We start from the raw sequence: 115,343 nt of genomic DNA, 5'->3' as shown, positions 1-115,343 counted from the left end.
TCTTGGTTGCCCATGGGAACGCGCGTTTTAAAGAAAGTCGATGCCATTGTGCGCGAAGAAATGAACCGTTCAGGTGCATTAGAAGTCTTTATGCCGGTGACACAACCTGCTGCATTGTGGGAAGAATCAGGCCGTTTTGAACAGTACGGCCCAGAATTATTACGCTTTAAAGATCGTCATGATAATCCGTTCGTACTGGGCCCAACCCATGAAGAAGTGATTACCGATTTAGCCCGTAATGAACTAAAAAGTTATAAGCAATTACCGCTGAATTTCTATCAGATCCAAACCAAGTTCCGTGACGAAATTCGTCCACGTTTCGGGGTGATGCGCTCGCGTGAATTCATCATGAAAGATGCCTATTCATTCCATACCGATCAGGCGTCATTGCAAGAAACCTATGATGTGATGTATGACACCTACAGCCGTATCTTTACCCGCTTAGGTCTGGATTTCCGTCCAGTACAGGCAGATACCGGTTCAATTGGTGGTTCAGCTTCACATGAGTTCCATGTACTGGCAGCCAGCGGCGAAGACGATATCGCGTTCTCGACTGACTCTGATTATGCAGCCAATGTTGAAATGGCTGAAGCGGTTCTGGTGGGCGAACGTGCTGCCGCGACTCAAGCTTATACGCTTGTCGACACACCAAATCAGAAAACCATTGCAGATGTTTGCCAGTTCCTGAATGCAGATGCCAAGCAGTCAGTCAAAGCGCTACTGGTACAAGGCCCAGCCGATGAAAAAGGCAATACTCCTGTGGTTGCCCTGTTCTTACGCGGTGACCATGAGCTGAATGATATTAAAGCTGAAAAACATCCGTTAATTGCTGCACCTTTAACTTTTGCAACTGAAGCACAGTTACAAGAACATGGTTTGACGGCTGGCTTCTGTGGCCCACAAGGTCTGGTTGAAAAAGGCTTAACCGTGATTGTCGATCGTGCCGCATCGGTATTGGCTGACTTTGTAGCCGGTGCCAATGAAGTGGATAAACATGCGACCGGTGTCAACTGGGATCGTGATGCCAAATACACAGAAGTATTTGACTTGCGTAATGTGGTTGAAGGCGATCCATCTCCAGATGGTAAAGGTACACTTCAGATCAAACGTGGTATTGAAGTCGGTCATATCTTCCAGCTCGGCACCAAATATTCAGAAGCCTTAAACTGTAAAGTATTGGGTGAAGATGGCAAGCCATTAACCGTGACCATGGGTTGTTATGGCATTGGTGTAACACGTGTAGTGGCTGCGGCGATTGAACAAAACTTCGATGACAAAGGCATTATCTGGCCCCAAGCGATTGCACCGTTTGAAGTGGCAATCGTACCGATGAATGCACACAAGTCACCGCGTACCCTCGAAGCAGCTGAAGCGCTTTATGCAGAACTGCAAGCACAAGGCTACGACGTGTTACTGGATGACCGTAATGAACGTCCAGGCGTGAAATTCTCTGATCTTGAATTAATGGGGATTCCACATCGTATCGTGATTGGTGAAAAAGGTCTGGATGCAGGCACTTTCGAATACAAAGGCCGTCGCGATGCCGAAGCAAGCAATCTGAACAAAGAAGAATTAATGGCAAAACTTGTCCGTTAATCTGACTAACAGACGTAAAAAAGCCGTTTAATTTAAACGGCTTTTTTTTATGGCTTAATTATACGGTTAAATCTTTTACCGTCTCAGAGGGGCCATTATTTTTGACAGATTCAATGCCCTTGTCACGTGACTGCTCACTTGCATACAGCTGGCTACTCCCAATCACCTGATGATTCGCCGCTTTTAAATTAAAATAAGGTTTGTCATTTTTCGACGTTAAACGCTCATAACGGCCATCATCCGGACTGTTTTTCTGAACAGATGCAATGCCATTCATTGCCGCTGCTTTGGTTTTGTATAATTCACTATTTAAAACTGGCTCACCATTTCCTGCCTTGAGTGTAAAACGGTATTGCCCATCACTTGCCTGACTTACTTCGAACCATCCTGCCATAAGGACCTCTGTTTTTGGAGTTAGTATTGATTGTTATCTCATCCAATATAGATCAGCAATTGCCGTTTAAGAAGATTAAATTTTGTTCAATTTTGGTAATTTACTTTATAACTTAGTTTTCATATTAAGCTAAGTTATAAAGTACTGAGTCCTCGTGCTACTCTCTTTCTTTTAAATGTCTGCGTAATATTTTTCCAATATTTGATTTCGGGATTTCACTCACAAATTCGATATATTTTGGACACTTATATGCAGTCAAATTGGCTTTCGCATAAGTTAAAATTTCATCAGCCGTTAAGGACTCGTCTTTTCTGACAATAAAGACTTTGGGAACTTCACCCGATTTTTCATCTTTTATACCAATGGCAGCCACCTCAAGGACTTTAGAATATTGGGCCATCACCTCTTCAATTTCTCTTGGATACACATTAAAGCCAGAAACCACGATCATGTCTTTTTTTCTATCAATCAGCTCAATATATCCCTGCTCATCCATGATTCCGATATCACCAGAACGAAAAAGCTGATTCTGAGTCATCGCCTGTGCGGTTTCTTCCATTTTTTGCCAATATCCCTGCATCACTTGAGGACCGCGTATGGCAACCTCGCCCGCCTGCCCATAAGGCAGCTCATTGCCCTGCTCATCAATAATCACCACATCCGTTAAAGGAACAGGAATGCCCACCTTCCCACTGAAAGTAGTTTGACCTTTGGGATTAAATGTTGCCAACGGACCCGTCTCTGAAAGACCATAAACCTCATAAATAATATTGCCAGTCAACTGCTGCCATAGCTCGGCTGTGGCCTGTAAGGTTGGCATTCCTCCGCTCACCGCAAGTTTAAACTCAGAAAAGTCGATGGTTTTAAATGCAGGCTGATTTGCGAGTGTATTAAATATGGTATTTACGCCAGGAAAAACATGTGGCGAATAACGATTCCAGGTTTCGAGAATGTAATTGATCTCTCGTGGATTCAATATTAACACCACGGTTTGCCCAGAATATAAGCTGTATAAAATACTAAATGAAAATGCAAATATATGATAAAAAGGCAGAATACATAAAATTCGGCTACTGCCACCTTGGGCTAATAGCACTAGATTCGGAGAAAAAGCAGCATCCATCTGCAAGGTATTAATAAATAAATTTCCATGCGTTAGGATTGTGCCTTTAGAAAGCCCTGTCGTTCCGCCTGTATACTGAAGCAAAGCAATATCATTCAGCTCTAATTCAGGTCGCTGATAATCAAGTGAACTGGTCTCATTTATAATATTTTTGAAATAATAGGTATGTCCTTTAAATTCAGGTTGATCCGCTTTGTTTTCTTTTAAATGTGGATATTTAGCTAATGTTTCCTCAGTCAACAAATCTGAAATTGATGTTTGAATAATCGTTTTAACTTTTGTTTGTGTTTCAATTTCCTGAAAAGTTGCAATCGCGGCATCAATCATAATCAGTATTTCTGCGCCTGAATCATTTAATTGATATTGCAATTCACGAGCAGTGTACTGAGGATTGACATTAACTGCGATATAACCTGAACGAAGAATTGCACATGCAATGACTGGATATTGCAATACATTAGGCAGCATGATTGCGATGCGTGTTTGCTTCGGCAAATTTAATTGTTGTAAATAACTGGCAAATCGAAGGCTAAGTTCATCCAGTTCTGCATAAGAAAGTATTTGATCGTGAAAAATAAAAGCAGCAGCATGACGGTATTGCTGAAAAGATTGCTCAAGCATCTTAAGGAGAGATTCATGTTGAGCGGGTAAATGTAATTGATGAGAAATATTATATTTCTGGTATTCCTTATGCCAAGGACGATTAATTTTCATTTATAAAGTCTATTTATTGAGTAAAAATTAAAGTATAAATTTTTCTACTCAAATAAAGTGACTGCTTATGTAAAAGAATGTGAACTACACCACAAAGCATAGCCACATGAAACTTATGATAATTTTTAATACTTTAAATTGAACACCGATCTCTATATTTATTGTTTTGCCCAGTATAGATACTTTTTTCTGAGTGGTAAGGGCTCAATATTCTTTCACTAAACATATTCATAAAATAAAAATAGCTTTAAGCTAAATGCAGAAAGGAGCATTTACATGCTCCTTTCCAAGTTATTTGATTAAACTTTTTTCACAAACTCTGACTTCAGTTTCATTGCGCCAACGCCATCAATTTTACAATCAATATTATGACCATCGCTTGCATCTGGTACTAAACGGATGCTTTTTACTTTTGTCCCGACTTTAACCACAGAAGATGAGCCCTTGATTTTCAAATCCTTAACAACCGTGACGCTATCCCCATCAGCCAACACGTTGCCATTTGCATCTTTAATAATGTCTTGTACTTCAGCAGCCTGTGTCTCGCCTTCTTTCCACTCATGTGAGCACTCCGGGCAAATCAATAAATCGCCATCTTGATAGGTATATTCTGATTGGCATTGTGGGCAATTTGGAAAAGACATAAAAAAATCTCAAAAAGGCTATTATGCGGGATAGACGCCTTTTTTCAAAACTTTAAGGTTGAATGTCCTTGCCAAGCAAATAATTTTTTAAGACCAGCGCATGATTTAACTCAGGATCTTGAGCCGCATAAATCAGGGTTAACTGTTGATTTTCAGCCATCTGCCTGAGTTGTTCCACATGTGGATTGCCTTCCAGCTCTTGATAATAACCTTTCTGAAAACTTAACCAATGCTCGGCCTGATGACAAAACGCTTTTCTTAACTCAGTAGACGGTGCAATTTCTTTTAACCACAAGTCCAGATGTGCCCGCTCTTTTGAAATCCCGCGTGGCCACAACCGATCAACCAGCACACGCTGGCCGTCAGTTGCTGCAACAGGATCATAAATACGTTTTATTGCAATCAGCACTTTTTTCTCCTGTTTGAAGTCTGCTTAGCTTTCCATTGAAATATCAATTACCTGACCTTGCACATCAAAGCTGACGCAAATCACATACTGGGTAATCTTATCGGGTAAAGTGAAATCCAGCATTTCACGGCTTTCAATCTCATCACTTTGCCATGAATCGGCCAACACCAATAAATCCAGCACCTGTAACGGTGTAGGTACAGCGCTTCCAGAATATTTTTTCCAATACTCTGGCTCAATTTCTTCAAGATGGTGCTGGATAAACAACTCCACACTCTCTTCTGCCTGCTGATTTTCTAAAGCAGCCCGCATTGCAACACGCGCAAGCTGCTCTCGTCCTTTAACAATTGCTTGTTCAGACATTTGATTCCCCAATTTAATTTATTCATCCAATATTTTTTGTTTTTCTCACTCAACCGATTTTACTTAACGAAAGTCTTTATTCGTCAGGTATCTCCGCTTGAACCAACAGGCCCAATAAATACAAGGATTCTTGCCAGCCCAAATAACAGGCTTCTACAGGAATCACATCAGGAATCCCCTCTTGGGTAATATGCACCTCTGTGCCAACCATAACGGCTTTGAGCTCAATCGTGACCTGAATATCACCGGGTAAGTTTGGATCGTCGAATTTGTCGGTATAACGCAGCAGTTCATTCGGGACAATTTTAATATATTTACCCCCAAAGCCATGCGTTTGTCCTGTGGAAAAATTGGTAAAGGACATTTTATACGTCCCGCCTTCCTGTGGATCGAGATGATGAACTTTTGCGGTAAATCCATGCGGTGGTAACCATTTGACTAACGCATCCGGATCAAGAAAGGCTTTAAAAACACGCGCTGGGGGCGCACTCAATACTCGATGTAGTTTTACTGTTCCAGTCATTATTATTCTCCCATATCACGCTCATTGTGTTTGGTCGATTTATCATAGCGACTTGGCAGGTAAATGCGAGGCCGCTGATCTTTCATTTGAGCACGATTATCGACAATATAAAGCTGCTTTTTTGTGAAAAATGGCGCAAAATAACAGGCCATATTTTAGTGAACAGAATGCAGCTTAGGATTGATCTATGAGTCAGCTTGCTTTTACTGCTTTTAGCTTAAATGGTGTAGATGCACAAAAATTTCTACAAGGCCAAGTCACCATTCACGTTGAACGCATACCAGAACATGAAAGTCGCTATACTGCTATTTGTGATTTAAAAGGACGTATTCATTTTGGTCTATGGATTAAACGATTAAATCCAGAAAGTTTTGAGTTAGTGACCACGCAAGACCAAGCCGAAGAATTTGCCAAGCATATTAAAAAGTTTGGTGCTTTTTCCAAAATGAAACTAGAACAAACAGGTCCGGCTTTTCCAACAGTCAATGGTATTCAAACCGAGTTTTCTTCAACAGAAACTGATATCGATACTTGGCAAATTCAAGCGATTCAATCTGGACAGGCCTGGATTCAGCAAAATACCGAACACCTGTTCCAGCCACAAGAATTACGCCTGCATCAACGCGATGGCGTACATTTCGACAAAGGCTGTTACTTAGGTCAGGAAATCGTAGCGCGTCTTTGGTTTAAAGCAAAACCAAAACACTGGTTGCACCTGATCCAAGCTCAAGCAGATGTGCCAGCGCCAGCCACCCAACTGAGCAAAGATGTTGAAGTGGTCAATAGCATCACATTTGAAGATGGCTATCTCGCGCTTGTGATTGCCAAACCTGCTGCACTGACAGAACTTGGCGTGACTGTTCTGGACTTGCCTGAAGCATTGAATGGTGATGTGGCAAGACCTCAATAATAAAGTGACATAAAAGTCCTCCTAGGGGGACTTTTAAATTATGAATCAAATCATATAAAGAAAATTAAATTATCTTTAAAAATCAACATATATTTATCTAAAACGAATATACATACTTTAATTATTTCTATGGAAACATCTGTGTATAAATTTAAATCATTCTATATTATGACATTAGCAATGTTATTAGGGTCCCAGTCTATTTTTGCCAATACTGAACAAATTAATCAAAGGGTCAAAACTCTTCCAACTCATCTAAACCCAGAGTTTATAGATAAGACACCTATTCCTAATCTATATACGCTTTCAAATATTAGAGGCTCTGTATTAATCGATGCTTCTGGTCGATATTTAATTTATGGAGATGTAATTGATCTTGAGAATATGCAGAACATAGCCGACTATAATTATCAAAAACATTATGCAATCAATCCGAAGCAACTTCCTACAGCTAATGCCTTAAAAGAAGTTAAAGGAAATGGTAAAAGAATCTTATATGTCTTTGCAGATCCCGACTGCCCTGCTTGTCAGGCATTACAAGGTGTTCTTGAAGATGTTAACGATATAACGATTTATACGTTCCCTATGGGACTGACTCATTTACATCCCACCGCAATTGAAACATCGAAAAATATTTGGTGTTCGAAAGATTCTATTAAAGCATGGAAAGCATATTTATTAGATGGGGACAAACCAAACAAAAGGGAAAATACGTGTCATCAACCCATAGACCAGAATATGGAAATTACAAAAAAATATCGAATTAATCTAACCCCGACAATATTTAATTCACAAGGACATAGAATTGTCGGGGTTCCCGAACGAGAAGGTATAGAAAACTTTATTAATAATACTGATTATTAATAATACTGAACATTAATTAGGTACTTATTTGAACACCCTCTTTATTTGCAGTCGTAATCAATGGCGCAGTCCAACAGCTGAATGTATTTTCGCTCAAGGGTATGGTCTACATACCCGTTCAGCAGGAACCAGCCGCCACGCTAAACATAATATTTCATCTAGAGACATTGCTTGGGCGGATCAAATTTTTGTGATGGAATCCCGACATAAGCAACAAATTAAAGAAAAGTTCTCAAAACAACTACAACATAAAAAAGTCTTTATGCTTGATATCCCTGATGATTATCAGTATATGGACCCTGAACTAATTGAATTACTACAATTCGCATTATTGCCCTATTTAAAATAAAGTTAAAATCCCGTTCTTGTCGAAAATAGAAATGAGCGTTATTGTTTATCTATCCTTAACTCGACTGATTTCTAATGAAAATAATGATCAAGACACTGCTGTCAGCACTCACCTTGAGTCTGATCGGTTTGCAAACCGTGCATGCGGACAGTAAAACCCTCGAGCAAAACTTCAAAAAAAATTATCCAGAGATTGCTGTTAAATCAGTTAGCCCCTCCCCGTTACCGGGTATATATGAGGTTTATGCGGCGGGTAAGATTATCTATACCGATGAAACAGCCAAATATCTTTTTTTCGGTAACTTACTGGATGTTCAAAGCAAAAAGAATCTGACCGAGGACCGCTTAGCCGAGTTAAGCAAGATTGATATCAAGCAACTGCCGCTTGATCAGGCGATTAAATATGTTAAAGGTAAAGGCGAACGTACACTCTATGTGTTTAGTGATCCGGATTGTCCTTACTGCCAAAAGCTCGAGCAACACATGACTTCGGTGGATAATGTCACCGTCTATCTGTTCCTGTTCCCGCTAAAAAAATTACATCCTCAAGCCGAAGCAGTGGCCAATAAAATCTGGTGCTCAAAAAATCAATATGAAGCTTGGGAAGATTACATGTTGCACCGTAAAGCCCCAAAAAGCACGACCCAATGTGAAACACCGATACAGAAGAATCTGGCATTAGGACAAAAGCTGCAGATTGATGGCACACCGACTTTATTCCTGCAAAATGGAATGAGACTCTCAGGTAGCCCACAAAATGCTGAGCAGATTGAACAGCTTTTACAAGAAGCGAGTACGAAGAAATAAAGATAAAATATGGAGGCTTGTTGACTCTTTTGCCAGCAAGGAGTTGCAAGCCACTCTCTAAAATATTAATTATACATATTTGATTTTAAATAAATTATAAAAACAAAAAGATCAAAACCCGCTTTTTCCCCCGCCAAGATTTATACAAATTCCTTATTTACATTTTGCCGCAAGCTTTTATGATGACAACAGCATATTGAGTTCTGCTATGCAAAGGATGAAAGCAGATCAACATGAGAAAGGAAAAATAAAGATGAAAAAATTGCTCATTGCGAGTTTAATCACCCTTGCAAGCCATACTACCTTCGCCGCTGACAATAAAGCGACCAGCACTAAAGTAGACCCATTGTTTACCAAAGCAACTCAACTGTATGAAGCTAAAGACTATGCTGCTGCTTATCAGGAAATGCAACGACTAGCCAATACCGGCAACACGCAAGCGGTCCATAATCTCGGCTATATGACAGAACATGGTCAAGGCACAGTAAAAGATGAGAAAAAGGCACTACAGTATTATCAGGATGCATCCAGTAAAGGCTACGGACCAGCCAGTTTCCGCTTGGCTCAAGCCTACCATAAAGGTAACTTGGGTCTAGGCAAAGATGCTCAGAAATACAAAGAATATTTAAATAAGGCATCTAGCCAAGGTTCAGATGAAGCAACTGTTGAGTTTGCCGATATCCTGTTTAGACAAGGTAAACCTGAATATGATCAACTGGCTATTCAGAAATTATTACCTTTACTGAAAAAGGATTATTATCCGGCAAAAAACTTAAAAGCAGTGTATGACCTTGGAATTGGTGTGAAGAATAAAAATCCTTTCATGCAGCAACAAGCTGTTGAAAGCTTAAAAGATCTCGCCAAGAAGGATTATGCTCCCTCGCTTATGATTTTGGGTAACATGCTTGCTAACGGCAATATTATTAGTCAGGATCTGGAGCAGGCAAAAAATATTTTTTCTCGTTTAGCTGCTGCAAACTATCCGAATGCCAAAGAATCCCTAGCTCAGGTTGAAGCAGCCATTGCTGCTAAAAAAGCCGCACCCGCCCAAGCCCCTAAAAAATAAGTCAATCAGCAGCACTGAATCCAGTAAGTGCTGCTGAACGCTCCTTAAAATTGCTTGCTTACTTTAATTCCCGCACTCCAGTTACGACCATCGGCAGGTTCAAAGAAGCGCTTGTTAGCATCATTCACAATCACTGAACCCGCATAGTTTTTATCAAACAGGTTATCTACACGCGCAAAGCCATTAATGCCCCAATCAGCATATTTCCATGCATAACCCGTATAGATCGATGCCACAGTATAACTTGCAGCAGCATCAGTATTGGTGTCATTGACATAGACCTTATCCATAAACTGGGTATCAAGTCCTGCGTAGAAACCTTGCTCTGGCTGCCACGCTACGCCAATAAAGGCTTGATTCTTGGCAATTCCAGGAATTGCATTACCTGATGGAATGGCTGCAGCGAGTACATTACCTTCTTTATCAAGATTTACTGGAACATCAGCATCGAATGTTGCATCGAGATAAGCATAACTGGCTGTTGCAGCTAAATCACGCCACAGCTTTTTATTCCAAGTAAACTCAACACCTTCACGAAGCGTTTTATCTGCATTTCTAAACGTCGAACGACCATTAGAGGTGCCTGCAGAAACAATATCATCTTTAGTTTTAGACTGAAAAAGAGCGAAAGTAAAATCACCTAAATAGTTTTGCGATTTTAAACCCACTTCATAGTTATCACTGGTAGATGGCTTTAAAGCAAAATTAAATCCAGATTTATCCTTATCAGCTTGATAGGCCATCTCAGTAAATGTTGGTGTTTCAAAACCTTTTGCATAACTCGCATAGGCCAATAGCTCAGGTAAAATCTGCCAACTTAAAGCAGCTGATGGTAAAACCTTGTTGTAATCCGTTTTATCACTATCATTGCCATTGCTTAAATAATGATCCTTAGATTTATAATGCACATTGCTATAACGCGCACCAGTATCTAAACGCCAAGTCGGTAAAAACTGCCAAGAGGCTTGTAAATAGGGATCGACATTCCACAAAGTATTGTCTTCATCACGTCGTAAAGTGCCTTTTACCCCATAAGATGGCGAGCCATTGACGAGATTAAAGTTCTCATACCCTTTACGATCTTCATCCATGCTATCAACAGCAAGCCCTGCGCTGAAGCTTGTATTCGGCAATAGTTCTTTCCCTGTCCAGCGGAAATCAGCACCGTAATAATTACGTTCAAAATCAATCACACCACCAGCGTGATTAGGATTTTTTTGTGTGGATTGGGGAATTGACTGATATTGAGTCAGCTGACGATTGCCGAAATACGCCATCGCATACAGTTCATGCTGATCATTAATCGGTTTAGACCAAGTCACACCCGTTTGCGTTTGTTCAATGTCTTTACGAACATTATAGGTATTCTTAGCATCATTAACTTGGCGAGGATTTTGCTGCCATTGCTCTCGGCTTAAACCTTGTGGATCATCAGCATGAATCTTGACATAGTTAGTGACCCAGTTAATTTTCGTGCCATCATCCAAGTTCCACGTCAGTTTCGCATTATTTAAGACTTTTTCTGCACTGCTATGCTCACGATAGCCATCGGTATCAAAATAAGAGGAGCTGACGATATAACTCGGTTCGTTCTGGTTTTTAGCGCCACCCTGTAACACGAGACCTGCACGATTTTTATTGTGGCTACCACCCGCATAACTCATCTCAATCGAATCTTTACCCTGCCCCTCTCGAGTTGTCGCCAAAATCGCCCCACCCGATGAGTTACCATACAGAGATGAAAATGGCCCCGTTAAAACCTCAAGATGACTCAGGCTACTTAAATCGATATTTGACGTTTGACCTTGACCATCTGGCATGGTTGCTGGAATGCCATCGGTATATAAGCGGATGCCGCGCACACCAAAAGTTGAACGCGCACCAAAACCACGCATCGAGAGCTGCAAATCTTGTGCATAATTTTCCCGGTTACGTAATTGAACACTCGGAATACCCTTAACCACTTCGGTTAAATTGACCTGAGTGGATTGATCATTTTTAGGCATATCTACCCTAAAAATGGAGGCAGGTGTTTGCATATAAGTGGTATCGGTACGGGTTGCTTCGACACGTAGGGTCGGTAATACAGTCACCTCTTGAGCCAGTGCTTCGGCCCAAACAAGCGGGCTAGAAATGCAGCCCATACTCATCAGAATACCGTAATGAAGTCGGTTTAAACGTAATAAGGACATGCTTATTTCCTTTATTTATATGGGAGTTATGATAACAAAAAGCAGTGCCTGGTTTGGACTTTGAATTCAATCCGGAGAACGGTAAATCTAGAAAATACGGCATCATTTACTAAAAAGTGATCTACCCGTAAGGTTATCGGCTCAACGAAGGATGATCTTTCCAGCAATATCGTTCAGGCCAGTCTTTAGCTTCTTCGGCGTAGTCAATTCCTATACGGGGCGTTAATATCACTTCCGGTTGTGTGGTTGCTGCTTCCACCCACAAGCCCGACTCTTCCCCCAAACATTGCCCTTTTAAGGTTCGGTCAATGCCTAAATAACGTGTCAATTTACCTGGTCCAGCCAAAAGCTGATATTGCTTTTTAGTGGAAGCGTGTTTTAAAAATGCAGAACGAATCATCACTCCTTCCGGGATGCCTTCGGTCTGAGTAATCAGATTGAGCATTTCATACATGCCATAAATTAAATAGACGTAAATCGTGCCACCAGGTCGATACATCACTTCTGTGCGGGCTGTCCGTTTAGCATTGTAGCTATGACAGGCCTTATCACGAACGCCCAAATAAGCTTCTGTTTCGGTAATGATACAGCGGATGACTTGGCCATCAGGTTGTCGCTTACACAAGACGCAACCGATTAAGTCATAGGCCACTTCCGAGGTTTCACGTTGAAACCAGCTTAATGGTAAAATATCTGACATAGTGATCTCTGAAATAATCCATAGCACACGTTATACTTGATTCATCCAGTATATCTGTTCATTCTGCGAGTTGGCGATGCCTGAGTTACCCGAAGTCGAAACAACCAAAACCAGTTTACTCCCCCTTCTAGAGCAACGCGTTCAAGCGGTTAAAGTCTTGAACCCGAGCTTACGCTGGCCTATTCCAGATGATCTGGACAAACTGGTTGGGCAACGTTTGGTCGGTCTTAAGCGTCGTTCTAAATATATTCTGGCCGAATTTGAACAGGATCAGATGCTTTGGCATCTGGGCATGTCCGGCAGTTTCCGTCTAACCCAGCCGAATGAGGAATTGAGAAAACATGATCATCTGATCATTGATTTTGAAGACCAGCAGCTTCGCTACCATGATCCACGTCGCTTCGGCTGTATTCTCTGGCTTGATCAGCATCATCAGGGCAAGCTGATTGATCCACTTGGACCGGAGCCGATCAGTGATGATTTTAACGCCGCCTATTTGCATAAAAAGCTGAGTAAAAAAAATGTCGGCATTAAAATTGCTTTAATGGATAACCATGTGGTGGTCGGTGTTGGCAATATTTATGCAACAGAAAGTCTTTTCAACATTGGTGTGCACCCGGCACAACCCGCTTCGACTTTAAGCAAACTACAAGTGGAAAAGCTGGTGGTTGAAGTGAAACGCATCTTAAAACAAGCCATTGAATTAGGTGGTTCAACTTTGCGTGATTACACCAATGCGATGGGTGAAAACGGCTATTTCCAGCAAACCTTACTGGCCTATGGCCGTGCTGGGGAAATGTGCGTCAAGTGCGAGACTACCTTGGAAAATCTAAAGCTCGGTCAACGTGCCAGTGTATTCTGCCCACAATGCCAGCCTTTAAAACGCAACAAAGCCTAAATGATTTAAGTGCTATTAAAGGAGAACAACCTCATGCAAACTGCAATTGTTCGACATATTCTCGTAAAAGACAAAGATGTGGCTGAACAGCTGAAAAAGCGTATTCAGTCGGGTGCTGATTTTGCCAAAATTGCCAAGCAATATTCGACCTGCAACTCTGCCAAACGTGGGGGCGAGCTCGGTGAAATCAGAAAAGGACAGCTGGTTCCTGTCATCGACAAACTGGTATTTACCGCAGCAGAACGTGTGTTACATGGTCCGGTAAAAAGCCAGTTTGGTTTTCATCTGGTCGAAGTTAAATTCCGGATGGGCAATTTAAGGTAAGCAGATCGAGCTTAAGCCCCATAGTAAGCTCATCCTTTATTCAGGTTTTACCCGCTCTTTCATGACATAGGTCCATGCGGTGGTTGTCTCACCTGTCGCCAGCTGGACTTCAGTCTGTACTCTCTCATACTGCATGCCTTCAAACTCATCCAGCATCTGCCAGTTTTGCTCAAGTTTTTCCGTACTAAACAGATATCCTTCAACCTGGGAATCCTGCGGATTTAAGACAATTGCCGGTAGCCCCTGATCAGGCCCCCAGTCCAGTATATGGATGGTGCCATGTACCGTAGCAGGTTGCCAGTCTCCACCAATCCCCCCCAGAATATGTGCATTTTCGCGATTTGGGCATAAGGTGCCGTATACAAATAATCGATTCATCAATTTTCCCCCTCAATCTGCACAGCATCTTAAAATGAAATCGTGCAAGTTACTCATCTCTTTTTACAGACAATAAAAAACGGCATCAAGGATACCGTTTTTCTACATCAGCTGAATGATCAGCCTTGTTTTTTCAATTCATCACGGATTTCACGTAACAATTGCACATCTTCAGGGATCGCCTCTGGCTCAGGCGCAGCTTCTTCCTGCTTACGGATACGGTTCATGACTTTCACCAACAAGAATACGACCCAGGCTAAAAGCAGGAAGTTAATCAAGATGGTGAGGAAGTTACCATAGGCAAATACGTTCAAGCCGGCATCTTGTGCTGCTTTGAGCGTGGTAATGTTGGTTGGGTTATCCCCGAGGATCAGGAACCAGTTGGTGTAATCCACTTCACCGCCCAAGATCCATGAAATCACTGGCATGACGATATCTTTCACCAATGAATCAATGATTTTACCGAAAGCGCCACCAATGATGACACCAATCGCTAAATCCATCATATTGCCTTTGATGGCAAACTCTTTAAATTCTTTAATAATACTCATATCACTCTCCAGAGTTGAACTTGATCGCAGCCTGTTTTTGCATTGTTTATTACACAGACGCAGTTATTCCAATAATGTTGGTAATTTAATATTTTTATCAAAAAAAGAAAGCTATTTCACACTTTAACAACACTTTTTATTTTCATAAAAATATGTCCTTAAGCATGTCCTTCCCCTTGAATTTATGCAATAAAAAACCGCTAAATAAATTTAGCGGTTTTGTCATTTTTCAGTGAAGAAAAATTATTTATCACGATTACGCTTACGTTCGTTTTCAGTTAAGTAACGCTTACGGATACGAATCGATTTTGGTGTTACTTCAACTAACTCATCATCCTGAATGAACTCAAGCGCTTGTTCAAGCGTATATTCCATTGCAGGTGTTAAAGTTAAAGCTTCATCAGTACCTGATGCACGAACGTTAGTTAACTGCTTCGCTTTGGTTGGGTTTACAACCATATCGTCAGAACGCGAGTTAATACCAATGATCATACCTTCATACACTTCTAACTGTGGCTTAGCGAATAAACGACCACGGTCTTGAAGTGTGAATAATGCATAGCCCAAGCAAGTACCTTGAACCATAGAAATCAACACACCATTTTGACGTTTCGCAACAGTACCTGCTTTTGCTGGACCGTAGTGCGAGAAGCTTGAGGTCATGATCCCTGTACCTGAAGTCATAGTCAGGAATTCAGAACGGAAACCAATCAAGCCACGTGAAGGTACAGTTGCTTCAATACGGATACGGCCTTTACCGTCAACTTCCATATTGGTCATTTCGCCTTTACGGAAGCCCATTTGTTCCATTACAGAACCTTGATGCTGTTCTTCAACGTCAAACGTTACGTTTTCGTATGGCTCTTGTTTTTCGCCATCGATTTCTTTCATGATCACTTGTGGACGTGATACGCCCATTTCGAAGCCTTCACGACGCATGTTTTCAATTAAAACTGAAAGGTGAAGTTCACCACGGCCTGAAACCTTGAAACGGTCTGGGCTGTCAGTATCTTCAACACGAAGTGCTACGTTATGAATCAATTCACGGTCAAGACGTTCACGGATGTTACGTGAAGTGACGAACTTACCTTCTTTACCAGCAAACGGTGAGTTGTTTACTTGGAAAGTCATCGATACAGTCGGTTCATCTACAGACAATGCTGGTAATGCTTCAACATTTTTAGGATCACAAATCGTGTCAGAAATGTTGAGTGCATCAATACCCGTAATACAGATAATGTCACCAGCTGAAGCCGATTCAACATCAACACGCTCTAAACCATGGTAACCCATGATTTTTAAGATACGGCCATTACGTGTATTGCCATCTTTATCGATAACAGTAACAGGTGTATTTAATTTCACTGAACCACGCTGGATACGGCCAACACCGATAACACCTACGAAACTGTTATAGTCAAGTGATGAAATCTGCATTTGGAAAGGACCATCAACGTCAACTGCTGGTGGTTCAACGACATCTACAATCGTTTGGAACAACGGTGTCATATCTTCCGCTAATTCTTCTGGTGAAGGACCTGCAACACCACGAAGACCAGAAGCATATACAACCGGGAAGTCTAACTGCTCGTCAGTACCGCCTAAGTTATCAAACAAATCAAAAACTTGATCGATAACCCAGTCTGGACGCGCGCTTGGCTTGTCGACTTTGTTGATAATCACGATTGGTTTCAAACCACGCGCGAACGCTTTTTGCGTTACGAAACGCGTTTGTGGCATTGGACCTTCTTGTGAGTCAACAAGAAGCAATACACAGTCAACCATCGACATTACACGTTCCACTTCACCACCGAAGTCGGCGTGTCCCGGGGTGTCGACGATGTTAATGCGGTATTCGGTGTTTGTACGTGCATCTAACCATTTGATTGCAGTGTTTTTTGCAAGAATGGTAATACCACGTTCAGACTCAAGCGCGTTAGAATCCATAACACGTTCAATCTCGCCTGCGCGATCACCAAGAGCACCTGATTGTTGTAAAAGTTTGTCGACTAGAGTCGTCTTACCATGATCGACGTGCGCAATAATGGCAATGTTACGGAGAGTTTTAATATCTGACATGTAATTCGATACGCTTTAAATTTGAGGGCAAATTATACAGAAAAATACTACAGTTTAGTAGTGACAGTTTATTGACAGTGCACTTTTTTTCTGACGAAGTGACATTGAATCGTTGGTAAAGCGAGCTAACTCTATTAGAATATCGCGCTAATGCCTCTCGCTTTTTATACTCCCATGTCGAATTCACAACCTCAGCAGCAGCTTGATCTGGTCTACGGACTCAATGATCGACCGAAACCTTTTGTTGCATTTTTAGCCGCTTTACAGCATCTTTTGGCGATTTTAGTCCCGATTGTGACCCCTGGACTGCTGATTTGTCTGGCACTTGGCGTCTCTCGCGAAGACACCAACATGATCCTGTCCATGTCTTTAATCATCTCGGGTATCGCAACCTTTTTACAATGCAAAAAAGTTGGCCCATTTGGTGCAGGACTTTTGATTGTTCAGGGTACCAGTTTTAACTTTATCGGTCCGATCATCGGTATTGGAAGTGCAATGGTTGCGGCAGGCACCCCAGTTGAACAAGTAATGGCTGCCATTTTTGGTGTGGTGATTGCAGGTTCGTTTATTGAAATGGGCGTCTCCCGAATTCTGCCGTGGGTGAAAAAGCTGATCACGCCCCTAGTGACAGGCATTGTCGTGCTTCTGATCGGTTTAACCTTGATTAAAGAAGGACTGATCAGCATGGGTGGCGGTTATACGGCCATGCAGGACAATACCTTTGCCAATGCCGATAACCTGATCATGTCATGTAGCGTGCTGGCCATTATCATCCTGCTGAATCGTATTCGGATTATCTGGGTTAAAAGTTCAGCCATTCTGATTGCTTTAGTGATTGGTTACATCCTTGCCGGCTTCATGGGACATTTAAACTTTGCTGTGCTACAGGATGCACCTCTAGTTCAGATTCCAACACCAATGCATTTTGGATTAAGCTTCTCCTGGAGCTTATTCATTCCAATGGCCTTCATTTATCTTGTCACTTCACTTGAAGCCATTGGTGATGTCACGGCGACCAGTAAAATTTCTAATCAGCCTGTTGATGGTCCGGTCTGGATGCAACGCATTAAAGGTGGCGTACTGGTTAATGGCGCAAACTCCTTTCTGGCGGGGATCTTCAACACCTTCCCAAGTTCCGTGTTTGCACAAAACAATGGTGTGATTCAACTGACAGGTGTGGCAAGTCGTTATGTCGGGATCTGGATTGCGGTATTACTGATTATTCTGGGCTTATTCCCTGCTGTTGCTGCCGTGATTCAAGCCGTACCTCAAGCGGTACTAGGTGGCGCTGTGATGGTCATGTTTGGTGCTGTTGCCGCTTCCGGGATCAACATTCTTTCAAGTATTCATCTTGATCGTCGTGCCCTGCTGATTATTGCCATTTCACTTGCGCTCGGCCTCGGTGTTGCTCAAGTCCCTCAAATCCTTGAACACTTGCCCGAGTTATTTAAAAATATTTTTAGCTCAGGTGTGGCAACAGGCGGTATTGCAGCCTTGATTTTAAATATTGTTTTACCCGAAACACATAAGTAATTCACAAATAACGTCAAGTGCCCAGTTTCACGACTGGGCTTTGTTTTTGATGAGAGATCAAAATGGATCCACGTAGTGAAGTTGTCATCAGACAGCAAGATTATTTAAAGGGGCAAGTCTTACTGATTAATGCACCGAATGATCAACTCGCAAAAAACTTACCAGAGCAAGTCCAGGCATCGGTTTGGAGCTGGAATTATGCTGATCATCAGGCTTTTCAAAATGCCGGCATTCACTCACATTTTTCGGTTGAGTTTCCGCAAGCCAGCTTTGATCAGGTGGTTATTTTTGTACCTAAATCAAAAGAGTTACTGAATTATATTCTGCATGTTGTGGTCAGCCACCTAAAACTTGGGCAGAATGTCTTTCTGGTCGGTGAAAAAAAAGGCGGTGTAGAACGTGCAGCCAAACAATTACAGCCCTATGGTAAAACACTGAAGCTGGATAGCGCACGTCATTGCCAGTTCTGGCAAATGAAGATCGAAAAAACTGAGCAGTTGAAACCACTTGAACATTGGTTAAAAAGCTATACAGTTCAAATAGATCAGGATCAATTAAAGGTCTGTGCCCTACCGGGTGTGTTTAGTCAGGATCATTTAGATGTCGGAACAGCGGTCTTAGTCCCTTACCTTAGTCAAGTAAAATCAGGTAAGATTGCCGACTTTGGTTGTGGTGCTGGAATTATTAGCGCTTATTTAGCCAAGCTAAATCCGAACCAGCAAATTTTTGCACTTGATGTTGATGCATTTGCTTTACGTTCAACTGAACTGACTTTCCAGAAAAATAATCTGGATATCAATCAGTTAACTCTACAACCAGTTACAGGTTTTAGAGATGCGCCCAAAGATCTGGACGCCATCGTAAGCAATCCACCTTTTCATCAGGGGATTCATACCAATTACGATGCAAGTGAAGAACTTTGCCAGCTTGCGAGCGTACACCTGAAAAATTCAGGTGAATTATGGATCGTGGCAAACCGTTTTCTGAACTATCCCCCTCTCATTGAACAAAGTTTTGGTCAATGTATGGTGAAAGCTGATCAACAAGGATTCAAGGTGTTATATGCCTGTGCAAACAGGGTCAGCTGATACTTTATCTATGGTTGCGGCAGAGAGTATTTTTTAGGCGGTATAAGGCATGGCTGATAAAATTTAGTGATTCTAAATGAATCAGTCATAACGCTATAGCGGCAAAAAATACTCCTGCCCCGAAGGGTTATGGTTGAAATTCCCTCACTCTTCGTTATGAAACTTAGCAATAGAGTCGCTATTACTTTCGTTTCATGCCTTGATTGATGAAATTTCAGCCTATAACGCAACCCAGATATAAAGTGTCAACAGACCCTTATACAGTTTAAGGAATTTTTATGAGCGATACATCTGCTCCTCAACACCTACAGCGTAAGCTCGGGGCACGTCACCTGAACATGATTGCCATTGGTGGATCGATCGGCACAGGCTTATTCCTCGCTTCAGGTTCAACCATTGCCAATGCAGGTCCTGGTGGTGCGTTATTGGCTTATGCCCTGATCGGTATCATGATTTACTTCTTGATGACCAGTCTAGGCGAATTAGCGACGCATAATCCAACCTCCGGTGCCTTCTTTACCTACGGTAGCCGTTATGTCGAAGATGGCTTTGGTTTTGCCTTGGGTTGGAACTACTGGTACAACTGGGCCATTACCGTGGCATTTGAACTGGTGGCAGTGCAGTTCATTATGAAGTTCTGGTTCCCCGATATTCCCGGGTTCTACTGGAGTGCGATCTTCCTTGCGATTATTTTTGGAATCAACGCCCTAACGGTCAAAGGCTTTGGTGAAAGTGAATTCCTATTCTCTTTGATCAAGGTGGTTGCCATTATCGTGTTTATTGTCATCGGGATCTGGATGATTGCCAAAATCATGATGACACCCAATGTATCGGTATTTCAGCACTGGACGTATAAGGAAGCCCCTTTTGTAGGTGGATTCCAGGCTCTGATTGGTGTCGCCATGATCGCTGGATTCTCTTTTCAGGGCACTGAAATGGTTGGGGTTGCCGCAGGTGAATCCAAAGATCCGAAAAAAACCATTCCATTGGCAATCAAACAAATCTTCTGGCGTATCCTACTGTTCTATATCCTGTGTATTTTCATCATCGGCACATTAGTTAGCTATGATGATCCGCTACTGTTAAAAGCAGCACAAAGTGAAGATATTGCGCTTTCACCATTCACGTTATTGTATGAAAAAGCAGGTTTTGCCTTTGCAGCCAGCTTGATGAATGCGGTGATTCTCAGCGCAATTCTGTCTGCGGGTAACTCAGGCATGTACTCTTCTACCCGTATGTTATTTGATATGGCCAAAGAAGGTCGTGCACCGAAGTGGTTCTCCAGACTGGATGGTCGTGGCGTACCTATGAATGCACTCTATGCGACGACTGCGGTTGCAGCGTTGTGCTTCCTGACTACCTTTATCGGCGAGAAACAGGTCTTTAACTGGCTACTCAACATGTCCGGAATGTGTGGTTTCATTGTCTGGTTAGGGATTGCAATTTCACACTACCGTTTCCGTAAAGGTTATATTGCTCAGGGTTATAAGGTTGAAGATCTGGCTTATCGTGCCAAATTCTTCCCATTCGCACCCTGGTTTGCATTTATTCTTTGTTCAATCATTATCTTGGGTCAAAACTATCAAGCCCTGCTGGGTGGTAAAATTGACTGGTTAGGCCTAGTTTCAACCTATATCAGTATTCCATTATTCTTGGTGATCTGGCTAGGTTATAAGTGGAAACACAAGACCAAACTGATTGCCTATAAAGACATGAATGTGAAAGAAGGTGAATAAAAAAACACTTTTCACTTGACCCGAATGAAAATATGAGTAAAATTCCGCTCATATTTTCAACGGCACCACACCATAGGAGGACGACAGCATGCCATTACAATCAGGAACTACACGATAAGATTTGGCACTGTCGACTCACGGACAAGTGTACAAATCGATTGATCACTTGTCCGAATGCTCTATTTAACCTGGCATTCGCTGGGTTTTTTTATGCCTGTTCGGACGGAAAAAATAATAAGAGAGAATCTTATGGGCATACAAAAAATACTTAATGCTGATGCTGCTTATGGCGTTCCAGTGAAAATCTTCACCAACGATATTGATAGCGAAAGTATTGAACAATTGAAAAAAATGGCACAACTACAATTTGTTTATTCACATATTGCAGTGATGCCTGACGTACATGTTGGTAAAGGTGCAACGGTTGGTAGCGTGATTCCCACGAAAAATGCCATCATTCCGGCTGCTGTCGGCGTGGATATTGGTTGTGGCATGAATGCCATCAGACTCAATCTTAAAGCTTCACAGCTTCCGGATAATCTTGCACCGTTACGCCATGCCATTGAACGCAAAGTGCCAGTGGGCTTTGAATTGCATAAACAGGTCAAAGCGAAAGCATCAAGCATTATCCCGCTTGAAAAACGCTTACAACCCATCATTAAAAAGCATCCAGGCCTAGTGCGCATGCTCAGGAAATTTGATGCCACCTGGCAAAAACAGCTTGGTACTTTGGGTGGAGGCAATCACTTTATTGAACTCTGTCTGGATGAAAATCAGGAAGTCTGGGTAATGCTCCATTCCGGTAGCCGTGGCTTAGGCAATGTGATTGGCACCTACTTCATTGAACTGGCAAAGAAAGAAGCACAACATCGTTTTGGGCATGTACCCGATAAAGATTTGAGCTATTTTGCGGAAGGTTCAAATAGCTTTAATGATTATGTTGAGGCAGTTGAATGGGCGCAGGAATATGCTTTTGAGAATAGACGTGAAATGATGCGTCTGATTTTAGAAGCAATCCGCCCCCTGCTCCCTCCATTTCAAATGACCAAAGAGGCGATTAACTGTCATCATAACTATGTCAGCCGAGAAAATCATTATGGCGAAGATTTGCTAATTACCCGTAAAGGCGCCATTCGAGCTGGACTAGATGAGTTAGGTATTATTCCAGGCTCGATGGGGGCTCGCTCTTACATTGTTAAAGGCAAGGCCAATCCCGAATCCTTCTGCTCATGTTCACATGGTGCAGGACGAAAAATGAGTCGTAATAAAGCCAAACTTCTATTTAGCCAAGATGACCTGATTCAGCAAACACAAGGCATCGAATGTCGAAAAGATAGTGGCGTTATTGATGAAATACCCGGTGCATATAAAGACATTGATCAGGTCATGGCAAACCAGTCAGATTTGATCGAGGTCGTGCACACTCTCAAGCAAATTTTATGTATTAAAGGTTAATACTATGAAACTGAAAACCATGCCGAAAATTAAAGCGCGTAATCCTGTCGCACTCTCACCTTTATTGCATAAAGGTGGTGTGCATGAAACTGAAAAACCGCGAGCACAGCATCGTCGTGATAGACAAGAGGCCAAACAGCAACTCAAAAAGCAAATCTGGTAACGCCCCATTAAATAAACTCAGTATTTTCAATAGCAACACAGGAGTATTCAACATGTTTAATTTTTATCATTATCCGAACACAACCCAACAAAAAAGCGACTCTGACGAGTCGCTTTTTTTTATTCAGTAAACACACTCAAATTATTGAGCTTGCTGACCTGGTTGTACTTGAACAGTACGGCTGCCAGAAATGGTCGCAAATACACGACGGTTCATCGCACGGCCTTCTTTAGTTTTGTTATCCGCAATCGGTTGATCCCAAGCGAAACCTTGAGTCGACAAACGAGATGCATCAACGTTGTATTCATTTACCAGTGAAGCTTTCACCGAGTTAGCACGTGCCAAAGATAAACGTTCGTTTAACTTACGTGGACCAGTGTTATCGGTATGACCTTCAATACGCGCTGTTGCATTTGGATACTCAGCCATTTTTGCAGCAACCTGAGCAATCTCAGTTTTATATTGCGGCTTGATTGTTGACTTGTTGGTATCAAAAAATACGCGAAGTTCCATGTTCAGATCTTCAGTCAACTCTTGCGGCGGCGGAGTGACTGGCGTTGGTTCAACCGGAGCAACTTCTACCACTGGCGCAGCAGGTTTCAAATGACCACCAAGAACCACGTTCAAACCAGCAAGCGCTGTGTAGTTCCAGAATTTTTCATCAAAATGGTAAGTACCACGTGCTTCTGTACGAAGGGATAATGCATCGTTCAAGCGCCAGAACACACCACCACCGGCATTTGCCAAGGTGCCTTCTTGCTTGCCGCCATAGATATCATCACTTTCGTATTTGTAGTGACCAGCACCCGCTAATACGTATGGCTTGATTTTGCTGTCATAATTTTTAGTGATCAGATCAGAAGTCACATAAGCATTACCTGCAATGTTACGACCTTTATAATCGTTATTTCTACTGGTGTCGCCTTTAATCTGGCTATATTCAACTTCTGCGCCTAACCAAGGTGTAATTTCCACACCAAGTGCAGCACCAACGAATAAATCGTCATCTAACTCTGCGCCTGGGGTTAATTGACCTTTATCACCACGGTTATTATGTTCAGTATCGAACATGGTATAACCCAGCATTAAAGGAGTGACTGTTACGCCTGCATTTGCAGCAGCCATAGGAGCAGCAACAAGCAGAGCAAGTGCGATACGACTCAATTTCATAAATATTCTCCAAAAACAAAAATTGTTTGTTCTGTAAACCCTAATAGCTTTTGAATACCAAGAAATAGTCTTGTTGTACCTTTTCAGCAATGTGCTTTATATGCAATTAAGTGAATACTGAATATCTTTCCAGTACTTCTTATCATTTTATTTAGCAGTCACTGAAAACGACTTATTTCTCTCCCAAAAATTCTAACTTAGCAGCCTCCAACAAAGCAGTGAGAGCTTATCACTTTTTAATCAAAATATTAACCAGTTGTCAAAATCTTTTCAATAAAACTAAACAATCCTCACGATACCCTCATTATTTAATCAAGATTATTCTGTTTTTTAAGAAGGAAGTCTTTTCTTTTACATCAACCCTACAGAAAAACTTATGTTCATAAAAAAAGCGACCCCTGACGAGTCGCTTTTTTTCAGTTCAAAAACTCAAATTATTGAGCTTGCTGACCTGGTTGTACAAGAACAGTACGGCTACCAGTAATCGCAGCGAATACGCGACGGTTCATAGCACGACCTTCTTTAGTTTTGTTGTCCGCAACCGGTTGATCCCAAGCGAAACCTTGAGTTGACAAACGAGATGCATCAACGTTGTATTCATTTACCAGTGAAGATTTAACAGAGTTAGCACGCGCTAAAGATAAACGTTCGTTTAACTTACGTGGACCAGTGTTATCTGTGTGACCTTCGATACGAGCAGTTGCATTCGGGTATTCAGCTAACTTCTCTGCAACTTTCGCAATCTCAGTTTTGTATTGCGGCTTGATGTCAGATTTGTTGGTATCAAAGAATACACGAAGTTCCATGTTCAGGTCTTCAGTCAACTCTTGCGGTTGTGGAGCAACTGGAGTTGGTTCAACCGGAGCAACTTCTACCACTGGTGCAGCAGGTTTCAAGTGACCACCAAGAACCACATTCAAGCCAGCAAGCGCTGTGTAGTTCCAGAATTTTTCATCAAAATGGTAAGTACCACGTGCTTCTGTACGAAGAGACAAAGCATCGTTCAAGCGCCAGAACACACCACCACCGGCATTTGCCAAGGTACCTTCTTGCTTGCCACCATAGATATCATCACTTTCGTATTTGTAGTGACCAGCACCCGCTAATACGTATGGCTTGATTTTGCTGTCATAGTTTTTAGTGATCAGATCAGAAGTCACATAAGCATTACCTGCAATGTTACGACCTTTATAATCGTTATTTCTGCTGGTGTCGCCTTTAATCTGGCTATATTCAACTTCTGCGCCTAACCAAGGTGTAATTTCCACACCAAGTGCAGCACCAACGAATAAATCGTCATCTAACTCTGCGCCTGGGGTTAATTGACCTTTATCACCACGGTTGTTATGTTCAGTATCGAACATGGTATAACCCAGCATTAAAGGAGTGACTGTTACGCCTGCATTTGCAGCAGCCAAAGGAGCAGCAACAAGCAGAGCAAGTGCGATACGACTTAATTTCATGGATATCCTCCAAAAACAAAAAATTGTTTGTTCTGTAAACGCGAATAACTTTTTTGAATGCTGAGAAATAGTTTTGTTATATCTTTTTCAGTCATTCACCTTAGCTTAAATCATACAAATACCTGACCAATTTTCCAAGTATTTAGTAACATTTGCTCAGGTACCACCAAAAAGACGTATCTCTCTTCAAAAAAACTTAGAAAATTCTAAATTTAACAATATCTAACAAAGCTGTGAGAGCTTATCACTTTTTAATCAAAATTTTAACAAGCTATCAAAATCTTTTCAAGAAAGCTAAATAATTCCAACACGATATTCGCAGTAGAGCCCAGCTATCCAGATTTACTTTTAGAATATGAGGCCCTACTTTACTCATCAACGTGAAATAGCTTTTTTCAGTATAAAAAAAGCGACTCTGACGAGTCGCTTTTTTTCAGTTCAAAAACTCAAATTATTGAGCTTGTTGACCTGGTTGTACAAGAACAGTACGGCTACCAGAAATCGCAGCGAATACGCGACGGTTCATAGCACGACCTTCTTTAGTTTTGTTGTCAGCAATCGGTTGATCCCAAGCGAAACCTTGAGTTGACAAACGAGATGCATCAACGTTGTATTCATTTACAAGTGAAGATTTAACAGAGTTAGCACGCGCTAAAGATAAACGTTCGTTTAACTTACGTGGGCCAGTGTTATCTGTGTGACCTTCAATACGAGCAGTCGCATTCGGGTATTCAGCTAACTTCTCTGCAACTTTAGCAATTTCAGACTTGTATTGTGGTTTGATATCAGACTTGTTGGTATCAAAGAACACACGAAGTTCCATGTTAAGGTCTTCAGTCAACTCTTGTGGTTGTGGAGCAACTGGAGTTGGTTCAACTGGAGCAACTTCTACCACTGGCGCAGCAGGTTTCAAGTGACCACCAAGAACGACGTTCAAACCAGCAAGTGCTGTATAGTTCCAGAAATCTTCATCGATGTTATAAGTACCACGAGCTTCTGTACGAAGAGATAAAGCATCGTTCAAGCGCCAGAAAGCACCAAAACCAGCATTACCTAAAGTACCTTCTTCTTTCAGGCCACGACCAGCACGACCGAATTCAGCAGCAGTAGCATCATCAAATTTGTATTTGTAGTGACCAGCACCTAACAATACATATGGCTTGATTTTGCTGTCGTAGTTTTTAGTGATCAAATCAGAAGTAACATAGAAGTTACCGTTGATTTGTTGTTGCTTGTATTCAGCATTAGCAACAGTACCGTCAACATCACCTTTAACTTGGTTATATTCAGCTTCAAAACCTAACCACGGAGTTAACTCAATACCTAATGCTGCACCAACGAATAAATCATCCTGAATTTCAGGACCATTTGTTAAATGCTTATCACCATTATTGTGTTTAGTGTCTTGGAATGTGTAACCAAGCATTAATGGAGTTACTGTTACGCCAGCATTAGCAGCAGCTAAAGGAGCAGCAACAAGCATAGCAAGTGCAATACGACTCAATTTCATGGATATCCTCCAGAGATAACAATTGTTTGTTGTGTAAGCTCAGCCTATGATTTTTCGTACTGAGAACATTAATGTTCTACAACATTATTTTTCAGCCATTCACTTCACTTTGAATCATACAAACACTTGATGAATTTTCCAAGTGCTTGATAACTTTAACCTCGTAAATTATTGACAAAATTGCTTACAATTTCCGTTGTAGTTCCGTAAATTTTCAATTTTCATACAGCTTCTAATAGATTACTGTCTATGAATCTATGCTTAAGTATTATTTAACTTATTTGTTAGTTATTTTCACTATCACAAATAAGAAGCCTCCTTAACATATTGTTAATAAAAAAGTTAATAAAAATAGACAGGAAAAACATGTTTAGACCACATGGACTTACATTAAGTGAATTGCTTACCGTGATCAGTATTCTGGCAATTCTTACCTTTATGGCCCTACCACATTTTCGCGACTTAATGGTTTCAAGTGAAGCCAACTCCTTAAAAAGAAACCTCACAATTCATATACAAAAAGCAAAAACCGATGCACAGCTTTATCATAAAAACGTGATGCTCTGCCCAAGCAATGATTTAAGTGAGTGTGGCAGAGACTGGAATCAGGGCTTTATCGGATTTATAGATAGCAACCGCAATAGGGAACGAGATCAGAACGAAGCCTTGCTCTTTGGGGTTGTCCTAAAGCTTAAATATGGTCATCTGCATTACAGTGCTTTTGGCTCTACTCCCAATGCAATCATTTTTCAGGGTGAAAATGGACTGCCCTTTGCTGCAAATGGCAGTTTTACTTACTGTTCAACTTCGCCTGACTACCATACTAAAATACGCTTAAGCCGCATGGGCAATATCCGCTTTGAGAAAATATCCAGCTGTTAAAAACTCCTCAGTCTAGCTTAAAAAAAGTAAAACACTTTATTCCGGTTGTTTTTTTAATATACTGCTTAAGTTTGGAACATTTTTTATAAATTATAAGTGTGGAGACACATAATGACTGACATCGTAATTGTTAATGGCGCTCGTACTGCAATGGGCGGCTTCCAAGGTGCATTATCAGGTGTAACAGCGCCTGAGTTAGGTGCTGTAACGATTAAAGAAGCTATTGCTCGTTCTGGCCTACAACCAACTGATGTAGAAGAAGTCATCATGGGTTGTGTATTACCTGCTGGCCTCAAACAAGGTCCAGCTCGTCAGGCTATGCGTAAAGCCGGTTTACCAGACTCTACTGGTGCAGTCACCATCAACAAGCTTTGTGGCTCTGGTATGAAAGCAGTGATGCAGGCAGCAGACATGATCAAGGCCGGTAGTGCCGAGATCGTGGTTGCGGGTGGCATGGAATCAATGACCAATGCACCTTATGTATTACCTAAAGCACGCGGTGGCTACCGTATGGGTCATGGTGAAATCAAGGATCATATGTTCCTTGATGGTCTTGAAGATGCAGAAACAGGTCGTTTAATGGGTTCATTTGCTCAGGACATGGCAAATCAACGTCACTATACTCGTGAACAAATGGACGATTTCGCGATCCGTTCTTTACATCGTGCACAGAAAGCGATTACTGAAGGCTACTTTAAAGACGAGATCGTCCCTGTAACGGTTTCTACCCGTAAAGGTGATGTGGTTGTTGATCAGGATGAACAACCCTTAAGTGCAAAAATTGATAAAATCCCTTCACTTAAACCTGCTTTTGCAAAAGACGGTACCATTACCGCAGCCAATGCAAGCTCGATTTCTGATGGTGCCTCTGCACTGGTCCTCACTTCAAGCGAAGTTGCGGCACAACGCGGTTTACAACCTTTAGCAAAAATTATTGCCACAGCGTCTAACTCACAGCACCCTTCTGAATTTACCATTGCTCCTGTCGGTGCAATCGAAAAAGTATTGAAGAAAGCGGGCTGGGATGCACAAGAGGTTGACCTTTGGGAAATCAATGAAGCATTTGCGATGGTGACCATGTGCCCAATTGATGATTTCAAACTGGATGCAGAGAAAGTGAATATCAATGGTGGTGCCTGTGCATTAGGTCACCCTGTTGGTTCTACAGGTTCTCGTATTATCCTGACCTTGATTCATGCCCTTAAACGCACAGGCGGCAAAAAAGGCGTTGCAGCACTGTGTATCGGGGGTGGTGAAGCAACTGCAGTTGCGATTGAATTGATCTAAGGATCGATCGTTTAGCTGAAAAATCCTGCCCAGTGCAGGATTTTTTGTTTTGAGAATTACAAAAAATAATGCACCCATTGTTAAATTCCCGCTAAGTTATGCTGTGTATAAAAAAACAACAGGACGTCCCCCATGCAACTGAATCATTATTTAAATTTCAAAGGACAAACCGAACAGGCGTTTAATTTTTATAAATCGGTATTTGGCGGTGAGTTTGCCATGCTCAGCCGCTATGGTGATATGCCCCCCACAGAAGGAGTCTCTCTTTCCGAAGCCGATAAGAACCTGATCCTGCATGTTTCCTTACCGATCAATGAATTTACGGTATTGATGGCCTCAGATGTTAACGACCAATTCTGTGCCCCGCATAGTGTGTTTACCCAAGGCAACAATCACTATATTTCAATTAATCTGGACCCTGATGAACTTGAGGATGCGCAAAGACTTTTCGATGCTTTATCGGTCAATGGCCAGATTGAAATGCCCTTGGAAAAAACCTTCTGGGGTGCACTCTACGGTGCTTTTACCGATCAGTTTGGAATTAAATGGATGATCAATTGTCAGCTGGATGAATAAGCTTGAGAAAATAAAAAAAAGCTGAACCAGAGTTCAGCTTTTTCATTGCAGAAGGCTTAAGCCCCGGTCTGATAACTAGCTTGTGGTACAGCAGTTGAAGCCTGATAAGGGTTGGTAAAATCCTGAAGACCCGCAGCGGCTTCATGAATGTCCTTACCTTCTTTCACCACAAAGGTGTCAAAGCCAGAACGTTTTAAATAATTTAAAACATCCTTGAAGATATCACCGACCGCACGTAACTCACCTTGGTAACCCTGACGGCGCAATAAGGCCGCAAATGAATAACCACGGCCATCATTAAAACCGGCAAACTCAATAAAGATCGCATCAAATTCATTTAACGGAAATTGATGAGTTTCAGGAGAATCATTCACGGTAATGTACAACGCTTTTTTGCCCTGTACCTGTGCCAATTGATCAAGTTGTGCCGTAGTTAATACCACATCACCTTGAGGAAGCGTACCATCTTCTGCAATGACCTGATAGGTATTGTCTGCAATCGTGCCATCTTTAGACAGCACTTGTAGCGATGTATTAAGCATAAGCACGCTCCTTGAATGGTTGAATGCCAACACGGCGATAGGTATCAATAAAACGCTCACCTTCATTACGCAAATCGAGGTAAGTATTCAGGATTTCCTCAATCACATCAGGTACCGCATCTGCAGCAAAAGACGGTCCCAAGATATCGCCTAAAGAGGCATCATGATCTGCATGACCACCTAAAGTGATTTGATAGAACTCAGCACCTTTTTTATCAACACCGAGAATACCGATATTGCCGACATGGTGATGACCACAAGCATTCATACAGCCCGAGATATTCAGGTCAAGCTCGCCAAGATTGTAAATCGTATCTAAATCTTCAAAACGACGGCTAATTGCTTCTGAAATTGGAATTGATTTGGCATTGGCCAATGAACAGAAATCCCCACCCGGGCAGCAGATGATATCGGTAATAAAGCCGATATGCGCACGCGCCATGTTGTGATGTTCAAGGGTTTGCCACAATTCAAATAAATCTTTCTGTGGTACATCCACTAATGAAATATTTTGTTCGTGTGTGGTACGGAACTCACCAAAGGTGTACTTATCCGCCAAGTCTGCGATTAAGTTCATTTCTTCAGAAGTGACATCACCAGGCGCAACCCCTGCACGTTTCAAGGAAATCGTAACAATACGATAGCCTTTCACTTTATGTGCATTGGTATTGACGTTGAACCATTGTTTGAATTTCGGATGCTCGGCAAACAATGCTGTGAAGTCTTGATCTTCCAGATCCTGATAATCAAATGGCGTAAATTCTTCATCCATTTTTTTCAAGATTTCAGGTTGAATCTTTAACGCTTCACGGGTGTGTTCAAATTCAGCTTCAACTTTTTGCGCAAATACTTCTGGTGTTAATGCTTTTACCAGAATCTTGATACGTGCTTTATATTTGTTGTCACGACGGCCATGCAAGTTATAAACACGTAAGGTCGCTTCAAGATAGGCAATCAGATCTTCGCGCGGCAAGAATTCACGAATCACGCTACCAATGATCGGGGTACGGCCCAAACCACCACCAGCCATGATCTTATAGCCCATTTCACCCGCCTCATTACGCACCAGATAAACACCAATATCATGGAATGCTGTTGCAGCACGGTCTTTCTCTTGCAAGGCAGACACTGCAATCTTGAACTTACGTGGCAAGAAGGCAAATTCAGGATGGAAAGTACTCCACTGGCGAATCAACTCACAGGTCGGACGTGGATCGGCAATCTCGCCCGCTACGACACCCGCAAACTGATCTGTGGTGGTATTACGGATACAGTTACCTGAAGTTTGTACCGCATGCATTTGCACTGTTGCCAGTTCAGCAAGAATATCAGGCACATTTTCTAATGCAGGCCAGTTCAACTGAATATTTTGACGGGTTGAAACGTGGGCATAACCACGGTCATATTCCGTCGCAATTTCAGCAATTTTTCTGAGTTGTTTGGTATTCATCAAGCCATACGGCACAGCGATACGGAGCATTGGCGCATAACGTTGCACGTATAAACCATTTTGCAAACGTAGTGGACGATATTCGTCTTCTGTTAATTTTCCTGCTAAATAGCGTTCTGTCTGATCACGAAACTGAGCAACACGTTGGTTAATCAGTTGTTGATCGAAATCCGTATATAAATACATGGCGTATGGCTAGTCATTCATTATAAAGGCGACTAGCATAGCGAGCTTTCATTCATCAACAAAATGCTTTTTTTGCATATTTAATAACGGTTTTATTGATAAGCCTATCTAATTGCCATAAAAAGAAAAAGCCCAGACGAATCCGGGCTTTTTAAGATGATTTCTAAATGAAATTAGTTCTTATCTGGCAAAGCATAAGCAACTAAATAATCACCCATTTTGGTACCAAATGAACCATGTCCACCGGCCATAATCACCACATACTGTTTACCATTGGCTTCATAAGTCATTGGTGTTGCCTGTCCACCTGCTGGTAAACGAGCTTCCCATAACTTGTCACCATTTGAAACATTGAAGGCACGGATGTAGTTATCTTGGGTTGCACCCACAAACATCACGTTACCGGCAGTCGAGATTGAACCACCTAGACCCGGCACACCAATTTTCACTGCTGGCAACTGGAATAGATTTGGCAAGCTGTCACGGATAGTACCGATACGTTTTTTCCAGACAACATCATGGGTTTTCAAATCCACACCCGCCACATAGCCCCAGCCCGGTTGTTTACACGGTAAACCGAATGGTGACAAGAACGGACTGATTTCAACCCCATATGGCGTACCATACATCGGTTGCATGCCTTGTTCCGTACCCGCTCCTTTCGCGGTTTGAGGACGGTTTGGATCCGCAGGAACCAAACGGCTGACAAATGGCAAGCCAATCGGATTCATGACGGCGACCTGACGGTCTGCATTCACAGACATACCGCCCCACTCGAATACACCGAGATTACCCGGGAATACTAAAGTGCCATTTTCTGAAGGTGGCGTATAGATACCGTCATAATTGAGACGTTTAAATTTCACACGACACATTAACTGATCAAACATGGTGGCACCCCACATGTCTTTATCGGTTAACTTGTCTTTCGGTGCTAAGTTAAGGTCAGAGAAAGGTTGGGTTTTTGAATAGAACTCACCTTTGGTCTGTGGTCCCCACTTCACGGTTTGTGGTACCGGTTTTTCAGTGATCGGTACGATTGGATGACCATTACGGCGATCTAAAACAAAGGCATTGCCTGTTTTGGTCAAGACATAAATCGCTGGCACAGTTTGCCCCGATTTATCCTGAATATCGGCCAATGAAGGTTGTGATGGAACATCCATATCCCACAAGTCATGATGTGTGGTCTGGAAATGCCATACCAGTTTACCTGTGGTGGCATTGATCGCCAGCATTGAGTTGGCATAACGCTCTTTCAGTTCGGTACGGTCACCGCCCCAGATATCTGGCGTACCTACACCTGTCGGTACATAAACAATATCCAGTTTAGGATCGTAAGCCAACGGTGCCCACGCATTTGGTGAGTTATGCACAAAAGTCGTGTCTTGACCAGGCATTGCATTTGGATCAGCAGCACCCGTATCAAATACCCATAATAGCTTACCGGTATTGACGTCATAACCACGAATCACACCAGAAGGTTCTTTGCTCGAATAGTTATCCGTTACTGAACCTGCAATCACTACAGTGGTACCAGACACTACACCTGGCGATGTCGGATTATAACCACCTGGATATGCATATGGCATGAACTCTTGCAAGTTCACTTCGCCATTTTGACCGAAGTCAGAACATGCCTTACCAGTATCTGCATTTACTGCGACTAAACGACCATCGTTAACCGGAACAAAGACTTTACGTGGACACTCGGTAGAGGCCGACTTCTTCGCTTGTAAACTGGTCGCAAATTCAGTGGTATTGGCAGCATCGTAGTACATCACACCACGACAGGTTAAATGCTGGAAGGTTTTATCGGTTTTGAGTTTAGGATCAAAACGCCATTTTTCCTTACCTGTTGCTGGGTCAATCGAGATTAAATGTTGATGTGGCGTACAGATAAACATGTTATTGCCAATCTTGATTGGCGTGACCTGATTGGTGGTTTCACCTGAGTCATTTTCAGTTCTGAAATCACCGGTACGTAAGGTCCACGCTACCTTCAGGTCTTTGACGTTTTTATCATTGATCTGGGTCAATGGAGAATAGCGCTCGCCCCCCTGACTACGACCATATGCAGGCCAGTCTTCTGGTGCAATCCCGTCAACCGCTTTCGCTTGCGCAGGTTGTGGTGTCTGGATGACGCCATTGATTTCCTGAGGATCATTGAAGATCGAGTACACCATCACCACAATCGCAATTGCTAAGGTTGATGATAATGCCACCTTGCTTGATGCCAGATTATCAATACCACGTGTCACTGCAGGAATGAGTAACCAGAGACCGAGAATACCCAGAATATCAAGACGTGGTGCCAGTGCCCAGAAGTCTGTACCCACTTCCCAGATACCCCAGATCACACTTCCTAGCATGAGGGCAGCATAAACCCATAACGGGCCTGAAGCGCGTTTATAAAGTTGTACTGCCACAATCAGCAACAGCACACCTGCAACTACATAATAAAAAGACCCGCCGATTGCAGCAAGCCAGATACCGCCGATGAGCAAGAACAACGCAATGAGGGCGATAATGATCACCGTCAAGGTTCTAAGCCCAGATTTTGAAGCAGATTGATTCATAAGATCACCTTGCATCTTTTGTATTTGTAGATCCATCCAGCGCAGACATGATCGACTGGATGGTCGAGTTCAAATCACAACAAGTATTTTGCAGATACAGTCCGTTTTATGAACGCCATCTGCAAAATTGCTCGAGTACCGAAATTAGAAAATGGTTTGGAACTTGATGCCGCCCACCCAGGTTTTATCGCCATCTTTCAACGCGCCCACATGGTGTACATATTGAATATTTGGACGGATGGTGAGCCAGTTGGTGGCATGAATGCCGTAATACAACTCGGTGTTGTACTCTTCATCCAGCAAACTGTTATTTTCATCATTGGCATGGATACGTGCGACGCCCAAAGCCAGTTCGTCTTGCGGACGCTGGTCCATTAAACCTTTATAGATCAGACCGACATTTTGCATGTCTTTAACTGCATTGGTTTTGGAATCATGTACCGTGACATTGACGAAACCAGTTAAACCACGATCCGACTGACCATCATGACGGGTTAACTGTTGTTTTACGGTGAACCAGCCACCTTGTTTGTGTCCAGTTTTGGCAGGATTTTCAATTTCTGCGGCATCAGCCGTACTGTAGTAGTAGCCAAAACGGTATTCCCCAGGTAAAGACAATGCACCGAATTTAGGGGTCCACACCACTTCAGCCGGGATAATCGCACCACGTGAACCATCCGTACTTAAATTGAAACCTTTACCACGCTGCAAGTTTTCAGGGTTGTATTCGTACGCCCCGATTTGTGCATACAGGTCAGGCTGCAAGTTGTATTTGACACGTAATGCCCACTGGCTAACTGGCCAGTTGTACCACTGATCGCCGACCCAGTTACCGACCTGCGAACCACATAAAGCCAGGTTCTGGAAGTCACAGGCAAAGCTGTTGAAATCTTCACCTTCACCAAAACGACCGACTTTAATATCCAAGGCCTGATCTAAAAATTTCTTTTTGATCCAGAGATCCGTCAGACGCCAAGTTTGACCACGCCCCCAGACCTCCTGTACAGAACTCTGGTGGCCTTGTAAACCCTCTGCAGTTTGTGACAAAGACTGACCATCACGGTAAGTGACTGTGATCTGTGCCTCAGTATCTTGCCAACCTAAAATTTTATTCAGGTCGAAGTTGGTACCCAAAGCCAGTTGTCCAGTGAATTCACTGCCATGGCTTGAGTGCTGTTTAGAATCTAAAACCCCTGCAAATTCACCCGTGTAATCAGCAGAAAATTTGTAACCCTGTTCTTGCAACGCCGTGCGTTGACCGTTCCAATCACCAAACAGCCATTGACCATTTGGGTCAAAGGCAGCAGAAGCGGCTTGAGTTTGATGTGCAAAAAGACTCAATGATAGAACGGATAAACAAGAAACAATCAAAGACTTCGAGATTGTCATGTTTACGTAACCTTTTATGTTATTGTGTATAAAAGGTTACTCTTATTTTTAAATTACAACTTATTCAAAATGTTAACAATCTGTACAATATTTTAACAATCAGTGATTAGTCGCACATATTTTCTACCACTTGCCCTCACCCAGCCCCTGCCCGATAAAGGCATACTTCATTTGAGAACGGGAAAACTTGATAGGACAGGCCAACTGTGGCTCAGTTTGTGAACTATTTCCAGATAAAGGCACATCCACCACCCAGCCTCGTTGTTGGGCCATTGGCGAGGCCAATGCTTCATCCAGACTGAGTACCGGTTCCACACAAATATCCAGACTCTGGAACAGATGTTGCCATTCTGAGAAATTCTGGGTTTTAAACTTGTCCCGTAGCGCTTGTTTTACAGCTTGACGGTCTTCAGGATCAAAAGATGCACCTTTGGCTAACAGTACGGGTAAGTCTAAAGCAGCTGCCAAGCCCGCCATAAACTGAGGCTCTAAACTTCCAACCGAGAAATAACGCCCCTCTTTGGTTTCATAATAGTCGTAAAAACTCGCACCATTGAGCATGCCAGCTTCAGGCGCCTGTGCAGTCTGCCCGGCCAGACTGGCGGATGCAGCCATACTATTCAGACTCGCGACACAATCGGTCATGGAAATATCGATATACTGCCCCAACCCACTGCGTTGACGCTCAACTACGGCGGCAAGAATACCAATCACGGCATGCAAAGAACCGCCTGCGACATCGGCAATCTGAATTCCTAAAGGCGGTGGCCCACTATCCTGACGACCACTATGTCCAGAAACGCCAGCCAGGGCTAAATAGTTAATGTCATGCCCGGCCCGGTCTTTATAGGCCCCTGTCTGACCATAGCCGGTAATTGAGCAATAGATCAATCTTGGATTAATCTCAGCCAGGGTCTCATAGTCCAGACCTAAACGACGCATCACATCGGGACGGAACTGCTCCAGCACAATATCGAACTCTGAAATTTTAGTTTTGATCAGTTCAATATTGGTGGCATCTTTTAGGTCGAGTGCGATTGACTGCTTGTTTCGATTGAGATAACTATGTGCAGTGGCCTGACCATTCGCATAGGGTGGCATAATCCTTACCAGATCGGGACGTGTTGGAGATTCAATATGGATAACTTCTGCACCCATGTCGGCAAGGTACATACTGGCAAATGGTCCTGGTAATAAAGTAGAAAAATCGAGGACTTTCAATCCCTTTAGAGCAGATGGCATGATAATTTTTACTCAATTTGTTCAAATTTTCTTTTATACTAGGTGTGGATAAACACAAAAACAATGTCATGTTCAGCCATTTACCTTGATAGTTTCGGCAATTTAACATGTATACAAGGCGCAATTATTTTTCTTGTCAATTGCCATAGGGCTTGTTAATTGATCATATATATGTTGCGTTGTTAGCAAAAATTTTATCAGACGAGACATGAAACGACAGGAATGATAATTCATTTCCGAGTTTCATAACGATGGATGAGGAAATTTTTGCCACAACCCTACGGGACAAAGGCATTTTTTGATGCTACTGCGTTATGTCATGCTCATTTAGAAGTACTAAACTTCACAAGCCATGCCTTGTACCATCTAAAAAATGTCTATTGTCGCAGCTATATCTGATCAACTAACAAGCCCTTTTTATTTTAGACGGTTATTTAGGTCAATTATCGTGAATAGTAAAGAAACTGAAGGATTCAATATGAGCCGTGATACGATCAGCATCCACTTCGTGAATGCGGCTTTAACAGGTGTTAAACGCCTAGGCATGGACGTTGAAACGTTACTTTCACATGTCGGTATAGAAGCAGAATTACTGCGCCAGCCGAAAGCTCGAATCTCTCCAGAGCAGTACACCCGTTTTATCAAGATGTTATGGATGGTTACTCAAGACGAACATGTTGGTTTTGATGTACAACCCCGCCGTCTAGGTACTTTTGCCATCATGTGTCAATTGATTATTCATTCCAAGACACTCGGACAGGCACTGGAACTTTCATCTCAATTTTACAAGTTGTTTGGCGATGAGTGGGCGGTCAGCCTGGAACGTGACAAGCACGAAGCCCGTTTGGTTCCGCACATTCCTAAAGCGTTAGATCCGGATCACTTCATTACTGAAAGCATGCTGATGATCTGGCATGGTCTTGCGTCATGGTTAATCGAACGTCGTCTCCCTTTAGAACGTGTTCATTTTGGTTATGAACGTCCTAACCATGCCGATGAATATGATGCATTGTTCTTCGCTCCGGTCATGCAGTTTGATGCGCCACGTACCGAAATTACTTTTGCTGCGGATTATCTTGATCTCCCGATCCGTCAGGATGAAAAGACTTTAGAAGAATTCCTGAAAGCTGCACCTGCACAACTGTTAGTAAAATTCAAAAACACCAACTCACTTACTTCTCGTATTCGTGATGTATTAAAGAGCCAGATTGGCGAAGAAATGCCAACGCTCAATGATGTTGCTGCCATGTTGTACTTGTCGCCGCAAACGTTGCGTCGCCGTTTGGCTGCCGAAGGTAAGAGCTACCAAGGGGTTAAAGATGCCTTGCGTCGTGATGCAGCGATTCATTTATTGTTGACGCCAAATCTGACACTGGAAGATGTAGCGCAACAAGTGGGCTTTAGTGAAACCAGTACCTTCCACCGTGCCTTTAAGAAATGGACAGGTGTCACCCCTGGTTTATATCGTCAATTGCACGGCCATCACAACTAATTTTTCATTCGAGTGTTCAACTAGAGATTGTTGAACGCTCGTTTAAAACTATGGTAAAAAATAAGCTTAATTTTACGATAAGCTTGAACAAGAATGATCATAAAAAAAGCTGACTTCTCTCACCCACAAGTCCAAAATCTCATTCATATCCATTTGCATGGCCTGCATCAAAACACCCCACTTGAACATAGTTTTGCATTAGACCTGAGTAGCCTGCAAAAAGATTCAATTAGTTTTTATACTTTATGGAATGATGATCAATTACTGGGCTGTGGCGCAATCCAAGAGCTGACAACCAATCATGCAGAAATCAAGTCTATGCGGACGCATCCCGATCATTTGCGTCAAGGTGTCGCAGCACAACTACTTGAATTTTTATTAAAACTCGCTCGGCAACGTCACTATCAAAGAGTGAGCTTAGAAACAGGAAAAGACGTTCACTTTGATGCCGCAATCGAACTTTATAAGAAGTTTGGTTTTGTTGAAGGTGCGGCTTTCGCAGAATATAACGAATCACCCTATAACCAATTCTTTCATTTAGATTTATCCTGATGCCTGAACAAGCACAGGGCTGTTGTTTTGATATGCATCAATTTGCCTTAATTTGCTTTAAAAATATTGTGGCCTGTTTTGGCGAAGTCAGATGAATAAACTGGATATGCTGATACTGAGGATCGTTGATCATGGCTAAATACTTTTTACGATTTTGAGCATGATGGGTAATCATCCATAAAATAATAGAGTCCTTAGATAAAAAACTGGTTTTGAAACTCTCTCGATTATTGGAATTTTCCCATAATCTTTTTTGTGTTAGCGCTCGACTAATTGCTCGTTTAACTGAGCGGTACAGATTTAACGAAAATGAATAATCCAGCCAAATAATCGTATCAATATATTTAAGCTTTAAATCCAGTGTTCGAGAATAATTACCATCAAGTACCCATCCTCGAGGTGCCTGATCAATTTGACTTTGTAATTTAGCAAAAAACTCATGATCTGGCGTTTCCTGCCAGTTATCCAGCCAAAACAGATCATCCATCTCAATATGCGACAAACCTAGCTTTTGCGCGAGCTGACGGGCAAAAGTCGTTTTCCCAGCAGCAGATGTTCCCACAATATTGATAAATTTCATTTGAAATCTTGAGCTGTTGCCTGAATTTCCATCATAAAGAAAAAATGATTTTTATTGCAAGCTGAGAAATTGGCGAAAAACATCAAACTTGCCAACGTTTATCATCATTGCACTGACCTTTAAATTAAGTACACTCGATAAACAACAATTTTAAGGTGATACAAGGAAAACCTATGAGCGAGGCCTACATTATTGATGCCATTCGCACGCCACGCGGAAAAGGAAAAAAAGATGGCTCACTGCATGAAGTCAAACCGATTACATTACTCACATCCTTACTGAATGAATTACAACAACGCCATCAGCTCGATACCTCAAAAGTCGATGATATCGTTTTAGGCTGCGTCACTCCGATTGCCGACCAAGGCGGTGATATTGCTAAAACTGCAGCCATTGCAGCGGGCTGGAATGATGATGTTGCTGGTGTACAAATTAACCGTTTCTGTGCATCTGGTTTAGAAGCTGTCAACTTGGCCGCACAAAAAGTCCGTTCTGGTTGGGAAGATGTAGTCGTTGCAGGTGGTGTGGAATCGATGTCTCGTATTCCAATGGGTTCTGATGGCGGTCCTTGGGCACTTGATCCTGAAACCAACTTAAAGTCGTCTTTTGTACCACAAGGTGTTGGGGCAGATTTAATTGCCACTTTAGATGGTTATAGTCGTGAAGATGTCGATGCTTTTGCAGTCGGTTCACAACAAAAAGCAGCTGCAGCTCAAGCCAATGGCTATTTCGATAAATCCGTGGTGCCTGTCAAAGATCATTCAGGTGTACTGATCTTGGAAAAAGATGAATTTATTAAAGGCAATACCACCGTTGAAGGTTTGGCAAAACTGAATGCCAGCTTTGAAATGATGGGACAAATGGGCTTTGACGCCGTTGCCTTACAGAAGTACCCAGAAGCACAGAAAATTAACCATGTTCATCATGCAGGTAACTCCTCAGGCATCGTCGACGGGGCTGCAGTAGTGTTATTGGCTTCTGAAAAAGCAGTGAAAGAACAAGGCTTAAAACCACGTGCCAAAGTACTGGCAACGGCATTAGTCGGTACCGATCCAACCATTATGCTGACAGGTCCTGCGCCTGCTGCGCGTAAAGCCTTGGCTAAAGCTGGCTTAACGATTGATGATATTGACCTGTTTGAAGTAAATGAAGCTTTTGCTGCCGTAGTGATGCGTTTTATCAATGAGCTCAAGGTTCCAGCCGAGAAAGTCAATGTGAATGGCGGTGCAATTGCGATGGGTCATCCACTCGGTGCAACGGGTGCCATGATTTTAGGCACCTTGCTGGATGAATTAGAACGTCAAGGTAAAAAACGTGGTTTGGCCACATTGTGTGTCGGTGGTGGAATGGGGATCGCCACCATTATTGAGTTGGTGTAAGGAGCACAACATGAGCGCTATTAAATACGAAAAAAACGCTGACAATATTGTAATTCTTACCCTTGATTCATCGGGTCAATCTGCCAACACCATGAATGCAGAATTCCGAGAGTCACTCCAAGAAGTCAGTCAAAAGCTCAAAACAGAAACTGATCTGAAAGGCATTATTTTCCGTTCTGCCAAGAAAACCTTTTTTGCTGGTGGAGACCTGGATGAACTGATTCAGGTTCAGCCTGAACATGCCACTGAATTCTTCAAAATGATTGAAGAACTCAAGGGTGACTTACGTGCGATTGAAACTTTAGGCGTACCTGTTGTTGCGGCCTTAAATGGTACGGCGCTCGGTGGCGGTTGGGAAATTGCTCTAGGCTGTCATTACCGTATTGCCATCAATGATCCAAAAACCAAATTTGGTTTGCCTGAAGTCACTTTAGGTTTGCTGCCAGGCGGTGGTGGTATCGTGCGTATGGTACGTTTACTTGGCCTGCAAAATGCATTTCCGTTCCTAATGGAAGGCAAGCAATTTGGTGTCGATAAAGCAAAATCACTCGGTTTAGTGCATGACACCGCCGAGAATGAGCAAGAGCTGTTAGATAAGGCGATTGCCTGGGTCAAAGCCAATCCAAAGTCACAGCAACCTTTTGATGTTAAAGGCTACAAGATTCCGGGTGGCGATCCGAAAACCCCTGCTGTAGCACAAGTACTTGCCATTGCGCCTGCGATGCTACGTGATAAAACCAAAGGGTGCTACCCTGCGCCTGAAGCGATCATGGCGGCAGCAGTAGAAGGTGCGCAGGTTGATGTTGATACTGCCTTACGTATTGAGTCGCGTTACTTTACGCAACTTACAGTCGGCCAGATTTCTAAAAATATGATCGGCACCTTCTGGCATGGCCTCAATGCCATCAAGTCAGGTGCAAGTCGCCCTGCAGAGGTTGCAAAATGGCAAGCCAAGAAAGTTGGTGTCTTGGGTGCAGGTATGATGGGTGCAGGCATTGCCTACTCGACGGCAATCAAAGGCATCCCTGTGATCCTGAAAGATGTCTCGGTTGAAAATGCAGAGAAAGGCAAAGCCTATTCTCAAAAACTACTCGATAAACGTGTTTCTCAAGGTCGTATGAGCGCAGAAAAACGTGATCAGGTTTTAGCGCTGATTACTGCAACCGCTGATGCAGCAGATCTGCAAGGCTGTGATCTGATCATCGAAGCGGTGTTTGAGAATCAGGAATTAAAAGCTAAAGTGACTCAGGAAGCTGAACAATATTTGGCTGAAGGTGGCATCTTTGCATCAAATACCTCGACCCTGCCAATCACAGGTTTGGCGACAGCAAGTAAAGATGCTCAGAATTTCATTGGCCTACACTTCTTTAGTCCAGTAGATAAGATGCAACTGGTTGAAATTATTAAAGGCAAAGAGACTTCTGCGGATACCTTGGCGAAAGCCTATGACTTTGTGCAGCAAATTGCCAAGACGCCTATCGTCGTCAATGACAGCCGCGGTTTCTTTACCAGCCGTGTGTTCGGAACCTTTATTCAGGAAGGGATGCGTTTACTTGCAGAAGGTGTACATCCAGCCAAAATTGAAATGGCAGCATTGAAAGCTGGTATGCCGGTTGGCCCACTGGCGATTCAGGATGAAGTCTCTTTAAGCTTGACTGAACATGTTGCTAGTGAAACCCGCAAAGCCTTGCAGGCTGAAGGTAAAGATTTACCGAAAACTCCTGTCGATGATGTGGTGCATACCATGATTCACGAGTTAAATCGTAAAGGTAAGGCCGCAGGTGCCGGTTTCTACGACTATCCTGAAAATGGCAAAAAGCATTTATGGGAAGGGCTCAGCCGTTGGCAGAAAGACAACAGTATTTCTGAACAGGACATGATTGACCGCTTCCTGTTTGTACAGGCGCTGGATACTTTACGTTGCTATGAAGAAGGTGTTTTAGAGTCTGTCATTGATGCCAATGTCGGTTCAATTTTTGGAATCGGTTTTGCACCGTGGACAGGTGGTGCGATTCAATTCCTGAATCAAAACGGGATTGAGCAATCCTTGCAACGTGCTCAACAACTGGCAGACCAATATGGTGAACGTTTTGCGCCACCGCAACGCTTAAAAGACCTCGCGCAGAGAAAAGAAATCATTCAATAATTTTATGCTCTCTGCGTTGCAGATCAGCCCGTATGGAACTCGTTGTCTGTACGGGCTTTTTTCTTTTTTCAATGGCACGCCAGCAAAACTTTCGAGCATTACGTCACGATTTGTGCTATAACCACCAACAGTTTTGCTTTAATTTTTTTGTCCTTTGGAACTATCTTATGTCTGAGAAACTCTGTCCAGAAACCTCACCGTGGGGTTGGAAAGCATTAATTATCACCTGTATTCTAAGCTTTATTTTTATGGTGGTTTTCTATTTAGCCATGAATAACGAGCCAGATTATATGCCGATGAACAAAAATAAAGTGGCGCCTCAGTCTGAAATGTCACAATCATCCATGATGTCTGAAACTAGCATGGAAAACCACCAGCACAATCACTAAAGTGTTATTGTGGAATATGATAAATCCGTGTAAAACATGGATTTATCATATTATTCGAGATATTCAATGCTTCAACAAAATCGTCAGGCACTGGTTGTTGAAGGTGGTGGAATGCGCGGTGCATTCACCAGCGGTGTCCTAGATGCATTTTTACAGCAACAGTTTAATCCCTTCGATCTCTGTGTTGGTGTTTCTTCTGGTTCAACCAATGTCGCTAACTATCTGGCTGCACAACAAGGCCGTACCCTACAGATCTACTTAGATCATTCGCTTCGAAAAGAATTTATTCATTATGGCCGTTTTTTCAAAGGCGGCGACCTGCTCGATTTAAAATGGATGTGGGATGTCGTGGAAAGCGAACATCCACTGAATCAGGCACATTTATTTGCCAACCATCCTGAATTCTATATGGTCCTCACCCACGCCATTACCGGCGAAGCCACCTATATTAAAGCTTCAAAAGACAATATTCTGGATGGCCTAAGAGCCTCTAGCTCCATTCCGGTACTGACACGCCAAGCCGTTGAGGTGTTTGGAGAGCCTTATTTCGATGGCGGTGTAGCAGACGCCTTGCCGGTACTTTGGGCAGCACAACAGCATGATGTTTCCAAATTGATGGTCGTACGAACCCGTCCCCAGAATTATTATAAAGCGGGCAGCAAAGGCGATCAGTTCCTTGCAAAATATCTGTTCAAGCAAAATCACGGCTTTGCACAAAGTCTATTGTCCAGAACACAACGTTATAATGATTCAGTTCAGTTTGTGCGCACCCCATCAGGACAAAAAATTCTGGAAGTCTGCCCACCTGATCTGAAAAACATGGCAGGCCGACTAACCAAGAATAAGGCCAAAATCCGCTATAGCTATGATGTAGGTTTAGATGTTGGCTTACAGGCCATCGAAGACTGGAACAAACTTTAAATCTCATACTAAGACAGGATCAGCGTGGTCATGCTGATCCTGCCCCAGCTCTCCCGAATATTTTCCTTTTAGACTGTCCCGTTAACTCAATAGAATTCACATTGCTATTTTAGACTTGGCAACAGCAGCGAAAAAGGCGCAAAATCTGCTTTTATTTTTTTACTTATTTGGGAATTGATTATGAATAAGCAGCCATCCCCACAAAAAGATTCAAATGAAACCGTATTGGGATGGAAATTTGTCATCATTGTTGGGGTACTCAGTACCATTTTTTTAAGTTTTTTCTATTTAGCGATGAGCCAAGAACCTGATTATATGCCTGGCGCGCAACGCAAGGCACAGCAACAGAAAGCACATGCTCTGGAAGCTGCTCCGGCCAGTTCCGAAGTGGCGGAGCAATCTAAGCAGTAGTCAGATCAATGAATGCCAGTTACAGCTTAGACCTTTGCTGTGATTGGCATGATCATTTCAATATGAGGAATACCACATTCATCATATGCCTCGCCTTGCACTACAAATCCAAGCTGCTCATAAAATGAAATTGCATGCACTTGTGAGGATAAATGCAGAAATTCACGCTGCTGCTGTCGTGCATAAGCCAGAATCTCTTGCATGATCATTTGACCAAGTCCTTGCCCCCGATAAGCCTTCAGTACTGCAACTCGCCCCACACTATTATTTTGTAATAATCGTGCTGTCGCAATCGGCTGATCCTGATCATAGAGGACGAAGTGTTGTGAGATCGCGTCTTGCTCATCCCACTCATCTGCTTCCGCAATGCCTTGCTCCTGAATAAAAACCAGTGTCCGGATCAATTTCGCATCGTGCTGTAATTGATCCCAAATGCCCTGTTTGACTTGATACATCGTTTTCTCTGTTTGAATTAACACTTGCAGCCAATATTCTCGACTGGCATCTGATCTTGCAATAACAGTTCCAGACTTTGCTTCTCAATTCCATACATCGCTTTTAAAGCTTGAATCTGCTGCATAATTTTAGCGTCAGGTTGTTGAATATCCTTGCGCTTGGTCGCCAGAATCATTTTATTTTTGCTGGTATGTTCCAAAGATACAAATTCAAATACCTTGGTTTCATAGCCATAGGCTTTCAGCAACAAGGCACGTAAGGTGTCTGTCAACATTTCTGCCTGCTGTCCGGCATGAATGCCAAACTGAAGCATCGGCTGTAACACCTCAGGACTTTGTAATTGTGGTCGTAGCTCTTTATGACAGCACGGCGCGCACATGATCATGGATGCATTGAGACGAATCCCGGTATGAATGGCAAAATCCGTTGCAATATCACAGGCATGTAATGCAATCATCACATCCAGTTTTTCTGGTTGATAGCTCCGAACATCACCTTCAAAAAAGTCCAGATGATTAAAACCGACCTGATCAGCCACATGCTGGCAGAACTCCACCAGATTGGAACGCAGCTCCACCCCAGTGATTAAAGGCGTCTTTTGCTGTGCTTGTAAATAATCATATAGGGCAAACGTTAAATAGCCTTTACCTGAACCAAAATCGACAATATTTAATTCCTGCTGTGCAGCATCGATCTGTTCATAGGCATTCGAAAAGATCTCAATAAATTTATTAATCTGTTTCCATTTCCGCGCCATGCTAGGTACGATTTGCCCTTTTTCATCGGTAATGCCAAGATGTTTTAAGAACAGGCTTTGCTGTTGCACATAACGCTGCTTTTCACGATTATGCTGCTGTTGTTCAAGCTTGTCCGTTGCTGCCTGTTTTTTCTGTCGGGTCAACATGGCTTTCTTTTTATTTTTCTTGAGCTGAATATCTTGATTCAAGGTAAATAAATTTGCCTGTTTAGATTGAGCCAACAGTTCTGCAATTTTTTCCAGACCTTCACTCATCGAATAGTTTTTGGTGATGTCTTGTGTCGTATGGTGATACAAACACGACAAAGTTGCCTGCCCTTGCAGTTCAATCCTACGGAAAGTGATTTTCTCTAAATGTGCCAGCTCCCCTTTGTACTGACTCAGAATTAGCCGATCAAAGCTTTTATTTTCAATAGATTGCTGGATATCCAAGAAAAACTTCTGTTCTTGTTCAAAAGAAAAATTCGGCGCAAACATAATGAAAACCTGACAAATAGAAACTAAATTTTAAAGCGTCTTACTTTAAAAGGGAAATTGCATTACGATACAGTTGTATTTTTATGCACCTGATCGCTTGATGAACTCAAAAACATTGCTGGACTATGACCCCAAAGAAGAACTGATCAATGCCTATAGTCATGGACTTGGCGCTGTCCTTGCTTTGATTGCTTCCATTTTTCTAATCGTTAAGGGCCATGCTCTGCCCTTGGGCCAGTGGATGAGTTTATGGGTCTATGGCTTTAGTCTGGTACTGCTACTCAGCAGTTCCATGCTTTATCACTTTGCAGTGGATGAACGTAAACGCTACTGGTATAAAAAGCTGGATCATACTGCAATTTATTATCTGATTGCAGGTACCTATACCCCGTTTCTGAGTATTGCGATTCCCACCGCCAAAGCTCACTACCTGCTGATTGCCTTATGGATCATAGCGCTGATCGGCACCCTGTTTAAGCTGGTCTTTATTCACCGCTTCCAGAAGATTTCTCTGGCAGCCTATCTGTTGATGGGCTGGCTCGCCATTCTGGTGATGGATGATATGCAGCGTTATCTGAGCAAAGATGCGATACAACTCTTAATTGCAGGCGGATTGGCTTATACCATCGGTACATTGTTTTATGCGTTAAAAAAGGTAAGATATACCCACGCAATTTGGCATGTTTTTGTGCTATTAGGGGCAGGATTACACTTTTTAGCAATCTACTGTTATGTATTATAAGTCCTTATATAGCATTCAGTTTTTCTAAGTAAAACTGCACATTCAAAAGGAATTTTTCAAGACAGTCTTCTGTTTCTTGAACGAATAACATGAAGGTCTTGTATGTCGTCAAGCACTACGACTGCCACCCCGGAAGTGGCCAGCAATTCAAAAGTACGGGTATTATTTGCCAGCCTTGTCGGTACCACGATTGAGTTTTTTGACTTTTATATCTACGCCACAGCCGCTGTACTCATTTTTCCACATTTATTTTTCCCAGAAAGTAGCGATGGTGCTGCCGTTCTCAAATCACTGGCAACCTTTGCCATCGCCTTTATTGCACGCCCGATCGGTGCGGCACTGTTTGGGCATCTCGGTGACCGGATCGGACGTAAAGCCACCTTGGTGGCTGCCTTGCTGACCATGGGTATTTCAACAGTGTGTATCGGTCTGTTACCGACTTATGCGCAGATTGGTATTGCAGCCCCGCTCCTGCTCGCCTTATGCCGTCTAGGACAAGGTTTAGGTCTGGGTGGTGAATGGAGCGGTGCCGTATTGCTCGCTACGGAGAATGCACCAGAAGGCAAACGCGCTTGGTATGGCATGTTTCCGCAACTCGGTGCACCGATCGGCTTTATCCTTGCCACAGGCTCATTTTTACTGCTGAATGCCTTTATGACAGAACAGGCATTCATGACTTGGGGCTGGCGTATTCCATTTATTGCCAGTGCAATCTTGGTCTTGGTTGGCTTGTACATCCGTTTAAAGTTACATGAAACACCGGCCTTCCAGAAAGTCTTGAATAAGCAAAAAGAAGTCAATGTTCCTTTCAAGGAAGTTATGACTAAACATTTGCCCATGTTAATCCTGGGTACCATCGCAGCCATCTGTACCTTTGTGGTGTTTTATCTCACCACGGTTTTTGCCTTGAACTGGGGCACCACCAAACTTGGGTATGCGCGCGGTGAGTTTCTGGTGTTACAACTGTTCGCAACCTTATGTTTTGCTGCCTTTATTCCCCTCTCTGCGATTTTTGCAGAGAAATTTGGCCGTAAAAACACTTCGATTGCAGTCTGTGTACTTTCTGCCTTGTTCGGACTTTGCTTTGCACCGTTATTAGGCTCAGGTAATCCACTACTGGTGTTCTTGTTCCTGTGTATCGGTCTTGCGATTATGGGTTTAACCTATGGACCAATTGGTACCGTACTGTCAGAGATTTTTCCCATCTCGGTCCGTTATACTGGCTCTGCATTAACCTTTAATCTGGCAGGTATTTTCGGTGCCTCTTTTGCACCTTATATTGCGACCAAACTGGCTGAAAGTTATGGTCTGGGTGCCGTAGGTCTGTATCTCAGTTGCGCGTCAATCCTGTCTTTAATCGCCTTTTTACTGATTCGTGAAACCAAACATGATGATGTAAATAATCAGATTTAAGCACTGAATTTCAGATGATCTGTAAATAACCGATCCAGATCATCTGAAATACCATTCAATTTATGCTGTTTTATCTTATAAAGTTGCTTTTGCAACTGCATTCTTCCAAATATTTTTTGTGCTAAAATAACCGCCTTTATTTTTTTCTTAGACGATTGTGTTATGTACGCAGTGATTATCGTTGCCGTATTTTTAATCAGCTTCTTATATACCTATTTACGTGGTAAAGAGCGCTTAAAAGCATCTCGACAATTATTTGACCATTCGACATTTTTAGCGCCGATCAACATGTTTATGACGGGCTTTTCCAAATTACCGAACCAACCTTTCTTTGATGTGGCGCAGTTCCCTGAACTCAAACCACTGCAAGATAACTGGCAGGTGATTCGCGAGGAAGCCATTCAGCTACAGAACCAGATTAAAGCCTCTGAAAAGAATAATGATGCGGGCTTTAACACCTTCTTTAAACGTGGTTGGAAACGCTTTTATCTGAAATGGTACCAAGATAGTCATCCGTCAGCACAACAACTCTGTCCCAAAACCGTAGCACTACTGGAAAGCATTCCCTCAGTGAAAGCGGCGATGTTCACCGAGCTTCCTTCCGGAAGTTACTTGGGTAAACACCGTGATCCTTATGCAGGTTCGGTACGCTACCATCTTGGCTTGGTGACTCCGAATAGCGATGACTGTTTTATTGAGGTCGATCAGGAGCGCTATAGCTGGAGAGATGGTGAAGCCACTGTATTTGACGAAACCTTCGTGCACTGGGCTGAGAATAAGACCGATGAAACGCGCATTATTCTGTTCTGTGATATTGAACGACCAATGAAATGGGGCTGGGCACAAAAGTTCAACCACTGGTTTGGCCGTAATGTCATGTCAGCTGCAAGCTCACCCAATGATGACCAAGACAAGACCGGTTTCATCAACCGTATTTTCAAATATGGCTATGCGGTACATCATTACGGTCGTGGTTTAAAAGAACGTAATCGTCCACTGTACTATGCTTCAAAGTGGTTGTTATTTGCGATTATTATTGGCCTGATCCTGCTGCCAAGTTTTCTGTAAATCTATTGATTTAGCCATAAAAAAAGAGATGCGATTGCATCTCTTTTTTTATTCCGAAGCGACTGCTTATTGAATCGCCTGAGCTGTTTGCGTGCCCGCAGTTTGTGCAGCAGCCGCATTCGCCGCCTGAACTGCAGTTTCACCAATTAAAGCAATCTTCGCTTTCTCTTGGCTTTTTGCAGACAATGCCGGGTTTGATGCCACAATACGATTGATGTTGGCAGAGTTCGCTGGTGCAATTGCTGCAGTTTGCAATACGATTGGACGGTTACCTGTTTCGCCTAAAGTATAGCGAATACCGGTACGTGGGCTGACCACAGTCGTCACTTCACGCTTGACTTGCGCTTCTGCCGTGTTAGTACCTTTTGCTGCCAATACTTTATCAACAGTCGTGGTTTGTGGAGCTTCAGCTGCAAATGCAAAACCTGACACTGCAGCACTTGCCAAAATTAAAAGTTGTAATGGTTTTTTCATTGTCTTCCCGCTTTTAATGCGAATTCAATCAAGATCTGTAAGTTCAATAATGAAACTACAAAGCGCTCATTGACTCAAGTTATTTATCGTAAAAAAAGCAGAGACTCAGGCTCTGCTTTTTTAGCATCGTTAAATCTAAAATCAGGATTTAGATTTTACCGTGACATTGCTTGTATTTTAAGCCTGAACCACATGGGCACGGCGCATTACGGCTTTCCGGTACCGGGAATGGTGCATTGTCGGTAAAGCCTTCTGTTTCCTCAGAAACCGTGACTTCGCCAGTTAAGCCGTCGACATCATCATGTTCAAATGAAAGACGCATTGATTCAGCCTGACGTTGTTGCTGTGCTTCAAGTTCCGCCAATTCTTCGGCTGTCGGTACATGAACACGAGATAAATCAGTCACCACATCAGACTTGATAATACCCAGCATATTCACGAATAAGTTGAAGGCTTCTTTCTTGTATTCTTGTTCAGGGTTCTTTTGTGCATAACCACGTAAATGAATCCCTTGACGTAAGTAATCCATCGCCGCCAAATGATCTTTCCAATGACGATCCAGTGAGTTCAACATGAAATGACGTTCCAGCATAGCTGCGGATTCATCTCCCATTTGCTCACGACGTTGGCGATAACGGGTAATCACTTCATCTGCAATACGCTCAATCAGACCTTCCTCGTCTAAACGGCGATCTTGGTCTAACCATTGTTGTACCGGTAACTCGATTCCCAAGTCAGACTGTAACGCCCCTTCCAGACCTTCAATATCCCATTGGTCATGAATCGACTCTGGTGGAATAAAGTTGGCAATTAGGCCTTTCACCACTTCGTGATGCATTTCTTCGATATAGTCTTGTAGCGTACTTTCTGCCAGAACTTCATCACGTTGCGAATAGATGATCTTACGTTGTTCGTTGTTCACGTCATCGTACTTCAACAGGTTCTTACGAATATCGAAGTTACGAGCCTCAACTTTACGTTGTGCATTTTCAATCGAACGGCTGACCATCTTGTGCTCAATCGCTTCGCTTTCTTGCAAGCCCATGGCACGCATCATGGCAACTACACGGTCACCCGCGAAGATACGCATCAAATCATCTTCAAGCGACAGATAGAAACGAGATACACCCGGGTCACCCTGACGACCTGCACGACCACGCAACTGGTTGTCAATACGACGTGATTCATGACGCTCAGAACCAATGATATGCAGACCGCCAGAACTTAACACGTCTTCGTGATCTTTTTCCCATTGGGCCTGTAAACGCGCTTCATCTTCAGGTGTCGCATTTTCAATTTTGGCAAGCTTGGCTTTCCAGTTACCACCCAGCAAAATATCGGTACCACGGCCCGCCATGTTAGTTGCGATCGTCACCGCATTCGGACTACCTGCTTGCGCAATAATATCTGCTTCACGCTCATGCTGTTTCGCATTCAGGACTTCATGATGAATACCAGCCTGTAATAACTTGGCAGATAAAATTTCACTGGCTTCAATCGTCGCGGTACCGATCAGGATCGGTGCAACGCCCTGCTGACGAATCTTGGTAATTTCTTCAATAATCGCGGTATATTTACCATTACGGTTTAAATAGATTAAATCGTTATGATCGACACGGACCATTGGACGGTGGGTTGGAATAATCACCACATCCAGACCATAAATTTCTTTCATTTCCGAAGCTTCAGTATCGGCAGTACCGGTCATACCTGACAGCTTTTTATACAGACGGAAATAGTTCTGGAAAGTTGTAGTTGCCAGCGTCTGGTTTTCCGGCTGAATTTCCATGTTTTCTTTGGCTTCAACCGCTTGATGCAAACCTTCTGACCAACGACGACCCGGCATGGTACGACCCGTGCTCTCGTCGACAATAATAACTTCTTCTTTTTGCGTTTGCGGATTGATACCGATAATGTAATGTACATTCTTCTGGTACAAATAGTGCGCACGGATTGCAGCAGTCACATGGTGAACCAGATTCAGGTTGGTTGCTGAATACAGGCTTTCACCTTCTGCCAACAGCCCCATTTCAATCAGTTTCTGTTCAACCGTTTCATAACCGATTTCAGTCATTTCCACTGAACGCTGCTTTTCATCTACCCAGAAATGTCCACCATCTGCCACTTTTTCTTCTTTCTGTGGACGTAATGTTGGCGGAATACTGTTGATCAGCTGGTATAACTGAGATGAGTCTTCGCTTTGACCAGAAATGATCAATGGTGTACGCGCCTCATCAATCAGGATCGAATCGACCTCATCGATGATGGCATAGCTTAAGCCGCGTTGTTTTTTCTCTTGTAACGAGAACACCATGTTGTCGCGCAGATAATCGAAACCAAATTCGTTGTTGGTCCCGTAAGTAATATCGGCCGTATAGGCTTGTGCCTTTTCATCAGGCATCTGCATGGAGTAAATCACACCAATGCTCAAGCCTAAAAATTCGAATAATGGACGGTTTAACTCGGCATCACGCTGCGCCAAGTAATCGTTTACGGTAATGACGTGAACGCCTTGACCACTCAATGCATTGAGATAACACGCCAAAGTACCCATCAGGGTTTTACCTTCACCGGTACGCATCTCGGCAATTTTACCTTCGTGCAAGGTAATACCACCAATTAACTGCACATCGTAGTGACGCATGCCCATGACACGTTTTGCCGCTTCACGGCAGACAGCAAACGCTTCTGGCAATAATTTATCTAAACTTTCGCCATTACTAAAACGTTGTTTGAATTCTGGAGTTTTTGCAGAGAGGTCTGCATCGTTAAGAGCAGATATCGTCGGTTCAAGCGCATTAATTTGTTCAACAATTTTACGCATGCGTTTGAGCTCGCGCTCATTTTTTGTACCGAAGATACCTCCGATCAGACTTGCCAACATGAATAAACTCTCTAATCCTGTTTGTTATAAGGTTCGTCAATAACAACAAACCCTAGGTCGGTTAATTTTTTCTTAGCTGTTATTATGGAGTCAGAAATAAGAACTACAAGTGCTTTGCATCCAAACAGGTAAAAAAATCTGCGAGGCGATTCTGACATCACACCAGTAAAGATGCGTTAATGTAGCAAATTTGCCTTAAACTTACATCGACCTGAATGTGAATTTCCGATCATTTTTTAACAAGATCCCTAAGAGATATCTCAAAAGTTCATAACAAAATACAAAAACAATAATTTTATTTATAAAGTGAATGCTGCATATTGAATAGAGAAACGACATAGAAAAAAGTATAGAGGACTCATCATGACATTACGTTTAGGCGATACCGCGCCAAATTTCCAGCAAGAATCAAGCGAAGGTAATATTGATTTTTATGACTTTTTAGGCGATAGCTGGGGTATTCTGTTTTCCCATCCAGCAGATTATACGCCAGTCTGTACCACCGAACTGGGTTATACCGCCAAACTAAAAGATGAATTTGACAAGCGTGGTGTTAAAGCCATTGCCCTTTCAGTGGATGATGTTGAATCGCATAAAGGCTGGATTCAGGATATTAACGAAACCCAGAATACCACGGTGAATTTCCCCATCATTGCGGATAAAGACCGAAAAGTGTCTGAACTTTATGGATTTATTCATCCCAATGCCAGTGAAACCTTAACCGTTCGCTCATTGGTCATTATTGATCCGAATAAAAAAGTGCGTTTGATCATTACCTATCCGGCATCAACAGGCCGTAATTTTAATGAAGTATTGCGCGTGGTCGACTCACTGCAACTTACCGACAACCATAAAGTCGCGACACCCGCAAACTGGCAACAAGGCGAAGATGTGGTGATTGTGCCGTCATTAAAGGATGAGGAAGAAATCAAACAACGCTTCCCGAAAGGCTATAAAGCTGTTAAACCTTATTTAAGACTCACACCCCAGCCTGAGCAAGATTGAAGCCGATTAAAGGCTTCAAGCGAAGCGCAAGACAAACGAAGTGCGTAGCCATAAAGACCAGCAACGCTCGTTCCTGAGAAGCGACTAAAGCTTCGCAAGAAGGTGAATAGCTGTGCTGTGAGTAAAAGATTAAAGCGAAAGCTTTAATCGCAGTGCAAGACAAAATATCAAGCCTATCTCAGCGATAGGCTTTTTTCGGTCTGATTCAAATTTGTTTTGGTATTTCTGAATCGATACGTTATAAAAATAATTCGATCCGGAACACAATAAAAATCATCATGATCTATAACATCCATCACCTGCATTGTGGCAGCTTCTGCCCTGTCTGCGCGCCTTTATTTGGACAAAAAGGCTGGAAAGCCCATCTGGTCTGTCATTGCCTGTTGATTGAAACTGATCGGGGATTGGTATTGGTTGATACCGGCTTGGGCCTACAAGACTATTTACATACCGAACAGCGCCTTGGCAGTTTGCTGACACAATTTGGTTCGATCGTGCCGAACTTGAAACTCAGTGCCATTCAACAGATTCAGCAACTCGGCTTTAGTCCCAATGAGGTAAAACATATTTTTGTGAGCCATCTGGATTTTGACCATGCAGGCGGCATCTCTGATTTTCCCCATGCAACCGTGCATGTGCTGGCCTCTGAATTTAATGCAACCCAGACTTTATCTGGCAAAGGCAAACTACGTTATAAAACCGCGCAGTTTAAACAGCATCGACATTGGAGCTTTGCAGAACATAACGATGGTGAAGAATGGTTTAATCTCCAGCGCGTAAAAGGCCTCCCATTCTTTCAGGATGAAATTTTAATGGTGCCGTTGCTGGGACATACACTTGGACACACAGGCATTGCAATAAAAAAACAGGACGGCTGGATTCTGTTCTGTGGGGATGCCTACTTTTCTCATCTGGAACTCAATCCTAAACATAAACTCAGAGCGCTCGATCTTACCGAGCGCTTATTGGCAGAGGATAACCAGCAGCGTGTGCATAACCTGAAACGCTTACAATATCTGGCTCAACATGAGCCTAAGATTGAGTTAATTTGTGCACACGACCCCGTTGAATTCAGTCGCTATCAAGCTATCTTATGAAAAAAACACTCATCGCGCTTACAGTCATTTCCTGCCTCAGTATTGGTGGCTGTATGAAACATCCAGGTCTGGATGATGAACAACGCCCTGAAAATTGGGGAACACTGATCTCACACACCCATAATTTTTATCAGATCAGCAGTGATGTGTTTCGTAGTGAACAGCCGAGCAATCAGTTAATTCCAAGCTTAAAACAGTACAATATTGATACGGTGATCAACCTTCGTGCACGCAATGACGATGCCAAGGTGCTTAAAGATCAGCCTTTTAATCTGGTCCATATCCCGGTTTATACCTGGGCGATCAATCGTGAAGACTTATTACAAGCGATGCGTGCCATTCAAACTGCCAAACAGAATAATCAAAAAGTCTTAATCCATTGCTACCATGGTTCAGACCGTACAGGTGCGACCATTGCCATGTATCGCATTATTTTTGAACACTGGTCGATTGAAGATGCGGTAAAAGAAATGAAACAAGGTGGCTATGGTTTTCATGTAATCTGGAAGAATATCGAGCATTTGCTGAGCCCTGAAAATGTAAAATGGATTCAACAGCAACTGTCGAATCCATCTTCATAGCATCCCATCAAAAGGGTTTCATTTAACGCTGGTCGAGTGGCACCCAGTCAATTACCCAGGCTGATTTCATATTCAGACTATCATCAGTGGTAATTTTCTTACGGGTCGTATCCGCAGTATCACGGTCTTTGGCTGGGCCAACCATGATCCGAATACCTTTAGAGGTCGGGCTAGTGGTTACCTTATAGCCTTTAGCACGTAATTTCGATACCACGGCATCTGCATTGGCCTGATTGGCGGCCAGTGCCACTTGTACCATCCATTTCTTATCGCCATTTTCCATCAGGTCACGGGCTTTTTCAGCTTCGGCTTTCTTTTCAGCTTCGGCCTTACGCTTATCTTCAGCAGCTTTCTTGTCCGCTTCGGCTTTACGTTTATCTTCAGCGGCTTTCTTATCTGCCTCGGCCTTACGTTTGTCTTCCGCAGCTTTCTTGTCTGCTTCAGCTTTACGTTTATCTTCGGCAGCTTTTTTATCCGCTTCTGCTTTACGCTTGTCTTCAGCAGCTTTCTTGTCTGCATCTGCCTTACGTTTGTCTTCCGCAGCTTTGCGATCAGCTTCCGCTTTCTTTGCTGCTTCTGCTTTACGTTTATCTTCCGCTAGCTTTTTATCAGCATCAGTCGTCTTTTGCTGGTCTGCTTTTAACTGTTCCGCTCGCTTCTTGTCATCCGCTTTGCGTTTGTCTTCAGCCAGTCGTTTTGCCTTGGCTTTTTCATCTTCAACCAGTTCAGGCGGGATATTGTCTGAACTTTCCTGTGCAGCGGTACGACGTGCATTGATTGCCGCGTATTCTTCAGCCGCTTTACGCGCTGCTGCTGCTTCTGCCTGCTGCTGCATTTTTAAAAATTCAGCTGCACGCGCCTCTTGTTCAGCAACCGCTTTTTCACGAGAGCGACGTTGTTCTTCAAGCAAACGTTTTTCTGTTTCAACATCAACCGCCAAAGGTTGTAATGAAACCATTTCACTCTCTTGGGCAGGCTGAGCAGTTTTTGGCTTAGTGGCTGTTTTGGGAATAGGATGAGTAACGGTAGCTTGCGTATGATCTTGCTCTATTTCTTCATTACCTTTAAGAAGCAGTGCGGCCAATAAAACACCACCTCCTAATAGAACAACGCCACCCATCCAACGTTGTTTGTTATTCATCGACATTCTTCTAAATACTCCCAGACCGCTTCTAAAGTATGAAACGAACCACAGACTAAAATCAGCTGATTGTTATTACCTTGTTTCAGCACAGTTTCAAACGCTTGCTGGATACTGCCGAACTCATGGACCTGTTGCCCTTGCAATGCATCTTGAATCTGTTGCACTGGTGCGGCTCTAGGCACATCTAAATTAGCAATAAACCAATCTTTTACTGTTGTTTTTAGTAAATCAGTGACAGATGGAATGTCTTTATCTGCCAACATTGAGAATACTGCAACAACTTCTGTGTACTGTTTATTGTATTTTAGGAATTTTCGCAACTGCTTCAACAAAAATTCGACACCATGGGCATTGTGCCCCGCATCAAAAATAACCGTTCTATCCTGAATTTGTCTGATTTCAAAACGGCCTTGGAGACGTGCCTGCTGAATACCCGTTGCGATGGCTTGTTGTGAAATGTCTATTCCACTCACCAGTACAGCAGCAACCGCAGTTGAAATATTATCCAAAGCCAGCTGACCAACAGGAAGCTTTAAGGTGCTACCAGAAGATGCAAATGACCATGTTTGCCCATTTTCATCCAGCTGATAGAAATAATCTTGATTAAGTGTATATAACTGGGCTTGTGTTTCAGCCACCTTATCTTGAATGACTTGTGGAAGATGCTGTTGTCCGGCAAAAACCACCGGAATATTCGGACGAATAATCCCTGCTTTCTCGAAGGCAATTTTTTCGACCGTATCACCGAGCCAGTCGATATGGTCTAAACCAATATTGGTAATCACAGCAATGTCTGGATCAATCACATTGACCACATCAAGACGACCACCCAGGCCGACTTCAAGTACCCAGACATCACATTGTTGCTGTTTAAAAATGACAAAAGCAGCCAAAGTGGTTGCTTCAAAAAAAGAAAGGCTTAATCCACATTCACGGCGAGCCTGATCGACCTGTACAAAAGCCTCTACCAGACGCTGATCATCTACCTCGGCACCCGCCAGTTTTACCCGCTCATTAAAACGGTAAATATGCGGTGACTGATATAAGCCCACCTTATAACCCTGCGCATTTAAAATTGCAGCTAAAGTCGTCGTGGTCGAGCCTTTACCATTGGTACCGGCGACGGTAAATACTTTCGCCTCAGGTTGCATCACACCCAGCTTTTCAGCCACAGGAATAACGCGTTCTAAACCTAAATCAATGCCTGTAACATGAACATGGCCCCAATAATCGAGCCATGTTGTTAATGTATCCGTTGAATGTGGAGCGTGCGGTTTCAAGGTAAGTTCATCAGTTTTGCAACAAGTCTGTATACAGTATCACGTAATGCATGACGATGAACAATTTGATCGACCACACCATGATCAAGCAAATATTCTGCACGCTGGAACGGTTCTTCCAGTTTCTCACGTACAGTTTGTTCAATCACACGCTTACCGGCAAAGCCAATCATCGCCTTCGGTTCAGCGATATGCACATCACCCAGCATTGCCAATGAAGCTGTTACACCACCATAAACCGGATGAGTTAACACCACCACATAAGGCACACGTGCTTCTTTCATTTTCTGGATGGCTGCTGCAGTACGTGCCATTTGCATCAAGGACAACATGCCTTCCTGCATACGTGCACCGCCCGAGGCAGCAAAACAGATCATCGGCTGGTGTAAAGCAATGGCACGTTCAGCCGCTTGTACAAAACGGTCGCCCACAACCGTGCCCATTGAACCGCCCATGAAATCAAAATCAAAAGCACAGGCAACAAGGTCTAAACCTTTAAGCGAACCTTGCATTACCACAAGTGCTTCTGTCTCACCCGTTTTGTCTTGCGCTTCGCGCATACGATCTGGATAAGGTTTGCTGTCCACAAACTTTAATGGATCTTTGGCATTAAATTCCTGACCTAACTCACCATTGACCTGATCAAAGAACCAGTTCAAACGATCACGCGCACGCATACGCAGGTGCTCATCACACTGAGGACAGACATAGGCATTAAATGACATGGCAGTACGTGTCACCAGTGCATGGCACTCAGGACATTCAATGGTAGGCTCAGTAAAGGTCGCTTTAAACGTTTGCTGTTGATCTGCCACCTGAATACCAGGTACATGACGCTCAGTCCAAGGGGTTGAAGGGTTAAGAACCTTCCCTGATGTTAACTCTTGACTCATACTAACTCATCGAGCGCAGCTCGAAGCTCCTTCACTTTATTCACCGTCTGTTGCGCAGCTTGATCTGCTGGCAATGTCGCAAAAGATTTAACGAAAGCACTTCCCACAATCACGGCATCGGCAACCTGACCCATCGCTTTTGCAGACGCCGCATCACTAATTCCGAAACCAACACCGACTGGTACACTGGTTTTAGATTTAATTTTTGCAATACGCGCTGCTGCTTCAGCAGTATCTAGGGTTGCTGCACCAGTCACACCTTTGAGTGACACGTAGTAGACAAAACCACTTGCCTGATTGACCACATGTTGAATACGCTGGTCGGTTGAGGTTGGCGCGAGCAAAAAGATCTGATCCATTCCATTTTGTTTAAGAACTTCACCTAATTGCTGAGATGCTTCAGGTGGTAAGTCCACCAGAAGTACGCCATCAACACCACAGTCTTTCGCATAAGTCACAAACTTTTCATAACCAATCACTTCAACAGGATTTAAATAGCCCATTAAAACAACCGGTGTCGTTTGATCTTTTTCGCGAAAAGCTTTCACCATATCCAATGCATCTAAAGTATTGGTTCCACCTGCCAGAGCACGCTCAGCTGCCAAAGCAATTACAGGACCATCTGCCATCGGGTCAGAGAACGGAAGACCTAGTTCAATAACATCAACCCCTGCCTCAACCATTTGATGAAGCAATGGAACAGTGACTTGTGGATGCGGGTCACCTGCCATTACATAAGAAACAAGCGCTTTACGTTGCTGAGATTTAAGCTGTTCAAAACGAGTGGCAAGACGTGACATAGGATTATGCTTTCCTGATTTATATAAACTAAGGAGTTGTTTGTGGTCATTTAAAAACACTGCATTGTAACGCTATTTTTTGTTCATTGAACAGAGTTTGACGTGAATGCGACAGCGAATCCTGCGACTTACAACTCCCCTGCTACATTTATCTATATTTTGAGTTTTTTCTCAATGATCAAAGATTCCTATTTTCAGGCTGATCGCTTTGCATTTTAGAATTTCGCCAAGCTCCTTTATACTAGCCGCAATTTTTAAGTTTCCTTTTTATTTTATGTCTGCCCACTCTCCCGAAAAAGTACAAAGCAATGCCCTTGCTTTGCTGCCGCTATTGGTATTTTTGATCATCTTTCTTGGGAGTGGTCTTTATCATTCAATGATCGGAACTGAATTCGCCTTTTATCAGGTTAAAGCGCCTGTGGCTGCAATACCTGCGGTGATTCTCGCCCTTCTGCTGTATAAACAGAAACTCAATACAGCGATTGAAGAATTCCTGCAAGGGGCCAGTCACCCGAATCTGATTCTGATGTTTATGGTGTTTATGCTGGCAGGTGCCTTTGCCAGTGTTTCCAGTGCCATTGGTAGTGTCGATGCGACGGTACAGTTAGGACTTTCGCTTATTTCTCCAGAATTTGTCTTACCCATGCTGTTTATCATTGCCGCCTTTATTGCTACGGCCATGGGCACCTCGATGGGCACCATTGCAGCCTGTGCGCCAATTGCGTTTGGTTTTGCTCAAGCGACTGATATTGCACCTGTCTATGCCATTGGTGCGGTGGTTGGTGGCGCCATGTTTGGCGATAACCTATCCATGATCTCGGATACTACCATTGCAGCTACCCGTAGCCAGAATGTCGAACTCAGAGATAAATTTCGGGTCAATGTCTGGATTGCACTTCCCGCAGCCATCATCACCTTAATGGTTTATATTTCCATGAGCCATCAGGCAGAAGCCATTCAATCCAAGCCTTATGATCTCTGGCTGATTCTGCCTTATCTGGCGGTGTTCTTTCTTGCTTTTACCCGTCTGCATGTTTTGGCAGTGCTGATGATCGGCGTGATTTTATCAGGTCTGATGGGGCTGCTTGAAAAACCGGATTTTGATGTACTCAAGCTGAACAGTGCGATTTATGACGGCTTTGTCGGCATGTTTGAGGTGGCATTACTTTCCATGTTGCTGGGTGGATTATCGACATTGATGCAAAAACAAGGCGGATTGCAGTGGCTGATTCAACGCATCTATGCGATTACCCGCCTATTTAAATTCGGTAAACAGCGTGCTGGTGAATTCGGTATTAGTTTTCTGGTGGTCTTCTCGAATCTATTTGTGGCCAACAATACCGTTGCGATTATTTTATCGGGAGATATGGCCCGTGAAGTGGCCAGAGAATACGGCGTAGATCCTAAACGAAGTGCAGCTTTACTGGATATTTTTTCTTGTGTGGTTCAAGGCATGATTCCTTATGGAGCGCAGTTACTACTTGCCTGTTCAATTGCCAAACTTTCTCCGATTGAATTGATTGGCAATATCTACTATTGCTGGATTCTTGCGATTTGTGCGGTGCTTGCCATTGTCTTTAATTATCCGCGTTTAAAAAAATCATAGAAGATTTGAATTACTACTCAAATCCCACTCTCAATAACGCTTCAATTTAGACAAGAATCTACTATCGTGGTAGGCGACATGGATGTCGCCCGTTGGACTAGCCTTGCGCTGCATTTCAAAGCAGGGCTTTAAAATTTGCTCAGGACGTACCGTCAGTCCAACAGAGGATTTTCCTTACTTTTCATCCCTGAAAAGTAAGGAAAATATCAAACCCATTTGTTTGTTTAAAAATTAAACTACCTTAGCTAAGCACTTATTAATTAAAAGTTTGATCTAAAATCTACAGAGATTTTAAAAACTGCTTAGGCGTAACGCCTGTCCAACGCTTAAACGCCCGTCCAAACGCACTCTGATCCGCATAATTTAGCCGTTCCGCAATCTCAGACAAAGACTTACCTTGTTGTAGATACAGCTTGCTCTGTTCTAAACGATACTGATCCAGCACATCTTGAAAATTCAATTCATAAGCCTTCAACTGACGTTGAAGTGTCCGTTCCGAACAATGCAAACGCTTCGCCACATAACTTTGCAATACTTCTTCCTGCTGCACTAAGCCCTGTTCAATCAGGCTATGGATTTTTTGTCTAAATTGCTGTTGCTGAACCTCAAACGAGCTGACACTGTTCAATGAATGCTGTGCCTGAGTAGACAAGACCTGATTCAGTTGCTGGTCTGCCGCAATACTTTTTGCCTTTAAAACCTGATTGGAAAAGCGGATCGCATATTGGCCCTGCTGAATCTGAATCGGACAACCATAGAATTTTTCAAAATGATACATTGCCGTATGCGGGGCATAGCCAAACTGGATCATCTGCGGTGGCACTAGAGCATCCTGCACTATCGATTGCGCGATTTTAAAAATCAAGGCCAGATTCAGCTCATACATTTCCCGATAGTCGCAATAAGATGCGCCCCAGACAATCTGGATGTAATCAGGAAACTGCTGGACATCGAGCTGTTCCAGATTGGTTTGTTTAAATACCAGCGAGTAGTATCGTTGCAAGAGTTGAAGTGCCTGCTGGAGATCCATACTGGTTGAGGCCAGATAACCCATCAAGCCCAAATCCTGCAAATTGGCATGTTCAGCTAAAACTAAAGTAATCGGACGGGTGAAGTGTGCTTGAGCGGCCTGTAATAACAAGGCATAACGTTCGACATCAAAGTCACGCTCATCCGGATTTTCCAGACAGGCCTGAAAGGCTTGCCAAAGTTCAGGCACAACAACTTTAGACAAATCAATTTGTTCCTGTTGCAAAACACGATTCAACAAACGTAAATATCCAATGATTATTTTAACGGACATAGGCTAATCTCATCCTGAGCTGTCGTTATTTGTATAAAAATTGGCTGTAACTGTCAAAACATTTCATCGGACTTTTTCCATACTGGCTACATGAAGAAAAACAAGGAATAGCAAAGATGAATGCACATGTTTCCTATCAAGTTGATCCCGTGGTCAGAACCAAACTGGACTTCCATCTCGAGCAGGCACCCCGCTTCTGGTTCGGTGGCGACCCATTCCGTACCCGTATGTTTGATGCCCTCAGCCTGACCTTCCCCGATGGCGAGCGCTACTTTATTGAATGCGTCCGTTTATTCCGAGACAAAATTGATGATCCAGACTTGCAGGAACGTGTCGCTGATTTTATTCGGCAGGAAGCACAGCATGGTATCGCGCATGATAAAATGAACCAGATCATGAAAGATCAGGGGATGCCTGTGGATCAGTTCACGGCCCGCTTAAAAAAAATCTTTCGCTTTGAACTGAAGAATCGCTCTCCCCAATACAATATTGCCATGACCGCAGCTGCCGAGCATTTAACCGCACTGATGGCAGATACCTTCTATAGTAAAAAAGAAACCTTGGCAGAAGCCGATCCTTTTGTACGTGCGCTGTTTGCCTGGCATGCGATTGAGGAAATGGAACATCGCGATGTGGCTTTTGATGTGATGCGTGAAGTCGGTGAAGTGCCTGAAGCAACCCGTCGCTTTGCCTTGGTATTCACGACAGTGATGATGTTTGGTTTTACCCTGTACCGTACCGATGTGATGCTCAAAACCGATGGTTTTAGCTTAAGACAACGTTTTGATATGGCGCGTAAAGGTTTACCGTGGTTCTTTGGTCGTAACGGTATTTTGACTGCGAAAAGAGCGCAATATAGTGACTGGTTTAAAAAGGATTTCCATCCAAATCAACATCCGGTGATTCGCCAGTATGATGTCTGGATTGATACTTTGGCTAAAACCAATGATCCGATTGCTGCAGGTGAAGCGTTCTGGCAAGCAGGGCTTTAGTTCATTAATCTAAAAAGTCCCCTTGCAATTGAGGGGATTTTTATTTTCATCATCACCACTTCGCATAATGCTGTTCTAATAAGCCATATTCATTATCTAATGACACCACTTCAACCTGTTCATGGGCAATCGTCCCACTGACTTTAGCCTGCCATTGATTAAACTGGCTGCCAATCAAACGCAGATTAATATTTTCAAACCGGCACCAGCCTGTTTCAACCACCAGATTTAGACATCCACCTAAAGAACGAATCGACCAGGTATTTTCATTCTTTTGCTCGAATAAAACGTCTGTCAGCGGATACAAACGCCCATTGACCCATAAGGCATTTTCGTTGCCAAAACTTTCATTGACGCCTGATGCCAGATTGATACCAATACGACGATCTTGTGCATCACGGAACTGGCAAGACAACCAGAACCAGGCTGTTTCAGGGCGCAGAAAACCACAGGTATCATCCAAAGCCGCAAGACTTTGGGCATTAAATTCAATTTTTTGCTGAGCTGGACTAATGAAAAAGCCCTCAACCGCAAGTGTGGTTTGCTTCTGGGTATAGGTCCAGCCATTAATTCCGGTCGGGCTACATAAACTTAAGGCATCGGTGCCTGCACAAAAAATCCGTGCTTTTAGCTGGATTTCACCATGTTTGCTGACCTGAATATAACGCACGCCATTAGCATGCTGCATATCAAATTGATAGGCTGATTTTTTGAACGAACTTTGACTAAATAACGGTTGCTCATCCAATTGTGTTTTGAATGCCAAAGGTTGAATCGCGTTCCACTCAATCACTTTTTTAGTCTGGTGATCATAAATATAAAAGAACGCATGCCCAGCCCAAGATAGGTCGACAATTGCCACACCAATACTGTAATGCTCATGTTGCAAGCCACAGAATTTAAATTTTTTATATTTTAGTTGCTTGCGCCAGCCAGTTAAGACCTGTCCATAAGGCGTTTTGTAAATATAGTCATCCAGATTAATTCTTGAGGGTACCTGATCAAAACGTCCATAACGTGGCTGACCATTGGTTTGTATCAAATCCATTCTTTCATTCCATGAGTACGGGTTTGCAACTGCTTCAATCATAAAGCTTAAGTGGACAAATTTGCTAATCGTTTTATCTGTAAAAATGATAACTGCGCCGTAGTTCTTAGCGCTCAATCCCAGTGCTTGCCAAATGATTCTAGCTCATAATTTCATCAAACATTCATACAGAAGTTTTATTTTTGAAAACAATCTTATACCACCCGATCAAAAACAATGATGACCCAACAATTATTAAAAGCCAAAGTTCTCTGTCTGATGATGCTGGCTTTAACGGCCTGTAATGATCATGACGATAATGATGGAACACCAACGGTTCAACGCAAAAACCAAAATATCAACATTCTTGCGTTCAATGATTTTCACGGTAATCTTGAACCGCCCAAACGCTTTATAGAAGCAGATGACCCAAATGACAGTAGCAAAACGGTACGTATTCCTGTCGGGGGCGTCAGTTATTTTGCCGATGCGATTAAAAAATTACGCGCGCAATATCCAAATAATGCGGTCGTTTCGGCAGGTGACCTGATTAGTGCCTCACCACTGACCTCATCCCTGTTTCTGGATGAGCCGACCATTGAAACCATGAATGATATTCAGATCGATTTTAACGCAGTCGGCAATCATGAGTTTGACCGGGGTACCGATGAATTACGTCGCTTGCAGAATGGTGGCTGTCAGCAATATACCAGTACCAAACCCTGCCAGATCAATCCAAAATTTGAGGGTGCCAAGTTTAACTTCCTGGCGGCCAATGTCTCGATGAAGGCTGATCCCAACAAAACCTTATTCCCTGCTTATAAAATCAAAAGCTATGGTGGTATTCCTGTTGCCTTTATCGGCATGACCCTGAAAGCGACACCCAGCATTGTCTCAGCTGCGGGTATTAAAGACGTTAACTTTAATGATGAAGCCGATACTGTCAATGCCTTGATTCCAGAGTTAAAGAAACAAGGGATTGAAGCAATTGTGGTGGTGGTACATGAAGGCGTCGCACCAAGTACCAAATTTAATAAGAAAACTTGTGATGGCCTCAGCGGTCCATTACTAGGTATCCTCGATCGGCTAGATCCTGCAGTTGATGTGGTGGTTTCTGGACATACCCATCAATCTTATATTTGTGATTACTCGACCAAGAATCCGCAAAAACCGTTCCTGCTCACCTCTGCCGGACAATACGGTACCGCAATTACCAATATTCAATTAGAACTGGATGGCAAAACAGGTGATGTGATTAAGAAAGATGCCAAACAGGTTCCGATTCAAAGTGAAGCCTATAGCTCGGGCTCAACCACAGTGAACTTGACGGATCTATATGAGAAATTTAATAAAACCCCAAGCATTGAAGCCATTCTGGATAAATATCGTCAAGCCGTCACCAGCATTTCAGCCCGTGTCGTTGGTACCGCGGATGGTGTGATTAATCGTAATGCCACCGAAAGTGGTGAAAGTGCTCTGGGTAATTTAATTGCCGATGCACAACAGGCCATGGCACTCACTGCAAGTAATCAAGGTTCTGACTTTACCCTGATGAATCCGGGCGGTGTACGTGCCGATTTACAGGTCAATACCAATAATCAGATTACCTTTGGTGATGTCTTTACCGTGCAGCCATTTGGCAACTCGATTGTGACATTAAGTCTGACAGGCAAACAGATTCGTGATGTACTAGAACAGCAGTGGTCAGGCGCAAATGCAGCCACAGTACGTATCTTGCAGCCATCTAAAGAGTTCAGTTATACCTATAAGAAAGATGCATCGAGTTCACCACGCGCCAGCAATATCTTGGTTGCAGGACAAGCGCTAGATGATAACAAGGCTTACCGTGTAACCGTAAACAGCTTCCTTGCCGATGGTGGTGATAACTTTACCGTCTTAAAACAAGGTAAAAATCCAGTCGGTGGTGGGCAAGATATTGATGCCCTGGAACAATATGTGGCTCAGCATTCTCCTCTGACCGCACCTAAAACTGATCGAATCAAAGTCACACCTTAATCACATCCTAAATAAAAACAGGGAAGCAAATGCTTCCCTGTTTCTTTTCTAAAACCATGCTTAAGCTAAGGTGAGATAAGTATTTTCCCAAATCATCGGACTAAATTCACCTTGAACCAAATGGATATAACGCCCTGCGATATGATCTATCGGAATGCAATCATCGACATCCACGACACGATCGGTATGCGGCTTATGCCAGTGTTGTTCAATGAACTGTTTACCCAGCTGTTTTGCCGCCACTGCATCAGCTGCAACGACAAGATGATAGCTATGCAATTCACCAAAAATATTTGGCGTATAACCACCCAAATTAATCAAGTACAGCTTTTTATCTGATGCTGATGGTGCCGCATCAGAAAACTGGATCTGATAATTCACACCTTGGGACTGCACACCTGAAATCTGCGCCCAGGCATCAATATGCAAACCTTTTAATTCACCAAACCAAGCCTGTTTCAATTGGGGCGTCAGTTCGGATAAGCTTTCACCAATCGCCATCACCACGTCATGCACTTCGGTGTTGGCACGCGCATGACGGCCACCCAGCATCACCATAAACAGACTTGGCATGTTAAGACCTACATATCTACCATTTCAACGCCATCAATACGTGCAACCGTCATCAAGTCTTTATCGCCACGGCCTGAAACCGTTGCAATAATGATTTGATCTTTCGACATGGTTGGTGCAAGTTTAGTGACATAAGCCATCGCGTGTGAACTTTCCAATGCAGGGATAATGCCTTCAATCTTGGTGAGATCACGGAAACCTTGTAAGGCCTCATCATCATTGATTGGTACATATTCCACACGGTTCATGTCTTTGAGGAAACTATGTTCCGGACCTACACCTGGATAGTCCAGACCAGCTGAAATACTATGTGTTTCAATGATCTGCCCTTGCTCATCCGACATTAAATAAGTACGGTTACCGTGTAATACCCCCACATGTCCAGCATTCAACGGCGCAGAATGTTTACCGGTTTCGATGCCATGACCTGCGGCTTCAACACCGTACATTTTCACATCTTGATCATTCAGGAAGGGATAGAACAAGCCCATCGCATTTGAACCACCGCCGACACAAGCGACCAAAGCATCTGGCAAACGCCCTGCCTGTTCCTGGATTTGACGGCGCGCTTCACGACCAATAATCGACTGGAAATCGCGAACCAGTTGCGGATATGGATGAGGACCAGCCACAGTACCAATTACATAATAAGTACTGTCAACATTGGTGACCCAGTCACGCATCGCCTCATTCATGGCATCTTTCAAGGTTTTTGAACCGCTTTTTACGGGCACAACCGTCGCGCCCAACAAACGCATACGATAGACATTCATGGCCTGACGTTTCACGTCTTCGGCGCCCATGTATACGACACATTCCATACCTAGACGTGCGGCAATGGTTGCCGTCGCCACGCCATGCTGACCTGCACCTGTTTCCGCAATGATGCGTTTCTTACCTGACAACTTTGCCAATAAAGCCTGACCAATGGTGTTATTGACCTTGTGCGAACCGGTATGATTCAAGTCTTCACGTTTCAGATAAATTTGCGCACCGCCGAGGTGCTGAGACCATCGCTCGGCATAATACAGCGGACTCGGACGACCAACATAGAACGCAAGATCACGATCAAACTCTGCTAAAAACTGTGCATCATTCTTCATACGACCATAAAGACTTTCGAGGTCTTCAAGTGCAGCCATCAGCGTTTCTGATACAAAACGTCCACCATGAATACCGAAATGCCCTTGAGCATCTGGAAACTGGGTGTAATCAATCACCTGATTTTCTTGATTAGAGTTTTGCTGATCCACGTTGGACTCCTTGCATAAATTTTTCAATGAGTTGTTGGTCTTTTATACCTTTTGCGGACTCGACGCCTCCGCTGACATCCACAGCAAAAGCAGCTGTGGTATCAATAGCTTCACTGACATTTTCAGGGGTTAAGCCCCCTGCCAGGATGAGTGGAATATCGAGTTGGGGAAATTGCGTCCAGTCAAAACGGTGCCCTGTCCCACCTTTTAGCTCAGGATGCCAAGCATCTAATAACACTGCACTGGCGCCCGCTATTTGATAGCGCTGAATTTCAGCGACCACATCCAGACTAGGTTTGACCTGAATGGCTTTATACCAGCGACGTTTGCATTGCGTTGCGATGAATTGGCATTGTTCTGGCGTTTCATCGCCATGTAGTTGTAATACATCCAGAGGAACCGAATCAAGCACCGTCTGGATTTCTTTAGCAGTTGCATTTACAAATAAGCCGACGAGCTGTACATAAGGCGGGACCTGCTTTGCCAATGCTTGCGCCTGCTCAATACTGACATGTCGCGGACTTGGCGGGAAAAAAACAAAGCCGATCGCATCTGCACCAGATTGTACAACGGCGTGAATATCTTGTATTCGGGTAATTCCACAAATCTTGGCGCGAGTTCGCATATGGCTTTGGCGCATGAGCTGTCCAATCTAGTCTGAATATTTTTGAAGCTCTCGCATTGTAATGCAATTTGACTCACTTTGTGCAAAGTTCATTCTGAAATGCAATTGTTTAAGAAACGTTAACACTTTATACTTTGCGTAATCTTGCAACAAGTCTAAAGCAATTTCATTTGCTTATAGGGAAGTTGGTGAAACTCCAACACTGCCCTCGCAACGGTAACACTGAATTACTCATCCCAGCTCAACGCCAAATCACTGCATCGGAACGATGTGGGAAGATGATGAGTACAATCATTGATTTGATGATTTATAGTGAAGTCCGGAGACCTGCTTGTTGTGTATTTCCACTTTATCATTCACGACGGGTGAATGTCTGGAGCGCGCATGTCTACTGTTTTTCAACCGACTCGTTTAGTTGGGGCTATCGCTATTGCGATGGGGTTTTCTTCACCTGCTTTTGCTCAAGATCAAGCCAGCGATAAAACTGCGACGCTAGATACGATTGTCGTGACTGCATCTCGTAGTGAACAGAAAATTGAAGATGTTCCTGCACGTATCAATGTAATTAATGAAAAGACAATTCAACAATCACCTCTTGCTGATTTAGGGCATCTTCTACAACGCGATGCTGGTTTACATATCCTTCAACAAGGAGGAATGGGCCAAAACTCCTCTTTATTTATTCGTGGGACAAACTCAAACCATAGTCTATTTTTAAAAGACGGCGCACGATTAAATACCGCACTAGATGGTGGTACAAGTATCCCTTATATCGATTTAAGCGATGTAAACCAAATTGAAATCCTGAAAGGACCTGCATCAGTCCAATATGGTACAGATGCGATTGGTGGAGTAATCAATGTAAGAACAGCGCCACCAAAACAACAAAAACTATTTTTAACCACTGAAGCTGGCGAGAATAAAACTTACAAGTCTATTGTAGGCGCAGACCTTGTTTCAGATAATGGATTGTATGCTCAAATTCGAGGACAACGCCAAGAAAGTGATGGTACAAACGTAACGAATAAGTCCAAGAAAAAAGCCAGCTATGATCAAAAAGGTTACAGTACCAAAATTGGCTATGAACAGGATCAATATGGCGCAAATGTGAGTATCAATGAAAATAAAGGTACCAACGTTTATTATGGCGGCTCACATGACTTCTTCAATCGACTAATTAATACTAATGCTTATTATCAAATTTTAGATAACTTAAAAATTAATGCTCACTATTCAAACTTTAAAGATGAACTCACAGGAAAAAGCTCAACCTATTATTTTGATACTGAGCGCAACGAAGGTGATATCAATCTTCAATGGAATTTTACTAAGAATCAAAATTTATTAGTAGGCGCTTCTATCAATAATGCTGATGTTAAAAGTCTAGCAATTAAAGGCGAAAAGCAAAGCTTAGACTCAACTGGTTACTATGTTCAACATCAATATAACGATCAAAATGGCCTCAGTACTCAAGCGGGTATCCGTATAGAAGATAATGATCAGTTTGGTACTAAAACCGTAGGGCAAATCGCTGGTCGCATTCAAATAGCACCACTAACCAGTGTCTATGCGAATATAGGGACTGCTTTTAAAGCTCCAACAGGAAATCAACTCTATTATTCATCTCAATTTAAGGATGAATACGGTACTTATATCACTGTAGGAAATCCCGATTTAAAACCAGAAGAAAGCCTGTCCTATGAAATTGGTATTGACCAAAAACTGGCGTATGGACTGTCAGCATATGCATCGGCTTACCATACAAAAGTTAAAAATCTGATCCAATACGTTTCAGATTATGATCCAGTGAATCAAATCTCGGCTGCAACATATAACAATGTGAATAAAGCAAAAATGTTTGGTGGTGAAGTAGGTTTGAAATGGAAACAAGATGATCTATTCTTAACAACCGAATATGGTTATGTAAAAACAGAAAATGAAGAAAGCGGATATGAATTAGTCCGTAGACCACGTCAAAGTTTAACCTTGACCGCAGGCCTAGAGAATGAACTTTATGGATTAAGCACGTCTTTAGTTGCTAAATCGCACTCAAAAATTTCAGAATCAAAAACGTCTAAATACACACCAGGCTATGCAACAGTAGATTTAAATGCTTACTGGAATATTAGCTCAAATGTGAAATTGTTTACCAATATCGCAAATGTCGGTGATGTTAGATATAAAACCGCTAACTTTGGCGGAGATGAGTTTTACATCAACGGTGGACGTCAAGCTTCTGCTGGTGTCACATTCCGTTATTAATCCTGCGCTAAAATAATAAAAACATTTTCTTAACTCCAGTTTCGGGGTAATGTTCTGACCGACATTATCCCCTTTTTATTTTCAGGATCAGAGAAACAGAACTATGGGACATCGTTTAAGTAAAATCTATACACGTACAGGCGACTCAGGCACCACAGGTCTGGGAGATGGTTCACGTGTAGCCAAAGATGATTTACGCATTGCTGCACTCGGTGATGTCGATGAACTCAATGCAACCATTGGCGTACTGCGCGCACAAATCAGTGCCAGCCCGATTGAAAATAAAGTGCATTGGGATAAAAGTTTAAGCCTGATTCAGCATTGGTTATTCGATTTAGGCGGTGAAGTCTGTATTCCAAACTATCACCTGCTTCAACCGGTATGCATCGACTTTCTGGAAAAAGAAATCGACCACATGAATGAGTCTTTACCGATGTTAAAAGACTTCATTTTGCCATCAGGTACTTTGGCATGTAGCTATGCCCATCAAGCCCGTGCAGTGTGCCGTCGTGCAGAACGTGCCTTATTGTCGGTACATCATCGTGACCAGAATATTCAGGCGACTGCGCTACAATTATTGAATCGCTTATCCGACTGGTTATTCGTTGCCTCACGTGCCTTACAACGTGCCGAAGGTGGTAGTGAAGTGCTATGGCAAAAGAATATTAACGACAGTATCGATCAAGCATAACTTTTCAATAGGCAGAGACAAATGCGAATTATTGGTCATCGTGGTGCGCGTGGTGAAGCTCCTGAAAACACTTTAGGCGGCTTTCGTTATCTGCATGATTTAGGCGTACGTGGTGTTGAATTTGATGTACGCCAATTGAAAGATGATCAATTGGTCGTCATTCATGATGATGACTTTGTACGCACTGCGGGTCGTTCCCAGCAAGTTGAAAGCTGCAATTTATTCGAAGCACAGCAATTCGATCATCGCCATCAATGGCAGGCATGGGCATTTGAAGAATATACCCCTAGCCTTCCCCATGTTCTTGAGTGTCTCACTGACTTTGAACATATCGAAGTTGAAATTAAAGCCGTTACAGATGATGTAGCAGCTGAACGCTTGGTCTATCAACTGCATCAAGATTTAAAAGGTTTTGAGCAAAGCGCAACCATTACCAGTTTTGATGTCAAAATTTTAGCTGCTTTACAGCGCCATCAAAGTCATTTTAAGCGTGGATTACTGGTTGAAATTCCAATTGGAGAATATGCAATAGAACTGGCGCATCAATATGGCTGCTGTCAGATTGGCTGGGGAGATGCCTTGGCGACAGATGAAATCATTCAACGGACCCAACAGGCCAATCTTGAGATTAGTGTCTGGACAGTGAATGAGGTTACACGTGCCAAGCACCTGCAGCAGTTGGGTATTCAAGGATTAATTACCGATGTTCCAACGACCATGTTGCAACATTTAAAATAAGAAAAGGCGGAATAAATTCCGCCTTTTATTTTATTTCTTACGCTGGGCCTGAATCAAACGTTGCCCTTTTGCATCTAATAAATACAGGTTTGCACCATCCAGCTGGAAACGTTCAACCCGCTGAATCGCATCCATCAAATCTGCCTCTTGCGCCAAAGCGCGGTTACAGCTTTGATGCTGTGCCATCACATCAAAATCCAGTTTACGCTGGCTGAAATCATATTTATAACGACCATAAATATTGTTGCAGCCGGTATGCCCTGACACCATCTTGGAAACCGAGTTAAGCTGAAAACCGGGATACTGGTTAAAGAACAATGCGCGCTTGCCTTGGATGGTGGTAATTTGCCAATCCACATCTTGCACACCATCGGTACTTTTACGGACTTGCATGGTAGGTGGCTGTGTCACCCGTTTTGGCTGCAAGCTATGTTTTTGCGCGGGCTGCGGTTGGCTTTGACAGGCTGCAAGCATGACAGCAGCAGAGAAGATTAAAGTTTTGTTAAAAAATGCCTTCAAAGAAAAAATGGGATTTTTCATGGTAATTTGCTCAGACATTGATTTATTTCACCTTTTAATTCATTGACCATATTTACAAATGAATTCTGTTACTGTTCTTCCGATACAACTGTACAATAATACTAGTGCTAATCGATTTGGGCATGCTAATATCAGTGATAAAATAGCAATATATCGTCATGATTGGTTTTGCTATCTCGTTTAGTTTTATTATCTTGTACAAACAAGGTTATTAGGAGCGCTGACGGATATGACTTCCGCCCCACTCAAAAAGGCACCCATTAACTGGACTGCTAGCATTACCTTAATTGGCACACCAATTCTTGCCGCTATTTTAATCCCTTTATACGCTTATTATTATGATTTTAGTGTAAGTGCTTGGGTGAGCATGATCTTCCTTTTGGCGCTGAGTAGCCTGGGCATTACAGCCGGTTATCATCGTCTTTGGGCGCATCGTGCCTATGAAGCGGCATTACCGCTGAAAATTTTATTGATGATTGGCGGTACCTTTGCTGTGCAGAACAGTATTTTGTTCTGGGCTTCAGGTCACCGTACCCATCACCGCCATGTCGATGATGTCGATCAAGACCCGTATTCAATTAAACGTGGTTTCTGGTACGCACACTTGGGTTGGATGATTCGCGATCACTCGCCATCTGAACCTGATTTTAAAAATGCACCTGATTTGCTCAATGACAAACTGGTGATGTTCCAGCATAAATATTATGTACCAATGGTCATTGCTGTTCATGTCGGTGTACTGGGCTTAATCGGATGGGCGACTGGCGACATCTGGGGCGTGATTCTACTGGGTGGTTTATTGCGTTTGATCATCAGCCATCACGTGACCTTCTTCATCAATTCGCTTTGCCACATGTGGGGCAAACGTCCTTATACCGATGAAAATACCGCACGTGACAACTTTGTCTTGGCTATTTTCACTTGGGGTGAGGGTTATCATAACTACCATCACATCTTCCAGTACGACTACCGTAATGGCGTGAAATGGTGGCAATATGACCCAACCAAATGGTTAATCTGGACCAGCTCAAAGCTTGGTTTAGCTAAAAACTTACGTCGTATTCCAAGCTTTAATATCAAAAAAGCAGAGCTTGCGATGAAGTTTAAATATGCGGAACGCGATCTTGCGATCTATGGGCATGATGTCAATACTGACATCGTGCAAATGAAGCAACGTATTGCCCAGGAATATGAAGCATTTACCCATACCTTAAATGATTGGGCCAAGCTGAAAGAACAAGAGCTTCAAGCGAAAAAAGCAGCCATGGCTGAAAAAATCCATCAAATGGATCATAAGCTGAAAGTTGATTTCCAGTTACTTGAACATCGTTTAAGTCATCATCGTGAATGTTTGGAAACCTTGATGCGTAACATCAAAAAAGCGCCTGTTTCTGAATAACAGCTTAGCAATTAAAAATGGTCTCAAATTGAGGCCATTTTTTATATCTGCTGTTTCATCCCTCTGTTCTACGCTTCCCCATTGCATCGGTTAATTTGTTATAGTCATAGATCAGTCTTTCAAGATGATTCGCTTATGCAATTTAACCCTCGCTATGATTCTTTAAATCCGAAGCTTTATCATCAGCAACAACCTAGTCCGTTGCGTGGTGCCAAAGCAGGCCATTTCAATGAAGCCTTGGCAGATGAGTTGCAATGGAGCGAAGAAGATAAAGCCAACTGGGTGGAGATCTGTAGCGGTCAAAAAACCTTTGCCGAATTTCCACCACTTGCCATGGTCTATGCAGGGCATCAATTTGGACAATGGGCAGGACAACTCGGTGATGGTCGGGGTTTGCTGATCGGACAAATCCTGAATAAACACGGCGAAACCATTGATCTACATCTCAAAGGTGCAGGCTCTACCCCCTACTCACGTATGGGCGATGGCCGTGCTGTGCTGCGTTCGGTAATTCGTGAATATCTCGCTGGACATGCCTTAAATGCGTTGGGTGTGGCATCAAGTCATGCAGTCGGTTTTACCAGTTCAACCCAAGGCGTACAACGCGAAACCCTAGAACTAGGGGCAATGTTATTGCGCACTTCCGAATGCCATATTCGCCTGGGTCATTTTGAATGGATCAATCAATATGCGCCTGAACTGTTGGCTGAATTCACGCAAAAATGTATCGAATGGCATTATCCAGAATGCCTTGAAGCTGAACATCCAATTCTGGCCTTTGCTCAAGCCGTGATTGAACGAACTGCGATCATGATTGCCAAATGGCAACTGGTCGGTTTTGCGCATGGGGTGATGAATACCGACAATCTCAATATTACCGGTTCAACACTCGACTTTGGCCCTTACGGTTTTATGGAACGTTTCCGTCCAAACTGGATTAACAACCACTCCGATTATCAGGGGCGATACACTTATCAGAACCAGCCAAGCATCGGGCACTGGAATCTGTGGACATGGCTAAACAACCTGATTCCTCTGGCATCAGCCGAAGATAAAGAACAATTCAAGCTGGATCTGGCAAGCTGCCTAGAGAAATTTGAACCCACATTTTTGCAGTATTATGGTCAGGGACTCTGTCAAAAAATGGGACTGCCGCATTTCCATAAAGACAGTCTGGATTGCAGCTTTGCCTTCTTGAGAATTTTGCAAACCGAGCAACTGGATTACACTCAAAGCTTTATTCGTTTGCAACAGCAAGATTATAAAGCTTTAAGAGATGACTGTATTCATGTGCAACAGTTTGATGATTTCCTGACACATTACCAGAATATCCGTCAACATCAGGATACCGATGAATTAGACCAGCAGATGCAACAGATCAATCCACAATATGTCCTGCGCAATCATATGGCGCAGAAAGCCATTGAGCAGGCTGAACGTGGTGATTTTAGTGAAGTTGATCGTTTATTTAAGCTGTTGAATCAGCCCTATCAAAAACAGCCTGATCTGGAAACTGAAGCAGATACAGCCCCTTTACCAAGTGATGTACCAGAGGTGATGGTGAGCTGCTCATCTTAATTTTGAGTCGTTATGATTCGCCTGGGTCGCGATTGCGGCTCAAGTGAGTTACTTATTTTAAAAGAAGAACCTCATGAAAACTGGATTGATTGCTGGATCTGTGGTTTTAATGATTTTATTGGCACTGGCTTTTTATCAGTATGGCAAGTTCATCCCCACATTTACAGCAACACATACGCCGCTTTCAACCGAACAAATACAGCAGCTCAAACAAAGTAAATCTGTGACCTCAATTGAAGTCTTTAAGAGTCAGCGTATTCTGCAATTAAAACATCAACAGGAAGTCATTCGCAGCTATCCGATACGTTTGGGCTTTGATCCGATCGGCCATAAACAGTTTGAAGGTGATGGCAAAACGCCTGAGGGAACCTATTCAATTGATTGGCGCAATCCACAGAGTGCGTACTATAAGTCTTTGCACATCTCCTACCCCAATAAAACTGATACGACCTATGCCCAACAGCATAATCGTTCTGCGGGTGGCGATGTCATGATCCATGGTACGGTTCCGACAGGTGCTACCTCATTTCCTGCCAGTGCACGCTATATGCCACGTAAAGACTGGACCTTAGGCTGTATTGCCGTGACCAACTCGGATATAGACGAAATATGGCAACTGGTTGCTGATCATACGCCGATTATCATCCACCCATAATGCGGACAACGCCCAGACGAGCTTGCGGATAAAGGCGATGATCAAACCGAGCAAGGCTTATTCAGGGGATAAGTTTTTAAGCTAGAATCAATCTCGTTTCAACGACCTAGCTCATCACAAGTAATTGTAAAGTAATGTAATCTTATTGTGTAGAGTATCAAGCAATACTTCACTTAAAACCAGAAAAGCAGATTATTTCTACAAAATCTTTGCGAAACTATCCACATTTTCTGTGGATAACGCTGTGGTTATCCACAGGATAAAAGTTTTTGCCGCGCTCTACCCTTTACCCTCATCAAAACTCATCTCATATCAGCCCCTCTATCCGACGGAAAAGAGATGAGTTTATCTATAGAAACTGTTCCAGATTTTTGATTATGAGTCACCACAAACCACGTAATGCTGATTACTCATCTGGATATTCAAAACGATAACCGACACCATACACCGCTTGAATCCATTCATGGCGATTGCCTGTATCTGCTGCTTCTGAAATCTTACGGCGCAGGTTTTTAATATGGCTGTCAATCACACGGTCTGCCACATCAAAGCTGTCCGGATTGATATGATCGAGCAACTGTGCACGCGAATACACCTGTCCAAGATGCTCTAAAAACAGCTCCAGTAAACGGAATTCTGTTGGGGTCAAGGTCAATGCTTTTTGCTGATACCAGATGCGTTGCTGCGCTTTATCAATACGGAATAGATCATTTTGTTCCGGCTCGGCTTTACGCTCTAAACGGCGCAAAACAGCTTGGACACGGGCAACCAGTTCTTTGGGACTGAAAGGCTTACAGATATAGTCGTCTGCACCCATATTGAGACCCAAAACACGGTCAATTTCTTCAGTCCGTGCCGTCACCATAATGATCGGCAAATCAGACTGCTCACGTACTTTACGGCAGATGGTTAAACCGTCCATACGCGGCACCATCAAATCCAGAATCATCAAGCTTGGTTTACGTTGCTGGAACTGGGTGTATGCATCTTGACCATCATGGAACATACTGACTTCAAAACCAGCAGCTTCTAAATAATCACGAACCAACTGTGCCAGTTCAACCTCATCTTCAACCAACATGATATGTTTCATGGTCTTCATCCTATCCATCATCCTCAACCAAAGAGGATCTAAAAGTTACGTATTTTGTTTCGGGAAAGTCAGTACACAACGTAATCCACCTAATGGTGAATGATCGAAAGTCAGTGAACCACCTAAAGCTTGTGCCAGTTTACATGATAAAGCCAAACCTAACCCTGTACCGCCTGTACTGCGTGTACGTGAATCGTCGACACGGTAGAAGCGTTCACCCAGACGGGCCAGTTGCTCATCATTCATCCCCAATGGACTGTCATCTACATACAATATCCATTGTTGCTCATCTTGTTGAGTGTGAATCTGTATTTTTCCACCTTGTTCAGTATAGCGAACACAGTTCCCCAGCAAATTGACAATAATCTGTTTAAAACGATCACGATCTAACGAGAGTAAAGCGCCCTCTCCCGACAAGGTAACGTCCAGCTGATTTTGCTCAAAGGTTGATCTGAAGTTTTCGACTTCTTGCAGCACCACATCCCACGGATTGACTTCGGCAAAATAGCATTTCAACTGTTGTGCATCGGCCTGAGCCAGATCCGCCAGATCCTGAGTTAATTTCTTCAAACTGCTGACCTGACGCATCATAGCCGCAAGGTGTTCAGGTGTGGCTTTACGAATCCCGTCCTGCATCGCTTCGATTTGTGCCTGCAACACTGCCAATGGCGTTTTCAGCTCATGCGAGGTATCAGATACCCATTGACGGCGTGACTCTTCATGATGGTGCAAGATGTCTGCCAGATGGTTGATCTGATTGGACAAATCACCTAATTCATCATTACGTCTGATCTTCACCTGATGCTGATAGTTACCACGCGTCAATTCTAAAGTGGCTTTTAACAGGCGTTGTATCGGCTTTTTAAAATAGGTCGCCATCAGCAGTGCCGCAATCAAACTAGACAATACCGTTAATGCATAGACCAAAAGCAGATAGCGTTTTTGATTACTAAAGAAGTTAATACTGGATGCATCATCCTGATCCAGTACTGGCTTTAATCCGAGGTAACCCACCACTCGCTCATCTACAATAATCGGACGGAACGAGATTTGATCGGTAGCCGGCTCACCGACAATAAACTGCTGATTTTCATCATATAAAGACAGGCGTGAACTCAGGCCTAAACGGTCAGGAATCGAGACAAAACGCTTTTTACCATGCTCGGCAGGAGCACTTAATTTATGCTCCTGTTTATCGTCTTTATCATCTTTCTTTAGACGGAACTGGCTTGGGCTGAGTGGAAAACGCAGCCCCTCAAAAGGCTGATATTCAGAGGGTAAATTTTGTTTGAGGATTTTGAGTTCTTCATCATTAAAGATCTGACGATTTCTCATCTCAACATTATTTTGCGCCAGCGTCGGAGAAAGACTCAATAAAGTATGATCATTAAAATAACGTTGCTGTAAGGCAATATCATACTGGCGACGTAACCACCATTGAGACAGCCGGTCATAATCATCCGGTGCTGCAGTTCCCTCGATTTGCAGAATTTGCGCCTGAATGGCATTACCCCAGTCATGATAAACCGTATAAACATTGCCTAAGTTAGCAATCAGCCGATCCAGTTTCTGCATCTCGACATCGGCCACATAGCGGGCAAAGTTCTTTTGCATGGTCCAATGCAAAACGCCCAGACTGATGGTCGCGATCAGCAAGGTAGTGAGTAATACCGTTAAAAACAGGCGTAAGGCTAAAGGGACACGACGAACATTCAAACGCTTAATCTCAATAGTGTTCTATTTATGGATTGTAACCAACATGGTTCAAAAAAACTCTCCATTGTTTCTTCATCTTTATTATCTAATCTTTAAGCATCAAATCACAACTGCTGACGCTGGATAAAACAATGAACAAGACAAAAATTGTATTGATGACCACCTTACTCGGTTCTGTTTTAGGTTTGGCTGCCTGTCAGTCGACCACGCCAGCGGAACAGTCAATGGATCGTGACCACCATCGTCACAATATGCAACGTGCACCACTTACCCCAGAGCAACGTGCTGAATGGCAAGCCAAACGTGAACAGCGTTCAGAACAACGCGAACAAATGCGTCAGCAACATCAGGCTCAACGCGCCCAGATCGAACAGGCATGTCAGGGTAAACGTATCGGAGAACGCGTCAACGTGCAATGGAATAAACGTGTCATTCAAGGGACCTGTGAAGTTCGTTTTACCCCAGACCAATCACAATTCAAGCGTCAAGCGAATCCAACAACGTAATCACCCTCTCCTCTCCGGCGCTTTCAAAGCGCCTTTTTTTATGCATTAAATGATTGATTTTTCATTTACACAGCTGCTTACGATTTTAGCTGAACAGTTTCACTCAAATGCTGGAAAACCACCTACAATCTAAGCGCTTAAACAGGTTGAACCATAAACTTTGACTTAGCAGTCACTAAGAAATGACCTGCAAAAGCTTGTACCGAACTATAACTTGTTGCACGATTAGCGCTACAAAATGGTGCTCTTGGGCACATTTATCATTGACTAAGATTATAACTCTGGTTTAACCAGTATTGAGGAACCCGCTATGCCACAATACAAAGCACCCTTACGTGATATGCAGTTCGTCTTGCACGAATTATTAAATGCTGAAGCACATTACGCAAAACTTCCTGCATTTCAAGACACAGTAAGCCGTGAATTGGTTGATCAATACTTAGAAGCAGCGGCTGATTTCTGCGAAAACGAACTTTCTCCTTTAAACCAGGTAGGTGACCGCGAAGGTTGTACTTGGAACGACGGTGTTGTTACAACTCCGACAGGCTTTAAAGAAGCGTATCAAAAATATATCGAACTTGGCTTCCCGTCTCTTTCTGCTGATGAAGAGTTCGGCGGTCAGGCATTACCAAACTCTTTAGGGATCGCAATCTCTGAAATGGTGGGTACTGCAAACTGGTCATGGGGTATGTACCCTGGCCTTTCTCATGGTGCTGTGCGTACTTTAGAACACCACGGTTCTGATGAGCAAAAAAATACTTACTTGCCAAACCTTGTTTCAGGTGTCTGGACAGGTACGATGTGCCTGACTGAATCTCATGCAGGTTCTGACTTGGGTATCATCCGTTCTAAAGCTGAACCAAATGCGGATGGCAGCTATGCAATCTCTGGCGAGAAAATCTTTATCTCTGCTGGTGAACACGACATGGCTGAAAACATCATCCATATCGTACTTGCACGTTTACCAGGTGCACCAAAAGGTACCAAAGGGATTTCTCTATTCATCGTACCGAAGTTCAATGTCAATGCTGACGGTTCTATCGGCGAGCGTAATGCAGTACGTTGTGGTTCAATCGAACACAAGATGGGTATCCATGGTAATGCGACTTGTGTGATTAACTTCGACCAAGCAAAAGGTTACTTGATTGGCCCTGAAAACCGTGGCTTAAACTGCATGTTCACCTTCATGAACACTGCGCGTATCGGTACCGCGGTTCAAGGTCTATCTGCATCTGAATCTTCTTTCCAAGGTGCTTTGGCGTATGCGAAAGACCGTTTAGCAATGCGTTCGCTTTCTGGCCCTAAAGCCCCTGAAAAAGAAGCTGACCCAATTATCGTTCATCCTGCTGTTCGCAACATGCTGTTAACGCAAAAGTCATTTGCTGAAGGTGGTCGTGCGTTGGTTTACTTATTGGCTCAATATGCAGACATCGTTGAAAAAGGCGAAACTGAAGAAGAGCGTAAGTTTGCTGACAATATCTTGTCTTTGTTAACGCCAATTGCAAAAGCATTCTTAACTGAAACTGGTTCTGAATCTGCGAAGCACGGTGTACAAGTCTTTGGTGGTCACGGCTTTATTTCTGAACACGGTATGGAGCAAATCGTACGTGATACACGTATCGCTTGCTTGTACGAAGGAACAACCGAGATTCAAGCGCTTGACTTGTTAGGTCGTAAAGTATTGCAAACTCAAGGTGCAATGTTAAAAGACTTCACCAAGATCATCCATAAATTTGTTGAAGCAAACAAAGACAATGCTGCGATGCAAGAGTTCATTGCACCATTGGCTGCTGCAAACAAGGAATGGGGCGATATCACCATGCAAATCGGTATGCGTGCAATGCAAAATCCGGATGAAGTGGGTGCAGCTGCGGTGGATTACCTCTACTTCTCTGGCTATGTAACGCTTGCTTACTTATGGGCTCGTATGGCACTTGTTGCTCAAGAGAAATTGGCTGAAGGTACCACTGATGTTGACTTCTACAATGCAAAAGTGACCACTGCTCGCTTCTACTTCAAGAAGATCTTGCCACGTGTGCGTTCGCATGTAGACGTACTTTCAACTGGCGTTGCGCCATTGTTTGAACTTGATGCGGAACACTTCGCTTTCTAAACATAGTTTAGAATGAGATGCAACGTTCATCACGGAAAAAGGACTGGTCAGTTTTGACCGTCCTTTTTTTGTTTAATCAATGCTAAATTTATACGATTCAATTCATTTGTTCGTTTTATTTGATCATTTTGCACATGACGCTGTGCGTAGAAAGGAACGATTATGCCAATTTACAATGCTCCTCTAGCAGACATGAAATTCATCTTGAATGATGTATTTAAAGCAGAACAATTTTGGCAGGCCAATGAAAACCTGGCTCATGTAGATGCTGCAACAGCTGAAGCAATTTTAGAAGAAATGGCAAAGTTTGCCCAAAACGTGACACATCCGTTAAACCGTACGGGTGATGAAGAAGGCGCACGTTGGGAAAATGGTGAAGTTTTCACACCCGCAGGTTTTAAAGAAGCATTCCGTCAATACGCTGAAGGCGGCTGGATCGGCTTAGGTGCAGACGAAGAATGGGGCGGTCAGGCCATGCCGAAAATGCTGACGGTACTGTCTGATGAAATGCTATTCGCCACCAACCCATCATTCATGCTCTACCCGCTTCTTTCAGTGGGTGCAGGGATGGCTTTAAACAGCTATGCATCACAAGAGCAAAAAGAAACGTACTTACCTAAAATCTATTCGGGTGAATGGTCAGGTACCATGTGCTTAACCGAGCCACATGCTGGTACAGATTTAGGCATTATCAAAACCAAAGCTGAACGCAATGAAGATGGGACCTATAACATTACCGGTACTAAAATCTTCATCACCGGTGGTGATAACGACCTCGCTGAAAACATCATTCATCTAGTCCTTGCGAAAACCCCTGATGCACCTGCAGGTTCACGTGGCATTTCGTTATTTATCGTACCGAAATTCTTGGTGAATGAAGATGGTTCTTTGGGCGAACGCAACCCTGTTGGTCCTGGTTCAATCGAACACAAGATGGGAATCAAGGCATCTGCAACTTGCGTGATGAACTTTGACGGCGCCAAAGGTTATTTAGTCGGTAAAGAAAACGAAGGCCTTGCTGCGATGTTCGTGATGATGAACTACGAACGTTTATCAATGGGTATCCAAGGTCTCGGTGCTTCTGAATTTGCTTATCAAAATGCTGCACAATACGCGACTGATCGTTTACAGGGTCGTAGTGCATCTGGCGTTCAATCTCCAAACAAACCAGCAGACAGCATTTTAGTGCATGGTGATGTACGTCGTATGTTGCTCAATGTACGTGCCAACAACGAAGCATCTCGTGCATTTGCGGTGTATGTGGGTCAACAGCTCGACATCACTAAATTCTCAACTGATGTTGAAGCAGTGAAGAAAGCCAACGATCGCGTTGCACTTTTGACACCAATCGCAAAAGCGTACCTCACGGACACTGCTTTCCAAGCGACGCTCGATGCGCAAATGGTCTTCGGTGGACATGGTTATATCCGTGAATGGGGCATGGAACAATGTATCCGTGATCTTCGTATTGCTCAAATTTACGAAGGGACCAACGGCGTTCAATCTCAAGATTTAATTGGTCGTAAAACCATTAAATGTGGTGGCGCATTCATCGCAGAATACATCACCGAGATCCGTGACTTTGCCAATGATCTAGATACAGATTTGAACTTCATTAAAGATGCAACTCTAGACGCTGCAACTGAAATTGAAGCGATCACCCAGTTCATCATTGAACAAGCAGCCGAAAATGCAGAGTTCCCGAACTCAGCTGCAGTTGATTATCTACATGCTGTTGGTTTACTCAGCTTTGCTTATATGTTCGCAAAAATTGCAGCAGCGGCAAAAGACAAATCTGGTGACTTCTACCAAAACAAAATTGCATTAGCGCAATACTTTGTCGATCGTATCTTGCCTGAACTCGATGCACGTTTAGCGAAAATCAAAGCAGGTTCAGACTTGATCATGAACTTCAGCGAAGATTACTTCACCAATCAAGCTTAAGTCGCATTCAATCATAAAAACTGCCTCAATCTAGGTTGAGGCAGTTTTTTTATGCCTATAATAAAAACAGCATAAAACTTGCATATCATTCCAACCATCATGTTGAGCATATAAACCGCCATGTCGAATTCAAAAGATAAACTTGAAGGCTTACCTCGTCTACTTGATCGCTTCGGTCATTACGCAGTTGAAGCCTTTCATTATTTAGCCCTGTTTATTATCGGCTGTATGATTGCATGGTCAGCTGTGCATACTGTGATTGAAATTCTGACCGTAAAACAGTACGCCACCATTGATGATATCTTGCTGCTGTTTATCTATCTGGAACTGGGCGCCATGGTCGGGATTTATTTCAAGACCAATCATATGCCGGTGCGCTTTCTGATCTATGTCGCGATTACCGCACTCACCCGTCTGTTGATTGCCGATATTCAGCACAACCATAAGGCCTCTATGGATTTGGTCATTACCACAGGTTCGATCCTGATTTTGGCAGTCGCGATTCTGGTGGTGCGTTTTGCATCTTGGAACTACCCTTCTGTGATTCGTGGTAAAGATCAGGAACAACCCTTGCCTTCCAACAAAACACCTCGGCCACAAGATGATGAACTGGCATAAATAAAAAAAGCAGGTGGATTGCCTGCTTTTTTAATGTAGGGGTTATGCCACCCGGAAAATACGATATTTGGAATCCACCAGGACATATTTTCCTTGTACCTGCATCCAGTTATAGCCACGTGGCGGCTGATAAAGGCGGTGGTTACGATAGTTAGATACCATATAACGATGACTACGGAATTCTGACGGTAAACGCTCGCCACGTTTGAAATTGATGCGTTGACCATAATGATTGCCGCGATCGCCATTCGACCAGCGTGGTTGTTCACGGTGATCATAGCGGTGGTCATAACGATCATAGCGGTCTTTATGATCATGATTCCAACGGTTTGAATCTGCCATGGCTGAAGCAGAGACACCAAGCATCAATGTTGATACAAGCAATACGACGGTCTTTTTCATTGTGTAATCCTGAGTTTTTTGATCTAAAACCAGATTAAGAAAAACTCTAGGAGAAAGCATGAATAAAACCCACGACATTGCAAAGCTTTGTAATGAATAGCGAGAAATTATGGAGAATCTGCTCCATCCAAAATTAAAAAGCAGATGTCAGATCAGCGAATCATCTCAATGGTAAAGTTGTCATCCGTCACTAAAAGATAACGCCCATCGACCACCACCCAATGTCGACCACGTGGCGGTTCACGCAAAGAATAAGAATCCCAATCCTGCAGCACGTAACGCTCGCTACGGAACTCACCCGGTAGCTCATTTCCCACCACAAAAGACTCGCGGCGATAGCTACGCTCATATTGAGTGTCCGGATAATATTCGACACGAACACCCGGTCGATGATTCCGGTGAGGATAATCATTATTTTGATAGGGCTGATAATAATAGCCTTTCGGTGGCGCAGTCGGTGTCGCGCGCTGATTCGAGAACGCAAACGGGTCTTGTGCAGGCGGTTGATAGGCCGGCCTCTGCTGGTGATAGGAACGGCGCTCTACCCCGCTATAACCACCCCAAGCATTATCAGCATGGCTCATCATAGGGAGATAGCTCAATATAGCTGCCAAGCCATAAATATAAGGTTGAAATTGCTTCATCGTGATCTCCCTAAAAGCAGAGTGTCTTTCTATTTTAGAATAAAAAACAAGCGTCACTGTTGTAATCATATTTTTTCAGATTAACTGTTCAATTTCATGGATAAAATGCAGCAAGCTGTAGCTTTGTGTAGATATGTTAGAATCAGTTTTTTGGTTTTGAGGCAACATCTGTGGCTGAAATGAATTTTGATCGTCTCTATCAATTTTTCTGTAAAGTGCCTAGCGTACAAGAATCCCGTATTGTGGCGCATGGTGCAGATGGTCAGCATGCCTGGTGGTTTAAATTCAATATTGATGTTGAACATGCCTTGGCATGGCAAACCGTGCAAGAACTTGGGCATGTCCTCAATTATTTATCCACCAATGAACGTTTACCGACCCAGTTTTTTCCCGTATCACCACCACCCTATATGAATGGTGAAGCCAAAGATTTTCTAGGCTGGGTGATCCAATGTAATCATCCGGAATTTAGCCCGGATGTGGTTTGTGACTGGCTAGAGGCGCGCTTACCGAACCCGGTCGATGATGAAAGCCAGTGGAAAATCAAAACCGATTTAAGTGAGCTGGAGCAAATGGCCGATAAAGATCTGGATCAGTTGATTCCACCGAGTCCTTAATTTTTTATTGAGGATGTATCACTTTCAACACGCTGAATGCCAACCAAGCTTTTGAATTTAGCGTGTTGAACACTCATCCTGAATCAGGATAGGTCGTAACCTAAATATTCTTGCGGTGATTCAGAATAAGGTAAAATCAGATAATCATGTTTTAAAATGAGCGCTTTCAGTTGTTCTTGATGCCTAAATTGCAAAGGATAAATCACAGCCAAATCCTGAATTAAATCTTCAACCTTTTCAGCTTTAAAATCTGCTGTTTTAATCCATCCTAATAACGCTGCTCCGAGGCCGATAAATTCAAAACCATAGGGCTGCATTTTTTGAATCAGCGCATAATTCTCAAAAGGATCAAAATCACAAGAAAAATAGCCATTCGGTAGCATCGCCAATTTCAATGCTTCTGTTTCAACAGCCGCCACTTTAACCATGATTTCAGTATGAGTAGAGATCAATAGATCTTGATTGAAATAAAGCAGTGCTTCTAAGTCATTTTCATCGTAATGCTGCATTTTTTCAGCCAGGCTTTCAAAACGCTGCTGCTGTGCGGGATCATTCAATTGCTGAAGATAATGCTGCAATTGTTTTGGAACACATACATTTTGATACGTTTGCTCCCATCGTGGATCATCGACTTCAATTCCCTTGAGGTCGTCACTAAAATCAACATACAGACGGTCATCCTCGACCGCATGCATCGAGGTGTATTCTGCCTGTGCTCGATCATCCAGAACCAGAAACACCTTTTTAGGATAAACTTCCTGTTTAAGGGAGCGATAGCATTCTAACAGTTCTGCCCAACTTTGAATTTCAACAATATCGGCATAATGATTGAATTGATGCACATCTAAATCAATCTGCTCATCCTGTCTAATATTTAGTTTGATTTTCACCATTGTGCAGAACTCTATGTATGCTGAATTAAAAAGTGGATAAGCCTGACCATTCCATAAAACGATAGATCCAGTATTTCACTTTGGATTCATCGGCATATTTTGCATAATCCACTGTAATTTGACGTGCATTGGCATTTGTCCATGCGGCATCAAAGTATTGCCCTGCATCTTTAAACACTGGCGCTTGTGCCGAACCGATCACACGCATATCGGTTTCAAGATTATAGTTTTTCAAGTTGCGTGCAGTCAGATTAGCAGAACCGAGAATGATTTCCGCTTGCTGGGCATTGTATTTCAGCAACATCTTGCTATGGCACTGTTCACCACGCGTATCACACCAACGGATTGGAATACCTGCAGCATGAAGTTCTGATGCGACTTGACGATTCGGCATGCCATTCTTTTGACGACCAAATGCATCTTTATTCGGGTCGATCATGATCCGGATGTTAACACCACGTTGTTGCGCTTGCTTAAGTGCTTCAATAATATTGCGTTCCGACAAATAGAACATGGCCATGTCCAGATGCTCTTGGCTCTTGGCGGTCTCAATCATCTTCAAGATGCCATCATAAATGGCTTTTTCAGTCAGCACTTGCACCTGCGGCAAGGTTTTGTCTTCGCTCACCCCACCCATAATCACAAAAGGACTAGAACCCTTTGACATGTTGGCAACGGCTTGTTCAGTTTGTAAGACATCAATCGCGGTTGGCCCATCTACCACCAGTGCAACATTGCTATGATGCGAACTGCCATCGTGTGGATTGGCTGAGGTCACCAGACTTTTCCAGCCATCCACCGTATCAACCACCAAGGTTTTACGATGATTGGCCTTGAAGTTAAATAACTCCAGATAACTGCGCAAAGTAATCTTATCATTGCCAAACGGGCTGCTTAACCAGCCGCCTTCAGGATTATTGCCCAGGTTTTGACAGCAGATATACCAGAATCCTGACCAAAGCGGATTAGACGCACGCAATGGTTTTAAATCGGTTTCGATCACATCCACACCCGCTTGACGCAATTGTAGATAATGTTTTGGTGTCATGCCGCCATAAACCGAATTAATCGGATCGGTAATCACCACAACTTCTACATTTGGATGCAAGCGACGCTTCACGATCAGCGCATCAGTCAATTCTTGCATCAAAGGCAACTGTTTCACCTTAGAAGCGCCGACTTCCTGGTTAAACAGGAACATATCCAGCACAATGGTGGTCTGTGCCTGATCAATTAAATGAAAGACTTCCTTGAAAATATGCTGATCCACCTGTTGCTGGCCTTGGGAATCGATATAGGTCTGATCGGCTAAAAATTTCACATTGGCATGACGCAACTGCCCAGTAAAATCCAGCCCTTTCGGGAGTGGTTTTACTGTGTGGTAGACTGCCGAAGCAATGTACCCAATCGCAAAAATACTCAATATGACTGCCATGTAACGTCGACCTGACCAGTTTAATTTTCGATGGATTCGTTGGAAGATACGCATATAAACAAAAAAAGCCCTAGCCTAATGGTCTAAGGCTAGAGCTTATACTTTGATTTTTCAATAAGATTTAAGTGAAAAATTAGAAGATAAAATTCACCCCAACGGTAAAGTTACGGCCCACTTGTGGAATCGTGGATAAGAATGATGCATGTTGATAAACCTGATCATCCAGCAAGTTATTGGCATTGAAATACACACGATAATCCCCGACATTGCTGTATTTACCTGAATAGGCAACTCCCAGATTCAACATGTTATAGCCTTGGGTATCGGTTTCATACGCTGCAATCTTGTCTTGCTGGAACACATGGTAGTATTCAGCTGAACCGCTAAAGCCATCACCGAAGTCCGCATTCACTTTCGTGCCTAAGCGTCCAGCCGGCACACGCGGTGCATTTTCATTGTCGATCTTGCCACGAACATAATCCCCAAACACGCCGACTTTATACATGTCCGAGATCTGGTAACCCGCTTCCGCCTCTGCACCATAGAAACGTGCCTGATCCTGGGTATATTCCACTAAACGGAAATCTTTATAACGGTCTAGCGTTTGCGCATAGATATAGTCATCAAACCAGTTGTGATAGACATGCACATGGTAGTCAAACTTGTCATTGTCATAATGCAGCCCGAGTTCGACATTATTTGACTTTTCTTTACTTAAACCATCATTGCCCAGTTCATAGGTATTGGTGGCAAAATGTCCGCCATTGGCATATAACTCTTGCGCCAGCGGTAAGCGCTCCTGATGTGACGCAACCAAAGAAAGTTTATAGTCTGGTGCAAACTCCCAGTTGGCAGCACCCGAAACAGAAAAGGCTGAACCGTCAAAATCTTTTTTGCTTGAATCATCAATATCAATTTTCTGTTTTTCTGCACGAGCTGCCAGTTCAACATGAACATCATTAAATTGTGCATGCTCTAAGCCAAAGATACTCCACTTCTTGGTGGTATTCGGCGCCAAGAAGGCTTCTTCACCAGTAAGTTTCAGTTTTTGCTGACCATATTGCGTACCAATCACCCCTTCCCATGGGCCAATCGGATTGTGTACCAACTCTAAACGTCCATCATAGCCCTTGTTTTTAAAGCGAGTGGCGATGGTGTCTTCTTCAATTTCATCATGTTGATAATCGGTATAGCTGGCTTGCGCACGTAACTTTTTAAAGCCAGCAAATGGATCATTCAATTCTGTGCGCACATCATAACGCTCAGATTTCAGGTCAATCCACGGTCCTGCCTCATGTGCGTGATCATGGTCATGATCGTGATCGTCCTCCCCATCATGATCATGTTCCCCACAATGCAAACTCAAACCATGTAAATGGCAGCTCTCGTACTCATGGCTATGCCCCGGCAAGCCATACTGATCCTGACGGTTGCTATAAGAAATTCCGGTAAAGCCGCGATCATAAATCCAGGATAAACCAACATTGACGGTTTCGCCTTTGGCAAAGGTATTGCCGACACGGCGCTCTTTCTCACCTTCATGGCGATAGTCAGGTGCGATATAGTCATTGGCTTCGCGTTTCAGCCCCTCGACCCGTAACGCCACCTGATCACCCAGACCAACCGTGACACCTGCAGTTGCCAGCTTTTCATCACTGCCTGTGTTGTAACGTAAACCCACATTCCCCTCGTAACCTTTTTCAGGCATTGCTGTTGGAATCTTGCTGTCATTGACATTGACCAAACCACCAACGGTTCCCGCGCCAAATAATAAGGTAGATGGGCCACGAATCACTTCAACCTGCTTGGCCAGTGCCGGATCTACCGTAACTGCATGATCAGGGGACAAGGTAGAAACATCAATGTTTTCTGATGAATTTTGCAGCACCTTAACGCGCGGACCATCTTGTCCACGAATGACAGGACGGCTAGAACCAGCACCAAACTGATTTGAATAAATGCCAGGCTCGCTGCTTAGCGCTTCACCAATGGTCACAGCCCCCTGTTGTAAACGTTTTTCATCTACAACGGTGTCTGCAACCGCAAAATCTTTTGAGGTTTGCTCAAGTGGATGCGCTTTAATACGTATGGTATCTAAGGTGGTCACCGGTTCATTTTCTGCTGCAAAGGCAGATACAGAAACAGCAGCTAAAATGGATAAGGTCATAATATTGTGCGGAAATGACATACCGTGTCTCGAATCAGTTGATCGTTATTTTTTGTTATATTATAACATTTCATTTATTTTGCAATAAAAAACAGTCTGACCAAGCACATTTGTTAAACTGCTTGTCCATGTTTGCAATCAATGGTTATTCCCCAACGATATGCCTTTTACTCTGTCACACGCTGTACTTGCTCCACCTTTATCAAAATTGAGTCAGGGACATTTACCTGTCGCCGCCTTGGCGATTGGTTGTATGACACCTGATCTTTATCGATTATTTACACAAGAAAATACCCCTTTAACCCATCAATGGGCCGGTCTCTTATTTCCGAACCTGCCATTGGGCCTATGCTTTTGTCTATTGTGGTATGTCATCTATCGGCCTGTGACTTATCGTTGTCTTGAGATTCAAGATCCTCTAGGGATCAAGTCACTGGATGATTTTATTTCTTTCAGCTTTCTAAATTGCATTGCACTTATCATTGGAATCAGCACACATTTAATCTGGGATGGACTCACCCATCTTGATTTTCGAACATTTGCTTTTAAAGAAACACTGGCTCAGAACATTTCATTGTTGGGTTTTAGTTATCCACTACACTTTGTCTTGCAGATTGGTTCTTCAATCCTTGCTCTACCCTTTTTAATAAAAATGTGCTGGGATTATTATAAAACGCATCAACATCATCATCCCGTTCCCTCTAAACTCAAGAGATTTGCACTCATCAGTATGATTCTTTCCATCTTATATGGGCTATTTTCAGTGTTTGACTATAACCGCCATATCAATACTGATCTTTGGAATACTGAACCTTATTTTTTTATTGGCAAATCGATGAATGAATTTACCCAAGCAGGCTTAACCGTCTTCACCATGGCCTGTCTATTATTCTTGTTTTTGGATCGAACTGGCCGTAGTAAATCATTTTAACAAAAAGCGTCTGTTTAAAATTCGCTTGAAAACATTAAGACTTGAGACTATACGTTCAACAAGGCATAATCTCCCCTTCATTGGTGCTGCGCTGTTTACGCATTCACCTTCTACAGCCAATATAGTTTGGATAAATAATTCAATATGATGCGCACCCATTACTGTGGCTCTTTAACTGAAGCCCAAATCGATCAAACAGTGACTTTATGCGGATGGGTTCATCGTCGCCGTGACCATGGCGGTGTGATTTTCCTTGATATGCGTGACCGTGATGGTCTCGTACAGGTGGTGATCGATCCAGATACCCCTGAAGCATTCGCAACAGCAGATAAAGCACGTTCAGAATTTGTTTTAAAAATTACAGGTCGTGTTCGTCGTCGCTATGAAGGTACTGAAAATGCCAACATGGTGAGTGGCCAGATTGAAGTTTTAGGTAAAGAGATTGAAGTTCTTGCAGCTTCTGATACTCCGCCATTCCCATTGAATGACGAAAATACCAATATTTCAGAAGAAATTCGTTTGAAATACCGTTTCTTGGACATCCGTCGTCCAGAAATGTTAGAGCGCTTACGTTTCCGTTCTAAAGTGACCAACCTGATCCGTAACTATTTTGAAGATCATGGTTTCCTTGACGTTGAAACACCAATCTTGACTCGCGCAACACCAGAAGGTGCACGTGACTATTTAGTACCAAGCCGCGTTTCAAATGGTAGCTTCTACGCACTTCCACAATCACCACAGTTGTTCAAACAGTTGTTGATGGTGGGCGGTATCGATCGTTATTACCAAATTGCGAAATGTTTCCGTGACGAAGATTTACGTGCGGATCGTCAGCCTGAATTTACCCAAATCGACGTTGAAACATCGTTCATGAGTGACGATGACATCATGGATTTAATGGAAGGCTTAACCGTTAAAATGTTCAATGAATTATTGAATGTAAAATTCGATAAGTTTGAACGTATGACTTACGCTGACGCAATGCGTGATTATGCATCTGACAAACCGGATATGCGTATTCCATTGAAACTTGTTGACGTTGCAGACTTGATGCAAGACGTTGAATTCAAGGTTTTCGCTGGTCCTGCCAAAGATCCTAAAGGCCGTATCGTTGCTTTACGTGTTCCTGGTGCTGGTTCATTACCGCGTAGTGCAATCGATGAATACACCAAATTCGTTGGTATCTACGGTGCGAAAGGCTTGGCTTATATCAAAGTCAACGAACTTGAAAAAGGTATCGAAGGTCTTCAATCTCCAATCGTTAAATTCATCGAGCCAATCGTACTTGATTTATTAAAACGTGTGGGTGCTGAGAATGGCGACATCGTGTTCTTTGGTGCAGATAAAGCCAAAGTTGTAAACGATGCGATGGGCGCACTTCGTGTGAAAATCGGTCATGATCTTAACCTTGCAACGTGTGAGTGGGCGCCACTTTGGGTTGTTGATTTCCCAATGTTTGAAGAAACAGATGATGGCAAATGGACTTCTGTTCACCACCCATTCACACTGCCAAAATCAAGCGTTGAAGAAGTGAAGAACAATCCAGGTGAAGCACTTTCTGTTGCCTACGACATGGTATTGAACGGTACTGAAATCGGTGGCGGTTCACTTCGTATCTATACCTTAGAGATGCAAAAGGCAATCTTTGAAGCTTTAGGCATTGGCGAAGAAGAAGCAGAAGAGAAATTCAGCTTCTTACTGAATGCGTTGCGTTATGGTGCGCCTCCGCACGGTGGTTTGGCATTCGGTCTTGACCGCTTGATCATGCTGATGACGGGTGCATCTTCGATTCGTGATGTGATTGCATTCCCGAAAACCAAAACTGCTGAATGTCCGTTGACTCAAGCGCCAGCACCAGTTGAAGCAAATCAATTGCGTGACTTGGGAATCCGTTTACGCGAAAAGCCAAAAGCTGAAGAAAAATAAACCTTGAGTTTATGCTTCAACAAAAACCCTGCGCGCTGCAGGGTTTTTTTATAATACCGAGTTTTGCTTTGAGATCATGTCCGCTAATGGCATAATAGACTGCTTTTTATTGAGAGGTCAGTCTTATGGCAATGCGTCCTGATGTACGTCGACATACAATTATCATTATTGTGTTTTCACTTGCTCAATGGTTCTTTATGCGTTACATCCTGGCAAATGAACTTTTCAATATGGATACCAACCAACGTATTTTATACTTCTGCGTAAGTAGTCTGGTGGGCGCCTTACTGATTTTTGTGGCACTGATTTATATGGTGCTTAAAGGCAATGCCGATAAATAAGACCTACTAGCATGTCGTTTTACCCTACTCTGCTCCGTATTTTACCCCTCCCATTTTTGCGTAGTATCGCAAAAGTGGCGGCTTACTTTATCAATCAAAACCCGAATAAAAGTATGCTGTGGAAAACCAGAGTCAATCTTGGGCTGGCTTATCCTGAACTCAGCCAAGCGCAAAAGGAACAGCTTGCGCGTGAAAGTGTGACCAAGCAATGTCTCAGCTATATCGAATCTGGAAAATGCTGGGCCATGCCCCCCGAGTGGAGCATTCAACAGATTCATACTGTACATCATCTGGAAGTCCTGACCGATGCACTGAGCGATCCTCGTGGCGCACTGATCATTACCCCACATCTGGGTACATGGGAAATGATGAATGCCTGGGTACATCAATATGGCATCCCGACCATCATGTATAAACCGATGAAAGATTCGGGGTTCAATGCATTTGCCTTACATGCACGTCAACGTCTGAATGCAACTTTAGTGCCGACAGATGCCTCTGGGGTTAAAGCCTTATTTAAGAATCTAAAACAAGGTGGTTTCAGTGTGATTCTGCCGGACCATGTTCCCGATCCTTCTGGTGGTGTCGTGGTTCCTTTTTTCGGAATTCCCTGCCTCACCAGTACACTGGCCAGCAAAATGGCACAGAAAACCCAATGTCGTCTGGTAGGATTAAGCTGTTTCCGCCGTGACGATGGTGAAGGATTTGATGTGTATTGTGATGATCTGAATGATCCAGCACTGTATGATCGGGATATCGAAGTTGCCACCACTGCACTCAATCAAGCGGTTGAGCAGATGATCAACCGCTTTCCTGCTGAATATATGTGGGGCTATAAACGGTTTAGGGGTGGAGATGAAAAATTTTATTAAAAATAAGTTTAACGTTAGATAAATATTTCTTGAAGTATTTCAAAAATAATTTATTTTTCAAATGAATAATTTAATGATCGAATCATTTAAAAGGAAAGTAGTTTCATGCGAATCTTGATTACAGGCGGAGCTGGATTTATTGGTTCAGCCGTTGTACGTCATATTATAAAAAATACGAATGATGAGGTTCTGAATCTAGATAAGCTTACATATGCTGGCAACTTGGAATCATTAAAAGAAATTGATCAGAATCCACGTTACCAATTTCAACAGGTTGATATTTGTGATGCATCAAAACTAGCGCTAGTATTTGAGCAATTTCAACCTGACGCAATTATGCATTTGGCTGCTGAGTCACATGTTGACCGTTCTATTGATGGGCCGAGTGCATTTATTCAAACCAATATTGTAGGAACTTACAGCTTATTAGAAGCCACTCGCCAATATTGGCAGACATTAGATCAAAATAAAAAAGTGAAATTTCGCTTTCACCACATTTCAACTGATGAAGTGTATGGTGATTTAGAAAGTACCACAGACTTATTTACCGAAACAACAGCATACGCACCAAGTTCACCTTACTCAGCCAGTAAAGCCAGTTCGGATCACTTGGTTCGGGCGTGGCAACGAACTTATGGCCTGCCAACTATTGTAACCAATTGCTCTAATAATTATGGTCCATATCACTTTCCTGAAAAATTGATTCCATTGGTCATTCTGAATGCCTTAGATGGTAAAGCCCTGCCAATCTACGGCACCGGAAACCAGATTCGAGATTGGTTATTTGTCGAAGACCATGCTCGCGCCTTATATCAAGTTGTCACTCAAGGTACTGTTGGGGAAACGTATAATATTGGCGGACATAATGAAAAACAAAATATCGAAGTGGTGAAGACCATTTGTAAAATTTTGGATGAATTACGTCCACAAGATAATATTCAATCTTATGAAAACCTTATTACGTTCGTGAAAGACCGACCAGGACATGATTTGCGTTATGCGATTGATGCCAAAAAAATAGAACGTGAACTGGGCTGGAAACCTCAAGAAACATTTGAAACAGGTATCCGTAAAACAGTTGAATGGTATTTAGATAATTTAGAATGGTGTCGCCATGTCCAAGATGGCAGCTATCAACGTGAAAGATTAGGGGTACACCTATAATGTCAACAAAAGGTATTATTCTTGCTGGGGGTTCAGGTACTCGCCTCTATCCTATTACCAAAGGCATTTCGAAACAGTTACTCCCGATTTACGATAAGCCCATGGTGTACTATCCGCTTTCAGTACTGATGCTGGCAGGGATTCGTGAAGTCCTGATTATTAGTACACCTGACGATATCGATGGGTTTAAACGCTTACTTGGCGATGGCTCTCAATTGGGGATAGAGCTGAGTTATGCCGTCCAGCCAAGCCCAGATGGATTGGCCCAAGCCTTTATCATTGGCGAACAGTTTATTGGTAAAAGTAACGTGTGTCTGGTTCTTGGCGATAATATTTTTTATGGTCAGGGTTTTACGCCGATGTTACGTCAAGCCGTTGCCCGCCAAAAAGGCGCGACAGTTTTTGGATATCAAGTTAAAGATCCAGAACGCTTTGGCGTAGTTGAATTTGATGAGCAAAAACGTGCCATTTCTCTTGAAGAAAAACCCAAACAGCCAAAATCACATTTTGCGGTCACCGGTCTTTATTTCTATGACAATGATGTGGTTGAAATCGCGAAACAGGTCAAACCATCCGAACGGGGTGAATTAGAAATCACGACTGTTAATCAGATGTATCTAGAACGTGGTGACTTAAATGTTGAATTACTGGGTCGAGGTTTTGCTTGGCTTGACACCGGAACACATGAAAGCTTGCTTGAGGCTGCACAATTTGTAGAAACCTTGGAGAAACGTCAAGGTTATAAAGTGGCGTGTTTAGAGGAAATTGCCTTTAATAATGGCTGGTTAAGCAAACAGCAAGTGCTAGAAATTGGCCAAAGTATGAATAAAAATGACTATGGTCGATATTTAATTTCTTTGGTGCATGAAATATGAGCTTAAAGAAACTTATTGATTTGCCTGATTTGGGTGATCAGCGTGGTGGACTGGTCGCAATTGAAGCGAACCAACATATTCCTTTTGAGATTAAACGTATTTATTATATTTTTTCCGCTTCAAAGGATAAACCTAGAGGCTTTCACGCCCATAAAGACTTAAAACAGCTAGCAATTTGCCTACATGGACAATGCCGTTTCATTTTAGATGATGGACATAGTAAAGAAGAAGTTTTACTTAACTCTCCAACCCAAGGCTTGATTATCGAAAGTATGACTTGGCGTGAAATGCACGACTTTTCAGAAGATTGTGTGTTATTAGTGTTGGCAAGTGAACATTATGATGAAAGCGATTATATCCGCAGTTATGATGAATTTATCAGTGTTGTGAATCGTCCATTTATTCACCCATTATCTGATGTGCATAGCCCTCATATCGGTCAAAATACACGTGTTTGGCAATATAGCGTTATTCTCAAAAATGCGGTGATTGGTGCTGGTTGTAATATTTGTGCCCATACCCTAATCGAGAATGATGTGCACATTGGTGACAATGTCACGGTAAAATCTGGTGTCTATCTTTGGGATGGCATTACCCTAGAAGATAATGTGTTTATTGGCCCATCCGTGGCCTTTACCAACGATAAAAAACCACGTTCTAAACAATATCCTGACAGTTTTGCAAAAACGGTTGTAGAGCAAGGGGCCAGTATTGGGGCGAATGCAACCATCTTACCGGGTATTCGTATCGGAAAAAATGCCTTGATTGGTGCTGGTGCGGTCGTAACAAAAGATGTGCCAGAAAATGCAATTATGGTAGGCAATCCAGCAATAATTAAAGGTTATATTGAGCAATGATTCCTTTTCTTGATCTTAAAAGTATCAATCAACAGTATCGACAACAACTAATTGAAGCCTGTACACGCGTGATCGATTCGGGTTGGTATATTGGCGGAAAAGAACTCGAACAATTTGAGCTGAATTTCGCCAAATTTTGCGGTACGAAATATGCGATTGGTGTAGCCAATGGTTTAGATGCGCTTATCTTAACCTTAAGAGCCTGGAAAGAGCTTGGTCAACTCAAAGAAGGTGATGAAGTCATCGTTCCTTCAAATACTTATATCGCAAGTATTTTGGCCATCAGTGCCAACCAACTTACACCGATTTTGGTTGAGCCGGACCCACAGACTTTTAACCTTGATCCAAAGAAAATTGAAGCGGTTATTACAGAAAAAACCAAAGTCATTTTACCTGTCCACCTTTATGGACAACTTGCTGCAATGCCTGAAATTATGGAAATTGCAAAAAAAAATAACCTATTGGTGCTTGAAGACTCTGCACAAAGCCACGGTGCAGAAATTCATGGAATTAAAGCAGGCAATTGGGGCGATGCTTCTGGCTTCAGCTTTTACCCTGGTAAAAACCTAGGTGCACTAGGTGATGCAGGTGCAATCACAACCAATAATGAAGAGCTGGCCCAAATGCTACGCGCACTTCGCAACTATGGCTCGCATGAAAAATATAAAAATTTAGTGCCTGGTGTAAACAGTCGCCTAGATGAAATTCAAGCCGCCATGCTCGATATTAAATTAAGCTTTTTAGAGCAAGAAGTGCAACATCGTCGCAAAATCGCACGCTTATATCTGGATAATATCAAAACTCCCTTTATCAAACTGCCATTAAGCCAGATCAATGCAGAAGAGTATCAGCAGCATGTTTGGCATCTGTTCGTCATTCGAACTGAATATAGAGATCTTTTACAGAACTATTTAGCGGAGCATGGGGTTCAAACACTTATTCATTACCCTATCCCACCACATAAACAACAAGCCTATAAAGAGTGGAATGATCAAAGTTATCCTATTTCAGAGCAAATGCATGCAGAAGTGATGAGTCTACCGATTGGACCTACCCTTCAATTGGATGAAGTTCAAAGGATTATTCAGCTTTGTAATGAGTTTAATCCTGTATGAGTCATTCGGCATTTCACCCTTTAGTCACTATTGCAATTCCCAGTTATAATCATGGGCAATATATCCAAGATGCAATTAAAAGTGCTTTAAACCAAAGCTATGAAAACATTGAGCTCATCATCATTGATGATGGCTCAACAGATACCTCTATTGAAAAAATCAAACCTCTTATTGCTCAATGTAAGGAGCGCTTTGTCCGATTTGAATTTAGATATAGAGCTAATCGAGGATTATGTAATACGCTTAATGAGGCACTTGAATGGGCTGAGGGACAATTTTTTTGTACTTTAGCATCAGACGACATCATGTTCCCAGAAAAGACACGTCTACAACTTGAAGCATTTCAACAAGACCCAGATATTGTGTGTATTTGTGGCGGAAATCACTCTATAGATGCCCAAAATCAAACGATTAAGTGCAATGTGAATGGTTATGGTGAATATAAATTCCATCGAATTTTTATGCATCGATTTGACTTACCTGCATCTTCTCAAATGATTAAAACTGCGATACTGCGTGAAGTGGGCGGATTCAATCCAAACACCAAAGTTGAGGATTGGGACTTATGGTTAAAGCTCAGTAAATTAGATAAAAAGATCATCTATATTCCTCATGCTTTAATTGGTTATAGATCTCATGAACATAATATCAGTAAGAATTTAGAGTTGATGTATCAAGAGGTTCTCAAAATTGTGGACCAATATAAAGATGAACCTGATTATGCCAAAGCGGTTTATCGCATTCAGAAAAAATATAAAGTCCGCCCCTATCAGAAGAAAAATCCTTTAAAAGCGCTGGTTCTTAGATTAAAGTACTATCTGATTTATTTAATGTCTAGATGATTTTCATAGAGTTGCTAAAATGCTTGGTCGCCTCCTTATTAAGTATTTAATAAAAAAGAATACATATACATCTCAATACGTTAAGGTGTTATTAAAGAAGATAAAAAGGATCGAAACCAGAAAAATTGTATGGCTTGATGAGCTCGATCATGAAAAAATTCTGACATTTAAATATTGTAAAAATAACCTAAATTTTCAACCTAAAATTCTTAAATTGAATCAAAAAGTTGATTTCGAAGCTGAAATACCTGAAATTAATTTATATAGATTTAGCAATGTCATTATAAATACTAACTCAAGCCATCTGATTACAGCAACAAATGCAGTATTTGAACGAATAAAGCATGCCGATATTAGGTACTGTAATTACTCGACTGGAATTATTAAATGGCATAATCATGAAAATACCATCTTCCGTTACAATAAAAGAAAAAAAAATATTCCGCACGCTATTTTTCTAGGTGGAAATGGTGTTTTTAACTATTATCATTGGCTTATAGAAATATCTCCTAAAATTCTTTTATTAAATTCAGATCTATTTAATAAATATAATATTAAAACGCTTATACTCGATGAAAGAGTTAAAAAAATACCATCTTTTCAAAAGATTTTAGCGCTCTACCTGAAAGAAAAAAATTTAGATTTAGAAATTATTTATGTAGACCATCGAATTGATTTACATGTTGATGAATTATTTTATGTCAACAATGAAAATAATATCGTTTTCAACTCAAAGGAAATACTTTCCTCTCCAGATTTTTCTATTATTTCTAGTACACTGATTAAAGAAATACGAGAAATAATCTTAGAATCCAATACATGCCAAACAAAGGATTTTCCTAAAAAAATCTTTTTGGCTAGAAAAGAGACTGCTGCTAGAGGCTATAACCAAGAAGAAATTTTAATATATTTCAAAAATTTAAACTTCACACCTCTTTATTTGGAGGATTATGATTTTAATGAACAGGTTGCTATCTTTAATAATGCAGAGTTTATCGTTGGTCCGAGTGGGGCGGCATGGTCGAATATCATTTTCTGTTCTTCTGGCTGTAAAGCAATTAGCTGGTTACCCAACCATCTAGCAAAATTTTCTATTTTCTCTACCTTAGCCACATTGAATGATTGTGATCTTAAATTCATTACCACTTCATCAGACAATCCGAATGATATTCATAGTTCCTATTATTTGGATCTTGAAGAAATCAAAAAACTTTATAAAAATTTTGACTGCTGAGCCTAGATCATTATCTAGGCATGCCTGACCATCCTTGAAAGGATCTTGAGAGACATATAGGCTTAGCCTGATTATTGCTTGTTAAATATTAAAAATTTAACTTAACCAGCTGATCAGCTAAGTCGATAAGCTGGTTGTCTCATGAGTATCACATACTTAAGAACTGTTATGGCTAAGCAGTGTATTAAAGTTATTTATAGGTTACCCGACGCGCCAAAAAGAACATTTTTAACTGTGCGACAATTCGCGTCAACTCAACCAATACTTTTTGCAAGCCACTGGCTTTATTTGCGTGCATTCTTTTCTTTCTTTCTGAGGTCAACTGGCTTTTGAGCTGAATACTGGTCGAACGATAATGCAAGATCGTGTCTTGAATACATAACGCTGGTTGCATTTGATACATCATAAAATTATGATTTTTAACAGCATATTCAAACATGAAATTATCTAATGGTATAATATAATCCATTTTCTTAATTTCATTTAATAGAAATTCTGCCCCTTTCCGTGAAAGGATATAACCTGCCGTACCTAAGTTTTTTCCCGTTAATTTGTATATTTCGCGACCTTCCTGAGGGAAATCCTTATATTTAGGTCCAAGTATCACTTTAGGGGTAAAAGCTTCTAATTTGACTAAATGCCAATCTTTTTCAATCCAATCTGATTGATTTAAAAAGACATTTGCTTTTTCACCGAGATGAATATCGTCTTCGAAGATCGCCATATAAGCAATATTATCTTCAACAATTTTTTTCCATAAGTGGACATGACTCATGAAACAAGCCAGCTCTCCCCGAGCAATATGATTTTCATGCACGTTGAGTTTCATTAATTGCGCATCTGAAGCTGCAATATCAGGTGTCACAGCATCGAAAAAGCTAAATTCGATGCCCTGTTTCTCAAATTGAGCTGAAATATGTTTACGACGCTCGATTGCGCTTGAGAGACTTACAACAAACTTTTTCATATCGGAATAGTAATAATTCATACAATTTAGGCCACATGCCTGTAGGCGCTAAGAATACTTGTTTTTGATTATGTTGTACATTATTTCAGATAGGCATAAATCGAGATCAGATAAAATCTTTTAAATATAGGATAAAAAATAATATTTAAGTTAGAAATCTGATTTTTCTGCAAAGACATACTCAACAATGCAATTAAATTCAAACACTTAAAAACATTAATTTTCACTCTCTCATACTAAGATTACTCAACCTATGTTTTTTTAAACAAAATACTGATCAAAATTAAACGCTCTATTTTAAACACTCGTCCCCAACCAAAGGGATTAGTAAAAACTCCAATGCTAAGAACTATGTTTCTTATCATCACCTAAACTCAGTTGGCAAGAAAGCCGCTTAAACAGTGAAAATGTCCACACAAAATATTGCACTTTAAGGTAGGGGAAAAAACTGATTTTAAGTTGTTTCGCTGGTTTTCTTTTTACTTTGATAGGTCGAAGTATATGTAAGATCAAGGTCTGTAAAGGTGTTCTCCAAGCGATGTTCTTTAACGCATTCAAGGTCACCTTGGGTTGTTTAAAGAAATCCAAGCATGAAGTTTGCATCGAGAATAAAGGCATATTACGATCATGAGATGCATCGACAGCCAATTTGATCTTGGTCATTTCTTTAATGTCATGACTGTTAGGATGATCACAAAAGATATTTACCCAGGAAACAAGTTCCTGTCCTTCTATATAAACAGGGGTTTGACCAAAAATAGCTTTAAGATCGGCATAGAAAATTTCAGCCCCTTTTGTAATTTGGGTATAATTTTCTTTAATTACATACTCATCTGTACCTGGGTCAGCTTTATAAATTGCTCGTCCCTCTTGTGAAACACCCTGAATGGAAAACTCTGGAGAACTTAAAAGTAACTCAACAAATTTCCAGTTTTTAGTAAACACATTTGGATCAAGCGTATTTAAATTATTAGGTATAAAAGCATCAAAAGCATACTTCTTGGTTCGATAAGGTAATAGCGTCGACCAGTATAATCCCTGAATTGGTCGCTGTAAGACATCTTCCAACATTTTTTGTGAAGTAAATGCGACAGTCTTGCTATCAATCAGACCAATATTTTGCTGTGGATCGACAATTGTATCAATGTAGGCATGATAATCAGCATACATGTCTTTGGCATAACGCTCAAACATATGCTTATGTGATTGAATAAACTGGTGATAATCATTTGCTTTAATCAGTGATTGAGTCTCTCTTAACTCACGGATATCTGCATATTTCTGGCTATAGAAATCCACAATCGTTTGGACATGCTCAATATTACGTTTGTCATAATCCAGACGATAAACCAGATTCAATAAACGTGGTGCATACACATAACTTGTCTTTATCTCTCCACAATGGAAGTGCTCAAAAGCTTTTTGTAATAAAAACCCATCTCGAGCAACAAATAAAAGATGATCCAGTTGTTTCTGCTGAGCTGTTGTTTCAATCCATTTGCTATAACCATAAGCCAGAGGTGCTGCATAGGCATAGCCAATATCTTCCCAATATTGAGCGCGTTCTTGTTGCAAAGTTTGCTTACGCCATCTCATAGCCAACATAGCCACTAAAATGCTTTTGCCTAAACTTGAGACATTCTGTTCAGTAAACCGTCTTGCTCGCTCATTTATGGCTAAAAACTGATGTGTAACCTGTTTATATAAAATGGCCTGCATGCCTAATTTTGCTGGCGTTCTAAAATCCCCCTTTTTATTGTCCCCTATATGGACAATATCCTGTGGCTTCACCTGTAGATCATGGAAGACCTGTTCAAATAAAGTCCCTTTTTTCTTGGTTTTACCATAGCGGCTAGATACATAGAGATGCGCAAAATCATGAAATTTATTTTTAATAAGTAATTGGCTAAGGTCTTCGTATGAGTGATACATGTCTGATATGACAATTACTTTCTTATTTAACTCAAGCGCATAATCCCAAAGTATTTTCATTTCAGGATTCGGCTGGAGCACCATAAACTCCCAATCTAATTCAATTTTTTTGGCGCTTGCAAATCGAGCTTCAATTTCATTATAAATATCATCATAACAAATCTCCTGTTTATCAGGATTTTTCTTTCTGGCGCTCAACTCTGCTTCTCTTCGCGCAAAAGCAAATCCTTCCAGACATTGATCAATTTCAATATGTAGGAATAAATCACGAGGCGAAAGGTAAGGACGTAATAACAAAGTATCGAATATATCAAAAGAAACAACTTCAGCTCTGGCAATTTTTTTTTTGGTTTTTTCAATAAATGTATTTGTTATCACTACATTGCCTCACATAAACACTTTGTAAATTAATCACGACTAGAGAAATATTTCAAAAACACCCACTCTTTTTAGACTATAATTATGAATACAGCCTTAAAAATGGAAGCTAGGAATGTCTAACTCCCCAATTAAAATTTTTGTCGGTTGCGATCCCAATAACTGTGATCTAGAACAAATGATGGTACTGGACTATAGTGTCCGCAAGCATACCAAACATCCAGTTGAAATCATATGGATGCAGCTCAGCCACGACCCAAACAGTCCATGGTATACCAATCAACAGTCGGGTGAAGGCTGGCACACTGAGCATTGGGCGACCCCTTTTTCAGGGTTTAGATGGGCCATTCCAGAGTCATGTAATTTTCAGGGCCGTGCCATTTATATGGATGCGGATGTGGTGGTGTTATGTGATATCGCAGAATTATGGGCACATCCCAAGCAAGATGAAGCCATCGTGATTGCCAAAGGGGGCAAGAACTCGGCCCGACTGTGTACCTGTGTATGGGATTGCGAAAAGGCGAAAGCCTACTTACCGCCATTAAAAGACATACAGGCAGATCCAGAAAGCCACAAAAAACTGATGCGTTTGTTAAAAGATAAGCCGAAACTGGTTCAGCCGTATCAAGATTCATACAATAATATTGATGGCGAAGAATTAGCGATTGATCAGATCAAAATTCTGCATTATTCAGATATGGGCACTCAGTTCAGCCATAAATATTCTTTACCGCGCTTAGAAGCTGCAGGTCAAAAACACTGGTTTGACGGTAAAATCATGCCTCATCCAAGAAATGACCTGACGCAACTCTTTGACCAGTATTATGAAGAAGCATTAGCAGCAGGCTATCGTCCGGAAAATTACCAGATTGAACCCTTTGGTGACTTTTCTAAAGCCACTCAAATTCATTATCGTGGAAACAAAGTGACCCGCCCTGAAGATAAAAACTGGTTTGCCCGCTCTCTGCATAATTTAAAAGCCAAGTTTAAAAAGAAAAGTTTTTCTTTAGATGACTAATATACATGGAACTAGACTGTCTCCTGCGAGCATCTGGTTCCATTGTTCTTGACGATATTTTATAAATGGTCCGTTTAAATGGTTCACTTCTTCTCAGGTTCAATTTCTAGAAGTATTTATAAATTAATTTATAAAATTTTCTTTCCTAAAGCAGCAAAACATAACCGTCGTTACTGGCCACTTTATACTGTAACAAGAGACCAGCACTATCGCATTGAACGGATTTATTATAAAAAACAACTGGTTTCTAATAATCTTGCCCCACAACAGATAAACCACAAGAAATGTATGCTGGTGGCGGCAGGTCCTTCTATTCAGCAACTCGATCCCGAAATTCTGCATCGCCCAGACATAGACTATATTGGCGTCAACGGTGCAATCGCATTTGAGTCGATCACATTTTCCAGCTACATCATTATTGACCATAACTTTGTTGACTGTCGCTTTGATTTGGTTCTAAAAGTCCTGAATACGGACTGCACCTTTTTCACCACACCCCGTTGTCTAGATATGATTCTCAGACAAGTTCGGATAGAAGAGATCCGCTGTCAGATCAAGATCATTGAAACCATTACAGATAATGTCATTGAATTTTTTTTAGATCGTGCCAAACATGTTGATCAAAATGAACAGGACTTTTTTATCCAGAAGGGCTTTGGCTTTTCACAAGATATCTTCAAGGGAACTTTCGACTACTTTACGGTCGCGTATGTAGCTCTTCAGGTGATCTACACCCTAAGTTATAAAGAAATTTATATTGCGGGTCTGGATATGAACAATTTCACACAACCCCGTTTCTATGAAAATCATGAGCATCAACAACCGACGACTTTAAATCGTCATGTTAATGAAGTATTTCAAGCCTTTGATATCGCTGCAACATTGTTTCATCAAAAAGGAATTCATGTGTTTAATCTATCTCAAGGTAGTGCAGTACATGCATTTGAAAAGATTGACCCCAAAACCTTGCTTTAAGCCCTGCTCGCTCTTGTTTTAGATATCGAGCAATGAACCTTCTAGGTACATGCCTTTTTCATAATAATGACTCAGGGTTTTTCTTTCCTTACCTGCAAGCTTGATCAGCTTTGGCATTTCAGCAGGCGGATGATGAATTGCCATATCAATCAGTACTTTCTCTTTGACCCATTGGTGTTTCACCTGAAAATACAGTGCATTTTTATCACAGTTAATGAGGCACATACTAGGCAAATGCTGACGCATCACCTTCTGACAAGCCACATATGCCACCAGATACTCCAGACGACCAATATGCTGAAACAAGTCCTGATAATTAGGTTCTGTTTCTTTCAATTTTTGCAGATAAGCTTTCGGGCTTAATTCAATCGCTATAACCAGCTCATCAAACCAGTACTTAAAAAATGGATTTTTTGCTGCACTTGCCAATAACCAGTTTTCTAAAACAGGAAAGTTTTTGATCGTCGTATTCTTGGCCCGATAATAAGCAAAGCTATGGGTCTGAGTCTTTTTGACCAATGCCTGAATCCAGTCTAGACTTTCATAGACAATGGTACTGGCATCTAACCAGATTCCGCCATATTGATAAATCAGTTCAAAACGGAGCAGATCGGCCTTTTGTTGCGGTGTTGCCTTGGGAAAACGACCAAAATCAATATCACAGAAGTTTTTGACGGTATCTGGCGTAAGAAAATGGACTTCATAATCCGGATTGGTCTTTTTGACCTGTTCCACACATTTTTCCACAAATCCGGCCAGTGGACCTTCCCAATACATCCAGATTTTCTTGGGAATAACCGCATCAGGAATGGTCGGATTAAGCACGATCAAATCTGCTTCATTGTCGATGGCTAGATTCACCTCTCTCTTCTTGTTCGAATACAAGGTATAGAACTTCAAGAGATAGAATATTTTTTTAAATATTTTCATACAGGTTACTCAGCCATATCTTCAAATCACCTCAGCTTTTTACTCAGGTGATTTGACCGGACAATATTAATTAAAAATAAAGATGCTTGAATGCGTAAAAGCGATCACGCCACATACGTTTCTGTTTTTTTAAGCCATGTGAGGCATCACGCTTTTCCAGATCCTTACGCTGAATGCCCTGTGTTGCAACTGTGCCCAGAATATCACTATCCAGACCCGCAGGTTTCACAAACGGCTGCCAGACCCCAAGTCCTTTGCCATTTTTACTGAGCCAGCCCTGAAAGAAGATATCGACAGGCACATGAATCTCTTTGCCGAGTTTGACAAACTCCTCAGCACCTTTTCTCGACCAGACCAGCCCCACACCACGGATCGGGAAATAGTAGGCATGCCATAAGTTATATTGCTCGATCTGTACAATATCTTTGGCAAGCTTCTTCTTTTTCGCCGCCAGATTCACCACATACCAGTCTAACTCTTTATGTTGATCCAGATAGTTCAGCAGTGATTGCAGATTATTTTTAAAGTTCGGTAAAACCTGAATATCATCTTCCAGCACCACCAGATAATCGGCATCTGTCTGAAGGAATTTTTCCACACAACTATAATGGCTCAGATAACACCCAAGCTCGGAATTGATCAGGCTACGACCTAAAATCCGCTGCGCCTCGGCATCATCATATTGTTTAAATTCAGACAGCGCTTTGCCACGGCCATCGTAGGCAGAAAAACGAATAAACGGCCAATCTTGTTGCTGCAACTGCGCGGTTGCACTCGCCAGACGTTGATCACTACCATCCAGGTTAATCAGATAAGTTACAACTTTCATTCTTTATCCTTCGGCTGTTTGCGCCAATAAAACGTGGGGTAAGTAGCCCGCCAATTTCTGATTTAAAGCCGTATAAATCTGCTGTGCTGCAGCATCGCTCAACTGATCCAGACTTTGCATGCAGCCATATTTGATCTGCGCATTGTTCAGGCTGTGCAAGAAGCTATTTAAACTACTTTCATTCTTTAAATAAGCAATTTCAAGATCAGGTTTTAATATCGCCTGATTAGATTTAATCTTTAAATGATTCATCAATGAAATCGGGTTAATCTGCTCGACACTGCGGAATTTATACTGAATCTGTTTTTCCAGAAACTCTGGATGCGCAAGCAAATAGTCTTGCAGGATGTTACGGTCCACTGCATGCGGATAATGGTGAATTTCGAAAAACTTTTTAAATCCAAGCATATCTGCTCCCAACATTTGCGCAATCATATGCTTGGGTTGAATCGGCTTGGCAAAATACTGATTTAACAATTGGCGGTACCAGAGTTTGGCCTTGAGCGCAAAACTACTTTGCCAATGACCATAAATCACCATTTTCTGGTCGACAATAATATCCTCTAACTGCGCTGGCGCATTAAAGAAAAAATCGTCATTCAAATAGAAAAAGTAATCTGATAAACCCTGGATATTCCAGAGCATGGTTTCAATCGAACGGGTGTTGAAGGTGGGCAAATATTGTTCATAACCGGCAAAAATTTCACGGTGATCCACAATCCGGATCTTGCCGGCTTCACAAATGCCGTCCGTAACAAAGTCATCAATCCATTGCGGTTGCTGCGCATCGGTCACAATGTAAATATGACGGCAAAATGGAACGTACTTTAAAATAGATGCAACGTTATAGTAAATTTCATGGTTACTGGCAAAGCGGGTATCACTTACCGCATCAGAGGCTTGTGTTTTGCCCTGATACTGTAGGCGTTTTTGCTTTAACTTTGGATCATTACCATCTACCCAGGCAATCACCACATCAACCGGTTGCATCATTTCACTCATCAATTCACTCTTAAACAATTAGAAAGCACGAAAATACGGCTAAAGATGTTTAATCTCATCTCCTATGATAACACCACTGATCTGTTTAACGTCAGCCTCTTTTGGTAAGAGCATTCGACGCTAAAAGATGAATCATTTCATATAAATCAATATATTATATTTATTGAGTATTTTGTTGTTTTACACCGTATCGTTCCATCATGTGTTTATCGTATTTTCCCTATCTATGAATCCAAGCTTAAATCTCACAATCCTTAACAAAATCAAACCTTTTGGAATAAGATAGTAAAGAAAATCTGTATATTTTTATTAGACGAATTTAAGCATATTTACTATAATTATCGATTACTTTTTCGGGATTACACCTTTTTTTAAAATGATTAACTATGACTATTTTGAATATCAAGCCAAAGTAATTAGAACTAAATTTGTTTCAGATAAAAAGTATCTCACTAAACGTTTTATGTGTAAGTTGGGCTATGCGCCTGACTTTGGCGCACCCAAAAGCTTTAATGAAAAAGTCACGGCGCGCATGATCTATGAAAGAAGTCCGTTACTGACCAAGCTGGCGGATAAATGTGCCGTCAGAGATTTAATTTCAGCAAAAGTAGGAAATGACTATTTGGTTCCTCTGCTTGGCGTCTATGCCTGTGCTGATGAAATCGATTTTGAGCAGCTACCGAATCAGTTTGTGCTGAAATGTACGCATGACAGTGGCAGTGCCAAGATTTGCCGTGATAAAAGCAAACTTGATGTCACCACGGCCAAGGCTAAAATCAAAGATCACATGAAAAAGAACATGTATTTCAGAAAACGTGAGTGGCACTACAAAGACATTTGCCCCAAAATTCTGATTGAACAATATGTAGAACTCTATGTTGATCCTGTCAGCAAATCCACCATTACCACCTGTCGGGTACACTGCTTTGAAGGCCGTCCAGAATATCTGGAAATTGATGTACAAGATACCCAAGGTAATGACTATTCAAACATGTATGATACTGAATGGAACTTACAGCCCTTTCGTGTCGATCTGAAAGATAACTCACCCGATGCTTTAGCCAAACCTCAACAGTTGGAAAAAATTATTGAATTGTCAGAAAAACTCTGTTTTGCGTATGGTTATAGTCGAGTAGATTTCTTATTATCTCAGGATCACGTTTACTTCAGTGAAATTACGCTCACCCCAAATGCAGGACGAATGGTCATTACACCGGTAGAATGGGATTTAAAACTCGGTTCACTGTGGTTATCCTATTAACCGTCCATCATGTATGTCGAATCTGTTAGGTACTTATGAAAATAGCGATTGCTGGAACTGGGTATGTCGGGTTGTCAAATGCAATGCTATTTGCACAACACCATGAAACCGTTGCCCTTGATATCCTACAAAGTAAAGTAGATTTACTGAACAACAAGGTATCACCGATTCAAGATCATGATATTTCCCTGTTCTTAAAAGAAAAACAACTGAATTTTACAGCGACCACAGATCAGCAACAGGCTTTTCAAAATGCTGATTTCATTATTATTGCCACGCCCACCGATTACGACCCACAGACCAATTACTTTAATACCCAAAGTGTTGAGAGTGTGATTCAGGATGTACTGGCCATTAACCCAAACGCGACCATGATCGTCAAGTCAACGGTTCCTGTGGGTTTCACCGAGCAAGTTAAACAGAAATACCAGACCGAAAACATTATTTTTTCGCCTGAATTTTTACGTGAAGGCAAAGCCTTGCACGACAACCTCTACCCATCCCGCATCATTGTGGGAGAGCAGTCTGAACGTGCCCAGCAATTTGCAGATTTACTGGTAGAGGGTGCACTCAAGCAGGATATTCCAGTATTGCTGACCCATTCAACTGAAGCTGAAGCAATTAAGCTGTTTGCCAATACCTATCTGGCGATGCGGGTGGCCTTCTTCAATGAACTGGACACTTATGCACAAAGCTTCGGACTGGACAGCAAGCAGGTGATTGAAGGCGTGTGTCTTGATCCGCGTATTGGCAGTCATTATAACAATCCCTCGTTTGGCTACGGCGGCTATTGCCTGCCAAAGGACACCAAACAGTTATTGGCCAACTATAACAATGTGCCAAGCAACCTGATCAAGGCGATTGTCGATGCCAACCGTACCCGTAAAGACTTTATTGCCGATTCGATTATCGCCAGAAACCCGAGTACGGTCGGTATTTATCGTCTGGTGATGAAAAGCGGTTCGGACAATTACCGTGCCTCGGCGATTCAAGGGGTGATGAAACGCCTGAAAGCCAAAGGCATTGAAATCATCATTTATGAACCGACCTTTCATGAAGATAGCTTCTTTAAATCGAAAGTTACCCAGGATCTAAACGAATTCAAGCAATCATGTGATGTGATTATTGCCAATCGCCTGTCGAATGACTTACTAGACGTACAAGATAAAGTTTATACCCGAGATATTTTTGGAGGCGATGAATGAAAGTTCTAGTCACAGGCGCTGCTGGATTCATCGGCTTTAGTGTTGCACAAAAACTGCTTGAACGCGGTGATGATGTAGTCGGTTTTGATAATTTTAATAATTATTATGATCCATCCCTGAAAGAGGCACGTGCCCAGCAATTACAGTTACTGGCTGAACGCAACGATACAGGCAGTTTTACCCTGATCAGGGAAAACCTTGCCAATAAAGCAGCGGTGGATCAGTGTTTTAAAGAACATGCTTTTGACCGTGTGATTCATTTGGCGGCACAGGCCGGTGTGCGTTATTCGCTGGAAAATCCGCATAGTTATGTGGAAAGCAACCTGATTGCCTTTACCAATATCTTGGAAGCATGTCGCTACGCAGCAACGCCTCACCTGACCTATGCCAGTACCAGCAGTGTCTATGGCGCCAACACCACCATGCCCTTTAGCGAACAGCACGGCGTTGACCATCCGCTACAATTCTATGCAGCAACCAAGCGTGCCAATGAGCTGATGGCGCATAGCTATAGCCATTTATTTAAACTCCCGACCACAGGCCTACGTTTCTTTACCGTCTATGGACCGTGGACACGCCCGGATATGGCCTTATTCAAGTTCACCAAGCATATTTTTGAAGGCAAACCGATTCCAGTGTTTAATCATGGCAACCATACCCGTGATTTCACCTATATCGATGATATTGTGGAAGGCATTATCCGCACCAGCGACAAGATCGCGACACCGGATGAAAACTGGGACAGCAACCATCCGAATCCTGCGACCAGCAATGCCCCGTTTAGAATCTTTAATATTGGCAACAATCGTACCGTGAAGCTGATTGAATATATTCAGGCCATTGAACAAGCTGCTGGTAAAGAAGCGATTTTAGAACTGCTTCCATTACAGCCAGGTGATGTACCAGATACCTTTGCCGATAGTTCGGCACTGGAAAACTATGTTAACTACAAACCAGCCACCTCGGTTGTGGATGGCGTGAAAAACTTTGTGGACTGGTATCGCCAGTATCACAATATCTAAATCCCTAAATACAAAAAAATCAGGCAGAACGCCTGATTTTTTTATGCTTGTCATCTCTACCTTGCGAAATGACACCTACTTGGCTTATTGCCAAGACTCTTTGATCCAGTCGGATGGCAACACATAGCGATACCATTTACCGCCACCACCGCTGATCGCGTCAGGTGGATTGATCTCACCATGGAAAATAATAATTTTTGCGCCTTTCGGCTTTACTGGTGGCTGGAAGTAAGCAAAAGGAACTTTTCTTAAGCAATGGTATTTATAACTCTTGCACCAGTCTTTATTCCAATAGCTGAGCTTGCCTTCTTTGTGCATAAACCAAGACAGATATTCCTGCTCGTTACGAAACTTCTCGCGAATTTCATCGAAGTGCTCGCGGAAATATGGCAGAACGTCAGGGAAAGCACCCAGTTTAAAACGATAAACCGAGCTGTTGCCAGTAATCCGCCACGGACGTTTCCAGTCATGAATCACCAGAAACTCACCTTCGGCTTGAAAGAAGCAATCAATATTATCGACAATGACCACGTCCAGATCGATAAACAACGCATTGCCTTTTAGGCCATACAAATCCGGCTCAAAGGTCGAAAGCTTGTTCCAGCCGCGTTCAGGACTGCCTGCCGGCAGATCCAGCGATGGAATCGGGAAACATTGAATAGCAGGGTCAATGCCTTCGGTACGGTCCGTCAGGCAGACCATTTTAAATGGCAACGTCAGATGACGTTTGACCATGTTATAGAGACGGTTAACGTACTCGGCACCATATTTGGTTCCCCATTTCATACACAAAATGACATTGTCTTCAGGAGTTGCCGAATCTTGTTGAATATCTACCATCTGATAACCTTAATTGCTTGAGATATGCTGTCCCGCTTTATGATAAAACTTAAAAACGTTCAGACATATGCACTGAATATAGTGCCATCTTAGCATACAGCCTAGGCATTTTTTTACTATTAATTCGTCAATAAAAAAGCGAAGCCGAAGCTCCGCCTTTGCACTGCTTTGAACTTATTTGATATAAGTTAACCAGTGGGCATATTTCTCATTACGGCCTTGAACCGCATCAAAGAACGTCTTCTGGATTTCAGTGGTGATCGGACCACGTGAACCACAACCGATTTCACGGTCATCATACTCACGGATTGGCGTCACTTCAGCCGCAGTACCGGTAAAGAATGCTTCATCTGCAATATAGAATTCATCACGGGTGATACGGCGCTCAACCACTTCATAGCCTAGATCTTTAGCAATGGTAATCACGGTTTGACGGGTAATCCCTTCCAGTGCACCACCCGCCAGGTCAGGGGTATGTAACACACCATCCTTGATCAGGAAGACGTTCTCGCCTGCACCTTGGCAAACAAAGCCTTGTGGATCAAGCAACATGGCTTCGTCATAACCCGAGCGTGCCACTTCCTGATGTGCCAGAATTGATACCGTATAGTTACCACATGCTTTTGCTTTACACATGGTCACGTTCGGATGATGGTGCGTGAATGAAGAGGTTTTTACACGAATACCGCGTGCCATGGCTTCTTCACCGAGGTATGCACCCCAGCCCCATGCTGCGACTGCGGCATGAATAGTATTTTCTGTCGCTGCAATGCCAAGCTTTTCAGAACCAATCCAGATCAATGGACGTAAATAGCAAGACGCCAGTTTATTTTCACGCACAACATCGATTTGTGCCTGTTCTAATGTCGCTTGATCAAATGGAACATTCATTTGATAAATTTTTGCTGAATTTAATAAGCGCTTAGTGTGATCTTGCAAACGGAAGATTGCGGTACCATTCGGTGTTTCATAAGCTCTGACGCCTTCGAAGACACCCATGCTGTAGTGTAGTGTATGAGTCAGGACGTGAATTTTTGCATCACGCCAATCAACCAATTTTCCATCTTGCCAAATAAAACCATCACGATCAGCCAAACTCATCGCACATACTCCATTTTCTTTTTTACACAATTATTCACTTTCCAATGCTTGCGCAGTTGGATCAATTAATCTTTGCCATAACTTGCAAACGATCTCCCGGGTATCGCGCCAATCCGCAGCATTGACTTGCATAGATTGATTTGCAAGCGCTAGACGGTGGCTCTCAGTTCGTTCACGGAGATAAGCGTGTATTAATGCTGTGGCATCTTCACTGGATAAGCAGCCTGCTTTAGCAGCATCTTCTA

107 protein-coding genes and 1 riboswitch (2 of these 108 cut by a window edge) are annotated in these 115,343 nt (G+C 42.5%); of the genes, 58 read left to right on the top strand and 49 right to left on the bottom strand.

Going from position 1 to position 115,343, the window contains the following annotated elements:
• Positions 1–1,596: the 3' portion of a proline--tRNA ligase gene (locus MSG93_RS09060; protein WP_032876790.1), read on the top strand. Its footprint begins 120 nt before the window's first position; only the last 1,596 of its 1,716 coding nucleotides appear in the window; its start codon lies beyond the left edge, outside the window; the stop codon is at positions 1,594–1,596.
• Positions 1,597–1,654: 58 nt separating this feature from the next.
• Here the strand turns inward: MSG93_RS09060 and MSG93_RS09055 are convergent, their stop codons facing one another.
• From MSG93_RS09055 to MSG93_RS09030, 6 genes are all read right to left on the bottom strand, one after another.
• Entirely contained in the window at positions 1,655–1,990 is a 336-nt protein-coding gene (locus tag MSG93_RS09055; protein ID WP_009515078.1) for a YegP family protein, read from the bottom strand.
• Positions 1,991–2,147: 157 nt separating this feature from the next.
• Positions 2,148–3,821, bottom strand: coding sequence for an AMP-binding protein (locus tag MSG93_RS09050; RefSeq protein ID WP_420714310.1), 1,674 nt, complete (start codon positions 3,819–3,821; stop codon positions 2,148–2,150).
• A 305-nt stretch (positions 3,822–4,126) separates the two neighbouring features.
• The gene (locus MSG93_RS09045; RefSeq protein WP_005288813.1) at positions 4,127–4,471 is read right to left on the bottom strand and encodes a zinc ribbon domain-containing protein YjdM; all 345 of its coding nucleotides are present in this window, start codon (positions 4,469–4,471) and stop codon (positions 4,127–4,129) included.
• A 52-nt stretch (positions 4,472–4,523) separates the two neighbouring features.
• Entirely contained in the window at positions 4,524–4,880 is a 357-nt protein-coding gene (locus MSG93_RS09040; RefSeq protein ID WP_005288815.1) for a DUF488 domain-containing protein, read from the bottom strand.
• A 24-nt stretch (positions 4,881–4,904) separates the two neighbouring features.
• Entirely contained in the window at positions 4,905–5,243 is a 339-nt protein-coding gene (locus MSG93_RS09035; protein WP_324621460.1) for a DUF2004 domain-containing protein, read from the bottom strand.
• 76 nt (positions 5,244–5,319) lie between these two features.
• A complete protein-coding gene (locus tag MSG93_RS09030) occupies positions 5,320–5,772 on the bottom strand; it encodes an SRPBCC family protein (RefSeq protein ID WP_199974042.1) in 453 nt (150 codons plus the stop codon).
• Positions 5,773–5,953: 181 nt separating this feature from the next.
• Between MSG93_RS09030 and MSG93_RS09025 the strand changes: the two genes are divergently transcribed.
• The 5 genes from MSG93_RS09025 (at position 5,954) to MSG93_RS09005 (ending at position 9,761) form a co-directional block, all read left to right on the top strand.
• Positions 5,954–6,676 carry a folate-binding Fe/S cluster repair protein gene (locus MSG93_RS09025; protein WP_324621459.1) on the top strand — a complete coding sequence of 241 codons (723 nt, stop codon included), beginning with the start codon at positions 5,954–5,956 and terminating at the stop codon, positions 6,674–6,676.
• Positions 6,677–6,805: 129 nt separating this feature from the next.
• Positions 6,806–7,540: a DsbC family protein gene (locus MSG93_RS09020; RefSeq protein WP_005226956.1), complete on the top strand. Its 735-nt coding sequence runs from the start codon at positions 6,806–6,808 to the stop codon at positions 7,538–7,540.
• A gap of 28 nt (positions 7,541–7,568) precedes the next feature.
• Positions 7,569–7,889, top strand: a complete 321-nt coding sequence (locus tag MSG93_RS09015) for a low molecular weight protein tyrosine phosphatase family protein (protein ID WP_005226955.1) — start codon at positions 7,569–7,571, stop codon at positions 7,887–7,889.
• Between the two features lie 83 nt (positions 7,890–7,972).
• Complete coding sequence (locus MSG93_RS09010) at positions 7,973–8,695, top strand: DsbC family protein (RefSeq protein WP_005226954.1); 723 nt, start codon at positions 7,973–7,975, stop codon at positions 8,693–8,695.
• Positions 8,696–8,948: 253 nt separating this feature from the next.
• The gene (locus tag MSG93_RS09005) at positions 8,949–9,761 is read left to right on the top strand and encodes a tetratricopeptide repeat protein (protein WP_324621457.1); all 813 of its coding nucleotides are present in this window, start codon (positions 8,949–8,951) and stop codon (positions 9,759–9,761) included.
• 44 nt (positions 9,762–9,805) lie between these two features.
• Here the strand turns inward: MSG93_RS09005 and MSG93_RS09000 are convergent, their stop codons facing one another.
• On the bottom strand, positions 9,806–11,953 hold the full coding sequence (locus tag MSG93_RS09000) for a TonB-dependent receptor (RefSeq protein WP_324621455.1): 2,148 nt from the start codon (positions 11,951–11,953) through the stop codon (positions 9,806–9,808).
• A gap of 133 nt (positions 11,954–12,086) precedes the next feature.
• Positions 12,087–12,653 carry a DNA-3-methyladenine glycosylase gene (locus MSG93_RS08995; protein WP_324621454.1) on the bottom strand — a complete coding sequence of 189 codons (567 nt, stop codon included), beginning with the start codon at positions 12,651–12,653 and terminating at the stop codon, positions 12,087–12,089.
• Positions 12,654–12,729: 76 nt separating this feature from the next.
• On the opposite strand from MSG93_RS08995, the gene mutM reads away from it, so the two are divergent.
• Both mutM and MSG93_RS08985 read left to right on the top strand, forming a co-directional pair.
• Positions 12,730–13,551 (top strand): bifunctional DNA-formamidopyrimidine glycosylase/DNA-(apurinic or apyrimidinic site) lyase, encoded by an 822-nt coding sequence (mutM, locus tag MSG93_RS08990; protein WP_324621453.1) that lies wholly within the window; start codon positions 12,730–12,732, stop codon positions 13,549–13,551.
• Positions 13,552–13,584: 33 nt separating this feature from the next.
• On the top strand, positions 13,585–13,875 hold the full coding sequence (locus tag MSG93_RS08985; protein ID WP_005226949.1) for a peptidylprolyl isomerase: 291 nt from the start codon (positions 13,585–13,587) through the stop codon (positions 13,873–13,875).
• Positions 13,876–13,911: 36 nt separating this feature from the next.
• Here MSG93_RS08985 and MSG93_RS08980 read toward each other — a convergent pair whose 3' ends face one another.
• The 3 genes from MSG93_RS08980 to typA all read right to left on the bottom strand — a co-directional run bounded on the left by MSG93_RS08980 (position 13,912) and on the right by typA (position 16,883).
• Positions 13,912–14,253, bottom strand: coding sequence for a gamma-glutamylcyclotransferase family protein (locus MSG93_RS08980; RefSeq protein WP_324621452.1), 342 nt, complete (start codon positions 14,251–14,253; stop codon positions 13,912–13,914).
• A 119-nt stretch (positions 14,254–14,372) separates the two neighbouring features.
• Positions 14,373–14,804, bottom strand: a complete 432-nt coding sequence (gene mscL, locus MSG93_RS08975) for a large conductance mechanosensitive channel protein MscL (RefSeq protein WP_005226947.1) — start codon at positions 14,802–14,804, stop codon at positions 14,373–14,375.
• Positions 14,805–15,047: 243 nt separating this feature from the next.
• On the bottom strand, positions 15,048–16,883 hold the full coding sequence (typA, locus tag MSG93_RS08970) for a translational GTPase TypA (RefSeq protein ID WP_005288850.1): 1,836 nt from the start codon (positions 16,881–16,883) through the stop codon (positions 15,048–15,050).
• Positions 16,884–17,057: 174 nt separating this feature from the next.
• Here typA and MSG93_RS08965 point away from each other — a divergent pair, with 174 nt between their 5' ends.
• From MSG93_RS08965 to MSG93_RS08945, 5 genes are all read left to right on the top strand, one after another.
• Positions 17,058–18,416 carry a uracil-xanthine permease family protein gene (locus MSG93_RS08965; RefSeq protein ID WP_009514998.1) on the top strand — a complete coding sequence of 453 codons (1,359 nt, stop codon included), beginning with the start codon at positions 17,058–17,060 and terminating at the stop codon, positions 18,414–18,416.
• 62 nt (positions 18,417–18,478) lie between these two features.
• Complete coding sequence (locus MSG93_RS08960; RefSeq protein WP_324621449.1) at positions 18,479–19,504, top strand: methyltransferase; 1,026 nt, start codon at positions 18,479–18,481, stop codon at positions 19,502–19,504.
• Positions 19,505–19,782: 278 nt separating this feature from the next.
• A complete protein-coding gene (locus tag MSG93_RS08955) occupies positions 19,783–21,240 on the top strand; it encodes an amino acid permease (RefSeq protein WP_009515004.1) in 1,458 nt (485 codons plus the stop codon).
• Positions 21,241–21,489: 249 nt separating this feature from the next.
• A complete protein-coding gene (locus MSG93_RS08950; RefSeq protein WP_324621448.1) occupies positions 21,490–22,695 on the top strand; it encodes an RtcB family protein in 1,206 nt (401 codons plus the stop codon).
• A gap of 4 nt (positions 22,696–22,699) precedes the next feature.
• Positions 22,700–22,858, top strand: coding sequence for a hypothetical protein (locus MSG93_RS08945; RefSeq protein WP_005226941.1), 159 nt, complete (start codon positions 22,700–22,702; stop codon positions 22,856–22,858).
• A 141-nt stretch (positions 22,859–22,999) separates the two neighbouring features.
• On the opposite strand, the gene omp38 (MSG93_RS08940) is transcribed toward MSG93_RS08945, so the two are convergent.
• The 3 genes from omp38 (MSG93_RS08940) to omp38 (MSG93_RS08930) all read right to left on the bottom strand — a co-directional run bounded on the left by omp38 (MSG93_RS08940) (position 23,000) and on the right by omp38 (MSG93_RS08930) (position 27,001).
• Positions 23,000–24,028 (bottom strand): outer membrane protein Omp38, encoded by a 1,029-nt coding sequence (omp38, locus tag MSG93_RS08940; RefSeq protein WP_005226939.1) that lies wholly within the window; start codon positions 24,026–24,028, stop codon positions 23,000–23,002.
• A gap of 434 nt (positions 24,029–24,462) precedes the next feature.
• On the bottom strand, positions 24,463–25,491 hold the full coding sequence (omp38, locus tag MSG93_RS08935; protein WP_324621446.1) for an outer membrane protein Omp38: 1,029 nt from the start codon (positions 25,489–25,491) through the stop codon (positions 24,463–24,465).
• 451 nt (positions 25,492–25,942) lie between these two features.
• On the bottom strand, positions 25,943–27,001 hold the full coding sequence (gene omp38 / locus MSG93_RS08930) for an outer membrane protein Omp38 (RefSeq protein WP_005288871.1): 1,059 nt from the start codon (positions 26,999–27,001) through the stop codon (positions 25,943–25,945).
• Between the two features lie 366 nt (positions 27,002–27,367).
• Here omp38 (MSG93_RS08930) and MSG93_RS08925 point away from each other — a divergent pair, with 366 nt between their 5' ends.
• From MSG93_RS08925 to MSG93_RS08915, 3 genes are all read left to right on the top strand, one after another.
• Entirely contained in the window at positions 27,368–27,883 is a 516-nt protein-coding gene (locus tag MSG93_RS08925) for a GspH/FimT family pseudopilin (protein WP_324621445.1), read from the top strand.
• A 111-nt stretch (positions 27,884–27,994) separates the two neighbouring features.
• Positions 27,995–29,170: a thiolase family protein gene (locus tag MSG93_RS08920; RefSeq protein WP_005226935.1), complete on the top strand. Its 1,176-nt coding sequence runs from the start codon at positions 27,995–27,997 to the stop codon at positions 29,168–29,170.
• Positions 29,171–29,302: 132 nt separating this feature from the next.
• A complete protein-coding gene (locus MSG93_RS08915; RefSeq protein ID WP_005226934.1) occupies positions 29,303–29,746 on the top strand; it encodes a VOC family protein in 444 nt (147 codons plus the stop codon).
• Between the two features lie 56 nt (positions 29,747–29,802).
• On the opposite strand, the gene MSG93_RS08910 is transcribed toward MSG93_RS08915, so the two are convergent.
• From MSG93_RS08910 to MSG93_RS08890, 5 genes are all read right to left on the bottom strand, one after another.
• Positions 29,803–30,288 (bottom strand): DUF934 domain-containing protein, encoded by a 486-nt coding sequence (locus tag MSG93_RS08910; protein ID WP_005288880.1) that lies wholly within the window; start codon positions 30,286–30,288, stop codon positions 29,803–29,805.
• The gene (locus tag MSG93_RS08905; RefSeq protein WP_262769283.1) at positions 30,281–31,924 is read right to left on the bottom strand and encodes a nitrite/sulfite reductase; all 1,644 of its coding nucleotides are present in this window, start codon (positions 31,922–31,924) and stop codon (positions 30,281–30,283) included. The genes MSG93_RS08910 and MSG93_RS08905 overlap by 8 nt, the downstream gene beginning before the upstream one ends.
• Positions 31,925–32,097: 173 nt before the next feature.
• Complete coding sequence (locus MSG93_RS08900) at positions 32,098–34,503, bottom strand: glucose/quinate/shikimate family membrane-bound PQQ-dependent dehydrogenase (protein WP_324621442.1); 2,406 nt, start codon at positions 34,501–34,503, stop codon at positions 32,098–32,100.
• Between the two features lie 144 nt (positions 34,504–34,647).
• The gene (locus tag MSG93_RS08895; protein WP_324621581.1) at positions 34,648–35,871 is read right to left on the bottom strand and encodes a carbohydrate porin; all 1,224 of its coding nucleotides are present in this window, start codon (positions 35,869–35,871) and stop codon (positions 34,648–34,650) included.
• Positions 35,872–36,015: 144 nt separating this feature from the next.
• A complete protein-coding gene (locus tag MSG93_RS08890; RefSeq protein WP_324621441.1) occupies positions 36,016–37,134 on the bottom strand; it encodes a CaiB/BaiF CoA-transferase family protein in 1,119 nt (372 codons plus the stop codon).
• A 478-nt stretch (positions 37,135–37,612) separates the two neighbouring features.
• Between MSG93_RS08890 and MSG93_RS08885 the strand changes: the two genes are divergently transcribed.
• Together MSG93_RS08885 and MSG93_RS08880 are read left to right on the top strand one after the other, a co-directional pair.
• Positions 37,613–38,626, top strand: a complete 1,014-nt coding sequence (locus tag MSG93_RS08885; protein WP_005226928.1) for an AraC family transcriptional regulator — start codon at positions 37,613–37,615, stop codon at positions 38,624–38,626.
• 93 nt (positions 38,627–38,719) lie between these two features.
• Positions 38,720–39,178, top strand: coding sequence for a GNAT family N-acetyltransferase (locus tag MSG93_RS08880; RefSeq protein ID WP_324621439.1), 459 nt, complete (start codon positions 38,720–38,722; stop codon positions 39,176–39,178).
• 37 nt (positions 39,179–39,215) lie between these two features.
• On the opposite strand, the gene MSG93_RS08875 is transcribed toward MSG93_RS08880, so the two are convergent.
• On the bottom strand, positions 39,216–39,758 hold the full coding sequence (locus MSG93_RS08875) for an AAA family ATPase (protein WP_005226926.1): 543 nt from the start codon (positions 39,756–39,758) through the stop codon (positions 39,216–39,218).
• Positions 39,759–39,931: 173 nt separating this feature from the next.
• Between MSG93_RS08875 and MSG93_RS08870 the strand changes: the two genes are divergently transcribed.
• The 5 genes from MSG93_RS08870 (at position 39,932) to MSG93_RS08850 (ending at position 45,004) form a co-directional block, all read left to right on the top strand.
• Positions 39,932–41,137 carry an acetyl-CoA C-acetyltransferase gene (locus MSG93_RS08870; RefSeq protein WP_005288901.1) on the top strand — a complete coding sequence of 402 codons (1,206 nt, stop codon included), beginning with the start codon at positions 39,932–39,934 and terminating at the stop codon, positions 41,135–41,137.
• A 10-nt stretch (positions 41,138–41,147) separates the two neighbouring features.
• Positions 41,148–43,283 carry a 3-hydroxyacyl-CoA dehydrogenase NAD-binding domain-containing protein gene (locus tag MSG93_RS08865; RefSeq protein WP_324621435.1) on the top strand — a complete coding sequence of 712 codons (2,136 nt, stop codon included), beginning with the start codon at positions 41,148–41,150 and terminating at the stop codon, positions 43,281–43,283.
• 167 nt (positions 43,284–43,450) lie between these two features.
• A complete protein-coding gene (locus tag MSG93_RS08860) occupies positions 43,451–43,672 on the top strand; it encodes a hypothetical protein (RefSeq protein ID WP_005226923.1) in 222 nt (73 codons plus the stop codon).
• Between the two features lie 66 nt (positions 43,673–43,738).
• Complete coding sequence (locus MSG93_RS08855; protein WP_005288908.1) at positions 43,739–44,593, top strand: patatin-like phospholipase family protein; 855 nt, start codon at positions 43,739–43,741, stop codon at positions 44,591–44,593.
• 180 nt (positions 44,594–44,773) lie between these two features.
• Positions 44,774–45,004, top strand: coding sequence for a hypothetical protein (locus tag MSG93_RS08850; protein WP_032875246.1), 231 nt, complete (start codon positions 44,774–44,776; stop codon positions 45,002–45,004).
• A 26-nt stretch (positions 45,005–45,030) separates the two neighbouring features.
• Here MSG93_RS08850 and MSG93_RS08845 read toward each other — a convergent pair whose 3' ends face one another.
• Positions 45,031–45,459 (bottom strand): GNAT family N-acetyltransferase, encoded by a 429-nt coding sequence (locus MSG93_RS08845; RefSeq protein ID WP_324621434.1) that lies wholly within the window; start codon positions 45,457–45,459, stop codon positions 45,031–45,033.
• Between the two features lie 17 nt (positions 45,460–45,476).
• Entirely contained in the window at positions 45,477–46,694 is a 1,218-nt protein-coding gene (locus MSG93_RS08840) for an SAM-dependent methyltransferase (RefSeq protein ID WP_324621432.1), read from the bottom strand.
• A gap of 100 nt (positions 46,695–46,794) precedes the next feature.
• Between MSG93_RS08840 and trhA the strand changes: the two genes are divergently transcribed.
• The 3 genes from trhA to lpxO all read left to right on the top strand — a co-directional run bounded on the left by trhA (position 46,795) and on the right by lpxO (position 49,917).
• The gene (trhA, locus tag MSG93_RS08835; RefSeq protein WP_032875284.1) at positions 46,795–47,436 is read left to right on the top strand and encodes a PAQR family membrane homeostasis protein TrhA; all 642 of its coding nucleotides are present in this window, start codon (positions 46,795–46,797) and stop codon (positions 47,434–47,436) included.
• 102 nt (positions 47,437–47,538) lie between these two features.
• Complete coding sequence (locus MSG93_RS08830) at positions 47,539–48,849, top strand: MFS transporter (RefSeq protein WP_324621430.1); 1,311 nt, start codon at positions 47,539–47,541, stop codon at positions 48,847–48,849.
• A gap of 162 nt (positions 48,850–49,011) precedes the next feature.
• Complete coding sequence (lpxO, locus tag MSG93_RS08825) at positions 49,012–49,917, top strand: lipid A hydroxylase LpxO (protein ID WP_005226913.1); 906 nt, start codon at positions 49,012–49,014, stop codon at positions 49,915–49,917.
• A 66-nt stretch (positions 49,918–49,983) separates the two neighbouring features.
• On the opposite strand, the gene MSG93_RS08820 is transcribed toward lpxO, so the two are convergent.
• The gene (locus MSG93_RS08820; protein WP_005288925.1) at positions 49,984–50,391 is read right to left on the bottom strand and encodes a hypothetical protein; all 408 of its coding nucleotides are present in this window, start codon (positions 50,389–50,391) and stop codon (positions 49,984–49,986) included.
• Positions 50,392–50,539: 148 nt separating this feature from the next.
• Entirely contained in the window at positions 50,540–53,275 is a 2,736-nt protein-coding gene (gene secA / locus MSG93_RS08815) for a preprotein translocase subunit SecA (RefSeq protein WP_032875240.1), read from the bottom strand.
• A 363-nt stretch (positions 53,276–53,638) separates the two neighbouring features.
• On the opposite strand from secA, the gene MSG93_RS08810 reads away from it, so the two are divergent.
• From MSG93_RS08810 to MSG93_RS08800, 3 genes are all read left to right on the top strand, one after another.
• Positions 53,639–54,280, top strand: coding sequence for a peroxiredoxin (locus MSG93_RS08810; RefSeq protein ID WP_005226901.1), 642 nt, complete (start codon positions 53,639–53,641; stop codon positions 54,278–54,280).
• Positions 54,281–54,558: 278 nt separating this feature from the next.
• Complete coding sequence (locus MSG93_RS08805) at positions 54,559–55,377, top strand: MBL fold metallo-hydrolase (RefSeq protein ID WP_324621428.1); 819 nt, start codon at positions 54,559–54,561, stop codon at positions 55,375–55,377.
• Positions 55,374–55,958, top strand: coding sequence for a dual specificity protein phosphatase family protein (locus MSG93_RS08800; protein WP_324621427.1), 585 nt, complete (start codon positions 55,374–55,376; stop codon positions 55,956–55,958). Before MSG93_RS08805 ends, MSG93_RS08800 begins: the two co-directional genes overlap by 4 nt.
• A gap of 22 nt (positions 55,959–55,980) precedes the next feature.
• Here MSG93_RS08800 and MSG93_RS08795 read toward each other — a convergent pair whose 3' ends face one another.
• Genes MSG93_RS08795 through trpA form a run of 4 tightly spaced genes read right to left on the bottom strand, consistent with a single transcriptional unit; the run spans position 55,981 to position 60,075 of the window.
• Positions 55,981–57,105, bottom strand: coding sequence for an SPOR domain-containing protein (locus tag MSG93_RS08795; RefSeq protein WP_324621426.1), 1,125 nt, complete (start codon positions 57,103–57,105; stop codon positions 55,981–55,983).
• Positions 57,096–58,382, bottom strand: coding sequence for a bifunctional tetrahydrofolate synthase/dihydrofolate synthase (gene folC, locus MSG93_RS08790; protein WP_324621425.1), 1,287 nt, complete (start codon positions 58,380–58,382; stop codon positions 57,096–57,098). Before folC ends, MSG93_RS08795 begins: the two co-directional genes overlap by 10 nt.
• On the bottom strand, positions 58,379–59,275 hold the full coding sequence (accD, locus tag MSG93_RS08785; protein WP_004775442.1) for an acetyl-CoA carboxylase, carboxyltransferase subunit beta: 897 nt from the start codon (positions 59,273–59,275) through the stop codon (positions 58,379–58,381). The genes folC and accD overlap by 4 nt, the downstream gene beginning before the upstream one ends.
• Positions 59,272–60,075 (bottom strand): tryptophan synthase subunit alpha, encoded by an 804-nt coding sequence (gene trpA, locus MSG93_RS08780; protein WP_005226895.1) that lies wholly within the window; start codon positions 60,073–60,075, stop codon positions 59,272–59,274. The genes accD and trpA overlap by 4 nt, the downstream gene beginning before the upstream one ends.
• Positions 60,076–60,349: 274 nt before the next feature.
• Between trpA and MSG93_RS08775 the strand changes: the two genes are divergently transcribed.
• Positions 60,350–61,681, top strand: a complete 1,332-nt coding sequence (locus tag MSG93_RS08775) for a Na+/H+ antiporter NhaC family protein (RefSeq protein ID WP_324621421.1) — start codon at positions 60,350–60,352, stop codon at positions 61,679–61,681.
• A 280-nt stretch (positions 61,682–61,961) separates the two neighbouring features.
• Here MSG93_RS08775 and MSG93_RS08770 read toward each other — a convergent pair whose 3' ends face one another.
• The gene (locus tag MSG93_RS08770) at positions 61,962–62,984 is read right to left on the bottom strand and encodes an AraC family transcriptional regulator (RefSeq protein ID WP_324621419.1); all 1,023 of its coding nucleotides are present in this window, start codon (positions 62,982–62,984) and stop codon (positions 61,962–61,964) included.
• Between the two features lie 116 nt (positions 62,985–63,100).
• On the opposite strand from MSG93_RS08770, the gene MSG93_RS08765 reads away from it, so the two are divergent.
• Positions 63,101–63,976: a metal-dependent hydrolase gene (locus MSG93_RS08765; RefSeq protein WP_199949546.1), complete on the top strand. Its 876-nt coding sequence runs from the start codon at positions 63,101–63,103 to the stop codon at positions 63,974–63,976.
• Between the two features lie 52 nt (positions 63,977–64,028).
• Here MSG93_RS08765 and MSG93_RS08760 read toward each other — a convergent pair whose 3' ends face one another.
• Complete coding sequence (locus MSG93_RS08760) at positions 64,029–65,024, bottom strand: DUF2804 domain-containing protein (RefSeq protein ID WP_324621417.1); 996 nt, start codon at positions 65,022–65,024, stop codon at positions 64,029–64,031.
• Between the two features lie 216 nt (positions 65,025–65,240).
• Here MSG93_RS08760 and MSG93_RS08755 point away from each other — a divergent pair, with 216 nt between their 5' ends.
• Positions 65,241–67,019, top strand: a complete 1,779-nt coding sequence (locus tag MSG93_RS08755; RefSeq protein WP_420714309.1) for a bifunctional metallophosphatase/5'-nucleotidase — start codon at positions 65,241–65,243, stop codon at positions 67,017–67,019.
• 60 nt (positions 67,020–67,079) lie between these two features.
• On the opposite strand, the gene MSG93_RS08750 is transcribed toward MSG93_RS08755, so the two are convergent.
• The 3 genes from MSG93_RS08750 to MSG93_RS08740 are packed head-to-tail and all read right to left on the bottom strand — an operon-like array spanning position 67,080 to position 69,485.
• Complete coding sequence (locus MSG93_RS08750; protein ID WP_324621415.1) at positions 67,080–67,592, bottom strand: DUF1543 domain-containing protein; 513 nt, start codon at positions 67,590–67,592, stop codon at positions 67,080–67,082.
• Between the two features lie 8 nt (positions 67,593–67,600).
• The gene (trpB, locus tag MSG93_RS08745; protein ID WP_324621413.1) at positions 67,601–68,845 is read right to left on the bottom strand and encodes a tryptophan synthase subunit beta; all 1,245 of its coding nucleotides are present in this window, start codon (positions 68,843–68,845) and stop codon (positions 67,601–67,603) included.
• Complete coding sequence (locus MSG93_RS08740) at positions 68,826–69,485, bottom strand: phosphoribosylanthranilate isomerase (protein ID WP_324621411.1); 660 nt, start codon at positions 69,483–69,485, stop codon at positions 68,826–68,828. The genes trpB and MSG93_RS08740 overlap by 20 nt, the downstream gene beginning before the upstream one ends.
• Positions 69,486–69,604: 119 nt before the next feature.
• Positions 69,605–69,820, top strand: a riboswitch (cobalamin riboswitch).
• 34 nt (positions 69,821–69,854) lie between these two features.
• Here MSG93_RS08740 and MSG93_RS08735 point away from each other — a divergent pair.
• From MSG93_RS08735 to MSG93_RS08725, 3 genes are all read left to right on the top strand, one after another.
• Positions 69,855–71,732 (top strand): TonB-dependent receptor plug domain-containing protein, encoded by a 1,878-nt coding sequence (locus tag MSG93_RS08735; protein WP_324621409.1) that lies wholly within the window; start codon positions 69,855–69,857, stop codon positions 71,730–71,732.
• A gap of 103 nt (positions 71,733–71,835) precedes the next feature.
• The gene (locus tag MSG93_RS08730; RefSeq protein WP_324621407.1) at positions 71,836–72,423 is read left to right on the top strand and encodes a cob(I)yrinic acid a,c-diamide adenosyltransferase; all 588 of its coding nucleotides are present in this window, start codon (positions 71,836–71,838) and stop codon (positions 72,421–72,423) included.
• Between the two features lie 21 nt (positions 72,424–72,444).
• Positions 72,445–73,161: a glycerophosphodiester phosphodiesterase gene (locus MSG93_RS08725; RefSeq protein ID WP_324621405.1), complete on the top strand. Its 717-nt coding sequence runs from the start codon at positions 72,445–72,447 to the stop codon at positions 73,159–73,161.
• A 30-nt stretch (positions 73,162–73,191) separates the two neighbouring features.
• On the opposite strand, the gene MSG93_RS08720 is transcribed toward MSG93_RS08725, so the two are convergent.
• Positions 73,192–73,719, bottom strand: coding sequence for an META domain-containing protein (locus tag MSG93_RS08720; protein ID WP_262475286.1), 528 nt, complete (start codon positions 73,717–73,719; stop codon positions 73,192–73,194).
• Between the two features lie 211 nt (positions 73,720–73,930).
• Here MSG93_RS08720 and MSG93_RS08715 point away from each other — a divergent pair, with 211 nt between their 5' ends.
• The 3 genes from MSG93_RS08715 to MSG93_RS08705 all read left to right on the top strand — a co-directional run bounded on the left by MSG93_RS08715 (position 73,931) and on the right by MSG93_RS08705 (position 77,333).
• The gene (locus MSG93_RS08715; RefSeq protein ID WP_005226882.1) at positions 73,931–75,100 is read left to right on the top strand and encodes an acyl-CoA desaturase; all 1,170 of its coding nucleotides are present in this window, start codon (positions 73,931–73,933) and stop codon (positions 75,098–75,100) included.
• 135 nt (positions 75,101–75,235) lie between these two features.
• On the top strand, positions 75,236–76,678 hold the full coding sequence (locus tag MSG93_RS08710) for a protein adenylyltransferase SelO (protein WP_324621401.1): 1,443 nt from the start codon (positions 75,236–75,238) through the stop codon (positions 76,676–76,678).
• Positions 76,679–76,751: 73 nt separating this feature from the next.
• Entirely contained in the window at positions 76,752–77,333 is a 582-nt protein-coding gene (locus MSG93_RS08705; RefSeq protein WP_324621400.1) for a L,D-transpeptidase family protein, read from the top strand.
• 406 nt (positions 77,334–77,739) lie between these two features.
• On the opposite strand, the gene MSG93_RS08700 is transcribed toward MSG93_RS08705, so the two are convergent.
• The gene (locus MSG93_RS08700) at positions 77,740–78,426 is read right to left on the bottom strand and encodes a response regulator (RefSeq protein ID WP_004652437.1); all 687 of its coding nucleotides are present in this window, start codon (positions 78,424–78,426) and stop codon (positions 77,740–77,742) included.
• A 45-nt stretch (positions 78,427–78,471) separates the two neighbouring features.
• On the bottom strand, positions 78,472–80,142 hold the full coding sequence (gene baeS / locus MSG93_RS08695) for a sensor histidine kinase efflux regulator BaeS (RefSeq protein ID WP_032870083.1): 1,671 nt from the start codon (positions 80,140–80,142) through the stop codon (positions 78,472–78,474).
• A gap of 131 nt (positions 80,143–80,273) precedes the next feature.
• Here baeS and MSG93_RS08690 point away from each other — a divergent pair, with 131 nt between their 5' ends.
• From MSG93_RS08690 to MSG93_RS08675, 4 genes are all read left to right on the top strand, one after another.
• Entirely contained in the window at positions 80,274–80,648 is a 375-nt protein-coding gene (locus MSG93_RS08690; protein WP_009512082.1) for a heavy-metal resistance, read from the top strand.
• A gap of 310 nt (positions 80,649–80,958) precedes the next feature.
• The gene (locus MSG93_RS08685; RefSeq protein WP_009512093.1) at positions 80,959–82,761 is read left to right on the top strand and encodes an acyl-CoA dehydrogenase C-terminal domain-containing protein; all 1,803 of its coding nucleotides are present in this window, start codon (positions 80,959–80,961) and stop codon (positions 82,759–82,761) included.
• A gap of 162 nt (positions 82,762–82,923) precedes the next feature.
• A complete protein-coding gene (locus MSG93_RS08680) occupies positions 82,924–84,705 on the top strand; it encodes an acyl-CoA dehydrogenase C-terminal domain-containing protein (RefSeq protein ID WP_199949557.1) in 1,782 nt (593 codons plus the stop codon).
• Positions 84,706–84,825: 120 nt separating this feature from the next.
• Positions 84,826–85,323 carry a phosphate-starvation-inducible protein PsiE gene (locus MSG93_RS08675; RefSeq protein WP_005226874.1) on the top strand — a complete coding sequence of 166 codons (498 nt, stop codon included), beginning with the start codon at positions 84,826–84,828 and terminating at the stop codon, positions 85,321–85,323.
• Between the two features lie 42 nt (positions 85,324–85,365).
• Here MSG93_RS08675 and MSG93_RS08670 read toward each other — a convergent pair whose 3' ends face one another.
• Positions 85,366–85,725 carry an RcnB family protein gene (locus MSG93_RS08670; RefSeq protein ID WP_324621398.1) on the bottom strand — a complete coding sequence of 120 codons (360 nt, stop codon included), beginning with the start codon at positions 85,723–85,725 and terminating at the stop codon, positions 85,366–85,368.
• A 152-nt stretch (positions 85,726–85,877) separates the two neighbouring features.
• On the bottom strand, positions 85,878–86,369 hold the full coding sequence (locus MSG93_RS08665) for an RcnB family protein (protein ID WP_324621397.1): 492 nt from the start codon (positions 86,367–86,369) through the stop codon (positions 85,878–85,880).
• A 179-nt stretch (positions 86,370–86,548) separates the two neighbouring features.
• On the opposite strand from MSG93_RS08665, the gene MSG93_RS08660 reads away from it, so the two are divergent.
• Positions 86,549–86,986 (top strand): hypothetical protein, encoded by a 438-nt coding sequence (locus MSG93_RS08660; RefSeq protein ID WP_032870209.1) that lies wholly within the window; start codon positions 86,549–86,551, stop codon positions 86,984–86,986.
• 83 nt (positions 86,987–87,069) lie between these two features.
• Here MSG93_RS08660 and MSG93_RS08655 read toward each other — a convergent pair whose 3' ends face one another.
• The 3 genes from MSG93_RS08655 to znuD form a co-directional block, all read right to left on the bottom strand.
• Complete coding sequence (locus MSG93_RS08655; RefSeq protein WP_324621395.1) at positions 87,070–87,879, bottom strand: hypothetical protein; 810 nt, start codon at positions 87,877–87,879, stop codon at positions 87,070–87,072.
• Positions 87,880–87,904: 25 nt separating this feature from the next.
• Positions 87,905–89,368 carry a phospholipase D family protein gene (locus tag MSG93_RS08650; RefSeq protein ID WP_324621394.1) on the bottom strand — a complete coding sequence of 488 codons (1,464 nt, stop codon included), beginning with the start codon at positions 89,366–89,368 and terminating at the stop codon, positions 87,905–87,907.
• A gap of 79 nt (positions 89,369–89,447) precedes the next feature.
• Positions 89,448–91,502 carry a zinc piracy TonB-dependent receptor ZnuD gene (gene znuD, locus MSG93_RS08645; protein ID WP_324621392.1) on the bottom strand — a complete coding sequence of 685 codons (2,055 nt, stop codon included), beginning with the start codon at positions 91,500–91,502 and terminating at the stop codon, positions 89,448–89,450.
• Between the two features lie 139 nt (positions 91,503–91,641).
• Here znuD and MSG93_RS08640 point away from each other — a divergent pair, with 139 nt between their 5' ends.
• The 10 genes from MSG93_RS08640 (at position 91,642) to MSG93_RS08595 (ending at position 101,638) form a co-directional block, all read left to right on the top strand.
• Positions 91,642–92,412 carry a DUF4184 family protein gene (locus MSG93_RS08640; protein ID WP_324621391.1) on the top strand — a complete coding sequence of 257 codons (771 nt, stop codon included), beginning with the start codon at positions 91,642–91,644 and terminating at the stop codon, positions 92,410–92,412.
• 144 nt (positions 92,413–92,556) lie between these two features.
• Entirely contained in the window at positions 92,557–94,338 is a 1,782-nt protein-coding gene (gene aspS, locus MSG93_RS08635) for an aspartate--tRNA ligase (RefSeq protein ID WP_005226864.1), read from the top strand.
• A 125-nt stretch (positions 94,339–94,463) separates the two neighbouring features.
• On the top strand, positions 94,464–94,679 hold the full coding sequence (locus MSG93_RS08630; protein WP_005226863.1) for a hypothetical protein: 216 nt from the start codon (positions 94,464–94,466) through the stop codon (positions 94,677–94,679).
• An 11-nt stretch (positions 94,680–94,690) separates the two neighbouring features.
• Complete coding sequence (locus MSG93_RS08625; protein WP_005289018.1) at positions 94,691–95,551, top strand: lysophospholipid acyltransferase family protein; 861 nt, start codon at positions 94,691–94,693, stop codon at positions 95,549–95,551.
• Between the two features lie 105 nt (positions 95,552–95,656).
• The gene (gene rfbB, locus MSG93_RS08620; protein WP_324621389.1) at positions 95,657–96,715 is read left to right on the top strand and encodes a dTDP-glucose 4,6-dehydratase; all 1,059 of its coding nucleotides are present in this window, start codon (positions 95,657–95,659) and stop codon (positions 96,713–96,715) included.
• Positions 96,715–97,590, top strand: a complete 876-nt coding sequence (gene rfbA, locus MSG93_RS08615; RefSeq protein ID WP_005289024.1) for a glucose-1-phosphate thymidylyltransferase RfbA — start codon at positions 96,715–96,717, stop codon at positions 97,588–97,590. Before rfbB ends, rfbA begins: the two co-directional genes overlap by 1 nt.
• On the top strand, positions 97,587–98,447 hold the full coding sequence (locus tag MSG93_RS08610; protein ID WP_324621387.1) for a WxcM-like domain-containing protein: 861 nt from the start codon (positions 97,587–97,589) through the stop codon (positions 98,445–98,447). Before rfbA ends, MSG93_RS08610 begins: the two co-directional genes overlap by 4 nt.
• On the top strand, positions 98,444–99,562 hold the full coding sequence (locus MSG93_RS08605) for a DegT/DnrJ/EryC1/StrS family aminotransferase (RefSeq protein WP_324621386.1): 1,119 nt from the start codon (positions 98,444–98,446) through the stop codon (positions 99,560–99,562). The genes MSG93_RS08610 and MSG93_RS08605 overlap by 4 nt, the downstream gene beginning before the upstream one ends.
• Positions 99,559–100,404, top strand: a complete 846-nt coding sequence (locus MSG93_RS08600) for a glycosyltransferase family A protein (RefSeq protein WP_324621385.1) — start codon at positions 99,559–99,561, stop codon at positions 100,402–100,404. Before MSG93_RS08605 ends, MSG93_RS08600 begins: the two co-directional genes overlap by 4 nt.
• A 19-nt stretch (positions 100,405–100,423) precedes the next feature.
• Positions 100,424–101,638: a glycosyltransferase family 61 protein gene (locus MSG93_RS08595; RefSeq protein WP_324621384.1), complete on the top strand. Its 1,215-nt coding sequence runs from the start codon at positions 100,424–100,426 to the stop codon at positions 101,636–101,638.
• A gap of 190 nt (positions 101,639–101,828) precedes the next feature.
• Here the strand turns inward: MSG93_RS08595 and MSG93_RS08590 are convergent, their stop codons facing one another.
• Positions 101,829–102,626: a glycosyltransferase family 25 protein gene (locus MSG93_RS08590; protein WP_005289039.1), complete on the bottom strand. Its 798-nt coding sequence runs from the start codon at positions 102,624–102,626 to the stop codon at positions 101,829–101,831.
• 321 nt (positions 102,627–102,947) lie between these two features.
• Positions 102,948–104,915 (bottom strand): HAD-IA family hydrolase, encoded by a 1,968-nt coding sequence (locus MSG93_RS08585; RefSeq protein WP_324621382.1) that lies wholly within the window; start codon positions 104,913–104,915, stop codon positions 102,948–102,950.
• 115 nt (positions 104,916–105,030) lie between these two features.
• On the opposite strand from MSG93_RS08585, the gene MSG93_RS08580 reads away from it, so the two are divergent.
• Together MSG93_RS08580 and MSG93_RS08575 are read left to right on the top strand one after the other, a co-directional pair.
• Positions 105,031–105,933 (top strand): glycosyl transferase, encoded by a 903-nt coding sequence (locus MSG93_RS08580; protein ID WP_324621380.1) that lies wholly within the window; start codon positions 105,031–105,033, stop codon positions 105,931–105,933.
• 78 nt (positions 105,934–106,011) lie between these two features.
• Positions 106,012–106,908 carry a lipopolysaccharide biosynthesis protein gene (locus MSG93_RS08575; RefSeq protein ID WP_324621379.1) on the top strand — a complete coding sequence of 299 codons (897 nt, stop codon included), beginning with the start codon at positions 106,012–106,014 and terminating at the stop codon, positions 106,906–106,908.
• Between the two features lie 18 nt (positions 106,909–106,926).
• Here MSG93_RS08575 and MSG93_RS08570 read toward each other — a convergent pair whose 3' ends face one another.
• The 3 genes from MSG93_RS08570 to MSG93_RS08560 all read right to left on the bottom strand — a co-directional run bounded on the left by MSG93_RS08570 (position 106,927) and on the right by MSG93_RS08560 (position 109,669).
• Complete coding sequence (locus MSG93_RS08570) at positions 106,927–107,838, bottom strand: glycosyltransferase family 32 protein (protein ID WP_324621378.1); 912 nt, start codon at positions 107,836–107,838, stop codon at positions 106,927–106,929.
• Positions 107,839–107,908: 70 nt separating this feature from the next.
• A complete protein-coding gene (locus MSG93_RS08565) occupies positions 107,909–108,667 on the bottom strand; it encodes a glycosyltransferase family 25 protein (protein ID WP_324621377.1) in 759 nt (252 codons plus the stop codon).
• A 3-nt stretch (positions 108,668–108,670) separates the two neighbouring features.
• The gene (locus tag MSG93_RS08560; RefSeq protein ID WP_324621375.1) at positions 108,671–109,669 is read right to left on the bottom strand and encodes a Stealth CR1 domain-containing protein; all 999 of its coding nucleotides are present in this window, start codon (positions 109,667–109,669) and stop codon (positions 108,671–108,673) included.
• Between the two features lie 376 nt (positions 109,670–110,045).
• Here MSG93_RS08560 and MSG93_RS08555 point away from each other — a divergent pair, with 376 nt between their 5' ends.
• The 3 genes from MSG93_RS08555 to MSG93_RS08545 are packed head-to-tail and all read left to right on the top strand — an operon-like array spanning position 110,046 to position 113,157.
• Positions 110,046–110,930: an ATP-grasp fold amidoligase family protein gene (locus MSG93_RS08555; RefSeq protein ID WP_150954804.1), complete on the top strand. Its 885-nt coding sequence runs from the start codon at positions 110,046–110,048 to the stop codon at positions 110,928–110,930.
• A 35-nt stretch (positions 110,931–110,965) separates the two neighbouring features.
• A complete protein-coding gene (locus tag MSG93_RS08550) occupies positions 110,966–112,135 on the top strand; it encodes a nucleotide sugar dehydrogenase (protein WP_202740845.1) in 1,170 nt (389 codons plus the stop codon).
• Entirely contained in the window at positions 112,132–113,157 is a 1,026-nt protein-coding gene (locus MSG93_RS08545; protein ID WP_202740844.1) for an NAD-dependent epimerase, read from the top strand. The genes MSG93_RS08550 and MSG93_RS08545 overlap by 4 nt, the downstream gene beginning before the upstream one ends.
• An 84-nt stretch (positions 113,158–113,241) precedes the next feature.
• On the opposite strand, the gene MSG93_RS08540 is transcribed toward MSG93_RS08545, so the two are convergent.
• The 3 genes from MSG93_RS08540 to glnE all read right to left on the bottom strand — a co-directional run.
• Positions 113,242–113,997: a glycosyltransferase gene (locus MSG93_RS08540; protein WP_312049901.1), complete on the bottom strand. Its 756-nt coding sequence runs from the start codon at positions 113,995–113,997 to the stop codon at positions 113,242–113,244.
• A gap of 174 nt (positions 113,998–114,171) precedes the next feature.
• Entirely contained in the window at positions 114,172–115,098 is a 927-nt protein-coding gene (locus MSG93_RS08535) for a branched-chain amino acid transaminase (RefSeq protein ID WP_004775537.1), read from the bottom strand.
• A 30-nt stretch (positions 115,099–115,128) separates the two neighbouring features.
• Positions 115,129–115,343 carry the end of a bifunctional [glutamate--ammonia ligase]-adenylyl-L-tyrosine phosphorylase/[glutamate--ammonia-ligase] adenylyltransferase gene (gene glnE, locus MSG93_RS08530; RefSeq protein WP_324621371.1) on the bottom strand. Its footprint extends 2,557 nt past the window's final position, so only the last 215 of its 2,772 coding nucleotides appear in the window; its start codon lies beyond the right edge, outside the window; the stop codon is at positions 115,129–115,131.

The sequence above is a fragment of the Acinetobacter sp. IK40 genome (assembly GCF_035615075.1).
Lineage (GTDB): Bacteria > Pseudomonadota > Gammaproteobacteria > Pseudomonadales > Moraxellaceae > Acinetobacter > Acinetobacter courvalinii.
Note: the sequence above shows the minus strand (reverse complement) of the source record. Positions and strands in the feature narration are given on the sequence as shown.

Excerpts from the sequence above, each read along its gene's own strand:
- MSG93_RS09055 (WP_009515078.1), bottom strand. The coding sequence starts at position 1,990 with ATGGCAGGATGGTTCGAAGTAAGTCAGGCAAGTGATGGGCAATACCGT.
- MSG93_RS09045 (WP_005288813.1), bottom strand. The coding sequence starts at position 4,471 with ATGTCTTTTCCAAATTGCCCACAATGCCAATCAGAATATACCTATCAA.
- MSG93_RS09035 (WP_324621460.1), bottom strand. The coding sequence starts at position 5,243 with ATGTCTGAACAAGCAATTGTTAAAGGACGAGAGCAGCTTGCGCGTGTT.
- MSG93_RS09025 (WP_324621459.1), top strand. The coding sequence starts at position 5,954 with ATGAGTCAGCTTGCTTTTACTGCTTTTAGCTTAAATGGTGTAGATGCA.
- MSG93_RS09020 (WP_005226956.1), top strand. The coding sequence starts at position 6,806 with ATGGAAACATCTGTGTATAAATTTAAATCATTCTATATTATGACATTA.
- MSG93_RS09010 (WP_005226954.1), top strand. The coding sequence starts at position 7,973 with ATGATCAAGACACTGCTGTCAGCACTCACCTTGAGTCTGATCGGTTTG.
- MSG93_RS09005 (WP_324621457.1), top strand. The coding sequence starts at position 8,949 with ATGAAAAAATTGCTCATTGCGAGTTTAATCACCCTTGCAAGCCATACT.
- MSG93_RS09000 (WP_324621455.1), bottom strand. The coding sequence starts at position 11,953 with ATGTCCTTATTACGTTTAAACCGACTTCATTACGGTATTCTGATGAGT.
- MSG93_RS08995 (WP_324621454.1), bottom strand. The coding sequence starts at position 12,653 with ATGTCAGATATTTTACCATTAAGCTGGTTTCAACGTGAAACCTCGGAA.
- mutM (WP_324621453.1), top strand. The coding sequence starts at position 12,730 with ATGCCTGAGTTACCCGAAGTCGAAACAACCAAAACCAGTTTACTCCCC.
- MSG93_RS08985 (WP_005226949.1), top strand. The coding sequence starts at position 13,585 with ATGCAAACTGCAATTGTTCGACATATTCTCGTAAAAGACAAAGATGTG.
- MSG93_RS08980 (WP_324621452.1), bottom strand. The coding sequence starts at position 14,253 with ATGAATCGATTATTTGTATACGGCACCTTATGCCCAAATCGCGAAAAT.
- mscL (WP_005226947.1), bottom strand. The coding sequence starts at position 14,804 with ATGAGTATTATTAAAGAATTTAAAGAGTTTGCCATCAAAGGCAATATG.
- typA (WP_005288850.1), bottom strand. The coding sequence starts at position 16,883 with ATGTCAGATATTAAAACTCTCCGTAACATTGCCATTATTGCGCACGTC.
- MSG93_RS08965 (WP_009514998.1), top strand. The coding sequence starts at position 17,058 with ATGTCGAATTCACAACCTCAGCAGCAGCTTGATCTGGTCTACGGACTC.
- MSG93_RS08960 (WP_324621449.1), top strand. The coding sequence starts at position 18,479 with ATGGATCCACGTAGTGAAGTTGTCATCAGACAGCAAGATTATTTAAAG.
- MSG93_RS08955 (WP_009515004.1), top strand. The coding sequence starts at position 19,783 with ATGAGCGATACATCTGCTCCTCAACACCTACAGCGTAAGCTCGGGGCA.
- MSG93_RS08950 (WP_324621448.1), top strand. The coding sequence starts at position 21,490 with ATGGGCATACAAAAAATACTTAATGCTGATGCTGCTTATGGCGTTCCA.
- MSG93_RS08945 (WP_005226941.1), top strand. The coding sequence starts at position 22,700 with ATGAAACTGAAAACCATGCCGAAAATTAAAGCGCGTAATCCTGTCGCA.
- omp38 (WP_005226939.1), bottom strand. The coding sequence starts at position 24,028 with ATGAAATTGAGTCGTATCGCACTTGCTCTGCTTGTTGCTGCTCCTATG.
- omp38 (WP_324621446.1), bottom strand. The coding sequence starts at position 25,491 with ATGAAATTAAGTCGTATCGCACTTGCTCTGCTTGTTGCTGCTCCTTTG.
- omp38 (WP_005288871.1), bottom strand. The coding sequence starts at position 27,001 with ATGAAATTGAGTCGTATTGCACTTGCTATGCTTGTTGCTGCTCCTTTA.
- MSG93_RS08925 (WP_324621445.1), top strand. The coding sequence starts at position 27,368 with ATGTTTAGACCACATGGACTTACATTAAGTGAATTGCTTACCGTGATC.
- MSG93_RS08920 (WP_005226935.1), top strand. The coding sequence starts at position 27,995 with ATGACTGACATCGTAATTGTTAATGGCGCTCGTACTGCAATGGGCGGC.
- MSG93_RS08915 (WP_005226934.1), top strand. The coding sequence starts at position 29,303 with ATGCAACTGAATCATTATTTAAATTTCAAAGGACAAACCGAACAGGCG.
- MSG93_RS08910 (WP_005288880.1), bottom strand. The coding sequence starts at position 30,288 with ATGCTTAATACATCGCTACAAGTGCTGTCTAAAGATGGCACGATTGCA.
- MSG93_RS08905 (WP_262769283.1), bottom strand. The coding sequence starts at position 31,924 with ATGTATTTATATACGGATTTCGATCAACAACTGATTAACCAACGTGTT.
- MSG93_RS08900 (WP_324621442.1), bottom strand. The coding sequence starts at position 34,503 with ATGAATCAATCTGCTTCAAAATCTGGGCTTAGAACCTTGACGGTGATC.
- MSG93_RS08890 (WP_324621441.1), bottom strand. The coding sequence starts at position 37,134 with ATGCCATCTGCTCTAAAGGGATTGAAAGTCCTCGATTTTTCTACTTTA.
- MSG93_RS08885 (WP_005226928.1), top strand. The coding sequence starts at position 37,613 with ATGAGCCGTGATACGATCAGCATCCACTTCGTGAATGCGGCTTTAACA.
- MSG93_RS08880 (WP_324621439.1), top strand. The coding sequence starts at position 38,720 with ATGATCATAAAAAAAGCTGACTTCTCTCACCCACAAGTCCAAAATCTC.
- MSG93_RS08875 (WP_005226926.1), bottom strand. The coding sequence starts at position 39,758 with ATGAAATTTATCAATATTGTGGGAACATCTGCTGCTGGGAAAACGACT.
- MSG93_RS08870 (WP_005288901.1), top strand. The coding sequence starts at position 39,932 with ATGAGCGAGGCCTACATTATTGATGCCATTCGCACGCCACGCGGAAAA.
- MSG93_RS08865 (WP_324621435.1), top strand. The coding sequence starts at position 41,148 with ATGAGCGCTATTAAATACGAAAAAAACGCTGACAATATTGTAATTCTT.
- MSG93_RS08860 (WP_005226923.1), top strand. The coding sequence starts at position 43,451 with ATGTCTGAGAAACTCTGTCCAGAAACCTCACCGTGGGGTTGGAAAGCA.
- MSG93_RS08855 (WP_005288908.1), top strand. The coding sequence starts at position 43,739 with ATGCTTCAACAAAATCGTCAGGCACTGGTTGTTGAAGGTGGTGGAATG.
- MSG93_RS08850 (WP_032875246.1), top strand. The coding sequence starts at position 44,774 with ATGAATAAGCAGCCATCCCCACAAAAAGATTCAAATGAAACCGTATTG.
- MSG93_RS08845 (WP_324621434.1), bottom strand. The coding sequence starts at position 45,459 with ATGTATCAAGTCAAACAGGGCATTTGGGATCAATTACAGCACGATGCG.
- MSG93_RS08840 (WP_324621432.1), bottom strand. The coding sequence starts at position 46,694 with ATGTTTGCGCCGAATTTTTCTTTTGAACAAGAACAGAAGTTTTTCTTG.
- trhA (WP_032875284.1), top strand. The coding sequence starts at position 46,795 with ATGAACTCAAAAACATTGCTGGACTATGACCCCAAAGAAGAACTGATC.
- MSG93_RS08830 (WP_324621430.1), top strand. The coding sequence starts at position 47,539 with ATGTCGTCAAGCACTACGACTGCCACCCCGGAAGTGGCCAGCAATTCA.
- lpxO (WP_005226913.1), top strand. The coding sequence starts at position 49,012 with ATGTACGCAGTGATTATCGTTGCCGTATTTTTAATCAGCTTCTTATAT.
- MSG93_RS08820 (WP_005288925.1), bottom strand. The coding sequence starts at position 50,391 with ATGAAAAAACCATTACAACTTTTAATTTTGGCAAGTGCTGCAGTGTCA.
- secA (WP_032875240.1), bottom strand. The coding sequence starts at position 53,275 with ATGTTGGCAAGTCTGATCGGAGGTATCTTCGGTACAAAAAATGAGCGC.
- MSG93_RS08810 (WP_005226901.1), top strand. The coding sequence starts at position 53,639 with ATGACATTACGTTTAGGCGATACCGCGCCAAATTTCCAGCAAGAATCA.
- MSG93_RS08805 (WP_324621428.1), top strand. The coding sequence starts at position 54,559 with ATGATCTATAACATCCATCACCTGCATTGTGGCAGCTTCTGCCCTGTC.
- MSG93_RS08800 (WP_324621427.1), top strand. The coding sequence starts at position 55,374 with ATGAAAAAAACACTCATCGCGCTTACAGTCATTTCCTGCCTCAGTATT.
- MSG93_RS08795 (WP_324621426.1), bottom strand. The coding sequence starts at position 57,105 with ATGTCGATGAATAACAAACAACGTTGGATGGGTGGCGTTGTTCTATTA.
- accD (WP_004775442.1), bottom strand. The coding sequence starts at position 59,275 with ATGAGTCAAGAGTTAACATCAGGGAAGGTTCTTAACCCTTCAACCCCT.
- trpA (WP_005226895.1), bottom strand. The coding sequence starts at position 60,075 with ATGTCACGTCTTGCCACTCGTTTTGAACAGCTTAAATCTCAGCAACGT.
- MSG93_RS08775 (WP_324621421.1), top strand. The coding sequence starts at position 60,350 with ATGTCTGCCCACTCTCCCGAAAAAGTACAAAGCAATGCCCTTGCTTTG.
- MSG93_RS08770 (WP_324621419.1), bottom strand. The coding sequence starts at position 62,984 with ATGTCCGTTAAAATAATCATTGGATATTTACGTTTGTTGAATCGTGTT.
- MSG93_RS08765 (WP_199949546.1), top strand. The coding sequence starts at position 63,101 with ATGAATGCACATGTTTCCTATCAAGTTGATCCCGTGGTCAGAACCAAA.
- MSG93_RS08760 (WP_324621417.1), bottom strand. The coding sequence starts at position 65,024 with ATGGATTTGATACAAACCAATGGTCAGCCACGTTATGGACGTTTTGAT.
- MSG93_RS08755 (WP_420714309.1), top strand. The coding sequence starts at position 65,241 with ATGATGACCCAACAATTATTAAAAGCCAAAGTTCTCTGTCTGATGATG.
- MSG93_RS08750 (WP_324621415.1), bottom strand. The coding sequence starts at position 67,592 with ATGCCAAGTCTGTTTATGGTGATGCTGGGTGGCCGTCATGCGCGTGCC.
- MSG93_RS08740 (WP_324621411.1), bottom strand. The coding sequence starts at position 69,485 with ATGCGCCAAAGCCATATGCGAACTCGCGCCAAGATTTGTGGAATTACC.
- MSG93_RS08735 (WP_324621409.1), top strand. The coding sequence starts at position 69,855 with ATGTCTACTGTTTTTCAACCGACTCGTTTAGTTGGGGCTATCGCTATT.
- MSG93_RS08730 (WP_324621407.1), top strand. The coding sequence starts at position 71,836 with ATGGGACATCGTTTAAGTAAAATCTATACACGTACAGGCGACTCAGGC.
- MSG93_RS08725 (WP_324621405.1), top strand. The coding sequence starts at position 72,445 with ATGCGAATTATTGGTCATCGTGGTGCGCGTGGTGAAGCTCCTGAAAAC.
- MSG93_RS08720 (WP_262475286.1), bottom strand. The coding sequence starts at position 73,719 with ATGTCTGAGCAAATTACCATGAAAAATCCCATTTTTTCTTTGAAGGCA.
- MSG93_RS08715 (WP_005226882.1), top strand. The coding sequence starts at position 73,931 with ATGACTTCCGCCCCACTCAAAAAGGCACCCATTAACTGGACTGCTAGC.
- MSG93_RS08710 (WP_324621401.1), top strand. The coding sequence starts at position 75,236 with ATGCAATTTAACCCTCGCTATGATTCTTTAAATCCGAAGCTTTATCAT.
- MSG93_RS08705 (WP_324621400.1), top strand. The coding sequence starts at position 76,752 with ATGAAAACTGGATTGATTGCTGGATCTGTGGTTTTAATGATTTTATTG.
- MSG93_RS08700 (WP_004652437.1), bottom strand. The coding sequence starts at position 78,426 with ATGAAACATATCATGTTGGTTGAAGATGAGGTTGAACTGGCACAGTTG.
- MSG93_RS08690 (WP_009512082.1), top strand. The coding sequence starts at position 80,274 with ATGAACAAGACAAAAATTGTATTGATGACCACCTTACTCGGTTCTGTT.
- MSG93_RS08685 (WP_009512093.1), top strand. The coding sequence starts at position 80,959 with ATGCCACAATACAAAGCACCCTTACGTGATATGCAGTTCGTCTTGCAC.
- MSG93_RS08680 (WP_199949557.1), top strand. The coding sequence starts at position 82,924 with ATGCCAATTTACAATGCTCCTCTAGCAGACATGAAATTCATCTTGAAT.
- MSG93_RS08675 (WP_005226874.1), top strand. The coding sequence starts at position 84,826 with ATGTCGAATTCAAAAGATAAACTTGAAGGCTTACCTCGTCTACTTGAT.
- MSG93_RS08670 (WP_324621398.1), bottom strand. The coding sequence starts at position 85,725 with ATGAAAAAGACCGTCGTATTGCTTGTATCAACATTGATGCTTGGTGTC.
- MSG93_RS08665 (WP_324621397.1), bottom strand. The coding sequence starts at position 86,369 with ATGAAGCAATTTCAACCTTATATTTATGGCTTGGCAGCTATATTGAGC.
- MSG93_RS08660 (WP_032870209.1), top strand. The coding sequence starts at position 86,549 with ATGAATTTTGATCGTCTCTATCAATTTTTCTGTAAAGTGCCTAGCGTA.
- MSG93_RS08655 (WP_324621395.1), bottom strand. The coding sequence starts at position 87,879 with ATGGTGAAAATCAAACTAAATATTAGACAGGATGAGCAGATTGATTTA.
- MSG93_RS08650 (WP_324621394.1), bottom strand. The coding sequence starts at position 89,368 with ATGCGTATCTTCCAACGAATCCATCGAAAATTAAACTGGTCAGGTCGA.
- znuD (WP_324621392.1), bottom strand. The coding sequence starts at position 91,502 with ATGTCATTTCCGCACAATATTATGACCTTATCCATTTTAGCTGCTGTT.
- MSG93_RS08640 (WP_324621391.1), top strand. The coding sequence starts at position 91,642 with ATGCCTTTTACTCTGTCACACGCTGTACTTGCTCCACCTTTATCAAAA.
- aspS (WP_005226864.1), top strand. The coding sequence starts at position 92,557 with ATGATGCGCACCCATTACTGTGGCTCTTTAACTGAAGCCCAAATCGAT.
- MSG93_RS08630 (WP_005226863.1), top strand. The coding sequence starts at position 94,464 with ATGGCAATGCGTCCTGATGTACGTCGACATACAATTATCATTATTGTG.
- MSG93_RS08625 (WP_005289018.1), top strand. The coding sequence starts at position 94,691 with ATGTCGTTTTACCCTACTCTGCTCCGTATTTTACCCCTCCCATTTTTG.
- rfbB (WP_324621389.1), top strand. The coding sequence starts at position 95,657 with ATGCGAATCTTGATTACAGGCGGAGCTGGATTTATTGGTTCAGCCGTT.
- rfbA (WP_005289024.1), top strand. The coding sequence starts at position 96,715 with ATGTCAACAAAAGGTATTATTCTTGCTGGGGGTTCAGGTACTCGCCTC.
- MSG93_RS08610 (WP_324621387.1), top strand. The coding sequence starts at position 97,587 with ATGAGCTTAAAGAAACTTATTGATTTGCCTGATTTGGGTGATCAGCGT.
- MSG93_RS08605 (WP_324621386.1), top strand. The coding sequence starts at position 98,444 with ATGATTCCTTTTCTTGATCTTAAAAGTATCAATCAACAGTATCGACAA.
- MSG93_RS08600 (WP_324621385.1), top strand. The coding sequence starts at position 99,559 with ATGAGTCATTCGGCATTTCACCCTTTAGTCACTATTGCAATTCCCAGT.
- MSG93_RS08595 (WP_324621384.1), top strand. The coding sequence starts at position 100,424 with ATGCTTGGTCGCCTCCTTATTAAGTATTTAATAAAAAAGAATACATAT.
- MSG93_RS08590 (WP_005289039.1), bottom strand. The coding sequence starts at position 102,626 with ATGAATTATTACTATTCCGATATGAAAAAGTTTGTTGTAAGTCTCTCA.
- MSG93_RS08580 (WP_324621380.1), top strand. The coding sequence starts at position 105,031 with ATGTCTAACTCCCCAATTAAAATTTTTGTCGGTTGCGATCCCAATAAC.
- MSG93_RS08575 (WP_324621379.1), top strand. The coding sequence starts at position 106,012 with ATGGTTCACTTCTTCTCAGGTTCAATTTCTAGAAGTATTTATAAATTA.
- MSG93_RS08570 (WP_324621378.1), bottom strand. The coding sequence starts at position 107,838 with ATGAAAATATTTAAAAAAATATTCTATCTCTTGAAGTTCTATACCTTG.
- MSG93_RS08565 (WP_324621377.1), bottom strand. The coding sequence starts at position 108,667 with ATGAAAGTTGTAACTTATCTGATTAACCTGGATGGTAGTGATCAACGT.
- MSG93_RS08560 (WP_324621375.1), bottom strand. The coding sequence starts at position 109,669 with ATGAGTGAAATGATGCAACCGGTTGATGTGGTGATTGCCTGGGTAGAT.
- MSG93_RS08555 (WP_150954804.1), top strand. The coding sequence starts at position 110,046 with ATGATTAACTATGACTATTTTGAATATCAAGCCAAAGTAATTAGAACT.
- MSG93_RS08550 (WP_202740845.1), top strand. The coding sequence starts at position 110,966 with ATGAAAATAGCGATTGCTGGAACTGGGTATGTCGGGTTGTCAAATGCA.
- MSG93_RS08545 (WP_202740844.1), top strand. The coding sequence starts at position 112,132 with ATGAAAGTTCTAGTCACAGGCGCTGCTGGATTCATCGGCTTTAGTGTT.
- MSG93_RS08540 (WP_312049901.1), bottom strand. The coding sequence starts at position 113,997 with ATGGTAGATATTCAACAAGATTCGGCAACTCCTGAAGACAATGTCATT.
- MSG93_RS08535 (WP_004775537.1), bottom strand. The coding sequence starts at position 115,098 with ATGAGTTTGGCTGATCGTGATGGTTTTATTTGGCAAGATGGAAAATTG.